80 protein-coding genes and 3 pseudogenes (1 of these 83 running past the window's edge) are annotated in these 90,431 nt (G+C 63.4%); 53 read left to right on the top strand and 30 right to left on the bottom strand.

Going from position 1 to position 90,431, the window contains the following annotated elements; translation table 11 throughout:
• From PI86_RS09620 to PI86_RS09575, 10 genes are all read right to left on the bottom strand, one after another.
• Nucleotides 1-282 (bottom strand): ATP-binding cassette domain-containing protein (locus tag PI86_RS09620; protein WP_039321319.1); only part of this gene is annotated, 282 nt, incomplete at its 3' end.
• Between the two features lie 40 nt (nucleotides 283-322).
• A complete protein-coding gene (locus PI86_RS09615) occupies nucleotides 323-979 on the bottom strand; it encodes an amino acid ABC transporter permease (RefSeq protein WP_039321316.1) in 657 nt (218 codons plus the stop codon).
• A complete protein-coding gene (locus PI86_RS09610; RefSeq protein WP_039321314.1) occupies nucleotides 976-1,740 on the bottom strand; it encodes an amino acid ABC transporter permease in 765 nt (254 codons plus the stop codon). The genes PI86_RS09615 and PI86_RS09610 overlap by 4 nt, the downstream gene beginning before the upstream one ends.
• 43 nt (nucleotides 1,741-1,783) lie before the next feature.
• Nucleotides 1,784-2,608, bottom strand: a complete 825-nt coding sequence (locus PI86_RS09605; RefSeq protein WP_039321313.1) for a transporter substrate-binding domain-containing protein — start codon at nucleotides 2,606-2,608, stop codon at nucleotides 1,784-1,786.
• Between the two features lie 41 nt (nucleotides 2,609-2,649).
• Nucleotides 2,650-3,720 carry an ABC transporter ATP-binding protein gene (locus PI86_RS09600; protein ID WP_039321309.1) on the bottom strand — a complete coding sequence of 357 codons (1,071 nt, stop codon included), beginning with the start codon at nucleotides 3,718-3,720 and terminating at the stop codon, nucleotides 2,650-2,652.
• Between the two features lie 38 nt (nucleotides 3,721-3,758).
• Entirely contained in the window at nucleotides 3,759-4,601 is an 843-nt protein-coding gene (locus PI86_RS09595; RefSeq protein WP_039321307.1) for an ABC transporter permease, read from the bottom strand.
• Nucleotides 4,598-5,515, bottom strand: coding sequence for an ABC transporter permease (locus PI86_RS09590; protein ID WP_039321305.1), 918 nt, complete (start codon nucleotides 5,513-5,515; stop codon nucleotides 4,598-4,600). The genes PI86_RS09595 and PI86_RS09590 overlap by 4 nt, the downstream gene beginning before the upstream one ends.
• Nucleotides 5,516-5,519: 4 nt before the next feature.
• Nucleotides 5,520-6,617, bottom strand: coding sequence for an ABC transporter substrate-binding protein (locus PI86_RS09585; protein WP_039321303.1), 1,098 nt, complete (start codon nucleotides 6,615-6,617; stop codon nucleotides 5,520-5,522).
• A 149-nt stretch (nucleotides 6,618-6,766) separates the two neighbouring features.
• On the bottom strand, nucleotides 6,767-8,239 hold the full coding sequence (locus PI86_RS09580) for an aldehyde dehydrogenase family protein (protein WP_082012198.1): 1,473 nt from the start codon (nucleotides 8,237-8,239) through the stop codon (nucleotides 6,767-6,769).
• Nucleotides 8,236-9,930, bottom strand: a complete 1,695-nt coding sequence (locus PI86_RS09575) for a 5-guanidino-2-oxopentanoate decarboxylase (protein WP_039321301.1) — start codon at nucleotides 9,928-9,930, stop codon at nucleotides 8,236-8,238. Before PI86_RS09575 ends, PI86_RS09580 begins: the two co-directional genes overlap by 4 nt.
• Nucleotides 9,931-10,351: 421 nt before the next feature.
• On the opposite strand from PI86_RS09575, the pseudogene PI86_RS16355 reads away from it, so the two are divergent.
• A pseudogene (locus PI86_RS16355) lies at nucleotides 10,352-10,617 on the top strand (GntR family transcriptional regulator); the annotation flags it as partial.
• A gap of 59 nt (nucleotides 10,618-10,676) precedes the next feature.
• Here the strand turns inward: PI86_RS16355 and PI86_RS09565 are convergent.
• From PI86_RS09565 to PI86_RS09555, 3 genes and pseudogenes are all read right to left on the bottom strand, one after another.
• On the bottom strand, nucleotides 10,677-11,885 hold the full coding sequence (locus tag PI86_RS09565) for an MFS transporter (RefSeq protein WP_052319409.1): 1,209 nt from the start codon (nucleotides 11,883-11,885) through the stop codon (nucleotides 10,677-10,679).
• Nucleotides 11,886-12,128: 243 nt separating this feature from the next.
• The gene (locus PI86_RS09560; RefSeq protein WP_039321296.1) at nucleotides 12,129-12,935 is read right to left on the bottom strand and encodes an enoyl-CoA hydratase/isomerase family protein; all 807 of its coding nucleotides are present in this window, start codon (nucleotides 12,933-12,935) and stop codon (nucleotides 12,129-12,131) included.
• Nucleotides 12,936-12,959: 24 nt separating this feature from the next.
• Nucleotides 12,960-13,190, bottom strand: a pseudogene (locus tag PI86_RS09555) (acyl-CoA dehydrogenase family protein); the annotation flags it as partial.
• Nucleotides 13,191-13,275: 85 nt separating this feature from the next.
• Here PI86_RS09555 and PI86_RS09550 point away from each other — a divergent pair.
• The 22 genes from PI86_RS09550 to PI86_RS09460 all read left to right on the top strand — a co-directional run bounded on the left by PI86_RS09550 (nucleotide 13,276) and on the right by PI86_RS09460 (nucleotide 37,164).
• Entirely contained in the window at nucleotides 13,276-14,091 is an 816-nt protein-coding gene (locus tag PI86_RS09550; RefSeq protein WP_082012195.1) for an IclR family transcriptional regulator, read from the top strand.
• A gap of 128 nt (nucleotides 14,092-14,219) precedes the next feature.
• Nucleotides 14,220-15,038 carry an enoyl-CoA hydratase gene (locus tag PI86_RS09545; RefSeq protein ID WP_039321293.1) on the top strand — a complete coding sequence of 273 codons (819 nt, stop codon included), beginning with the start codon at nucleotides 14,220-14,222 and terminating at the stop codon, nucleotides 15,036-15,038.
• Nucleotides 15,025-17,175, top strand: coding sequence for an acetate--CoA ligase family protein (locus tag PI86_RS09540; RefSeq protein ID WP_235362726.1), 2,151 nt, complete (start codon nucleotides 15,025-15,027; stop codon nucleotides 17,173-17,175). The genes PI86_RS09545 and PI86_RS09540 overlap by 14 nt, the downstream gene beginning before the upstream one ends.
• Nucleotides 17,172-18,341 (top strand): acyl-CoA dehydrogenase family protein, encoded by a 1,170-nt coding sequence (locus tag PI86_RS09535; protein ID WP_039321291.1) that lies wholly within the window; start codon nucleotides 17,172-17,174, stop codon nucleotides 18,339-18,341. The genes PI86_RS09540 and PI86_RS09535 overlap by 4 nt, the downstream gene beginning before the upstream one ends.
• Nucleotides 18,342-18,607: 266 nt before the next feature.
• Nucleotides 18,608-18,871, top strand: a complete 264-nt coding sequence (locus PI86_RS17715; protein ID WP_082012194.1) for a hypothetical protein — start codon at nucleotides 18,608-18,610, stop codon at nucleotides 18,869-18,871.
• 180 nt (nucleotides 18,872-19,051) lie between these two features.
• A complete protein-coding gene (locus PI86_RS09530) occupies nucleotides 19,052-22,507 on the top strand; it encodes an adenylate/guanylate cyclase domain-containing protein (protein WP_039321290.1) in 3,456 nt (1,151 codons plus the stop codon).
• A 93-nt stretch (nucleotides 22,508-22,600) separates the two neighbouring features.
• Nucleotides 22,601-23,650 (top strand): patatin-like phospholipase family protein, encoded by a 1,050-nt coding sequence (locus PI86_RS09525; RefSeq protein WP_039321288.1) that lies wholly within the window; start codon nucleotides 22,601-22,603, stop codon nucleotides 23,648-23,650.
• 137 nt (nucleotides 23,651-23,787) lie between these two features.
• Nucleotides 23,788-24,327, top strand: a complete 540-nt coding sequence (locus PI86_RS09520) for an HD domain-containing protein (protein ID WP_200885194.1) — start codon at nucleotides 23,788-23,790, stop codon at nucleotides 24,325-24,327.
• A gap of 474 nt (nucleotides 24,328-24,801) precedes the next feature.
• A complete protein-coding gene (locus PI86_RS17055; RefSeq protein WP_152608079.1) occupies nucleotides 24,802-25,143 on the top strand; it encodes a hypothetical protein in 342 nt (113 codons plus the stop codon).
• Nucleotides 25,144-25,336: 193 nt separating this feature from the next.
• The gene (locus PI86_RS09515; protein ID WP_039321285.1) at nucleotides 25,337-27,634 is read left to right on the top strand and encodes a sigma-54-dependent transcriptional regulator; all 2,298 of its coding nucleotides are present in this window, start codon (nucleotides 25,337-25,339) and stop codon (nucleotides 27,632-27,634) included.
• A gap of 377 nt (nucleotides 27,635-28,011) precedes the next feature.
• The gene (locus PI86_RS09510) at nucleotides 28,012-28,200 is read left to right on the top strand and encodes a DUF1843 domain-containing protein (protein ID WP_039321282.1); all 189 of its coding nucleotides are present in this window, start codon (nucleotides 28,012-28,014) and stop codon (nucleotides 28,198-28,200) included.
• 46 nt (nucleotides 28,201-28,246) lie between these two features.
• Nucleotides 28,247-28,864 (top strand): DUF1842 domain-containing protein, encoded by a 618-nt coding sequence (locus PI86_RS09505; protein ID WP_039321280.1) that lies wholly within the window; start codon nucleotides 28,247-28,249, stop codon nucleotides 28,862-28,864.
• Nucleotides 28,865-28,910: 46 nt separating this feature from the next.
• Complete coding sequence (locus tag PI86_RS09500; protein WP_039321276.1) at nucleotides 28,911-29,495, top strand: DUF1842 domain-containing protein; 585 nt, start codon at nucleotides 28,911-28,913, stop codon at nucleotides 29,493-29,495.
• A gap of 101 nt (nucleotides 29,496-29,596) precedes the next feature.
• Nucleotides 29,597-31,045 carry a GDL motif peptide-associated radical SAM/SPASM maturase gene (locus PI86_RS09495; protein WP_039321274.1) on the top strand — a complete coding sequence of 483 codons (1,449 nt, stop codon included), beginning with the start codon at nucleotides 29,597-29,599 and terminating at the stop codon, nucleotides 31,043-31,045.
• 111 nt (nucleotides 31,046-31,156) lie between these two features.
• Entirely contained in the window at nucleotides 31,157-31,486 is a 330-nt protein-coding gene (locus PI86_RS09490; protein WP_039321271.1) for a hypothetical protein, read from the top strand.
• Between the two features lie 277 nt (nucleotides 31,487-31,763).
• On the top strand, nucleotides 31,764-31,916 hold the full coding sequence (locus PI86_RS17330) for a hypothetical protein (protein ID WP_161792362.1): 153 nt from the start codon (nucleotides 31,764-31,766) through the stop codon (nucleotides 31,914-31,916).
• 964 nt (nucleotides 31,917-32,880) lie between these two features.
• Nucleotides 32,881-33,666, top strand: coding sequence for an ABC transporter substrate-binding protein (locus PI86_RS09485; RefSeq protein ID WP_161792364.1), 786 nt, complete (start codon nucleotides 32,881-32,883; stop codon nucleotides 33,664-33,666).
• A 109-nt stretch (nucleotides 33,667-33,775) separates the two neighbouring features.
• Complete coding sequence (locus tag PI86_RS17380) at nucleotides 33,776-33,964, top strand: hypothetical protein (RefSeq protein WP_039321269.1); 189 nt, start codon at nucleotides 33,776-33,778, stop codon at nucleotides 33,962-33,964.
• Nucleotides 33,965-34,112: 148 nt separating this feature from the next.
• Nucleotides 34,113-34,832 (top strand): response regulator transcription factor, encoded by a 720-nt coding sequence (locus PI86_RS09475; RefSeq protein ID WP_039321267.1) that lies wholly within the window; start codon nucleotides 34,113-34,115, stop codon nucleotides 34,830-34,832.
• Entirely contained in the window at nucleotides 34,832-36,322 is a 1,491-nt protein-coding gene (locus PI86_RS09470) for a sensor histidine kinase (protein WP_039321264.1), read from the top strand. Before PI86_RS09475 ends, PI86_RS09470 begins: the two co-directional genes overlap by 1 nt.
• 103 nt (nucleotides 36,323-36,425) lie before the next feature.
• The gene (locus tag PI86_RS09465; protein ID WP_039321262.1) at nucleotides 36,426-36,644 is read left to right on the top strand and encodes a YgaP-like transmembrane domain; all 219 of its coding nucleotides are present in this window, start codon (nucleotides 36,426-36,428) and stop codon (nucleotides 36,642-36,644) included.
• 1 nt (nucleotide 36,645) lies between these two features.
• A complete protein-coding gene (locus PI86_RS09460) occupies nucleotides 36,646-37,164 on the top strand; it encodes an RNA polymerase sigma factor (RefSeq protein ID WP_039321259.1) in 519 nt (172 codons plus the stop codon).
• Between the two features lie 24 nt (nucleotides 37,165-37,188).
• Here the strand turns inward: PI86_RS09460 and PI86_RS09455 are convergent, their stop codons facing one another.
• Nucleotides 37,189-38,289 (bottom strand): AraC family transcriptional regulator, encoded by a 1,101-nt coding sequence (locus tag PI86_RS09455; protein ID WP_039321257.1) that lies wholly within the window; start codon nucleotides 38,287-38,289, stop codon nucleotides 37,189-37,191.
• Between the two features lie 319 nt (nucleotides 38,290-38,608).
• Here PI86_RS09455 and PI86_RS09450 point away from each other — a divergent pair, with 319 nt between their 5' ends.
• Complete coding sequence (locus PI86_RS09450; protein WP_039321394.1) at nucleotides 38,609-40,243, top strand: AMP-binding protein; 1,635 nt, start codon at nucleotides 38,609-38,611, stop codon at nucleotides 40,241-40,243.
• Nucleotides 40,243-41,412, top strand: a complete 1,170-nt coding sequence (locus tag PI86_RS09445) for an AraC family transcriptional regulator (RefSeq protein WP_039321254.1) — start codon at nucleotides 40,243-40,245, stop codon at nucleotides 41,410-41,412. The genes PI86_RS09450 and PI86_RS09445 overlap by 1 nt, the downstream gene beginning before the upstream one ends.
• 141 nt (nucleotides 41,413-41,553) lie before the next feature.
• Here PI86_RS09445 and PI86_RS09440 read toward each other — a convergent pair whose 3' ends face one another.
• From PI86_RS09440 to PI86_RS09405, 8 genes are all read right to left on the bottom strand, one after another.
• A complete protein-coding gene (locus PI86_RS09440; RefSeq protein WP_039321252.1) occupies nucleotides 41,554-42,543 on the bottom strand; it encodes an AraC family transcriptional regulator in 990 nt (329 codons plus the stop codon).
• Nucleotides 42,540-43,598 carry an NAD-dependent epimerase/dehydratase family protein gene (locus tag PI86_RS09435; protein WP_200885193.1) on the bottom strand — a complete coding sequence of 353 codons (1,059 nt, stop codon included), beginning with the start codon at nucleotides 43,596-43,598 and terminating at the stop codon, nucleotides 42,540-42,542. Before PI86_RS09435 ends, PI86_RS09440 begins: the two co-directional genes overlap by 4 nt.
• A gap of 287 nt (nucleotides 43,599-43,885) precedes the next feature.
• Nucleotides 43,886-45,298, bottom strand: coding sequence for a Re/Si-specific NAD(P)(+) transhydrogenase subunit beta (gene pntB / locus PI86_RS09430; RefSeq protein WP_039321247.1), 1,413 nt, complete (start codon nucleotides 45,296-45,298; stop codon nucleotides 43,886-43,888).
• Nucleotides 45,299-45,311: 13 nt separating this feature from the next.
• Nucleotides 45,312-46,916, bottom strand: coding sequence for a Re/Si-specific NAD(P)(+) transhydrogenase subunit alpha (locus tag PI86_RS09425; protein WP_039321245.1), 1,605 nt, complete (start codon nucleotides 46,914-46,916; stop codon nucleotides 45,312-45,314).
• A 304-nt stretch (nucleotides 46,917-47,220) separates the two neighbouring features.
• Nucleotides 47,221-48,570 carry an NAD-binding protein gene (locus PI86_RS09420; RefSeq protein ID WP_235362725.1) on the bottom strand — a complete coding sequence of 450 codons (1,350 nt, stop codon included), beginning with the start codon at nucleotides 48,568-48,570 and terminating at the stop codon, nucleotides 47,221-47,223.
• Between the two features lie 215 nt (nucleotides 48,571-48,785).
• Nucleotides 48,786-49,796: a LysR family transcriptional regulator gene (locus tag PI86_RS09415; RefSeq protein WP_161792361.1), complete on the bottom strand. Its 1,011-nt coding sequence runs from the start codon at nucleotides 49,794-49,796 to the stop codon at nucleotides 48,786-48,788.
• 134 nt (nucleotides 49,797-49,930) lie between these two features.
• Nucleotides 49,931-50,791 (bottom strand): fumarylacetoacetate hydrolase family protein, encoded by an 861-nt coding sequence (locus PI86_RS09410; RefSeq protein ID WP_039321241.1) that lies wholly within the window; start codon nucleotides 50,789-50,791, stop codon nucleotides 49,931-49,933.
• Nucleotides 50,792-50,834: 43 nt separating this feature from the next.
• The gene (locus PI86_RS09405; RefSeq protein WP_039321239.1) at nucleotides 50,835-51,674 is read right to left on the bottom strand and encodes a hypothetical protein; all 840 of its coding nucleotides are present in this window, start codon (nucleotides 51,672-51,674) and stop codon (nucleotides 50,835-50,837) included.
• Between the two features lie 242 nt (nucleotides 51,675-51,916).
• On the opposite strand from PI86_RS09405, the gene PI86_RS09400 reads away from it, so the two are divergent.
• The 8 genes from PI86_RS09400 to PI86_RS09365 all read left to right on the top strand — a co-directional run bounded on the left by PI86_RS09400 (nucleotide 51,917) and on the right by PI86_RS09365 (nucleotide 60,849).
• Nucleotides 51,917-52,711: an HpcH/HpaI aldolase family protein gene (locus PI86_RS09400; protein WP_039321390.1), complete on the top strand. Its 795-nt coding sequence runs from the start codon at nucleotides 51,917-51,919 to the stop codon at nucleotides 52,709-52,711.
• A gap of 99 nt (nucleotides 52,712-52,810) precedes the next feature.
• The gene (locus PI86_RS09395; protein WP_039321237.1) at nucleotides 52,811-53,101 is read left to right on the top strand and encodes a DUF1330 domain-containing protein; all 291 of its coding nucleotides are present in this window, start codon (nucleotides 52,811-52,813) and stop codon (nucleotides 53,099-53,101) included.
• 51 nt (nucleotides 53,102-53,152) lie between these two features.
• Entirely contained in the window at nucleotides 53,153-54,574 is a 1,422-nt protein-coding gene (locus PI86_RS09390) for an aldehyde dehydrogenase family protein (RefSeq protein WP_039321235.1), read from the top strand.
• Between the two features lie 205 nt (nucleotides 54,575-54,779).
• Entirely contained in the window at nucleotides 54,780-55,982 is a 1,203-nt protein-coding gene (locus PI86_RS09385; RefSeq protein WP_152608078.1) for a porin, read from the top strand.
• 122 nt (nucleotides 55,983-56,104) lie between these two features.
• The gene (locus tag PI86_RS09380) at nucleotides 56,105-56,626 is read left to right on the top strand and encodes a VOC family protein (RefSeq protein WP_039321233.1); all 522 of its coding nucleotides are present in this window, start codon (nucleotides 56,105-56,107) and stop codon (nucleotides 56,624-56,626) included.
• A gap of 85 nt (nucleotides 56,627-56,711) precedes the next feature.
• Nucleotides 56,712-58,103, top strand: coding sequence for an MFS transporter (locus PI86_RS09375; protein WP_039321232.1), 1,392 nt, complete (start codon nucleotides 56,712-56,714; stop codon nucleotides 58,101-58,103).
• A 91-nt stretch (nucleotides 58,104-58,194) separates the two neighbouring features.
• A complete protein-coding gene (locus PI86_RS09370) occupies nucleotides 58,195-59,217 on the top strand; it encodes a zinc-dependent alcohol dehydrogenase family protein (RefSeq protein WP_039321231.1) in 1,023 nt (340 codons plus the stop codon).
• 132 nt (nucleotides 59,218-59,349) lie between these two features.
• Nucleotides 59,350-60,849, top strand: a complete 1,500-nt coding sequence (locus PI86_RS09365; protein ID WP_152608077.1) for an aldehyde dehydrogenase family protein — start codon at nucleotides 59,350-59,352, stop codon at nucleotides 60,847-60,849.
• A gap of 73 nt (nucleotides 60,850-60,922) precedes the next feature.
• On the opposite strand, the gene PI86_RS09360 is transcribed toward PI86_RS09365, so the two are convergent.
• On the bottom strand, nucleotides 60,923-61,885 hold the full coding sequence (locus PI86_RS09360; protein WP_039321229.1) for a LysR family transcriptional regulator: 963 nt from the start codon (nucleotides 61,883-61,885) through the stop codon (nucleotides 60,923-60,925).
• A gap of 133 nt (nucleotides 61,886-62,018) precedes the next feature.
• Here PI86_RS09360 and PI86_RS09355 point away from each other — a divergent pair, with 133 nt between their 5' ends.
• The 9 genes and pseudogenes from PI86_RS09355 (at nucleotide 62,019) to PI86_RS09320 (ending at nucleotide 70,939) form a co-directional block, all read left to right on the top strand.
• Nucleotides 62,019-62,576, top strand: a complete 558-nt coding sequence (locus tag PI86_RS09355) for a flavodoxin family protein (protein WP_039321228.1) — start codon at nucleotides 62,019-62,021, stop codon at nucleotides 62,574-62,576.
• Between the two features lie 70 nt (nucleotides 62,577-62,646).
• Entirely contained in the window at nucleotides 62,647-63,411 is a 765-nt protein-coding gene (locus PI86_RS09350) for an SDR family NAD(P)-dependent oxidoreductase (protein ID WP_039321227.1), read from the top strand.
• 102 nt (nucleotides 63,412-63,513) lie between these two features.
• Nucleotides 63,514-64,551: a zinc-dependent alcohol dehydrogenase family protein gene (locus PI86_RS09345; RefSeq protein ID WP_039321384.1), complete on the top strand. Its 1,038-nt coding sequence runs from the start codon at nucleotides 63,514-63,516 to the stop codon at nucleotides 64,549-64,551.
• A 430-nt stretch (nucleotides 64,552-64,981) separates the two neighbouring features.
• Nucleotides 64,982-65,572 carry a (2Fe-2S)-binding protein gene (locus PI86_RS09340; protein WP_039321226.1) on the top strand — a complete coding sequence of 197 codons (591 nt, stop codon included), beginning with the start codon at nucleotides 64,982-64,984 and terminating at the stop codon, nucleotides 65,570-65,572.
• A complete protein-coding gene (locus PI86_RS09335) occupies nucleotides 65,569-67,827 on the top strand; it encodes a xanthine dehydrogenase family protein molybdopterin-binding subunit (protein WP_052319406.1) in 2,259 nt (752 codons plus the stop codon). The genes PI86_RS09340 and PI86_RS09335 overlap by 4 nt, the downstream gene beginning before the upstream one ends.
• Nucleotides 67,828-67,855: 28 nt before the next feature.
• Entirely contained in the window at nucleotides 67,856-69,220 is a 1,365-nt protein-coding gene (locus PI86_RS09330) for a c-type cytochrome (RefSeq protein ID WP_039321224.1), read from the top strand.
• Between the two features lie 115 nt (nucleotides 69,221-69,335).
• Nucleotides 69,336-69,660, top strand: a pseudogene (locus PI86_RS17710) (multidrug transporter); the annotation flags it as partial.
• Between the two features lie 77 nt (nucleotides 69,661-69,737).
• The gene (locus PI86_RS15685; protein ID WP_052319405.1) at nucleotides 69,738-70,094 is read left to right on the top strand and encodes a TetR family transcriptional regulator; all 357 of its coding nucleotides are present in this window, start codon (nucleotides 69,738-69,740) and stop codon (nucleotides 70,092-70,094) included.
• Between the two features lie 107 nt (nucleotides 70,095-70,201).
• Complete coding sequence (locus PI86_RS09320; protein WP_039321222.1) at nucleotides 70,202-70,939, top strand: IclR family transcriptional regulator; 738 nt, start codon at nucleotides 70,202-70,204, stop codon at nucleotides 70,937-70,939.
• A gap of 42 nt (nucleotides 70,940-70,981) precedes the next feature.
• Here PI86_RS09320 and PI86_RS09315 read toward each other — a convergent pair whose 3' ends face one another.
• Nucleotides 70,982-71,758, bottom strand: coding sequence for an SDR family oxidoreductase (locus PI86_RS09315; RefSeq protein ID WP_039321220.1), 777 nt, complete (start codon nucleotides 71,756-71,758; stop codon nucleotides 70,982-70,984).
• A 35-nt stretch (nucleotides 71,759-71,793) separates the two neighbouring features.
• The gene (locus PI86_RS09310; RefSeq protein ID WP_039321217.1) at nucleotides 71,794-72,912 is read right to left on the bottom strand and encodes a CapA family protein; all 1,119 of its coding nucleotides are present in this window, start codon (nucleotides 72,910-72,912) and stop codon (nucleotides 71,794-71,796) included.
• Between the two features lie 289 nt (nucleotides 72,913-73,201).
• Here PI86_RS09310 and PI86_RS09305 point away from each other — a divergent pair, with 289 nt between their 5' ends.
• The gene (locus PI86_RS09305) at nucleotides 73,202-74,035 is read left to right on the top strand and encodes an SDR family NAD(P)-dependent oxidoreductase (protein WP_052319404.1); all 834 of its coding nucleotides are present in this window, start codon (nucleotides 73,202-73,204) and stop codon (nucleotides 74,033-74,035) included.
• A 93-nt stretch (nucleotides 74,036-74,128) separates the two neighbouring features.
• Here PI86_RS09305 and PI86_RS09300 read toward each other — a convergent pair whose 3' ends face one another.
• The 3 genes from PI86_RS09300 to PI86_RS09290 form a co-directional block, all read right to left on the bottom strand.
• Nucleotides 74,129-75,295 carry a lactonase family protein gene (locus PI86_RS09300; protein ID WP_039321215.1) on the bottom strand — a complete coding sequence of 389 codons (1,167 nt, stop codon included), beginning with the start codon at nucleotides 75,293-75,295 and terminating at the stop codon, nucleotides 74,129-74,131.
• A 109-nt stretch (nucleotides 75,296-75,404) separates the two neighbouring features.
• The gene (locus PI86_RS09295; protein ID WP_039321213.1) at nucleotides 75,405-75,821 is read right to left on the bottom strand and encodes a Zn-ribbon domain-containing OB-fold protein; all 417 of its coding nucleotides are present in this window, start codon (nucleotides 75,819-75,821) and stop codon (nucleotides 75,405-75,407) included.
• 4 nt (nucleotides 75,822-75,825) lie between these two features.
• A complete protein-coding gene (locus PI86_RS09290; protein WP_039321211.1) occupies nucleotides 75,826-76,995 on the bottom strand; it encodes a thiolase domain-containing protein in 1,170 nt (389 codons plus the stop codon).
• Nucleotides 76,996-77,348: 353 nt separating this feature from the next.
• On the opposite strand from PI86_RS09290, the gene PI86_RS09285 reads away from it, so the two are divergent.
• Together PI86_RS09285 and PI86_RS09280 are read left to right on the top strand one after the other, a co-directional pair.
• Nucleotides 77,349-79,457 (top strand): 3-hydroxyacyl-CoA dehydrogenase NAD-binding domain-containing protein, encoded by a 2,109-nt coding sequence (locus PI86_RS09285; RefSeq protein ID WP_039321209.1) that lies wholly within the window; start codon nucleotides 77,349-77,351, stop codon nucleotides 79,455-79,457.
• Nucleotides 79,458-79,543: 86 nt separating this feature from the next.
• The gene (locus PI86_RS09280; protein WP_124523522.1) at nucleotides 79,544-79,774 is read left to right on the top strand and encodes a rubredoxin; all 231 of its coding nucleotides are present in this window, start codon (nucleotides 79,544-79,546) and stop codon (nucleotides 79,772-79,774) included.
• Between the two features lie 473 nt (nucleotides 79,775-80,247).
• Here the strand turns inward: PI86_RS09280 and PI86_RS09275 are convergent, their stop codons facing one another.
• The gene (locus PI86_RS09275; RefSeq protein WP_235362723.1) at nucleotides 80,248-81,681 is read right to left on the bottom strand and encodes an NAD(P)/FAD-dependent oxidoreductase; all 1,434 of its coding nucleotides are present in this window, start codon (nucleotides 81,679-81,681) and stop codon (nucleotides 80,248-80,250) included.
• 109 nt (nucleotides 81,682-81,790) lie between these two features.
• Nucleotides 81,791-82,378, bottom strand: a complete 588-nt coding sequence (locus PI86_RS09270) for an HD domain-containing protein (RefSeq protein WP_039321374.1) — start codon at nucleotides 82,376-82,378, stop codon at nucleotides 81,791-81,793.
• Nucleotides 82,379-82,828: 450 nt separating this feature from the next.
• Between PI86_RS09270 and PI86_RS09265 the strand changes: the two genes are divergently transcribed.
• From PI86_RS09265 to PI86_RS09230, 8 genes are all read left to right on the top strand, one after another.
• Nucleotides 82,829-83,437 carry a helix-turn-helix domain-containing protein gene (locus PI86_RS09265; RefSeq protein ID WP_052319403.1) on the top strand — a complete coding sequence of 203 codons (609 nt, stop codon included), beginning with the start codon at nucleotides 82,829-82,831 and terminating at the stop codon, nucleotides 83,435-83,437.
• A 135-nt stretch (nucleotides 83,438-83,572) separates the two neighbouring features.
• Nucleotides 83,573-84,181, top strand: a complete 609-nt coding sequence (locus tag PI86_RS09260; protein WP_039321206.1) for a short chain dehydrogenase — start codon at nucleotides 83,573-83,575, stop codon at nucleotides 84,179-84,181.
• Between the two features lie 686 nt (nucleotides 84,182-84,867).
• Complete coding sequence (locus PI86_RS09255) at nucleotides 84,868-86,238, top strand: NAD(P)/FAD-dependent oxidoreductase (protein ID WP_235362722.1); 1,371 nt, start codon at nucleotides 84,868-84,870, stop codon at nucleotides 86,236-86,238.
• Nucleotides 86,239-86,257: 19 nt separating this feature from the next.
• Nucleotides 86,258-87,130: a dihydrodipicolinate synthase family protein gene (locus PI86_RS09250; protein ID WP_039321202.1), complete on the top strand. Its 873-nt coding sequence runs from the start codon at nucleotides 86,258-86,260 to the stop codon at nucleotides 87,128-87,130.
• A gap of 68 nt (nucleotides 87,131-87,198) precedes the next feature.
• Nucleotides 87,199-88,047 (top strand): glycine betaine ABC transporter substrate-binding protein, encoded by an 849-nt coding sequence (locus PI86_RS09245; protein WP_039321200.1) that lies wholly within the window; start codon nucleotides 87,199-87,201, stop codon nucleotides 88,045-88,047.
• Between the two features lie 90 nt (nucleotides 88,048-88,137).
• Nucleotides 88,138-89,223, top strand: coding sequence for a quaternary amine ABC transporter ATP-binding protein (locus PI86_RS09240; RefSeq protein ID WP_200885191.1), 1,086 nt, complete (start codon nucleotides 88,138-88,140; stop codon nucleotides 89,221-89,223).
• Between the two features lie 42 nt (nucleotides 89,224-89,265).
• On the top strand, nucleotides 89,266-90,105 hold the full coding sequence (locus tag PI86_RS09235) for an ABC transporter permease (RefSeq protein WP_039321197.1): 840 nt from the start codon (nucleotides 89,266-89,268) through the stop codon (nucleotides 90,103-90,105).
• Nucleotides 90,102-90,431, top strand: the start of a protein-coding gene (locus PI86_RS09230; RefSeq protein ID WP_039321195.1) for an ABC transporter permease. 516 nt of this gene lie beyond the right edge of the window; only the first 330 of its 846 coding nucleotides appear in the window; it begins with the start codon at nucleotides 90,102-90,104; its stop codon lies beyond the right edge, outside the window. The genes PI86_RS09235 and PI86_RS09230 overlap by 4 nt, the downstream gene beginning before the upstream one ends.

The following is a 90,431-nucleotide window of genomic DNA, read 5'->3' as shown; positions in this document are numbered from 1 at the left end:
GATCGACAGGTGCGGAAACAGCTCGAAATGCTGGAACACCATCCCGACCTTCGAGCGCAGCTTCGACAGGTTCGTCTTCTTGTCGCCGACCGACTGGCCGTTGACGAGGATCTCGCCCTGCTGGAACGGCTCGAGGCCGTTCACGGTCTTGATCAGCGTCGACTTGCCCGAGCCCGACGGGCCGCACACGACGACCACCTCGCCCGTCTTGACCTCGGTCGTGCAATCGGCGAGGACCTGAAACGGGCCGTACCACTTCGAAACGTTGCTGATGGAAATCATGAAAGTACCTGGATCGTAATGAGGCGCGCGCGGCGCCGGTTCAGCGTGCCTTCGCGACGCGATAGCGGCGCTCGAGCGCGCGGGCATACCACGTCAGCGGGAAGCACATCGCGAAGTAGAGCAACGCGACCAGCGCGTAGATCGGAAACGGTTTGAACACTGCGTTGGTGATGATGTTGCCGGTCTTGGTCAGTTCGGTCAGCCCGATGATCGACGTGAGCGCGGTGCTCTTCACCGCCTGCACGAGGAAACCGACGGTCGGCGGCAGCGCGATCTTCCACGCCTGCGGCCATACCACGTAGCGCAATTGCTGGGTCCACGTCATGCCGAGGCTTGCCGCCGCGTTCCACTGACCGCGCGGTACCGCGTCGACGCAGCCGCGCCAGATGTCGGCCAGATACGCGCTCGCGTTCAGCGTCAGCACGACCGATGCGGCAACCCATGGCGTCACGTCGATGCCGACGAGCGGCAGCCCGAAGAAACCGAGAAACAGCTGCATCAGCAACGGTGTGCCCTGGAACAGCTCGACGTACAGGATCACGAAGCGACGCAGCGCGGCCGACGCCGAGATGCGCATCGCCAGCAGCGCGAACCCGGCAACGCTGCCGCCGACAAACGTGATCAGCGACAGCAGTACGGTCCAGCGCGCGGCGAGCAGCAGGTTCCACGCAATGTCCTGGAAGGTGAATTCGATCATCGTGCACGCTCGGTGGGAAGGCGGGTTTCAGGAGCGCGGGCGCGCCACGTGAAGCGGGCAAGCCTGGCGCGCCGAGGCGTGGCCGCCGCGCCGCGCTGTGTGCGACCCGAGAACAGCCGGCGACCAATGCGATTGAGCAGCATGCGCAGCGCGATCGACAGCAGCAGGTAGATTGCGGTCACGACGATGTAGATCTCGAACGCACGGAAATTGCGCGACTGGATGAAGTTCGCCGCGTAGGTCAGGTCGGGCACCGAGATCTGCGACACGACGGCCGAGCCGAGCATCACGATCAGCACCTGCCCGAGCAGCGCGGGGTACACGTTCGCGAGCGCCTGCGGCAGCACGACGTGACCGAACACCTGCCGGCCGTGCAGCCCGAGCGCCCGCGCGGCCTGCACTTGCCCGTGCGGTACCGATTCGATGCCGGCACGCAGGATCTCGACCGCATACGCGCCGAGGTTGACCGTCATGGCCAGCACGGCTGCCTGCGCTTCGTCGATGTGTACGCCGATCCCGGGCAACCCGAAGAAGATGAAGAACAACTGGACCAGGAACGGCGTATTGCGGATCAGCTCGACGTAGGCCGCGACGAGCGCACGCGCCCAGCGCGGGCCGGCGAGCGCGATCCAGGCGCCGGCGGTGCCGATCAGGCCGCCGAGCGCGGTGGCGGCCGCGGTGAGGCCGAGCGTCACGCCGATGCCGCGCGCAAGCATGCCGGCGTAGAGGCCGAAATCGCTGAAGTCGAACACGTAGGTCATCGCGATGCCTTTCGTCGTGAATACGGGGCGGTGGCGGCGCGCATCACAGGTCGGCCGGCAGTGCCGCGTGCAGCCACTTCTGCGACAACGTGTTCAGCGTGCCGCTCTTCTTCGCACCGGCGATCGCGTCGTTGACCTTCTGCATCAGGCGCGGCTCGTTCTTGTTCAGGCCGACGTGATCGGGCGAACTGAACAGCGAGAACTTCTGTTCTGGATCGATCGACGGATGACGCGCGATGATCGTTGCGCCGACGTCGTTGCCGACCACCAGCAGTTGCGCCTGTCCCGACAGGAACGCCGCGATTGCGCCGTTCGGGTCGTCGAAGCGCTTGATCGTCGCGCTCGGCGGCGCGACCTTGCTGACGCTCAGGTCCTCGAGCGTGCCGCGCGCGACCGCGACCGATTTGCCGGCGAGATCGGCGGTGCCCTTCACGGCGAGCGACTTCGGGCCGAATACCGCGAGGTAGTACGGCGCATACGCGTTCGAGAAGTCGATGACCTTGGCGCGTTCCGGCGTCTGTCCGACCGACAGCAGCATGTCGGTCTTGCGGTCGGCGAGATACGCCATCCGGTTGTCGCCGGTGACCTGTACGAGTTCGACTTTCGCGTTGAGCGCCCGGCCGATCAGGTTCGCCATGTCGATGTCGTAGCCCTGCGGCTTCATGTCGGGCCCGATCGAACCGAATGGCGGATAGTCCTCGAACACGCCGATGCGTACGACGCCCGATTTCGCGATCGTGTCGAGCGCGTCGGCGTGCGCGAGCGGCGCGAAGGCGGCGAGGCCCGCTGCACCGGCGCAGGCGCAGAGAAGGACGGAACGGGCGAGCAGGCGCTGCACGTGGCGGATTGCGTGGGTCGTTGCGTTCATGGCGAGATCCTCGTTGTTGCGCTGGAGAAAGGGAAGGGAGATCAGGCGCCGCGTGCGGCGATGAGCTTGCATGCATGTGCGGGCAATTCCGCGAGTACCGGCATGCCGACGTGGAGATCAGGCGTCTCGCGCGGCGTCGTCGCGGCCGTCAGCGTGAAGCCCCGGCAGTCGATCGTCGCTTCGATCGATGCGCCGACGTCGCGGACGAACGTGATCGTGCCGGCCAGCGTGTTCGGTGCCGCCGCCGGCGGCCCCGGGCGCACGCAGACGTCCTCGGGACGAATCAGCAGGCGCACGGCGTCGGGCGCGCCGGGTGTGTCCGGCGCGCGCCGGATCGCGAGACGCTGCCCGCCCGGCAGGACGATCGCGTCGCCGCCGTCGCGCGTGACTGGCAGGATGTTGCCGAGGCCGATGAAGTCGGCGACGAATTCGTTGACCGGATCGCGGTAGATGTCGAGCGGCCGGCCGACCTGCTGGATCCGGCCTTTCTCCATCACGACGATCTCGTCGGCCATCGTCATCGCTTCGCGCTGATCGTGCGTGACCATGATCGTCGTGATGCCGAGCCGTTGCTGGAGCAGCCGGATCTCGACCTGCATCGCCTCGCGCAGCTTCGCATCGAGTGCCGACAACGGCTCGTCGAGCAGCAGCAGGCGCGGCGACGACGCGATCGCGCGCGCAATCGCGACGCGCTGGCGCTGCCCGCCAGACAGCTGCGTGACGAGCCGGTCGGCCATGTGCGGAAGCTGGATCAGCTCCAGCAACTCGGCGACGCGCCGCGCTTGCGCGGCCTTGGCCGTCTTGCGCAGCCGCAGCGGGTAGGCGATGTTCTGCGCGACCGTCATGTGCGGAAACAGCGCGAGCGACTGGAACACCATGCCGAAGTCGCGCCGGTTGGCGGGCACGTGCGTGAGGTCGCGGCCGGCGAACGTCAGGGTGCCGGAGGTCGGCGTGTCGAGGCCGGCGATGATTCGCATCAGCGTGGTCTTGCCGCAGCCGGACGGACCGAGAAAGCAGACGAGCTTGCCGTCCGGCACCGACAGGTCGACGTGATCGACCGCATACGCTTGATGGAAGCGCTTCGTCACGTTCTGGAGGATGAGCTGGGTCATGAGGGTTCCTTGCACGGGCGAGGGCGAGGCAGTGCGCGTCAGAGCGCGACACCCTTGTCGCCGACGAGTTTTTCGAGCATCCAGATCAGCGCGAAGTCGATCGCGACCGTGAACACGGCGAAGCAGAACACGGTCGGGTCGAGCGACGACACGGTACGGCTGTAGAGCCAGACCGGCAGGGTCATCGTGTCGATGCTGTACAGGAAGAACGTCACCGTGAATTCGTTGAACGACACGATGAACGCGAACAGCATCCCGGCGAGAATGCCGGGCCGCATCAGCGGCAGCACGACGTCGACGAGCGCGCGGCGCGGGCTCGCGCCCATCACGCATGCGGCTTCCTCGAAGTCGGGGCCGATCGACGCAACGGAGGCGGCGCAGTTCTTCACGGTGAACGGCAGCGTGAGGATCACGTGCGCGACGACGAGCCGCACGATGCCGAGTTCGACCGGCAGTGCATTGAACACGATCAGCAGCGCGAGGCCGAGCATCACGAGCGGGTAGACGATCGGCAACGCGACGAGCTGCTCGACGAGCGTCTTGCCGCGGAAGCGGCAGCGCGACAGCGCGTAGGCCGCGGGTACCGACACGGCGGTCGCGATCAGCATCGTCGCGACCGCGACGACGAGGCTCGTCGTCAACGCGGCGCCCATCGACTGCGCGCTGCCCGCATCGGACGACACGAACGTCTGCCACGCGGCGCGATACCAGTGCAGGCTGAAATCGCGCGGCGGAAATTCGAGCGTGCCCGATGCACCGAACGACATCGTGATCATCGTCAGGATGGGCAGCGCGGCGAGGAACAGCACGAGCGTCGCGAGCGCACCCGTCGCGCGTCCGAGGCGGCCGGGCATGGGCGCGCGCAAGAGCAGGGCAGTCATCGGTTCACCTCGCCGGTACGTTGCAGGGTGCGCACGAGGCGCTGGGAAACCGCCATCACGACGAGCGTTGCGCCCATCAGCACGACGCCGGATGCCGAGGCGGCGGGCCAGTTGAGCAACGGTGCGACCTGGTCGTGTACGAGCACCGCGAGCATCGGCACGCGTCGACCGCCCAGCAGCAGCGGCACCGCGAATGCGCTGGCGTTGTACGCGAACACGAGCAGCGCGCCGGAGACGAGGCCGGGCATCGCAAGCGGCAGCGTCACGTGCCGCAGCGTCTGCCAGCGGCTCGCGCCGAGCGTCGCGGCGGCTTCGTCGTATGCGCGGGATACTGCACGCAGCGCGCTCGACAGCGGCAGCACGGCAAGCGGGAATGCGGTCTGGATCAACCCGAGCAGCACGCCGTGCTCGCGGTACAGCAACTGCAGCGGCCGCCCGATCACGCCGGTGGCCAGCAGCGCGCGGTTGAGCAGCCCGGCCGGCCCGAGTATCACGAGCCAGCCATAGCCTTGCAGCAGCAGGTTCACGAGCAGCGGGAGCAGCACGCCGGCGAGCAGCAGCCGGCGCGCGAGCCGCGATTCGGTGCGCGCCATCGCGAGCGCAACCGGGATCGCGAGCAGCACCGCGCACACCATGCTCTGGAACGCGAGGCGCAGCGTGAGCCACAGTGACTTCGTAAAGTACGGGTCTGCGAGGTCGACGTAGTTCTGCAGCGTGAAGGTCCGCCATTCGTCGCCGGACACGCCGACGCTCATTCTCAGCACCGTGAGCGTCGCGGCGGCGAGCACCGCGAGGAACGCGAGGATCGGCGCGAGCAACAGCCAGGGCGGCACGCCGGGCAGCGCGGGCCCGGCACCGGCGCCGGCCGGTGCTGCGACCGGTGCTGCATCGCGGGGGGAGGACAGGGAGGCCATGTCGTTACGCCGAGAAGAGGCCCGTGTAGCGCTTGATCCACGCCGGCTGGACGGCCGCGAGCGCCTTGTCGTCGTGCAGCACGGCTTTCTCCGCGATCTGCTGCGGCGACGGCACGAACGCGCGGCTTTCCGCGGGAATCACGGCCTTCGCGTTCACGGGCCCGTTCAGCACGTCGGCCGCCATGCGGCCCTGTACGCCCGCGTCGAGCGAATGGTTGATGAACGCGTGGATCAGGTCGAGGTCACCCGGGTGTGCTTTCGGGATCACGGTGAACATCAGTTGCGTCGCAAAGCCTTCCTTCATCCCGTACGTCACCCCCATCTTGTAGTCGGGCTTGCGGATCTGGTCCGGGAAGAATGCGGGCGAATAGATGCCGCCGATGTCGAGCGAACCGGTGCGGAACAGGTCGGCGACCTGGTTCGGGTTTTCGCCGAGGGTCATCACGCGATCCTTGAGTTGCGCGAGCTTCCTGAACCCCGGATCGATGTTCTGCTGCGACCCGCCGGCCAGCTTCGCGGCGATGATCGCGAGGTCGACCGCCTCGGCCCACTCGGGCGGCGGCAGGAACAGGCGGCCCGCATACTTCGGCTCCCACAGCGCCTCGTAGCTCGACGGGGCGCTCTTCACGGTCGACGTGTTGTAGATCAGCCCGTCCGACCACAGCAGGTAGCCGATGCCGAAGCCATTCGCGCCCGTGCGGTATGGCGGCGCGACGTCCTTCAGGTTCGGCAGCTGGTTCAAGTCGGGCTTCGCGAGCAGGCCGGCGTCCGCAAGGCCGGCCGCGCCGACGCCGGCGAGCGTGATGACGTCGTAGGTCGGCCGCTCGCCCGCGGCCTTGACCTTCGCGACCATCCCCGACGTGCCGTCCGCGCGATCGGCGATCACGCGTGCGCCCGTCTGCTTGCTGAAGCTCTCCGCGATGTTGCGCAGCGCGGCTGCCCCGGTATCGTCGGACCACGTGAGCAAGCGCAGCGTCTTGCCCGCAAAGCTTTTCGACTGTGCTTTCGCAGTACTGATGAACGGCATCGGAAGGGCAGATGCAGCGAGTGCCGTGCCGAGGGTTTTGATCACCTGCCTTCTTCCCGCCTTGAAGTGTTGCATGGCCGTCTCCTGATGAACGATGCCGTGTGGTCCGATGCCGGTCGCCGAATTGCGGCGCGGGGTGTGGATGAACTGTAGGGAGGTCAAATTTCCGCAACAAACGAAATATCCGCATGCGCGGCATGACATAAATGCATGGGCCGGCGGCCTCAGCGGGCCGGCATCATGACCTGCTTGACCTCCTGGAACGCGGCTAGCCCGAACGGACCCAGCTCGCGCCCGATGCTGCTGCGCTTGTAGCCGCCCCATGAGGTTTGCGGATAGATCAGTTGCGGCGTGTTGATCCACACGACGCCTGCCTCGAGCGCATTGGCGACCCGCCTGCCGCGTGCCGCGTCGCGCGTGACGACGGTTGCGACGAGCCCGTATTCGGTATCGTTGGCGGCCGCGATCGCTTCGTCCTCGGTGTCAAACGCGCGAACGCACAACACCGGTCCGAAAATCTCGTCACGCCAGAGCGCACTGTCGGCCGGCACGTCGGCGAACAGCGCGGGCCGGATGAAGTAGCCGGGGCCGGCGGGCGCGTCGCCGCCCGTCACGAGCCGCGCGCCATCGGCCCGGCCCTTTGCGATGTGGCGCTTCACGCGTTCGTATTGCGCGCGGTTCGTCAGCGGGCCCATCTGCACGCCGGGCGCGAACGGCGGGCCGACGACGGTTGCGTCGATCCGTCGCGCGAGGCGCGCGATCAGGTCGTCGGCGAGCGGGGCGGCGACGAGCACGCGCGAGGTCGCCGAACACATCTGCCCGGCGTTGAACAGGCCGCCGCCCGCGATCAGTTCGACCGCGTGATCGAAGTCGGCGTCGTCGAACACGACGATCGACGACTTGCCGCCGAGTTCAAGGCCGACGCCCTTGATCGTGTCCGCGGCCGTTTTCATGACCTGTGCGCCGACTGCCGTGCTGCCGGTAAACGACACCTTCGCGACGAGCGGATGCGCGCACAGCCGGGCGCCGACGTCATGGCCAGTGCCCGTCACGACGTTCAGCACGCCGGGTGGCAGGCCCGCTTCCGCGACGATCGCGGCGAGTTCGAGTTCGGGCAGTGGCGTGACTTCGGACGGCTTCAGCACGACGGTGCAGCCAGCCGCGAGCGCGGGCGCGAGCTTCCACGCGGTCGTCACCATCGGGAAATTCCACGGCACGATCAGCGCGGCGACGCCGGCCGGTTCGCGCCGGATCCATGCGCGATGGTCGCCGCCGGGCAGTGCGATCTCGGTTTCGCAGTCGGTGTCGAGGGCGTCCGCGAGGCCCGCGTAGTAGTCGAAGGTGGCGATCACGTCGGCGACGTCGATCTCGGCTTCGGCGAACGGCTTGCCATTGTTGAGCGACTGCAGCGTTGCGAGCCGCGTGCGACGTGCGTTGACGCCGCGCGCGATCGCACGAAGCAGCGCCGCGCGCGTGGCACCCGTCGTGCGTTTCCAGCCGGGAAACGCGCGCGATGCGGCCTGTACGGCACGTTCGACGTCTGCCTCGCCGCCTGCGCTGACGTCGGCGAGGACCGCTTCCGTCGACGGGTCGACGACAGGCAGCGTCGCGCCGTTGAAGCTCGTGCGCCACGTACCGTCGATGAAGTGGCGCGTGTGCAGCGGCGGATCGAACGCGAGATTCGGCGTCATGCTCATTGCGGCACCCGACCGAACCAGGTTGCCTCGTCGATTTCGATCACGGTCGGAATCGTGCGTGCCGTGGCGTCGCGCAGCGCGTCGGCCAGCGCGTCGGGTGTCGCGACCGCGTGCGCCGCGCAGCCGAAGCCGCGTGCGAGTGCCTGGAAATCGGGCGTATACGGATCGACGCCGACCGGCGTGATGTCGCGCGCGACCATGTATTTGCGGATCTCGCCGTAGCCGCGGTTGTTCCAGACGATCACGATCACCGGCACGCGCGCCTCGACCGCGCTCGCGAGCTCCGGCAGCGTGAACTGCAGGCCGCCGTCGCCGATCAGGCACACGACCGGCCTCGCGGGCGCGGCGAGCTTTGCGCCGATTGCTGCGGGCAGCCCGTAGCCGAGCGTGCCGTAGCCGGTCGACGAGTTGAACCAGCTGCGTGGTGCCGGCGCATCGTGCGTGAAATTGCCGACATAGACAGGGCTCGTCGAATCGCCGGCGATGATCGCGCCCGGCAGCGCCGTGACGATGGTGTCGACCAGCAGCGCCTGGGCACGCGCGGCGCCATCGTGGCCGGACGCGATCGTGGCGCGCACGGCGGCGACCCGCTGCGCGCCCCAGCCGGGCTCGGGTGTCGGCGCCGGCCTTTCATGCAGGCGGGTCGACAGCGCGCCGAGCGCCAGCCGCGAATCGCCGGCGATGGCGATCTCCGCGCGGGCATTGCGCATCAGCTGTTGCGCGTCGATGTCGATGCGGATCAGCCGGCCGTCGATCGCGAAGCCGCCGTCGAACGTGACGTCGTAATCGGTTTCGCCAAGTTCGGTGCCGACGGCGAGCACCACGTCGGCATCGCGGATCGCCGCACGGGTGGCCGGCAGCGACTGTGTGGAGCCGATCAGCAACGGGTGGCCGGCCGGCAGCAGGCCCTTCGCGTTGATCGTCAGCGCGACAGGTGCGTGCAGGCGTTCGGCGAGTTCGCGCAGTTCCGCCGCCGCGTCAATTGCGCCGCCGCCTGCCAGGATCAGCGGCCGGCGCGCGTGCGCGAGCAGGTCGGCCGCAGCCGCGAGGGCGTTCGCGTCAGGCGCGGGTCGCGCGGGCAGCGCAAGCGGAGCGGCGGGCAGCGCCGGCGCCGGCATCACGATCACGTCGAGCGGAATCTCGATATGCACCGGCCGCGGTCGCGCGCTTTCGAAAACCGCGAATGCGCGCGCAAGGACCTGTGGCAGGTCGGCGGCGTCGAGCAGCGTGTGCGAGAACGCGGTGAGTCCCGCGAACACGTCGCGCTGCGACGGCAACTCGTGCAGGCGGCCGTCGCCGCTGCCGAGCTCGCGTCGCGCATTGACGCTCGAGATCACCAGCATCGGAATCGAATCCGCGTAGGCCTGCGCCATCGCGGTCGCGATATTGGTCATCCCCGGGCCGGTGATGATGAAGCAGACCCCCGGGCGCCCCGTGACTCGGGCATAGCCGTCGGCCATGAAACCGGCCCCCTGTTCATGGCGCGGCGTCACATGACGGATCGACGACGCGGCAAGGCCGCGATAGAGCTCGACGGTATGCACGCCGGGAATGCCGAACACGCATTCGACACCCTGGCGTTCGAGGAGGTCGACGAGCGCTTCGCCGCAGGTGCGGGGGCGGGCATGGAACGGTGACGCCGAGGCCGTGCGGGCCTCGGCGATGCAGGAGACGATGGCTGGATGGCTCATGGATCGTGATGTGCCGATTGGGAGGATGAGTGGCCCGTACCGAAAACGAGGGGGCATGAAGCGGATTGTCGGTGTCGATCCTCGGTGCCAACAATCGATTAGTTCTCATGCGGCGCATGAGCGTCGCGCATGGCGGAGTCGATTCGCGCCGTGGCGACTACCGGTCGTCATGCATGCCGGTTCGGCATTCCCGTCTCCGCACGCCGGAAGCCTGAAATTAGGGGATTTCCCGCGGTTCCACGGCCTGTTTGATCACTGCTTGTCTCGCCGCTTTTCTTCCTGCCTGCTTGTATAGACAAATTCGGCCGCTTGCGGACGACATCGCGATCGCGGCGGGTATCGTCGCGGGCGAACCGCCGCCTCTGCAGTAGAGTCGGGTGGCGAGTGGCGGATCATCCATCATTCATTCGGTCGAGGGCGCATGAACGAAATGGAGCGACAACTTTCCGCGCGACCGATGAGGGCATTGGGTGATGCCGTGCCGGCCGATCAACAGATCGAGCGCTACGTCGTCGAGCGGATCGAGAAGGGCGACCGGAAGCCCGGCGGCGCGATCCCGATCGAGGCCGAGCGGGTCAGCGGGTTCGGCGGGGCCCGGATGACGGTGTCGCGCGCGCGGCGTCAACTGACGGCCGAGCGCGTACTGACCGCATCCAGGGTGCCGGCACGTCTGTCAGGCTGTGGCATCCGGCGTCGCGGTTTTATCTGGCGGACTAGCCTCAACCGCGCCGGCGCTGCCAGCGGTATCAGCCGGGTTGCGTTCCGGGTGCGTCCCCGACCAGGGCTTCACCGGTGGAGTCGAACGAGCGTCGATCCTTGAGCAGGAGCGCGCCGATCAGGAAACTGCCTTCAATGAGGCAATTGAACAGCAGCGCAGTGTGATAGTTGCCGTGATTCAGGTCCACGATCTTCGCGAACACCGTCGCCCAGATCGTCGCCACCAGATAGCCGGTCGACCAGAAAATCGAAAACCTGACCGAGACTCGCGCGGTCGTCATGCCGGGCTGGTCCTGGCCGAGGGTCAGCAGCGTGGCGACCGGGAAGGTGAGCGAGAAACCGAGCACGATCGCGCTGCCCAGTGCGAAAGCGGACGGTGCGGCAAAGCTGAGCGCGAACGCGGCAACCAGCTGTATCACGCCGAAGACGCGCAGCAGCAACAGCCGTCGCGACTTGACTCGCCCCGCCGCGACCATCCCGCAGATGCCACCGGCAATGCCGGAAAGCAACACGGTTTCCGTCTGTTGAATGCCCGCGCTCGGATAGAAGGTGAACAGGACGATATAGAACGACAGCAAGCCGGCATACGTCAGTGTGATATTCCACGTGACCGCATCGCGCAGTCCGTCGCGCAGCCGGTAGCGCTCGCCCTGGGCCCGCACCACGGTTTCGCCTTTCTCCAACCGGGTTTTGCCGAAGATCAGCCATACCAGCGTCAGGACGATGCTGAGCGCGGAAACGGCCAGCAGGACGGTGCGCCAGCCACCGAGCACGGATGAGGCCCAAGGCATGAAGAACAGGGCAAGCGTGGCGCCGATATTGAAAGCCGTGTTGTTCAGGCCATTCACGAACGGCATCTCGGCTGCGGTGAACCATTCGACGGCAATCGGATTGAAATAGACCAGCAGCAGCGCGCCGCCCAACCCGACCAGAAAGCGCGAAATCAGCAGGACCGGAAACGAGGGCGCCAGTGGCGTCAGGATTCCGCAGCAGATCAGCAGCGTGGCAACGCTGATGGCGTGACGCAGACCCAGCCGGCTGACGATGAGCGCCGCGATCGCGGTGCCCACGATCTTGGCGATGGTCACGGCACTGCTCAGTGTGCTGGCGAGGGTCAACGTATGGATGCCCATCTGATCCATGATGTTGTGGATCGACACCGTCGCGCATACCCACGACAACGCAAATGAAACGTAAGTCAGGAACAAGGTGCCTTCGATCAGGTACTTTCTCTTCACACTCGTCTCCAGTGTAGTTAAACGTAGGGAATCCTGTTGTTCCCGCGTACAAGCGAAGCCAGGCTGATCGGTCAAGCCAGTCGATTGATCAAGTGCATGCCCGATGGCCCGCGATCGCTTGTCGGTAGTTCAATCTGCATCCGTCGGTATGCCAATCGAATCCACGACGGGCGTTCAATATGTGAGCACCGTAGGTGAAACCCTTGCATCTTGACCGCCGCTGAACGGCGCGATTCTGGCGGCTCACCGTCCCTCGAATCTCGGTGCCCGCTTCAGAAGGAAAGCGGCGACACCCTCCGTGAAATCCGCGGTGCCTGCATTGCGAACGAAGTCATCCAGTTCGCCGTCGAGCTGCGCATGCAACGATCGGTGAAAACTGGCGTTGAGCTGACGTTTGATCGCCGCCGCCGCTAACGGAGGAAGATGGGCCACCCGAACGGCAAGCGCGTGCGTCTGCTCATCCAGCGTCTCGTCGGGTGCGACGAAGTTGACCAGCCCGAGCCGGTGCGCCTCGTTCGCGCCAATGCTGTCGCACAGCAGCGCGATCTCCATGGCCTTGCGCAGGCCGACCAGACGCGGCAACGTCCAGGATGCCGAGCAGTCGAGGCTGTTGCCGATTCGGGCATAGGCGAGGTTGAAGGTCGTTGACGTCGCGGCAATGCACAGATCGGCCGCCATGGCGAGGCTCATGCCGCCGCCGGCCACGGGGCCGTGCACACTGGCGATCACGGGGCAGGGCAGCGCCGCAAGCAGCCGGACGGCCTCGTGCATCGGCTCGAGCAGCCGGCGCGCGGCGCACGCCGGGTCGGGCGCACGGCGGAAGTAAGCAAGGTCGCCTCCGGCCATGAAGCCGCGTCCTCGGCCTCTGAGCACGACCGCTCGTATATTCCGGGCGCCCTGGATCTCCCCGACCGCTGCGAGCAGCGCACGCGCTGTCGCGACGTCGATCGCATTCAACGTGTCCGGCCGGTTGAATTGAATTTCCGCGATGGCATCCTGAATGTCCAGGCAGACAGGCCTGCCGTTTTCGCGTTCCGTTTCCGCTGTCATGATGGTGATGAATCGTGTGGGTTCCTAACGGATTGGCCGGGTCGACAGCCCCATTTTCTTCGAGATGATGGCCAGCATGACTTCATCGGCCCCGCCGCCGATCGATCCGAGCCGCGCGTCGCGCCAGGCCCTCGAGGCCGGGTTGTCCCAGGTGTAGCCCATGCCGCCGTAAAACTGGATGCACCAGTCCGCGACTTCGCGCGACAGCCTCCCGGCCTTGAGCTTGGCCATCGAAGCCAGATCCGTGACGTCCTGGCTCCATCAGTTGGTGGTGCGGTTCGGAATAGAGCATGTCGTCAGCTCGCGTTTGAGTTCGGAACGGCCGCATGTTGGCGCTAGAATGTCCGACATGCAAACAAGACGCATGCAAAATGTTCAAATGATGAATACTGATACTCCTCCTGTCGCCGGTGCGCAGAGCGCGCACCGAGTACTGGGCTTGCTGACGCTGCTTGCCCAGAACCACGATGCCGGCATCAAGCTGAGCGACCTGGTCACCCTTTCCGGACTGGATCGGGCCACTGCATATCGCCTGGTCAGTGCACTCGTGCAAACGCTTTACGCGGATCGGGATGAAGTCACGAAGCGGTACCGGCTCGGCATCAGGGCGATGCAGATAGGACTGGCCGCGATGAGCCGGGTACCGCTGCTGGAACTGGTTCGTCATGCGCTGCAGTTCCTGGCACGCACGACGGAGGACACGGTATTCCTGGTGGTGCGCAATGGCGATTACGCGCATTGCATCCACGTCGAGCACGGCCCGTTTCCGATTCGCGTGGTCACCATGCTGGTCGGCAACATCCGCCTGCTGGGCCTTGGCACGGCAGGGCGTGCGCTGCTCGCCACGATGAACGATGCCGAGCTCGATGCATTGTTCATGCGCCATCGCACGGAGCTCGAGCAGAAAGGCGTCACGCGAGCCGCGTTGCGTAAAAGCATTGCGCACACGCACCAGCACGGGTTTTCGGCGGAGCACGATCTCGTCGTCGAAGGCGTGTCGGCGGTCGGCGTCTCGTTCGCCATCGCGGACGGCAGCTACGCCGCGATCAGCATCGCGGCGCTCCGCTCCCGCATGGATGCCAAGCGCCGGCAGTGGATCGCGGGCCTGATTCGAGACGAGATGCGCAAACTGGGATTCGAGGTGCCCGGGCCCTGAGGCCGGGGGGGCTGCCGCTTTTTTCGGTGTGGCGTTCACATTATGAATAGGTGAGCGAAACATGTTTGTGTCGTGCTGGTGGTTCTACCTACCATGCGCGCACTACAGTCCGAAAAGCGGAGACATCCATGCAGGAAAGCCCCCTAATTATCGAGAATTCAGGTGCGGTACGGCGCATCTGGCTGAACCGCGGCGATGCCGCCAACGCTCAGACGCGCCAGATGCTGATCGAGCTCGATGCGGAGATCGCGCGAGCGCAGGCCGATGACTCGGTCAGGACCATCGTGCTGGCCGGAAAGGGCAAGCACTTTTCCGCCGGGCACGATCTGCGCGAAGCGCAAGCCAGGCGCTCCGACTTCACCGCGGAAGAACGGTGGCGCTACGAAGCACATCATTACCTCGACTACTGCCTGAACATCTGGGATTGTTCCAAGCCGGTGGTGGCGCAAGTGCAGGGCGCCTGCGTAGCAGGCGGGTTCATGCTGGCCAACATGGCCGATCTCATCGTGGCCGCGGACGACGCGTGGTTCTGGGACTCGGTCATGTTCTCGATGGGGCTTGCCGGGACCGAAGTCCTGTTCCAGCCGTGGGTGATGGGACTGCGTCATGCGAAGGAGTTCCTGTTGACCGGGGAACGCATCGAGGCGGCTGATGCGTATCGCATCGGCATGGTCAATCGGGTCGTGCCGCGGCCAGCGCTCGACGATGCCACCATGGCGATCGCGCAGCGGATCGCCGATGCGCCGCCGTTCGCGGCCCGGGCACTCAAGAAGTCGCTGAATCGCACCTATGACATCCAGGGGTTCCGCAATGCGGTCATGGCCCACTTCGATACGCACCAGGTGACGCACGCGTCATCGGAGTTCGCGCACATCCGCGACCGTGGCATGGCCAAGGTCATCGAAAGCAACAAGACCGACCTGCGGAAATCCCATGAACAAGCCTGAGACCGCCTTGCCCGCGCACCCGGCCCAGGCCACGCCGATGCAGCGGCTGCTCGATCCGCGTTCCATCGCGTTCATCGGCGCTTCGGCGGATCCCAAGCGCCTCGGCGGCGTCGCCATCGATCATCTGGTCGATTTCGGCTACGCGGGCGCCGTATATCCCGTGAATCCGAAATACACGGAAATGCATGGCTTCCCGTGCTACCCGGATATCGAATCGGTGCCGGAAGTCCCCGATCTCGTGGTGCTGGCCATCGGCGCCCGCGACGTGCTCGCCATGCTCGAGCGCTGCCATCGGAAAGGGATCAAGGCCGCGATCGTCTATGCGGCCGGTTTCGCGGAGGAGGGAGGGGAAGAGGGCGCGCGGCGCCAGCGCGACCTCGATGCGTTCGGCCGGGCCAGCGGGATGGCAATCTGCGGTCCGAACTGCATGGGCCTGGCGAACTTCAACACGCGGGCGATCACGGCGTTTGCCACCTTGATCAAGGACTTTCCGCCCGGCGATACCGGTCACATCGCACTGGTCACGCAAAGCGGCAACATGTCCGCGGTGATCTATGGCGCGGGGCACCAGCGCGGCTTGCGTTTCAGCCAGTTCATCAATACCGGCAACGAGGCGTGCCTGGAATTTTCGACGTACCTGGACTACCTCGCCGACGATCCCGACACCCACGTGGTGATCGGATACGCGGAGGGACTGCGCGACGGGCAGCGATTCATCGACGTCGCGGCGGGTTTCAACCGTGCGAACAAGCCGCTGGTGCTCATCAAGTCGGGCGAGACCGAGCAGGGTTCCGTGGCCGCCATGTCGCATACCGCTGCGTTGGCGGGCAATCAGGCGATCAATCGTGCGGCGTTTCGCCAGCTCGGCGTGATGCAGGCGCGCGATCCGTCCCATCTGGTGGACCTGGCGTACCTCGCCGGTTTTCGCGGCAAGCGCGGCGGCCGACGGGTGGCGGTGGCGTCGATTTCCGGCGCGATGGGTGGCCTGTTGACCGATCTGCTGGTGCAGAGCGGACTGGAGGTCCCGCCGTTGCCGTCGCATCTTCAACGGCGTTTGAAGGAAACCGCGCCAGAGCTTGGCATGGTGGCCAACCCGATCGACTTGACCGGAAACCTGTACAACCGCGAAGGCATCGCGGGGAAGGTGTTCGGCGCGCTGGCGGACGCGCCCGACGTCGATGCCGTGCTGGTCTACGGTACCGGCTACCTGCTCGACAGGATTGCCAACGAAGTGATCGAGGCCTCGCAGTCTTCAGGCCGCTTGTTCATTGCGATCGACACCGGGCGTGCTGCCAGCCGCGCCGAGCTCGAGCACGCAGGTGTGCCCGTGTTCACCGACGCCGCCAAGGCAGTCGCGGCCATGGCGACCTACTTGCCGTGGTTCGACGAAGCGGACCGCCGGACACACTGGGCCGGCTTGCGCCAACAGCCGCGCTCACGGGCAGTGGACGATCGGGCGCGACAGCGGCTGGATGAGTATCAGGCGAAGCAGATGCTGTCTCTGTACGGCGTGCCGGTCTGCGACGAGGCACGTGCAGCCGACATCGAGGACGCGGCCGTGGCGGCAGATCGAATGGGGTATCCGGTCGCCATCAAGATATTGAGCCCGGATATTCCGCACAAGACCGAAGCGGGCGGCGTCCGGCTGTTTCTCGAGGATGCGGACGCGGTGCGTGCAGCCGGCCCCGAGATCGTGGCCAATGCGATTGCGGCCGTACCGGAAGCGGAGCTACGCGGTCTGCTGGTACAGCGCATGGAACAAGGCGTCTGCGAACTCATCGTCGGTGTGACGAGGGATCCGGTGTTCGGCCTGGCCATGACCGTCGGGCTGGGCGGCGTGTTCACCGAAATCTTCCGCGACGCGGCCCATCGCCTCCTGCCGGTCGACGAAACGATCGCACGCGAGATGCTCGGCGAACTCAAGGGCTATCGCCTGTTGACCGGCTATCGCGGCAAGCCGGCGGCGGATATCGATGCAGCCTGCCGGGCGATCGCGGCGGTATCGCGCGCGGCGCTCGCCATGCCCGCGGACGTGTCGGACGTGGAAATCAATCCATTACTGGTGAAACAGCAGGGGGCCGTTGCACTCGACGCGCTGATCCTGACTCGAAACGACAGCGAGGTACCTCAACGATGAGCAACTTGTTCAGCTACGAGCATGACGAAATGCGGCGAAACATCCGCCGTTTTGTGCAGGAAGATCTCGATCCACACGCGGAACAATGGGACGCGCAACGCAAGGCCCCGCTCCATGAAATCTTTCGCAAGGCGGGGGAGCTTGGGCTGCTCGGGATCAACAAGCCGGCGGCGTATGGCGGACTGGACCTGGACTTTTCGTTCGTGGTGGTCGCCGCGGAGGAACTGGGGCGATCCCACGCCGGCGGCATCCCGTTCGCGATCGGCGCGCATCTGTCGGCGATTCCGGCGTTGGCGGCGCATGGCAGCGACGAACTCAAGCGGGAATTCCTGGCGCCCGCGATCAGCGGCGAGGCGGTCGCCTGCATCGGTGTCAGCGAGTCGCAAGCGGGGTCCGACGTTTCGGCGATCAAGACGAGCGCGCATCGGCAAGGCGGCGATTGGGTGATCAACGGCTCCAAGATGTGGATCACCAGTTCGACGCAGGGCAACTGGATCAGTCTGCTCGCGAATACGTCGACGGAGAACGGCCCGTACCACAACAAGTCCTTGATCGTCGTGCCGATGGATGCGCGGGGCGTCAGCGTCGGCCCGCCGCTGCACAAGCTCGGCATGCACTGCTCCGACACCGCCCCGGTGTATTTCGACAACGTGCGCGTTCCGGTGCGGCACCTGATCGGCGAAGCAGGCGCGGGATTCAGGTATCAGATGGAGCAGTTTCAGCACGAGCGGCTCTGGGGGTGCTTGCGCACGCTGGCCGGCCTCGATGAAGTGCTGCGCCTGACGGCTGAATACACGAGCGAGCGCAAGGCGTTCGGCAAGGCCATCCTCGACAATCAGGTCGTCTACCACCGGCTGGCGGATTTTCACGCCCAGGTCGAAGCGGTACGCGCGCTGGCTTATCAGGCGGTCGAGGCGATGATCGCCGATCAGGATGTCACGACGCTGGCCTCGATGGCGAAGTATCTCGCGGGCAAGCTCGCGCTCGAATTGCCGTCGGCCTGCGTTCAGTACTTCGGCGGCCAGGGCTATATGTGGGAAAACCGGGTGACCCGGCTGATGCGTGATCTCCGGATCGTGGCGGTCGGCGGCGGCGCCAACGAGATCATGCTCGAAGTGATCGCGAAGCAGACAGGCTTGCTCAAGCGAAGCCGCTCCCGCAATTGAGGACGGTGGGTCGACCGACCCTTGGGTCCGTCTGCCCGCGCGCCCGGCCGCGCGGGCAGACGGGGCAACGCATTCGAAACCTGGGCGTGGCGGAGCGAAAGACCGCGAAGCCCGCCAGACGAGCCCTTGAGCCCTTGAACTCAAGCAAGTGCGGCACCGGAACAACGGACGCGCGTAGCGCGCCTCGTCGGCGCTCCGTTCACGTCTAGCGTGAACGGGTAACGGCCATCCGCGAGATGCGTGCGCTTTCACCGATGGAGTAGCCTTTGGACATCTCAACCCGGATCCGGGAAAGTGCCGCGAACGCGGTCAATGCCGAGGACGCGGACATCTGGCGATGGTTTGCCGGGCTGGTCGAGGAACGTCGTATTCGCTGGTGTCTTGCCGACGGTAGCTGGTTGGTCAGTGTCGATCACCGGCACGTTGCGACGGAAGGAAATTTCGATCACGCGATACGAGCGGCCCGGCTGGGTAGTCTGCCATGGGACAAACAGGCGGATCTCGCGGTGCCACGACGACGTGCGGCGTAAGGCCGCCGGGCGTCCGGTTGCCTGCGTCCTCGTCTGAGGATAGACGGCACGCCTGATCGCGACCGTCGAGCCGTTCGCTCCCTGGCTCATCGGCATCCACGATCACGCTCGCCGACCTGAATTCCCGCGGACGGTGGCGCATAATATTCCGATGTCGACCCTTGGCGGGAAGAGGGTTTTATGCGCTGCACACTCTGCGGGTCCGAGAATCCTCCCGGTGCGACGGTGTGCCAGGAATGTCAGGCCGTGCTGTCCCGCACGTGCGCGCAGTGCGGACATGAGACAGCGCCCGCCGCGCGCTTCTGCAGCAATTGCGGGGCGTCGCTCGCGACGCCTGCCGCCGCGCAGTCATTTTCCCGACCATCGGCTCCGGAGCCGTCGCCCACGCCGATTCATTACACGCCGGACCATCTTGCCGAGCGGATCCGCGCCGAACACGCGGCCATGGAAGCACGCGGCGAGCCTGCCGGCGAGCGCAAGACCGTGACCGCGCTGTTTGCCGACATGGCCGGCTCGACCGCCTTGATCCACGATCTCGATCCCGAAGTGGCGCATCGCCTGATCGTGCCGGTGGTCGAGCTGATGATGGAAGCGGTTCATTACTACGAAGGGTACGTCGCCAAATCGCTCGGCGACGGCATCCTTGCGTTGTTCGGCGCACCGATCGCCCACGAAGACCACGCACAGCGAGCGCTCTTCGCTGCGTTGCGCATGCAGCACGCGATGCGGCAGCATGGCGACCGCATCCGTCTGCAGGAAGGCATTCCTCTGCAGATTCGCGTCGGCGTTCACACGGGCGAGGTCGTCGTCCGTTCGATCCGCACCGACGACTTGCACACCGAATATGATCCGCTCGGGCATACGATCCACATCGCGTCGCGGATCGAGGGCATCGCCACGCCCACGTCGATTCTCGTCAGCGAGTCCACCCACAAGCTGGCCGAAGGCTATTTCGAGTTCAAGGCGCTGGGGGCCACGCAACTCAAGGGCATTCCCGCGCCGCTGTGCGTCTACGAGGTGCTTGGCCTGGGTGCGTTGCGCACGCGCCTGCAGCTGGCGGCGCACCGTGGTCTCGCGCGGTTCGTTGGCCGTGAAACGGAACTGGAACACCTGAACCGGGCCCTGGAGACCATGCGGGCCGGGCATGGGCGCGTGGTCGGCGTGGTGGGGGAGGCCGGTGTCGGCAAGTCGCGCCTGTTCCACGAGTTCAAGGAGCGTTCACGGCGCGGCGCGCTGGTGCTGGAGACGTTTTCGGTATCGCACGGCAAGGCGTTTTCCAATTTGCCGCTCATCGAACTCCTGAAGAACTATTTCCAGATCACGCCACAGGACGACGAGCGGCGCTGCCGGGAAAAGGTCATCGGCAAGGCGCTCGCGCTCGAGCGCAGTTTCGAGGACCTCGTGCCGTACGTCCTCTATCTGCTTGGCATCGGCGAGGGCGGGGCGGTACTCGTCGAGATGGATCCGCAGATCCGGCGCGACCGTACCTTCGATGCGATCCGGCAACTGCTCGTGCGCGAGAGCCAGAACCAGCCGGTCCATTTGCTGTTCGAGGATCTGCAATGGCTGGACCGCGAGACCGAGGCCTTCCTCACCTTCCTGATCGATCACGTGCCGGACGCACGCATCCTGCTGCTGGTGAACTACCGGCCCGAGTATCAGCCCGCGTGGGCGCGTGCAGCGCATTGGAGCAAGATCCGGCTCGAACCGCTTGGCCGCGCCGATGCGCAAGGGCTGCTCGCGGCGCTGCTCGGCGAGGATCGCACGCTCGTGCCGCTCAAGCAGCTCATTCTGGAGAAGACCGAGGGCAACCCGTTCTTCATGGAGGAGGTGGTCCAGACGCTGGTCGAAGAGAAGTCGCTGCTCGGCGATGCCGGGCGTTATCGGATCGTGGAGACGCCGGCGACGCTGCACATTCCGACCACCGTGCAGGGCGTGCTCGCCGCCCGGATCGACCGGCTTCCCATCGAGGAAAAGGAACTGCTGCAGGCGCTCGCCGTGATCGGCCACGAGTTTCCGTTCAGCCTGATCCAGCGGATCTGCGGTGAGGCGCAGGCGCGCGACGATGAACTGCGTCGTCTGCTCGCCCATCTGGAAGCGGCGGAGTTCATCTACGAGCGCCCCGCCTTTCCCGAGGTCAATTATTCGTTCAAGCACGCGCTGACTCAGGAAGTGGCCGGGCGCTCGTTGCTCACGGAGCGGCGCACCACGCTGCACGAGCGCACCGCGCAGGCGATCGAGGTGCTGTTCCCGACGCGTATCGCCGATTACTGCAGCGAGCTCGCACACCACTACAGCCAGAGCGGCAACATTCCCAAGGCGGTCGAATACCTGCATCGTGCGGCGCAGCAGGCGCTGCGCCATGCCGCCCATCACGATGCAATGAATCACCTGGGCGCAGCGCTGGCGTTGCTGAAGGGCTTGCCCGATAGCCCGATGCGTGCGCATTGGGAGCTGACGCTGCTGCTTTCCCTCGGGCCGGTCTTGATGGACGTGCGCGGGTATGGCGCGACGGAGGTGGGCGCGACCTATACGCGCGCGCTCGAATTGTGCGAGCGGACCGGCGACGCATCCCAACGCTTCGCGACGCAGTTGGGATTGCGGATGCACCACGTGGTGCGCGGCGAGTATGCGCTCGCGACCGATCTGGGCAAGCAGATGCTCGGTACGGCCCGGGATGCGAACGATCCGGGCTTCCTGATCGAGGCACATAGTGCGCTGGGTGCGTGCTTTTTCCTGCAGGGCGATTTCGGTGCTGCTCGCACGCACCTGGAACAGGCCCTTGCGATCTACGATCCGGAGCAGCATCAGGCGCACGTCTTCACCCACGGGGTGGATCCCGGCATTCGGGCGTTCAGTTTCCTGGTGTTGACCTTGTGGTTTCAGGGCTATCCCGATCAAGCGCTCAAACGTAGCGTTGACGCGCTCGCCCTTGCACAGGCCCTTGCGTATGGGCCATCGCTGGCGTTCAGTCTGACCTACACCGCGCACATGCATCAACTGCGGGGGGAGCCGGCGCTTGCTGCTGAGCGCGCGGAAGCGGTCATTGCCGTCTCGACCGAGCATGGCCTGCCGTACTGGCTCGCGTGCGGGATGCTGTTTCGCGGCTGGGCGATGAGCGCGCAAGGTGACATCGAGGGCGGCATTGCGCAGATGCGGCAGGGGCTCGATGCGCACCGGGCAGCCGGCGGCGAAGACCAGCGGCCTTATTTTCTCGCGTTGATCGCCGACAGCTACTGGCGCGCAGGTGACAAGCGCGCGGCACTCGGCACGCTGGACGAGGCGATGGCGATCGTCGAACAATCCGGAGAGCATTGCTACGAGGCCGAGCTGTACCGGCTCACGGGAGTCTATTTGGCTGCAGGGGCGAGCAAGGCAGGCACTGCAGCTGCATCCGATGACGAAGCCGTGGACTGTTTTCACCGAGCGATCGCGCGAGCACGCCGGCAGGGTGCCAGAGTGCTGGAATTGCGAGCGGCGACAGACCTTGCGCGGCTGTTGCAACGGCAGGGGAAGACGGTGGAGGCGAGGCAAGCGCTGTCCGAGGTGATCGCCTGCTTCACGGAAGGATTCGACACCAGCGACCTGCGCGAGGCGAAAGCGCTGCTGGATGGACTGGATGCGCGCACCGGATGAATGGACCGACGGCGCACGGCGACGTATCGTGTGACGACGTGCGGTCGACTACCTGTTGCTGCTCCGCATGAACGGAAAGCCGAGGAGACAGGCATGGCAACCACGCACGCAAGACGCCGCGACGATGTCCCGCGCAAACCGATCGCGCTGGCGTTGCAGGGCGGCGGGATGCACGGCGCCTTCACCTGGGGCGTGCTCGACCGGGTGCTCGAAGACGGCCGGCTCGCGATCGAAGGTGTCAGCGCGACCAGCGCCGGCGCGATGAATGCTGCCGTACTCGCATACGGGCTGCAAAAGGGCGGCGAGGACGGTGCGCGTGAGGCGCTGCACGACTTCTGGCACGCGGTCGCGCAATCGGCGGAGCGCTACAACCCGCTGCGCTGGGTGCCCTGGTTGAAGGGTACGCACAGCTTCGGGCTCGATCATTCGCCGCTTTATGCGTTCGCCGACATGATGCTGCGCGTTTTTTCGCCCTATCAGTTCAATCCGAACAACCTGAATCCGCTGCGCGAAGTGCTCGAAGGCCAGGTCGACTTCGACGCGCTGCGCAAGCACTGTCCGATCCGCTTGTATCTATGCGCAACCAACGTGGAGACGGGGAAAATTCGCATCTTCACGGGAGCGGATGTATGTGCGGACGCGGTACTTGCATCTGCATGCGTGCCGACACTGTTCCAGGCGGTCTCGATCGATGGCGAGTACTTCTGGGATGGCGGCTACATGGGTAATCCGGCCATCTATCCGCTTATCTACAATTGCGCGACGCGCGACGTCGTGATCGTGCACATCAATCCGATGGTGCGCCGCGGTGTACCGATCACGGCCGCGGAAATTCTCAACCGGATCAGCGAGATCAGTTTCAACTCGTCGCTGATGCGCGAGATGCGAGCCATCGCGTTCGTCACCGAACTGATCCAGCAAGGCACGATAAACCGCGGCGACATGAAGGAAATGCTGATCCATTCCATTCGCGCGGACGATGCTTTGTGTGCGTTGAGTGTATCGAGCAAGTACAACGCGGATTGGGGCTTTCTGAGCGAGCTGCGTGACCACGGACGACGCGAAGCGGATGCGTGGCTCGCGCATCACTACGGCAACATCGGACAGCGGTCGAGTATCGACATTCGCAGGGAATTTCTCTGAGCGCAGCGCGGTAATGCGGCATGGCGCGATCATGCGTAGCCGCCTCGAGCCAAGGAGCGAACGTGAACCGGACGCAGGCGCGGTTTGTCGCGTTGTGGTCGTGTAGCGGCGGGACACATGCCGAGGATGTCTACGGCATGCTGGCGCGCTGCTATGCGGAGCCGGCGCGCCATTACCATACGCTCGCGCATGTACGGCGATGTTTGCATCATCTCGACCTGGCGCGTGACGCGATTCCCGAACCGGACGCCGTCGAACTCGCGCTCTGGTTCCATGACGTGATTTTCGTGCCAGGCGCGCACGATAACGAGCAGCGTAGCGCGGACTGGTTCCGACGCCAGGCAGGGGGGCAAATCCGCGCGTGCGATCAGATCTGCGCGATGATTCTCGCCACGACCCACTCGGGCATTGCCGCAGAACCGGATACCCGCTTCGTGTGCGACATCGACCTGGCCGTGCTTGGCGCCTCTCGCAGCCGGTTTCGCGAAGACGGCCGGCGCCTCCGGGCAGAGCGGCCCGATCTTGACGACCGGGCTTATGACCTGCATGAGCGGACCATTCTGCGCGGGCTGCTCGTACGCCCGCGCATCTACCTGACCGATTTCTTCTACACGCTCTGCGAGACGCGAGCGCGCGAAAATTTGAGCTGGCGGCTGGGGTTGCCGGTTCCGGCATGATGACGACAGGCTGGTGCGCTGGCGCGATGATCGAGCGTAGCCGGGTTACATCGACGATCAACGCTGGCCGGCTCGTCCGTCCCGATCGAGCGCTCGTCGAATTTCCAGGGCTGGAACGCAAAGCCTTGTCAGAACTGCCTCCCGGCTCGCTCGCCGGTCAAACTCAAACGATTTGTGATGGTTGGCCGGGGCACGCGAGGGGCAATGAAGTCCGCTCAAGGAGCGGCTGACAACGGCTTTTCGGTAGTTGGATGCTGCGCCGAAATTCGCTGAAATCCTCTACCGGAGCGATTCGCTATTTTTTGAGTTATTCGTGACATGGCGGGCACGTGTGATTCAAATATAAACATATCAGCCCGATGACGAGATTCGAATGTTTATGGATGAAACGACTGAGTGACCCGCAAGGGCCGCGAAACTGCCGGCGAGCGTGGCTTCGCCAGGTCAATATTATTTCTGAAAGAATGTTGAAGAATGGTCTTCTCGCCGAAAGATCGTGTCGATGTTTACGATGAAATGGCTTCGATTTGTCGCAATAAATTCGTCACTGATGTTTCCGCGCGAAGGATTGATGCGCTGGAACATCCACTGTCGTGTCAAGTCACTGTGCGCGCGGCAGGATTTATTGAACAAACATGGCAATTGTTGCTGTTTTGGCTGGGGTTACGAGACAATCAAGCCCTATTTATTTCGATTCCAGAACGAATAAATCCCTCTACACTGTCTTCAGCAACGGCTGCGATACAGTCGCCCGGATTGCCGCAGGCGGGGCTGAAAGGTCGAAGCGTGAAGTACCGTGGTGATGTCTGGTTTTAAAAAAACAAGAAAATTGAAAAAGAACCGCTCTAGAGCCTAACCGAATAGGAAAGAGCATGCAAAGACCGGGGACTGATGTCCGCAGTGCGGGCACATTGCACGATTTCCGCGCAGCGGCGTGCGCCGAGACCACCGTTTGTCGGCTCGACATGGTCGTGCCTGCACCGGTATCGCGATTGCCGGGCGTCGCGCGATGAAGGGGATCCGGAACGGGGCCGCGCGCGGCCCGGACGGGTGCACGCACGGCAACGGCACGCTGGACGCGCATGTGCTGATCGGCGTGTCGGCAGCATTTCGCCAGTTGGTCCGGATGATCGATCGGGTGGCGCCGACCGACCATACGCTACTGATTGTCGGGCCAACCGGCTCCGGTAAGGAACTGGTGGCGCGGCGCCTTCACGCAAACGGCTCGCGATGCGACATGCCGTTTATCGACGTGAATTGCGGCGCCATACCCCATGACCTGATCGAGGCGGAGTTCTTCGGTCATGTCCGCGGCGCCTTTACTGGCGCGGTCGAAGACCACCGCGGCCTGTTCGACCAGGTCGGGGCCGGCACGCTCTTTCTCGACGAGATCGGCGAGCTGCCGTTTGCGCTACAGCCCAAACTGTTGCGCGTGCTCGAAACGCGCACGTTCCGTCCGATCGGCGCATCGGCCAGCCAGCGCTTTGCCGGACGCATCGTTGCGGCCACCCATCGAAACCTGCTGGAAGAGGCGCGCGTTGGCCGGTTCAGGGAAGACTTGTTCTACAGGCTTGCGGTTTTCATCCTCAATGTGCCGGGACTCGCGCAACGCAGCGAGGACATCCCGCTGCTGGCTGCGCATTTTGCAGCCCAGCAAACGCGCGCGATCGCGTTCACGCCGGCGGCAATCAAGCGGATGTGCGAGCATCCGTGGCCGGGCAACGTTCGCCAGTTACGCAATCTCGTCAGCCAGCTCAGCGTGTTCGCGGAGCATGCGCGGATCGATGCCGAAACGCTCGCGCCGTTTCTGGCCACGGACGCGCCCGACGCGACGGCATGTGCGCTGCTCGCGGACCGCCTGCTCGAGTTCGGTGGCAGCGACAAGCTGGCCGCAGCCGAACGCTTGCTCATCGACCGCGCGCTCGAGAGGACGTCGTATAACAAGAGCGCCGCGGCCGCGTTGCTCGGTGTCAGCCGGAAGGTCGTCGAGCGCCGGCTCAAGGCGCGCGAAGCGCAACACGGGGAGGCTCGGCAGTGCCTGGAGCGTGCGGAAGCGCTGGCGGGCGCCATCCAGTATCGCGAATCCGTCGCGCTGCTGCAGCGCTGCCTCGATCTCCTGCAAAAGGCCAGCCCGACCGAGGAGAGCCGCCGATTGCAGTTTGGCGCCTATCGCCTGCTTGCCGTGGTGCTGCGAGGCGTCCATGGCTGGCAATGTCCCGAAGCGACTGCTTGTTACGAGGCGGCCTTGTCGATCGGCGATGGCGTATGCGACGCACGCGAACTCGCCACGGTGCAGTTCGGCATCTGGACGACGCAACTGGTGACGCTGGAACTCACACGGGCGCGTGCCACTGCGCAGGAACTGCTTCACCGCGCGCACGCGATGGACGATCGGGCGATGCTCGACGACGCGCACGTCGCGTTGGCCAACACACTGTTCTGGCTCGGCGACAGTGAGGAAGCGCTGGCGTTGCTTTCCCGTGGCGGGCTGACCGGCATCGGCCGCGCCGATCGGCGGCTCGGCGTCTCGGGCGCCGATGTCGGAGGACTCGCATTGACGTTCGAGGGTCTCGCCGCTTTCCAGACTGGCGCACTCGACCACGCACGCGATGCCATGGACCGTTTGACCGAGCGAGCGGAACTCGATCCGCCGCATTTGCCCGGTTGCATGCTCGACCTGCAAGGCGCCGCGTGGCTTGCGATGCTCTTCAACGACGTCGAGCGGCTCGGGACCCTGACCCGTGCGTTCGACGCACTACCGGCGACCGGCGCACCGGCTTGTGCGGGCGGTGCGGTCCGGATTTTCAGGGCGTGCTATCTGAGTGCGATCGGCGAGTTCGGCGCCGCCGAGGCGATGCTGCTCGACGGCTATGAAAACGAAATCGAAAAGCAGGGCGGTGCGCTGTTCCATTCGGTCAAGGCCTGGAAGCACGGCGAGATACTGTTGAGCACGGGGCGCGCGCAGCAATGCGAAGTGCTCGTTTCCGACGCGCTCGACAAGGTGATCCGCCGGCAGGAGCGGGCCTATCTCGGTGAGCTGTTGATCCTCAAGGCGCGTGCGCAATCGATGCTGGGCGATACGGCGGGTGCCGAGCAAGGGTTGCGCATCGCGATCTCGACGGCGTTGGCGCTGGGCTCGGTGCCCGCTCGCCTTGCCGCGATGGGACATCTCGCGGATCTGTCGCGACCGCCTGCCCGCCCGACGTCGATCATCGAAGTGATCGACCGACCGTTGCACGTGCCCGTCGCGGCACGCCCGCCCACCACTCCGCTCCAGGATCCGGGCCTGCTTCCGGGCCTGCTGTAGCGATCGCGTCAACGCGATGTCCTGAACGCGCGGCACGGCGGATCGCGCGCGTGACACCTTCATCCCGAGACCGTGGCGAGCGGCGCATGCTGGCGCCGGGTCGACGCGCGCCGAAACTTTCCCGACCTTGCACGCCGGTACGCGTCCCCGGCGCGGGAGCGCGCGCTTGCATTCGGGAGATCGCGCGATCCCGCTGCGCATGGACATATTCGTCCATCGTGCAGCAAACGGCCGGACGAATTCGTCCTCTGATTGTCGCGTGGCAGCACCGCGCACGGACACCGGCCTGTCAATTCACGACTGGCACATCGGTTGCTTGATCTCGTGCTCGCGGAGATTCCGCGAATCGGCACGACTACCTTTTTAGCGAGAACGTGATGAACAGGGAAACCGGCCATGTCATTCCGCCTTACGGCGTAGCGATCCACCAGGCCATTTCGGAAGGAGACGTATCGAAGATGAAGGCCTTGCTCAGCCAGGCCGAAGAGGTGCTGAAGCAGCACGCGGACCTTGCCGCTGCGGTCGGCAAGCTCAAGCAGGAGATCGTGAGGCGCGAGCAGGCCTGAGTGGCCGCCGCACGCATCGCCGTCTTTTACCACGCAGGAGGACCAAATGTCAGAGAACGCACGTATCGGGCTTTTCCCGGCAGGCTACGTCATCGGCACCGGAATGCCGGGCGCACCGGCGCTCAGGCTCGCATTGCTCGTGGATACGCCCGAGGGCAGTGTGGTTGGCACCGCAACGATCGGGCAGGCAGTGAATCCGCCGGTCGACTTCCATGCCGATGTCTGGGGCAACTACACCTATATGGCGCTGATGCCGCCGGTCAACACGCGCATCCTGGTGACGCTGCAGGGCAACGACGGCGGCCCGAACTCGAATTCGATCGTGACGTTCCGGCTTCATCTCGTGCTGGAAAACGACTGGCAAAGCGGCGTTGCGTCGTACAGCTTTTTCGACAACGGCAGCTGGCGCGCCTTCGAGAATGTGCCGGCCAGGATCGATCGGGAATTCGTCCCCCTCGAGCCCGGCCCGGTGATCGTCGAGCCGCACGGCGGGCCGCGGCCTCTGTATGGTGCGCCCATTCAGCAAGCGGCGGCCTCCGGCGATCTCGCGCACATGAAGACGGTTGCAGCCGCGGCGAAGCACCAGTTGCAAAGCCGCGACGAAATTGCTGCTGCGCTGGCTGCGCTGAAGACTGAAATCGCGCGCCTGGAAGCCGGGAACTGAAACCGGCCGGGTTGCCCCGATCCTTATTCGCTACAGGAGCCATTCAATGTCCGCCGCTCTTTTTCCCGTGAATTTCCGCGTCGCAACGCCGGCTATCGGCGCACCTGTTCTGACGCTGGCGCTACTGATCAACTCGCCAGCCAAGAAGGCCAGCGGCGTGGCGCGCATCACCCAGACGACCTGGCCGCCGCTCGAATTCAGTGCGCAGGTGTGGGGCCAGTTCAGCCCGATCGTGCTCACGCCCGGCGGCAAGACGCAACTCGTCCTCAGCCTGCAGGGCAATCCATCCGGGCCGACCAGCGGCCTGGCCGAAACGTTCCGCCTGCAGGGCATCGTCGAGGCGGACTGGAAGTCGGGGGTCGCCAGCTACCGGTTCTTCGAAGGGGAGCGCTGGCATGAAGTCGAGCACGCGATCATGACGGTGACCGGCGCGCTGCAACCGTTCGAACCTCGTCATCCGGTCACGCCGCTGTACGGCGTCGGCCTGCAGCAGGCGAGGCAATCGGGCGATCTCGGCCGAATGAAGGCGCTCGCCCGCCAGGCCGAACAACAGCTCGCCGATGCAGGCCGTATCGAGGCAGCCCTTGCCGGCCTGGACGCCGAGATAGCCCGGCTGGAAGCCGGGCGCTGAGCACGTGCGAGGCGGCGGTGCCTGCCGCGGTGCGGCGGCCGCCGCCGACGACCGGTCGGTGAGTGGCTGGTGCAGGATAGACGAAACGCGAGGATATCGAAATGGACGAGAATCAAGTGCGCCCGGTTCGCTTCCTGAGTGAACAGGACTACGAACGGTTCGTCCCGGTTCACGTCGTGTGGGAAATCACGCTGGCTTGCGACCTGAAGTGCCTGCACTGCGGATCGCGTGCGGGCCACCGACGCACCAACGAACTGTCGACCGGCGAGTGTCTCGACGTGATCGATGCGCTGGCCAGGCTCGGTACGCGAGAAGTGTCGATGATCGGAGGTGAGGCTTACCTGCGCAAGGACTGGGCGCAACTCATCAAGGCAATCCGCTCGCACGGGATGTACTGCGCGGTGCAGACAGGTGGCCGCAATCTGACACCTGCCCGGCTCGCGCAGGCCGTCGAAGCGGGCCTCAACGGACTGGGGGTATCGCTGGACGGGCTGGCGCCACTGCACGACAAGTTGCGCAATGTCCCGGGATCGTTCGACCGGGCCGTGGATACCCTGAAGCGTGCCCGTGCGCACGGTCTCGCGGTCAGCGTGAACACGCAGATCGGTTCGGCAACGATGCGCGATCTCCCGGCATTGATGGATACGATCATCGAGATCGGGGCGACACACTGGCAGATTCAGTTGACGGTCGCGATGGGCAACGCGGTCGATCACGACGAATTGCTCCTGCAGCCGTACCAGCTCGAGGAGTTGATGCCGCTGCTCGCCGAGCTCTACAAGCGGGGGCTCGACCGCGGCCTGCTGATGAACGTCGGCAACAACATCGGCTACTTCGGGCCGCATGAGCATCTGTGGCGCGGCTTCGGGGACGAGCGGGTGCACTGGACCGGATGTGCGGCCGGGCAGACCGTCATCGCGCTCGAAGCGGACGGCACCGTCAAGGGGTGTCCGTCGCTCGCGACGGTCGGGTTCGCGGGCGGCAACGTTCGGGATCTGTCGCTGGAGGAGATCTGGCGCACGAGCGAGGCGATCCATTTCGGCCGACTTCGCTCGGTGGACGACCTGTGGGGCTTCTGTCGCACGTGTTACTACGCCGATGTGTGTCGTGGCGGCTGCACGTGGACCTCGCATTCGCTGCTCGGCAAGCCGGGCAACAATCCTTATTGCCACTATCGCGTGCTCGAATTGAAGAAGCAGGGGCTGCGCGAGCGCATCGAGAAGATCGAGGAGGCGGCGCCTGCGTCGTTCGCGGTGGGTCGCTTCGATCTGGTCACCGAACGCATTTCGGACGGCACACCTGTATCGAGCATTTCCCGCTCGGGACAGACCGTCGAACTCGCGTGGAAACACAAGGGCAAGCGTGCGCCGGAGGTCGGGAGAGTCCCGCCGAGGCTGGCCGTGTGCCGAGCCTGCAACAGCTACGTGCATCAGCATGAGTCCCGGTGCCCGCACTGCGGGGCGGACGTTGCGGCCGCCGAGCGTGCTTACGAACAGGACGCGCAGCGTCGTCATGCACTCATCGAGGAGGTCGAGCGGCTGTTGAGTTGAGTGAGCCTGGGCGCGCATCTCCTCGATCTTCGAGTGGAGTCCAGGAACCACTTTAAAAAACGGTGACCAGGTTCGATCGGTCATGAAACACGGACTTTATGGGGAATATTCATGAGCAACGTCCAAGCGGAAGTGGCGCCGGTGACCGGTGTCGGTACGTACAGCTGGGAACTGTCGTTGTATGAATACCAGGGAACCTGCTGGATCAAGTGGTCCACGAATGCGCCGTTTCGCGCACAGCAAGGGCGAGTCTGCCTGTATTCGGGAAGCTTTCCCGCCAATCCGACCGATGCGAAGTCGTGGAGCTGGGATAACGAAAACGACCACAATTTCAATACGAAGCAGCCGTGGGGGGCCGGGTGGTGTGCGGCATACATTGCCGAACGGAGCCCGAACGGGCCGTACACCTATCTCGCGAAAACCCAGGTGACGAGAACGTGAGTCCGCTTGTCGCACGGCAGGACTCACTCCGATAGGCAATGGGGGCGTCGTCTGGATCTGACGGGTTGCCGTCGAATCGTTCGATGTGCCGGTGTGCAATGCGAACGCCCCCATCTGCCACGCGTGCTGAACTGTCCGTCAGAGACCGGAGCGACCGTCATGAAATTGCGTGGCGAATCATGACATGTCTGGATGGTGTCGTCGAACGATGCCGGCCGCTTTCCGTCCGGGTTGCAATGACATCACCCGGGCCTAGGTTCGAAACGAGGCCCGGCTGTTGGCGTCGAATGGCATCAATGCGGTGCGAGTCGGCGTGATTGGTTCGGCGGCGGCGTCGGCGCCGGGCATCTACGACGATGCCTGTCTCTCTGCTATTCCGAAGACGGTCGCGATGCTGGCCGCGCACGGGATCATGTCGCTGATCGATTAATCGTGGCGGGAGGCGAGCGCGATCTCGAATCGGCGGACGATCTTCTTGCGAGCCGTGAACAGCCGACCCGCGCGCTGCTCGGGCCGGTCGGCGACCCCCGCGTGAGCGGCATGCATGTCGTATCACGGCGCGTGTCTTCCGGTCCGGCCGGATTCATTCGGTGATGCGGGCGGGCGACGTCGCTTTCTCGTCAGCACCTGTCCGCGACCAGGATGACGGAAATCCGGCTTGAGAGGCCGAACGGGAAACATTGCGGGCATTGGCTCACGGCACGGGCGCGATTCAAACGTGAACTAATTGTGAAGTTTTCCGGGTGATCCGGTCGGGGCCGCAGTAATCCATCCACGCCCGGTCTGACTTTCGGGCTATGGCAAGGATTTTTCGATGTGTGCCCTTGAGGAATATGGCTGTGTCGGGCATGTGACGATTGCCAATTAGATCGCTCCCTGGGTGATGAAGCGGTTCGACGCGCAGATGTGGAACCGTACGGAATGCGGTCGATTATTTTCGATGCGTCGCATAGTAATCGAATGAAGCCGACGCGTCGAAATTCCGGATGCTCAATCGGATAAGGCACAATAGAGCCGGAATCGGTGATCTGAAAAAGGCCCACGCTTGCGTGTGTCGAATCAAGCACGGCGGAAGAGCCCGCTATTCCCCGAAACAGAGGACGGAAAATCGTCCGTCTCGTCGTCGCGTTATCCAGTATTTATTCGCCCCGGTCGTTTCATCGATGCAATCCGCACGAGACGCCGAAAGATTGCCTCCGTTGCTTGGCGGCAATGCCGGCGCATTGCCGCGGTGGAGGAATGCCGGGCTGAGGCGGCGCGGCGACCGATGGCGACCGACGGTGGGGGGCTCGGCAGCTGTCATGCAGGTGTCCGGTTTCGACGAATCAGGCGTCGTCACCCGTTTCGAATCGATCTGTTCGAAGGGTAAATGCCAGCGCAGTTATTTCAACTACATGGAGAAAATAATGAAGAGGATCATGATCGGACTGGTTGCGCTTGCCATGTCTGCAACCGGGTTTGCCAAGGAATGGACGACGATTCGCATTGGCGTCGACCCGTCCTATCCTCCGTTCGAATACAAGAAACCGTCCGGCGAATTGACGGGCTTCGGCGTGGACCTCGGTAATGAAGTGTGCAGGCGCCTCAATGCGAAATGCCTCTGGGTCGAAAATGCGTTCGACGGCATGATTCCCGGTCTGAAGGCGCGGAAATTCGACGCGATCCTGTCGTCGATGTCGATGACGCCCGCGCGATTGAAGCAAATCGATTTTTCGAACAAGACGGCGCACGCACCGACGTTTCTTGTCGCGAAAAAGGGCTCGGGTATCCAGCCGACGCCGGAATCGCTCAAGGGTAAAGCCGTGGGCGTGCTGCAAGGCTCGATGCAGGAGACCTATGCGAAGGCGCATTGGGAAGGTATCGGCGCGCGCATCCTGTCGTATCAGAACCAGGATCAGGTGTATGCCGACCTGACCAACGGCCGGCTCGATGCTGCGTTGCAAAACGGCGTGCAAGCATCGCGCGGCTTCTTGAATACGCCGCAAGGCAAGGACTACGCGTTCGCGGGCGGTGAACTGAGCGATCCGAAGATTTTCGGACCGGGTCAGGGCATCGGCATTCGCAAGGAAGACACGGACCTGAAGGACAAGATCAACACGGCGCTCGCCGCGATCCGTGCCGACGGGACGTACGACAAAATCGCCGGTCGCTATTTCAATTTCGACATCTACGGCAATTGAGCGCGTGCGCGTCCTGCCCGCCGCACCGGGTGACGGGCGCGTGACGTAACCGGCGCGGCGGAACGAAGCGGCGGCATGGCGATGTGTCCGCCGCGCCGACGAGCTGAAGGTGTCGCGAATTACCACGCTGGTGCCGGGTGTGATCACCGTGCTGCTCGGCATCGCGGTCGAGCAGCAGAACATCGCGTTCATGGTGTCGCTTGCGTTTGCGGTGGCTTTCGTTTCAGGGGGCGGACCGCAAGGCCTTTCGGGTATTGGCTCACAGGACAGCCGCGATTCAAACTTAAACGAATTGTGACCCCTGCCTCCGGCAAAATTTTGCACAATGGCGACAGCGCGGCGTTGCGCCGCGATTCGCCCCGGGCAGGCCGGCTTTCCGGACCCTGGCCGGCCAGAACCGCCGTTCGAGACCGAAGACCGCCACCGACGTGCCGCCGCCGACCGCCATGGACCACCCCAAACGCATCCTGATCGTCGAAGACGATGCCGACATCGCCGACGTGCTGAGCCTGCACCTGCGCGACGAGCGCTACGAAGTCGTGCACAGCGCGGACGGCACGGAAGGCCTGCGCCTGCTCGAACAGGGCAACTGGGACGCGCTGATCCTCGACCTGATGCTGCCGGGCGTCGACGGCCTGGAAATCTGCCGCCGCGCGCGCGCGATGGCCCGCTACACGCCGATCATCATCACGAGCGCGCGTTCGAGCGAGGTGCACCGGATCCTCGGCCTCGAGCTCGGCGCCGACGACTACCTGGCAAAGCCGTTCTCGGTGCTGGAACTCGTCGCACGGGTCAAGGCGCTGCTGCGGCGCGTCGACGCGCTCGCGCGCGATTCGCGGATCGACGCGGGCACGCTCGACCTCGCGGGGCTGTCGATCGACCCGATCGCACGGGAAGCGGCCGTCGACGGCGCGCGCATCGACCTCACGCCGCGCGAGTTCGACCTGCTGTATTTCTTCGCGCGGCATCCGGGCAAGGTGTTCTCGCGGATGGACCTGCTCAATGCCGTGTGGGGCTACCAGCACGAAGGCTACGAACACACGGTCAACACCCACATCAACCGGCTGCGCGCGAAGATCGAGGCCGATCCGGCCGAGCCCGTGCGGATCCTCACCGTGTGGGGACGCGGCTACAAGCTCGCCGCGCCGGGCCAGCGGGACACGTGATGAAACTGACCCTCACCCAGCGGCTGTCGTGCGTGTTCGCGGTGCTGCTGCTCGCCTGCTCGGGCGCGTCGGCATGGCTGCAGATCCGCGCGAACGACATGCGCGAGAAGGAAGTCGTGCAGGGCCTGTCGCGCGATCTCGCCGCCCACATCGCGAGCAGCACGCCGCTGATGGATGCGAGCGGGCTGCGCCCGGACGCCGTACGCACGCTGTTCGGCCAGCTGATGGGCGTGAACCCGAGCGTCGAGGTGTACCTGCTCGACAACGCGGGGCGCATCAAGGGCGACGACGCGCCACCGGGCCACGTGAAGCGCGACCGCGTCGATCTCGCGCCGGTGCAGCGCTTCATCGCGGGCGAGCCGCTGCCGATCCTCGGTGACGATCCGCGCAGCCCCGATGCGCGCAAGGTGTTCAGCGCCGCGCCGCTGCAGCGTGCGGGGCAGCCGCCGTCGGGCTATATCTACGTGGTGCTGCTCGGCGAAGCGCACGACCGGCTGGCCGCGCGCGTCGATGCCGGCAACGTGCTGCGCACGACGCTGTGGTCGATGGCGGTCGTCGCGCTGCTCGGCCTGCTCGCGGGCCTGACTGCGTTCAGCTTCATCACGCGCCCGCTGCGCAGGCTGACCGACGCGATGCGCCGTTTCGACGCGAACGGCACGCCCGACACGCAGCCGCCGGTGCCGCGCTCGCCGTCGGGGCGGCGCGGCGACGACATCGTGGTGCTCGAATCCGCGTTCGCGCAGATGGCCGACCGGATCGGCGACCAGTGGCGCGCGCTGACGCGCCAGGACCAGCAGCGGCGCGAACTGATCACGAACATCTCGCACGACCTGCGCACGCCGCTGACGTCGTTGCACGGCTATCTGGAGACCCTGTCGCTGAAGTCCGACACGCTCGCCGAGCCCGAACGCCGCCGCTACCTGTCGATCGCGCTCGCGCAGAGCACGAAGGTCGGCCGGCTCGCGCAGGCGTTGTTCGAGCTCGCCCGGCTCGAATCGGGCAGCGTGCAGGCCGAACGCGAACCGTTCTCGCTCGTCGATCTCGTGCAGGACGTATTCCAGAAGTTCGAGCTGACCGCGCAGGCACGCGGCGTCATGCTGCATGCGCGCATCCCGCCGCGCGTGCCGGTCGTGTCGGCCGATCTCGGGATGATCGAGCGCGTGCTGACCAACCTGCTCGACAACGCCTTGCGGCACACGCCGCAGCACGGCGAAGTCGAGGTCGCGCTGACGCCGCAGGACGATCGGGTGGTCGTGACCGTGTCCGATACCGGCGAAGGGATCCCGCCCGCGCGGCGCGAAGGGCTGTTCCAGCGGCCGCAGCGGCCGATCAGCGGAGGCGCGGCGACGAGCGGCGGGCTCGGGCTGCTGATCGTGCACCGGATGCTGGTGCTCAACGGCAGCGGCATCCGGCTCGTCGATCGGGACGGGCGCGGCGCGGTGTTCGAGTTTGCGCTGAAGGTGGCGTCGGGCGCCGACGGCGCGCGCTGACGCGGGTATCGAAAAAAATTAAACGGGGCGCGAACCGGATCGCCGTGCGCGGCCCTCTTGGTGGGCGAGAGGTCTTCTCTCGACAACCTGAAAGAGGCTCCCGATGTTCTATGTGAAGAATGTTCCCGGTTGGGAACGCGTGGTCCGGATCGCGCTGGGCGTGGTCGTCGCCGTGCTGGCGCTGGTGTTGATCAAGGGCGTTGCCGGCATCGCCGTGGCGGTGGCGGCGGCCGGCCTCGTCGTGTCCGGCATGGTCGGCTTCTGCCCGGCGTGCGCGATGGTCGGCCGCCGTCTCGGCCAGTCGCGCGACGCGAAGGACTGAGATGCCGACCGACGAGCAGCGGCTGAATGCCATCGAGGCCGCCCGCACGGGCGACCCGCTCGCGCTCGAACGGCTGCTGCGCCTGTGCCAGCCCGACGCGCGTCGCTATGCGCAGCGCAACTGTTTCATTTCCGACGTCGACGACGCGGTGCAGGAAGCGCTGCTGATCGTGGCGCGCAAGGTGACCTCGGTGCGCACGCTGGCCGCGTTCTCGGGCTGGCTGTTCAGCGTCGTGCGCCGGGAGTGCCGTCGGCTCGGGCGCAAGGCGTTGCACTACGATCCGTACGACGAGGAAAAGGTCGACCGATGGCTGGCCGGCCGCGACACGGATGCGCTGCGGCGTGAGCTGGTCGATGCGCTGGAGTCGCTGCCGCAGGACTATCGCGACCTCCTGCTGATGCGCGATTTCGAGGAGCTCACGATTGCCGAGATCGCGGCACGCACCGGGCTGTCGCCGGCTGCCGCGAAGAGCCGCCTGCATCGTGCCCGCACGCTGGCGCGCGAATACCTGCTCGCCTAGGCCCGCCGCGCACATTCGCCACGTTCACCCGCCGCGCTTGCGCCGCACCTCGCTCGGTGTCGTGCCGGTCCAGCGCTTGAACGCATGGCGGAACCCGACCGCGTCGCTGAAGCCGAGCGTCAGCGCGATGTCCTCGGTGCTGAGCGTGGTGGTGCTCAGGTAATCGATCGCCAGCGCCTTGCGCACGCTCGTCAGCAGCTCGCTGTACGACGTGCCTTCGGCGTCGAGCTTGCGGCGCAGCGTGCGCGACGTCATGCACAGGGTGTCAGCGATCGCGTCGATGTCCGGAAACTGCCCGGGCGTGCGCGTGAGTTCCTGATAGACGCGTCGCGTGACGCCGGCCTGGCTGCGCAATTCGTCGAGCAGGCGCGCGCAGTGCGACGACACCTGCGCGGCAGTGATCGGATTCGCGAGCTGCGGCGCGCGCGTGAGCCACGCGGCCGGGTAGCTGAGCACATGGTACGGCTGGTCGAACGTGATCGGGCATTCGAGCGCATCGGCGAGCTGCGCCGCATGCGCGGGCCGCGGCTGCGCGAACTGCGCGCGGGCCGGCACGCACCACGCGCCCATCACGTCCTTGATGATCGTCACGTGCAGCGCGAACTGCATGTCGATCAGGAAGCGGTACAGCGGCAGGTCGGCAGCGGGCAGCGCGGCTTCGTGCGGAGCGGGGAACAGCCACGACGCGGTGTCGCCCTGTTCGACCCAGCGGATCGCGAGCATGCCGTTCGCGAGCTGGTGATATTTGACGGCGGAATCGAACGCGTGCGCGAGCGATTCCGAGCACAGCATCGCGTAGCCGTACATCCCGTAGCTCGACGCATGCAGCCGGTGGCCGACGCGCACGCCGAGATCGGAGCCGTCGTAGCGGCCGATCGCGTTGCGTGCGGCGGTCAGGAACTGCAGCGACGACGTGAGCGTGAACGGGTCGGCGATGGCGTCCGGCGACAGGCCGGTGCCGTCGAGCACGGCGGCCGGGTCGAGGCCGAGTTCCTGGATGACGCCGACGAGCACGGCCAGCTTCGCCGGCGAGAAGCGCTTCTCGTACGACGCGTGGGCGAGCGGGGCATCCGGCGGCGGGGGGCCGCCGGTGGCCGTCGGGGTCAAGAGCGCACTGCGCGGCATGGCTGGTTCTACGTCCGATTCGATACCGTTCCGGGTTCGCGATTCTGCGCCGGAACGCGCGGGGGCGCCATAGGGTTCACCCTGATGTGCGAGCATGCGCACGGCCCGACGACGGCAAGCCGACGCGCGAGCGCAAGCCGCGGCAGGCAGCCCGCCGCGCGCCCGCGTGTCCGTTTCGATCATCTTTTCGACCGCCCGGATCATTTTCAAAGCGCCGCTGGCGGGCGATAGTCGCCAGTCAGGCGACGGCCTGCGCCCATCCGGTGCGCGGGCCGCCGTGCGAACGGCGCTGCCCGGCGCCTTCCCCGAGGAGCAGGACATGACGAAGAGACACTGGATCGGCTCGTACGGCTCGATCCCCGCCGAGATCGATGCCGATCGCTTTCCTTCCGTAACCGCGTTGCTGGACGATGCGATGCACCGCTTCGCCGGGCGTCCCGCGTTCCGCGCGTTCGGCCGCACGCTGACCTACGCCGACGTCGACCGCCTGTCGACTGCGCTGGCCGCGTACCTGCAGCAGGTCGTGGGCGTGCGCAAGGGCGACCGCGTGGCCGTGATGCTGCCCAACGTGCTCGCGTTTCCGGTGGTGTTCGTCGCGGTCGCGCGGATCGGCGCGATCCAGGTCAACGTGAACCCGTTCTATACCGCGCACGAGCTCGAGCATCAGCTCAACGACGCGGGTGTCGAAGTGGCCGTGGTGTGCGGCGGATCGATGGGCACGTTCGCCGACGTGGTCGGCAAGACGCGCATGCGAACCGTGCTGAGCGTGGGGCGCGGTGATCTTGGCGTCGTCGATGCGCCGGCCGGCGCGTGCGACGCGCTGCCGCCCGGCTCGATCGCGCTCGCGGACGCGATCGCCGCCGGCGAATCGCTCGCGTTCGAACCGGTCGCGCTCGGCGGCGCCGATCTGCTGCTGCTGCAATACACGGGCGGCACGACCGGGCTGTCGAAAGGCGCCGCGCTGTCGCACCGCAACCTGGTCGCGAACATCGAGCAGTTCGCGGCGATCGTGCCGGCCGCGCGTCGGCCGGGCGAGGAGGTCGTCGTCACGGCGATCCCGCTGTATCACATCTTCGCGCTGACGGTGAACTTCCTGTCCTACTTCGCGATCGGCGCGGACAACTGGCTGGTCGCGAATCCGCGCGACATGGACGGCTTCATCGACGTGCTGAAGGCCGCGCGGCCCTCGGTGTTCGTCGGCGTCAATACGCTGTATGCGGGGCTCACCGGCCATCCGCGGCTGAAGGAAGTCGACTGGTCGCGGCTGAAGCTGTCGGCCGGCGGCGGCGCGGCGGTGATCGACGTGATCTCCGCGCGCTGGAAGGCGGTGACGGGCAATTTCATCCGCGAAGGGTACGGGCTGTCGGAAACGTCGCCGGTGGTCACGTTCAACCCGCAGTCGATCGACGCATTCACGGGCACCACGGGCCTGCCGCTGCCGTCGACCGACGTGAAGCTGCTCGACGACCAGGATCGCGAGGTGGCGATCGGCGCAGCGGGCGAGATCTGCGTGCAGGGGCCGCAGGTGATGGGCGGCTACTGGCAGAAGCCGGAAGCGAATGCGGCCGCGTTCACCGCGGACGGCTATTTCCGCACCGGCGACATCGGCGTGTTCGACGCGGCGGGCTTCCTGAAGATCGTCGACCGCAAGAAGGACATGATCATCGTGTCGGGCTTCAACGTGTATCCGAACGAGGTGGAAGCCGTCGCGACCGCGCTGCCGGGGATCGCCGAATGCGCGTGCATCGGCGTGCCGGACGAGCGCACCGGCGAGGCCGTCAAGCTGTTCGTGGTGCTCGCGCCGGACGCGGCCGTGACCGAAGCGGAGATCGTCGCGCATTGCCGTGCGAGCCTTGCGGCGTACAAGGTGCCGAAGCTGATCCGTGTGGTCGACCGGCTACCGAAGTCGACGGTCGGCAAGATCCTGCGCCGGGAACTCAGCCGCGCCGACTGATGGCGCCGAAGCCCCGCGCGGCCGGCAACGCGCGGGCCGGTGCGCCGAAGGCCCTGAAGACCCCGAAAGCCCGGTATGGACCGCTCAAGTACAATGCGAGCGGTTCGATCGACGGGGGCCCGATGACCGGCTCAGACTCACCTTCTGCCCAGTCCGGGCGCGCGCTGCCGTCGCCGAGTGCCACGGTGCCGATCTCGCTCGTCAACGGTTTTCTCGCGAGTGCGGGCGTGCAGCGCGACGTGGTCGAGCGCTATCTGCGCGGGGCCGGCATTCCGATCGAGCTGCTCGGCGAGCCGCATGCGCGCGTGACGGAGGAGCAGTTCTCGACGCTGTACCGCACGCTCGCGATCGACCTCGACGACGAGATGCCCGGCATCTTCTCGCGGCCGCTGCGCGGCGGCACGCTGAAGTACCTGTGCCTGAGCCTGCTCGACGCGCGCAACCTCGAAACGACGCTGCATCGTTTCGGCCAGTTCTTCCATATCCTGCTCGACGACTTCTTCGTCGAATCGAAGCGCGACGGTCTCGTCGCCCAGGTGCTGCTGCGGCCGAACCCGGCCGTCGGTCCGATCGGCGCGCTCGGCCAGGAACTGATGCTCAAGCTCGTTCACGGCGTGTGTTCCTGGCTGATCGGGCAGAAGATTCCGTTGCTGCAGATCGAGTTCGCATGCCCGCGGCCGCGCCATGCGGTCGAGCACCTGTACTTCTTCACCGGCTCCGTGCAGTTCGACTGCGAACGCACGCTGATGCGCTTCAGCGCCGACTACCTCGACGCGCCGATCCGGCAGAGCAAGCGCAACTTGCGCAAGTTCCTCGCGCGCGCGCCCGGCGACTGGATCTTCGAATCGTTCAGCGAACAGCTCGTGTGCCATCGCGTGCGGCAATACCTGTCGGCGGCGTTGCCCGACCTGCCGGTGATCGACCAGGCGGCCGAGCACCTGCATTGCTCGGTGCGCACGCTGAGCCGTCACCTGGCCGCCGAAGGCACGACGTTCCAGGCGCTCAAGGATGAACTGCGGCGCGACATCGCGATCCAGCGGCTCACCGACACGCTCGACACGATCGCGGCGATCGGCGCCGATATCGGCTTCGACGATCCGAGCGCGTTCCATCGCGCGTTCCGGCACTGGACGGGCAGCACGCCGGGGACCTACCGGCGGCGCGCGTAACGCGTTTTTCCGAACCCGTTCCCATAACCGGCTTCCTTCGTACGCTCCCATGGACGGCTCCCGTCGTCGCGCGAATCATCGTGCGAACCGCGCGCGGCCGCGTTCGTCATCCCGGGCGCCCATCATCGTTGCCCCGAAACATCAATGCGTCGCACGCGAACGCGCGGCGTCGGGTGTCATGCCGGTCCAGTCGTTGAACGCGCGGAAGAACGAATTCGAATCCTGATAGCCGAGCAGGAAAGCGATCTGGCTATAGGGCAGGTCGGAGCGGCCGAGGTAGTGCCATGCGAGCCGCTCGCGCACCTCCGCGAGAATCGCCTTGAAGCTGGTGCCCTCGTTGCCGAGTCGCCGCTGCAGCGTGCGCGTGCTGACGGCGAGCGTGCGCGCGGCATCGTCGACCGTGCCGACGCCGCCGGGAATCAGTTCCAGCAGCGCGGCGCGCACGCGCTCGGCCATGCCGGCTTCAGCCGACAGCGCGTCGAGGCGGCGGCGCAGGTCGGGTTCGAAGATCTGCCACATCGCGTCGTTGGCCGTCACGAACGGGCGGCGTGCATCGTGCAGCGCCACGCTCACGGACGGCGCGTCGCCGTATTGCGGCGTCACGCCGAAAAACGTTCGATAGCCATGATGCGGGGTGAGATCGCGCGGCAGGGTGACCGCCCGCGCGGGCAGCCCGGTGCGCGTGCCGATTCGCGCCAGCTTCACGAAGAAACCGAGTTCGGCGGCGATCAGCGTCGCGGGCGGCGGCACGTCGCGCTCCAGGAAATCGATGGAGAGAACGAGCGCGTCGGCGTCGTGCTTCACGTGCAACCGGAGCGGGCCGATCAGCGGCTTGAACTGGCTGATGCGCCGGATCGCCACGTCGAGGTTCGGGCTGCACAGCGCCGCGAACAGCGGCGGGTCGAAAGCCTCGACCGAGACGAGATCGAGGAGGCGTAGCGGCAAGGCCGGCGTATCGACCAGGTCCTCCAGCGCGTGCCACAGGCCGAAATACGCGCGGGTCGTCAGCTCGCACTTCGACCGCGCGAAGAGGTCGGCGGGCAGTTGCGCCCGCCGCAGCAGGTCATCCGTGGCGACGCCAAGGTCAGCCATCACGACCTGCCAGCCCGCTGAAATCGCGAAGCGGTTCATCTCCGCAACTGGCCCGTTTCGACCAGCTGCTGAAAGAAGTCATTCATCGACTCGGCGAGCGGCCGGTAGCGGATCCCGAGGTCGTTGCGGCTGCGGCTGTTGTCGGCGCGCCACGGCAGTCCGACGTTGTGGGCAACGACGTCGCGCGTCACGCCCTTGTTCGCCAGCGGGCCGACCAACCATACGAGCCACTTCGGCAGGATGCGCCGCGGAATCGGGTAGTCGGCGCCATACCGTTCGAGCAGCGTTGCCGCCATCGCCGGCAGGCTCGTGTTGTGCGCCGACACGATGTAGCGGCCGTTCGCGTCAGGCAGGAACGCGGCGCGCACGTGCGCATCGGCCACATCGCGTACGTCGACCGCACCCATGCCGAGATCCGGCACGCCCATTTTCATCGTACCGTTGCCCATTTGCCGGACGATCTCGAAGCTCTCCGAGGTCGCGTACGGGTTGATGCCCGGTCCGATCACGAGCGACGGATTGATGGTCACCAGATCCCAGCGCTGCTGCGCGCCGGCGATCTTCCATGCTTCGCGTTCGGCAACCGTCTTCGAAAACGAATACGGCTGGTGCGCCAGCGATGAACTGGTATTCCAGATCGCCTCGGTGAACACGCCGTTCGGCGCGGTGTCGAGATCGGCGTTGTCGCCGTAGATCGCGGCGCAGCTGCTGGTCAGCACGACACGCTGGACCGACGGCGTGCGGTTCGCTGTCTCGAGCACGTTGCGCGTGCCGAGCAGCGCCGGATCGACCAGCTCTTTCTGAGGATCACGAACCGTGACGGTGAACGGCGACGCGGTATGGAACACGGTGCCGCAACGGGCCATCGCGTCCGCATACGAGCCCGGTTCCAGCAGGTCGGCGCGGAAATAGCGGATCGTGCCGGGTTTGCCGGCCGCGATGCGCTGCAGATGCTTGAGCTTGTCGGCGTCGTCGGGATTGCGGACGGCCGCATGTACCGTCAAGCCGGCTTCGAGCAACCGTTGCACGAGCCAGCCCGCAACGTAACCGGTTGCGCCGGTCACCATCACCGGCAGGTCGGTATCGATATTCATCATCGTGGGTTCCGTTGCGGAAGATGTTGAACATGATGCCGCTTTTCCGATGGCGAGTAACTCGCAATGCGCGCCAATCGGCATGCAATGTGCGCCAGACATTTCTGGTCCGGCCGGGGAGGCGTTGCGCGGGGGAGGTACTGCGAACTGCGGACGGTGGCCGGCAACCACCGGGGAAGGAACGGGATGTCGGGCGACGACGATGCGTTCGTCCCGACATCCGTGCAGGGAGATCGAGGTTGCGCGCCTGGAGCGGCGTGCGGCCCGCTCCAGGCGCGTGGCGGTACTCAGGCTTTCAGCGCGCCGAAGATTTCAGTGAGCATCGACTTCGCATCACCGAACAACATGCGGTTGTTGTCCTTGTAGAACAGCGGATTGTCGACGCCCGCATAGCCGGAGGCCATGCTGCGCTTCATCACGATCGACGTCTTCGCCTTCCACACTTCCAGCACCGGCATGCCGGCGATCGGGCTCGACGGGTCGTCCTGCGCCGCCGGATTCACGATGTCGTTCGCGCCGATCACCATCGACACGTCGGCCTCCGGGAAGTCGCCGTTGATCTCGTCCATTTCCAGCACGATGTCGTACGGCACTTTCGCTTCGGCCAGCAGCACGTTCATGTGCCCCGGCATGCGGCCCGCGACCGGGTGAATCGCGAAACGCACGTCGACACCCTTCTCGCGCAGCAGCTTCGTCAGTTCGAACACCGTGTGCTGGGCCTGTGCCACCGCCATCCCATAGCCGGGTACGATGATCACGCGCTTCGCTTCGCGCAGCAGTTCGGCCGTTTCCATGGCGCTCACCGCCACCGCCTCGCCGGCCGGCTGCGCACCACCGCTCGCTGCGGCCGGTGCGCCCGCGCCGCTGCCGAAGCCGCCGGCGATCACGCTGATGAAGTTGCGGTTCATCGCGCGGCACATGATGTACGACAGGATCGCACCCGACGAGCCGACCAGCGCGCCGATCACGATCAGCAGGTCGTTGCCGAGCATGAAGCCGGTGGCCGCCGCGGCCCACCCCGAGTAGCTGTTGAGCATCGACACCACGACCGGCATGTCCGCGCCGCCGATCGCCATCACCATGTGCACGCCGAACAGCAGGGAGATCACCGTCATCACGACGAGCGGCAGCATGCCGTCCTGGATGCTTTCCGCATGCAGGAACGCGCGGCCGTAGTAGATCACGATCAGCAGCGCAGCCAGGTTCATCCAGTGCCGTGCCGGCAGCAGTAGCGGCTTGCCGCCGATCTTGCCCGACAGCTTGCCGAACGCGATGATCGAGCCCGCGAAGGTAATGGCGCCGATCAGGATGCCGACGTAGATCTCCACTTCATGGATGGACTTCTCGGCACCGGTGAACTGCAGCGACGTGTCGATATAGCTCGCGAAGCCGACCAGGCAGGCCGCGAGACCGACCAGGCTGTGCATCAGCGCGACCAGTTCCGGCATCTGCGTCATCTGCACTTTCTTCGCGGCGTACAGGCCGACGGCGCCGCCGACGACGAGCGCGGCGATCACGTACGGAATGCCCGCGCCCGACACGCGCGGACCGAGCACGGTGGCCAGCACGGCGATCAGCATGCCGATCATGCCGAGCAGGTTGCCGCGGCGTGCGGTCTCAGGGTTGGCCAGCCCGCCGAGGCTGAGGATGAACAGGATCGCGGCGCCGATATAGGAGACGGTAGTCAGGTTGGAAGTCATTGTTGTCGTCCCCTTATTTGCGGAACATCGCCAGCATGCGCCGCGTCACCGCGAAGCCGCCGAACATGTTGACGGCCGTGAGCGCGAGCGCGCCCACCGCCAGGCCCAGGATCAGCCCGGACGGACGGTCGCCGGCGTTGGCCAGCTCGCCCAGCGGCGGCGCGACCTGCACGAGCGCGCCGATCGCGATGATCGACGAGATCGCGTTGGTCACGCTCATCAGCGGCGTGTGCAGCGACGGCGTGACGTTCCAGATCACCATGTAGCCGACGAAGCACGCGAGCACGAACACCGTGAAGTGCGACAGGAAGCTGGACGGGGCGTACTGGCCGACCAGCAGGAAGGCCAGCGCGCCGATCGCGAATACGATGGCCAGCGCCTTGGCCGACATCGGCTCGCCGCTGTGGCCATGGCCTTTCGACTTCGCGGGCGCGGCTGCTGCTGCGGGCGCGGCCGCTTGGGGCTTGGGTGCGACGGCCGCCTGCTTGACCGGCGGCGGCGGCCAGGTCACGTTGCCTTCCTTGATCACGGTGAGGCCGCGGATCGCGTCGTCGTCGAAGTCGACGTTGATCGTGCCGTCCTTGTTCTTGCACAGCTCTTCGACCACGCGCAGCAGGTTGGTCGCATACAGCGTGGACGACTGCCGCGACAGGCGCGACGCGAGATCCGTGTAGCCGACGATGGTCACGCCGTGGCGCACCACGGCCTCGCCGGGCACCGTGAGTTCGCAGTTGCCGCCCTGTTCGGCGGCCATGTCGACGATCACGCTGCCGGGCTTCATCGACTGCACCATCTCGGCGGTGATGAGCTTCGGTGCGGGCTTGCCGGGGATCAGCGCGGTGGTGATGATGATGTCGGCATCCTGGGCCTGTTGCGCATACATCGCGCGCTGCGCTTGCTGGAAGCCTTCGCTCATCACCTTCGCGTAGCCGCCGCCGCCCGAGCCTTCCTCTTCGTAGTCGACCTTGACGAACTCGCCGCCCAGCGACTTGACCTGGTCGGCCACCTCGGCGCGCGTGTCGTTGGCGCGCACGATCGCGCCGAGACTGGCGGCCGTGCCGATCGCGGCCAGACCGGCCACACCGGCGCCGGCGATGAAGACCTTGGCCGGCGGGACCTTGCCGGCCGCGGTGACCTGGCCGTTCAGGAAGCGACCGAACGCGTGGGCCGCCTCGATCACCGCGCGGTAGCCACTGATGCCGGCCATCGACGTGAGGGCGTCCATCTTCTGCGCGCGCGACAGCGTGCGCGGCAGCGAATCGATCGCCAGCACCGTGGCGCGCCTGGCGGCCAGCTGCTGCATCAGTTCGGGGTTCTGCGCCGGCCACACGAAACCGATCAGCGTGCCGCCCTCGCGCATCAGCGCGACTTCGTCAGCGCTCGGCGGGCGCACCTTGAACACGATGTCGCTGCCGGACCAGAGCTCGGCCGCCGTGGCGGCAATGTTCGCGCCGGCCGCGCGATACGTGTCGTCGTCAAAGTTCGCGGCGGCTCCGGCGCCGCTTTGGACGGCCACCGTAAAACCCAGCTTGATCAGTTTCTCGACCACCTCGGGCACGGTCGCAACGCGCCGCTCCTGAGTGGCTGTCTCCAGAGGAATCCCAATCGCTAAAGTCATATCATGAGTGGCTTGTTATGGCCGACGTGGAGCATTCGGACACGAGTAAGGCAAGTTGCCAGACCAAAAATTGATGAGGGCCTATATTGCTTGTTATCGACCAGCCGGGTAGCCCGGTGCCGAGACCGTTCCCGTGCGCCGGGCGCGGAAAAAATCGGCTCGATCTACCGATCGAGCCGGAGCCGGATTTGTTCATCTCACTATTGATCCACACAACACACCGACTTTGGTCTGTTTTACCTCTGCGGAAATCAACGGTCGGACACCATTCGGGCCTTCATTTCCTGTTGCAAGGTAGAGATGCCTATTCTTTGCGAACGCCCGACATTGCCCGGTAGAACCCGGTCGGATCGGAGGATACTCGCGCCGCGTCAACCTGATTGAGTGCCTGCTCCCAGACACTACGTACCGAGTTCGCAATCAACAACGGCGTGCCGACCCGAATGGCGAGAGAGCACGCCTGATTCAAATCGCGTACCGTGTGTGCGATATCGAGTCCGTCGGGCACGTTGCCGTTGGCGAGCGCGGGAAGGAGCGAGCGGGAGTGCTCGCTCCAGCCCGAACTCTTGTTCACCACGTTGGAGATCGCCTGCATCGACAGGCCGTATCGGATCCCTGCCATCGCGCATTCGTAGGTGGTGTGGAGGCATAACGCCGCAATGGTGCGCTCGAGCAGTTCCTCGACTCGATACTGATCGGCTTCGGTCAGATGCGGTGCTTGCGACGCTTTCTCGACAGCGGCGTCCGTCCGGGAGGGCTCGACGGGGGCTGCCAGCTTGGTACCCGCGAGCGTCTCGATCACGCTGACCATGTCTTCCAGTCGCGCCGAGCTATCGAGCGTGTTCACGCCGATTTGCAGGAGGCCGCGCACCAGGTTGGTCACGTGCATCGGTACGCCCAGTGTCATGCCGAGCGATACGGCCTGGCTGACGTCCTTCAGCATCAACGCCAGCGCGAAGTTTGTCGAGGTCTTGCCTTCGACAAGCGCGGGCAGCATCTTGTCCGTAGTTTGATTCCGGGCTTGGCCACGATTCAGAAAGGGCGCCATGTCGGCCAGCGAAACGCCGGCTTTCCTGCCGAGCACGGCAACTTCGAGTGTCCCGAGCCGGCACGCCGCGTTCATCGCGTTGTTCACGATCTTCATCGCCTGACCATCGCCCACGCGCGTTCCGCAACGATAGATCGTTTCAGTGATGATGCGAAGCGCCGGCAACGCGCGCTCGAATGCTTCATCGGAGCCCGCAACCATCAGCGTGGCTCCGCCCGATGCGACGATGTGCGGGCTTGCCGAGACGGCCGCGTCGATCAGGGTCACATCGCACTTGAGAAGCTCCTTGGCGATCTGCCTCGTCTCTTCCGGCGCACCACTCGTCTGGTCGATGATCATCGTTCCCGGAGACAGCCCTGCCGAAAGACCGTTCTCGCCGAACACCATGTCCCTGACGTTGGAACTCCGCGGCAAGCACACGAAAATAATTTCGCATTGTTGAGCAAGATCGGCCGCAGATGAGGCGACATGAACGTTTTGTTCGTGCGCAAACGACGTACGTGCGTGTTCGCTGATGTCCCATACCCAGAGTTCCGCCGAGCCAATGAAGCGGCGAGCGAGCTGACCGCCGAGCGCGCCGAGGCCAACGTATCCAATTTTCATCATGTTCTACCTCTAGTCTTTTCGAGCCAATCCGAGTTGCTCGACGCTCACCTTTATCTGGCGGCGTGGCATTCGTGATAGCAAGCTGTTCGTTGGGGCGGCTGCACTTCACCGCGTGCAGTCGCGGACCGGGCATGCTGCTGTTGCTTTTACTGCTCCTGCATCGGTTGTCCGACGGTCCGTTGCTGAAAATATGAGAAAAAGAATCGCTCTCCGGACTACAGAGCATCCTGGCCCTCACATAGCTCTTTTCCTGCTTTCTCGAGATGTGCGATGAAGTTGCGATGCACATCGTTGATCGGGGCGCTTTCTCGAAAGATCACGGCAATGTTCCGCTTGAGCGCGGGAATCGTAATCGGCAGTGCCTTGATGTAGCCGGCCCGGACGTCAGGCATCGCGGAGTGAGCCGGCAGCAGCGCCAGATGATTGCTTTCCGCGATCAAGGTCTTCGTGAACTCGATCGAACCGCTTTCGATCAATTGCTTTGGCGGCGGTACACCTTCGGCGGCGACCAGTTGCTCGAGCGCTGCGCGTTGCTGCCAGCCGACCATCGGGCATACCCACGGAAACTGCGCGAGATCTGCCCACGACAATGCCTGGAGCCCGAAGAGGTAATGATCCGGGCGTGCGAACACGCAGAGCCTGTCGCGGAACAGCACCCGCTGCTTGAGGCCTTCCGGAAAAATGTCGAAGAACTCCGTCTGGCCGATCACGAAATCGAATTCCCGGCGGAGCAACCCGAGCAGCAGCTCGACCTGTACCTTCTCGACTACGCGCAAAAGTACGTTCGGAACCTGTTCTCGCCAACGGGCGACGGCCAGCGGCAGGATCCGGCTTGCCAGGCTCGGGAGGGTACCGAGCGTGATCACGTTGGTTGCGCCGGTGTCGGCTTGCAAACGCGTCTCCGCGAGGTCGATCTCGTCGCGAATATGCTTGGCGTGCGAGTAGAGCAGTTCGCCAAGCGCGGTCGGAACGATCCCGGTCGGTGTTCGCTCCAGCAACCGCATGCCCAGGTCGCTCTCGAGGCGATCCATCGATTTCGTCAATGCCGGCTGCGAAATGGACAGCTTCTTTGCTGCCTTCGAGAGACTTCCCTGTTCGATCGCGGTGACCATGTACAGCAGCTTTCGTGGATCCATGGCCAGGCCAGGGATCGTACCGCCTTCTCCGTGAACCGGAGTATTGCGGGACTGAAGTTTGGCGGGTTCCGGAATCGCGGCTGTTGTCATGGCATCACTCTGACCAGTATGCGTACACAGGAGGGTCGAGCGGAACGCATTCCTGCGCCCCGCGTAGCTCGGATCCGGGCTTGACCGTCGTCCCGGATCCGGCCGAACCAGACCCATTTGTACGCTACGGTACATTACCGGAAGCGGTTTGTCAGAGTACCGATACCCTCGATGGTGATCCTGACCTCGTCGCCGGACTTCAAGAAGCGTGGCGGGGCGAACCCGATGCCGACGCCGGCCGGCGTTCCCGTCGCGATGACATCGCCCGGTCGCAGTTCCAGGCCGGCGGACAGCGTCGCGATCAGGGTCGGGATGCCGAAAATCAGGTCGCGGGTATTCGCGTTCTGACGGAGTTCGCCGTTGACCCAGCACTGCACGTTCAGGTTGTCGGATTGCAGCTCGTCAGCGGTGGTGATCCACGGACCCATCGGGCAGAAGGTATCGAGGGACTTGCCGAGGAACCACTGCTTGTGTTGCCGCTGACGATCGCGTGCGGTCACGTCGTTGATGATCGTATAGCCCCACACGTGTTCGAGTGCGTTTTCCGCGCGGATATCGCGTCCGCCTTTGCCGATCACGACCGCGAGTTCGGCCTCGTAATCGACCGACGTCGTGACGTGGGAATGGAGCAGCACATCGTCGCCATCCGCGACGATCGTCGACGGCGGCTTGCTGAAGACAGCGGGATACTCGTCGATTTCAGCACCTTTAACGGCGCCGGCTTCGTAGCCGCTACCCGCGAACTCCTTTGCGTGTTCGCGATAGTTCTTGCCGACACAGAAAACGTTTCGGCGGGGAACGATCGGCGCCAGCAACTTCACACGATCGAGCGGGATGGGCTCCGCGTCGCCGCCGATATCGCCGGAGGCGGTATGGCGTTCGATGAGGTCCGCCATGTCGCGCAGGGAGGGATCCAGCAGCCGGACACGGGATTTCTCCACGTCGACCACGCCAAGCCGTTCGGTGGATTCAAACAAAATACGGGCGAGCTTCATTCGATATTCCTTAGATGATTCGATTGCTTGTGAGTCTGTTCGGTCAGAACTTCGGGAGAACGATCCGGAGAAGTTCCGTCGCTTCCGTGGCGGAGATCTTGATCGGGCCCTCGTTGGCCCCGAACTCGAAGGCGGACTCCGGGCCGAATTCCCGACCGTTCAGGGACACGCGACCTTTGCTCAGGTAGAGCAGTTCCGTTGCGTCCTGCATGCCAGCCGAGAATTCGGCATTCGGCTCGATACGCACAAAACCGATTCGCATATTTCTTTCGGTAAAAGAGCCGAGCCATTTCACCGAAACGCCCGGCTCGGAATCCGTGACCCACGCGTAGTTTTCGGGGTTCATCAGGATCAAGTCCTGATAACGCGGCGGGGCGTAAACCAGCTTATTGCCGGTAATTTGCTCGTAGCATGCTTCAAACCCGTCCTGATTATGCTTCTTGTTATTCTCGTCGTAATAAGTAAATACGCCGTCCTTGAATTCGCCTTTCCGTTTCAGGACTTCGTTTGCCGCCTCGCGGCGCTCCACGCTGATATAACCGTTGCCGCTGGCGCCGCCGAACTGACAGACCACCATTTCGAGGCCTTCCGGGCGATCCTGCGGGCCGTAGTAGACGCTCTCGGGGAAATAGCCGACCCATCCTTCCGGCAGCGTCTTGTCCTTTGCATACGGGAACGTACCCTTGATCACGTACCGGATCTGGTCGAAGTTGTGGCGGTGGCGCGGCGCCTGCCAGCCACCGGAGCCGGTCCGGCCCAGGTTGAGGACGTAGTTGTTCGGGGTGTCGTCGTCCCCCGTCAACAGGATCTTCTGCGCCAGCACGCCTTCGCGCATGCTGCCTACCACTCCCGATTCAGCCTTCGCCGCTTCAGCTACTTTCACGTGTCGCTCCTTTAAATCTGCACGAGATAAAACCACATTCCTGCTGCGTAAGTGCAGTCTAGAGGGGGATCTGCGCATTGATCCAGATTAGGGGAGGGCCGGATATATCCTGAGGTTATAGCTCCACAGCACCTTCCTTGACATGGTTTTGGCTGCGGTAGATCATCAAATCGCGATTTTGGTGCTTGTATGTTTTTCCGGCATATGAGTGACAAATATTTCTTAGATAAATGGAGATTTTGATGGAGGAGAGCGAAGGGGGAGTCATCCTCAATCGTGTAAAGAATAAGCTCGCAAAAGACGAGGTTGTTCTGTCCATGACGGCCAGGCTGGTGCGAACGGCTGAGATAGCCGTCATTGCGAAAACCGCCGGATTTGACTCGATTTATATTGACCTCGAGCACAGCAGCTTCTCCGTCGAAACGACGTCTCAAATTTGCATGGCAGCGCTGGGGCAGGGGATCACGCCGTTCGTTCGGGTTCCAGCGGGCGCGACTGACGATATCACTCGCGTGCTCGATGGCGGTGCGCTCGGCGTGATCGCGCCGCACGTACAGTCGGCGGACGAAGCGGCGGCGGTGGTCCAGGCCGCCAAGTACCCTCCCACCGGAACGCGCTCGTTCACTGGCGGGCTACCGCACGTAGGCTTTAGAAGTATGCCGGCAGATCAGCTCTTTGCGGCGATGAACGACGCGACGATGGTGGTGGTCATGATCGAGACCGGGCAGGCACTCGATCAGGTAGACGCGATTGCCGCAGTCGAGGGCGTGGACATGCTGTTTGTCGGCACGAACGATTTGTGTGCGTCGCTGGGAATAACCGGGCAATTGCAGCACGAACTGATCAAGGATGCCTATCGTCGATGCCTCGATGCCTGCAGAAAGCATGGCAAGCATCTGGGCGTAGGCGGTCTCGGCGGAAATCCCGAGTTCGTTCGTGAACTGGTGGCGCTCGGCGCCCGCTACATTTCGAGCGGGACCGATCTCTCGTTTCTGTATGGTGCGGCAGCGGACAAGGCGCGTCGCCTGCGTTTCTGACCGATCCCCAATTCATTAACCCACTGATCATCGCACGGGATGTGCGAGGTCGATTTTCAACCGTTCCGTGCGAATTGCACGGTGAAAACTGGAGGAAGCATGGCAAAGGCATATTGGATTGCAGCATATCGGGCGATCAAGAACAGCGATGCGCTCGCGGCATACGGCAAACTTGCCGGCCCGGCCATTCAGGGCGGTGGTGGCCGATTCATCGCACGCGGGGTCCCGGCGCAGGTGTACGAGCAGGGCGTCGCTGAGCGCACGGTCCTCATCGAGTTCGACAGCATCGCGCAGGCGATCGCGACGCACGACAGCCCCGAGTATCAAGCTGCATTGAAGGCGCTCGCGGACGGTGCCGAGCGCGATATCCGGATCATCGAGGCGTCGTGATTCAGGGGCGCCGGTGCATGACCGGCGCCGTCAAACAGCCAAGGAGTTGAAGTGCGATCGTACGACAAGATTTATATCGACGGGCAATGGGTCGAGCCGACAGTCAGCGAGACGTGGACGCTGATCAATCCGGCGACGGAACGGCCTTTTGCGACTGTCGCATTGGGCGGGACCGAAGACGTGGAACGCGCAGTTCGAGCGGCACGAGCCGCATTCCCGTCATTCAGCGCGACGACGAAAGAAGCGCGGCTCGCGTTGCTCGCCCGTATCATCGAGCGGTTTTCTGCGCGGGAGGCTGAACTCGCTGCAGCGGTCACCGAGGAACTCGGTACCCCTGTCAGCCAGAAAATCCACACGACGGCTGCGCTTGCGTCGTTCAAGCAGGCGGTTGCGACGCTGCGCGACTACGCGTTCGAAACCCGACTCGACGGCAACCTCGTGCGCCGCGAACCGATCGGCGTATGCGCGCTCATCACCGCGTGGAACTGGCCAATCCAGTTGATTGCAACGAAGCTCGCCTATGCGCTTGCGGCCGGTTGCACGACGATCCTGAAACCCAGCGAATTCACTCCGGTGTCGGCGATCCTGCTGACCGAGATCCTGGACGAGGCCGGGGTGCCGAAGGGCGTCTTCAACCTGGTCAACGGTAACGGGCCGGTGGTCGGTAATGCACTGAGCCGTCACATGGACGTTGATCTCGTGTCGTTCACCGGCTCGACGCGCGCTGGCATCCTGGTCGCGGAGGCGGCCGCACCGTCCGTCAAGCGAGTGTGCCAGGAGCTTGGCGGCAAGTCGGCAAACATCGTTCTGGACGATGCGGATCTTCGGACAGCGGCCGAATGGAACATCACGCGTGCATTTACCAATTCGGGGCAGTCTTGTCACGCGCCGACTCGCATTCTGGTCCATGAGCGACAGCGCGATACGTTCCTCGAAATGCTGCGGGTCGAGGCCGGCAAGGTGCGTGTCGGAAATCCGCTGGACGAATCGGTGACGATGGGGCCGGTGGTGAACCGAAGCCAGTACGAACGAATTCAAAACTATATCCGGATCGGACTCGAGGAAGGCGCCACGCTGGTCACGGGTGGTCCGGGGCTTCCCGCAGGGCTCTCGAGCGGGTACTTCATCAAACCGACTGTCTTCGCCGATGTGAAGCCGGAGATGCGGATCGCCCAGGAGGAAATTTTCGGTCCGGTTCTCGTCGTCATGACCTATTCCAGTGACGATGAGGCGATCGAGATCGCGAACGGAACGGAGTATGGCCTCGGCGGATATGTGTTCAGTGCCAGCAAGGAGCGAGGGCGTGCGATCGGCTCCCGAATCCGGGCGGGACGCGTGTTTTTCAACGGTGTCGCAAGCAATCCGGCTGCTCCGATGGGGGGGTACAAGCGGTCCGGAAATGGCCGCGAGATGGGGGTATTCGGTATCGAAGAGTATCTCGAAGTCAAGGCGATGCTCGGGTTCGACGCATAACAGGCGCCGGGCTTGGGGCGCGCCAAACGGACCGCGCTTCATGATGTTACTTAGGATTGCCCCTGCCGAGGGAAGTGACTCGGCGCTACGTGAAACCAGAATCGGCAGGGCAATCAATCGAATCGAGTGGTTCAGCGGCAAATCATAAAAATAAGTCGTACTAACGTGACGTCATAAAAGGAGAGTCATGGTGAGGAGAGCAGGTATGGAGAGCAAACTGGCGATTGTCGGTATCGCCGCACTCGCGAGCGCACCCGCGTTCGCCCAAAGCAGTGTTACGCTGTACGGCATCATCGACAACGGCTTCGCCTACGCGTCCAATCAATCGACGCTCGGTTCGAATGCCGGTGGTCATTCCGTCGTGAAAATGATCACGGGCGTCGCCTACGGAAGCCGTTTCGGTCTCAAAGGTTCCGAGGATCTCGGCGGCGGGACCAAGGCCATCTTTACCCTCGAAGCCGGTTTCAATACGCTGAATGGCGCGGAAACGACCGATGGACTGATTTTCAACCGGCAGGCATTCGTCGGGATGACCAATCCGAGCTACGGTACTCTCACCGCCGGCCGACAGTACATGTCTTATTACCAGATCATGTACGGATTCGGTCCGACAGTTCCGCTTACGGGCTTTGGCGCGCATTCCGGCGACGTCGACGGTCTCGATACCGTTTACCGGACCAACAATACGATTCTTTATACGTCGCCGATGCTCTACGGATTCACCGTGAGCGGTTCGTATTCGTTCGGTGGCGTGCCGGGTAGTGTCAATCGTGGCGCGAGCTGGAGTGTGGCCGCACGCTACGACCGCGGCCCCTTCGGCGTAGGCGTCGGGGTATCGAGAATCGACAACGCGACGCTGGGCGGCGGGCCGTTTGGCGCGAGCTCGACGACCTCGAACGCGGGGGCGCAAGCCGGCGTGTCGGCCGTGACGAACGGCTATCAGACGGCGCAGGGGCAGCAACGTTTCGCCGTCGGCGCGAGCTATGCGATCACGTCGACGCTGGACATTCGAGGCACTTATACGAATGTTCAATATATCCCGGGTTCGGGTTCCGCATTCCACAACACGCAAATCTTCAACACCGGCGGTGTCGCAGTTCATTGGAAGCCCGCGACGGTGTGGGACCTGGCCGCCGGCTATAGCTATACGCGCGCCACGAAGGCGAACGGCATCTCGGACAGTGCCCGGTACCAGCAATTCACGCTTGGCGAGTTCTACGCGTTGTCGAAGAGAACGAATCTCTATGCGTTGGAGGCCTACGCTCGAGCCGGCGGAAAGACACTCGGGACGACCGGTGCCGGCAGCATTATCAATGCGACCGCGACGATCGGCGATACCTACAACGCCACGCCGTCGTCGTCTCGCAGCATGGTGGGCGTCGTTGTCGGGTTGGTGCACAAGTTCTGAACCTGTGCGAAGGACAGCTGTCGTTCGGAGTTGTGCGTGGTGATTCCGGAGCGGGCGACTGCAGCCCGCTCCGACAGAGGATGCCGGCTCGAGCCGGAGATGCAGCAGGACGGAGACAGATCATGACGATAGGGAACATAGGCCACGTTGCGATCCGGGCGATAGACCTGGACACGACAGTCGCCTTTTACCGCGATGCATTGGGGTTCGTCCCGGTACCGAGGCCGGGGAGCCTGACTTCCACGGGCGCGTGGCTCGCTGCGCCGGGCGCCCGCGAAACCGCGGTGCTGCACGTCTATGGCGGGCGAGCCGCTGCCGATGAGTGCGGGCAAGTCTCGACAGACAATGCGCGTGGAACGGTCGATCATATTGCGTTCCAGGCGGACGGACTCGGATGGTATCGGGTCCACTTCGAGCGCCTGAGCCTGACCTTCAAAGAGCAAAACCTGGATGACGGACCGATCTGGCAACTGTTCGTTCACGATCCGAACGGCATCAAGCTCGAATTGAGTTTCCGCCGTGCGACCGAGATCGATTTTCCGATCTCCATTCCGACGCAAAGGCGATATACCGCGAGCGAACGGTTCTTCGATCCGTGCGAGTACGAGCGATTCGGAGCGGCATTGACTGCGCAGACTCGTTGACCCGACAGCGTCAAATGAATTTGCCTGGCGACTGCCGGGATTTCACCGCAGTCGTTCGTTGGATATTTCAGGAGTGTTACCCATCATGATGAACCGTGTAAACGCAGGCGCGAGACTGGATCGCCTGCCGATCGGACCTTTCCACCGCCGCGTGCTCTGGCTGGTCGGCATGGGCATGTTTTTCGACTCGTTCGACAACACGTTGTCGGGCTCGGTGCTAGCCGCCATGCTGCATAGCCAGTGGTCCACACTGGAACTCAATTCGCTGTTCATGTCCGCCACGTTTCTGGGGCTGATGATCGGCGCCGCACTGTCGGGCTGGCTGAGCGACAGGTTCGGGCGGTTGTTCGCCTATCAATTCAACCTTGCCATCTTTGGCGTGATGGCGCTGGCATCTGCCTTTGCACCCTCGATGCACTGGCTCATCGTGATGCGCTTCATCATGGGCATCGGGATGGGCGCCGAGTATGTAATGGGATATGGCCTCATCATTGAGTTTGTACCGCCGCAGCAGCGAGGCCGATACCTCGGCCTGCTTGGCATCATCACTGGCGCTGGCGTGTTCATTACCTCGGTGGTCGGGATGGTCACGATTCCGACGCTCGGCTGGCGCGCAATGTTCGTGATCGGCGGGGTGGGTACGCTCTGGCTCTGGTATCTGCGCCGTCACCTGCCGGAATCGCCGCGGTGGCTCGAGCGGGTCGGGCGTGGCGCCGAGGCAGACGCGATCTTGAAACGTATCGAAGCGGAAGCCGGCGTGACGGAACCTGCTGTACAACCCGCGCGAACCAGCTCGACCGAGCCTCGCCATGTGAATGTGTCGGTGCTCTTCAGCCGCCCGGTCATTCGGCGGACGCTGGTGGCGGTTGCCGTCAACGTCATCGTACTGTTCGGCTCTTACACGATTTCGGGCTGGATGCCGACTTTCTTTGTCAAGCAGGGCATGAGCGTCACGCACTCGCTGGGCTTCAATGCCGCGATGATGGGTGGATGGGTCGCGGGGCCGCTTCTCTGTACCTTCATCGCCGACCGTCTTGGCCGCCGTTGGGGCGTCGCGCTTGCCGCGGTAATTTGCGCCGCGACGTGCGTCGTCTATCCGTTCTTGACATCGTCGGTGGCCATCATTACCTGCGGCTTCTTTCTTGTCTCGGCCGTGGCCGTGGCCCTCATCCTTGGCCTGGGCGGAACGCCGGAGCTGTTCCCGACCGAATACCGTTTCAGAGGGGCCGGGTTCGCGCAGACGGCCGGGCGTCTCGGGCTTATCGGCAGCCCCTTCGTAATCCTGTACGTGTTCGATCACTACGGGATCGGTGGGGTCATCACTGCCGTTTCTGGTTTGTACGTCCTGGTTGCGTTGATCCTCGCAGTGGCTGGCATCGAGACCAATCAACAGTCGCTGGAAGATGTCGAACCTGAAGCGGAGCTTTCGGCGCAAGATCCGCTTGCACATCCGCCGCGGGCACATAGCAAGATTTAAGTCGTCGTTCGTTGAACCGAAGTCGAGGCTGTGTGGGTCTGGACGAACATGCAGCCTTCTAAATATCAGAGCACTGGAGAGGGTCGTCATTATGCGTGGCATCGTATTTCGCGGAGATTGCAAGGTCGAGTTGATGGAAGTGCCGGACCCGACGCCGGGCCCGGGCGAGGTCGTGATTGAAGTCAAGGCATCCGGCATGTGCGGTAGCGACCTGCATTTCTATCGACGCCCGAGCAACGTAGTGGCTACACCTGTGATCGGCGGCCATGAACCCTGCGGCGTGGTGGTTGCCGTAGGGCCGGGCGTCATTCACCCGTATGCGCGCATCGGGACGCGCGTGATGGTCCATCACTACCGCGGCTGTGGCGGTTGCGAAGACTGTCGTTCGGGCTGGCCGCAAATGTGCCAGGACGTACCCGTGACGGTGTACGGCACGGACGCCCATGGCGGTCACGCACCCTACATGAAGGTGCCTGCCGATACGCTGGTCCCGCTGCACGACCAGCTGAGCTTTGCCGCCGGCGCCGCCATTTCCTGCGGGACGGGCACGGCGTGGGGCGCGTTCGAACGCATGGGAATCACGGGCCGCGACACCGTCGCCATTTTCGGGCAGGGCCCGGTCGGCCTGTCCGCAACGCTCCTGGCTAAGGCGCAGGGCGCGGAAGTCATCGCGCTTGATATCGACGAGAGTCGTCGGAACAAGGCGAAGGAATTCGGCGCCGATCACGTCGTCAATCCTCTTGATGGAAACGTACCGGATGCCATTCGTGAACTCACTCGTGGCAAAGGCGCGAGCATGGCACTCGAGACGGCCGGCGCTGCCGCGGCTGGCGAGGCAGCGCTCAATGCCGTGCGTCCGTGGGGAACGGTTTGTCTTGTCGGCATCGGCGCGGAGGTCAGTATCTCGGTTGCCAAAATGTTGCGTCGTCAACTTCGCATCATGACTTCGTGGACGATGTCGATCCAGGCGCAACAGGCTTGCGCGCAGTTTGTCGTCGAGCGGGGCATCGACCTCGACGCGCTCTTCACGAATCAGTGGACGCTCGACGAAGCGGAAGCCGCGTACGAATCATTCAATCGCCAAAGTGGCGGCAAGGGTGTGTTTGTCATTTAGTTTCGCGGTGCGGATTTTCCGGACCATCTCCATATCGATGATCGTATTGGCCGCTCATCGATCGTGCTGCATGACCATTCACTCCCAAATGGCCAATTCGGCAAGACAGTCAGCAAGCAGAGGAATATGCGTATGAGTCAGCAACCCGAAGTCATCGAACCGAGCGCGGCAACCCGGCGTTTCCTGTCGAGGGAGCGCCACGGACTCTGGATTGACGGACAGGCCGTTCCCGCGGCGTCCGGCCAGACGATTGAAACCCGGGATCCTTCGACGGGCCAGGTGCTGGGGCATCTCGCAGACGGTGGCGATGTCGACGTCGATCGGGCGGTCCGGGCGGCGCGTGCAGCGTTCGAAGGCCCGTGGAGCCGATGGACGACGTATGAGCGGCAGGCGTTCCTGTATCGCGCGCACGAGGCCATGGAACGCAATTTCGATGAGCTGGCTGAAATCGAGTCCATCGACATGGGGGCGCCCATTTCGCGCACCCGCGCGACGAAGGCGTCGATTCTGAAGATGATCCTGTTTTTTGCGGCACAGGCCGGCAACATCACGGGCGAAACCTTGCAGAACGGGTTGCCGGGGGAAGTGGCCACGATGTCGATCAAGGCGCCGGTCGGTGTAATCGGCGGCATCATCCCGTGGAACGGCCCACTCGGCAGCCAGTGGTGGCTCGTCGGAGCCGTGCTGGCTAGTGGGTGCACGGTGGTCCTGAAGCCGGCAGAAGACGCATCGCTGAGCGTGCTGCGTGCGGTCGAGTTGCTGCATGAAATCGGTCTTCCCCCGGGCGTCATCAACGTGGTGACCGGGCTGGGACATGTCGCAGGCGCGGCGTTGGCCAGACATCCCGACGTCGATCGTATCGCGTTCACCGGATCGACGGAGACGGGACGCAAGATCATCGAAGCGTCGGCCGTCAACATCAAGAAACTGCAGCTCGAACTCGGGGGGAAGTCGCCCGACATCATCTTTGCCGACGCCGATCTGGACAAGGCAGTGCCGGGTGCTGCGATGGGCGTATTCAACAACTCCGGGCAGATCTGCTTCGCGGGAACGCGCGTGTTCGTGCAACGCCAGATCGTCAAGGAGTTCTGCGCGCGTGTCGCTGATTTCGCGAGGTCGGTTCGGGTCGGTCACAGCCTCGATGCCGGTGCGCAACTTGGCCCGTTGATCTCGGAGCGGCAGCTCGAGCGCGTCATGTCGTACGTGAGGGTGGGGGCGGAGGAGGGGGCCGAGCTGGTGTGTGGCGGGGAGCGCCTCGGGGGGGCGTTCGCCGACGGCTATTTCGTCACGCCGACGGTGTTTGCGAATGTCGACAACAGGATGAGGATCGCGCAGGAGGAGATTTTCGGGCCGGTATTGTCGGTCATCCCTTTCGATACGATCGAAGAGGCGATCCGGCTCGGCAACGACACTCAGTACGGACTGGGTGGCGCGGTCTGGACGAGGGACATCTCCACTGCGCTGAGAGTCGTGAAAGGCATCCACACTGGCGTCATGTGGGTGAACTGCTATGGGCTGATCGACCCGCTGGTGGGATTTGGCGGGACGAAATTCAGCGGATATGGCGCGAAAGGCGGTCGCGCGCATCTCGACACGTATCTGTATTCGAAGTGCGTGTATATCAATACCTGAGTGCCGCGATCCAGTTGTGGTGATCACCCGTGCACCGTGTAGAAGAGTGACGGGTGGTACGCCGGTCGTTCGATCAAGCCTGAAATTCGGCCATCGTCGCGATCGGAACGTGGAGGGCTTCGTCATGCGCGAACGCGTCGAGCAGGTGATCGACCGTGACGCGCACGCGCGGCGCCAGCAGCGCGCGATGCGGGTACTGCAGCACCATCTCGTAGGTGCCCGGATGATGGCAGTCGGTCAACACGGTCTTCAACTCGCCGGCGCGTAGATGGGCCCATGCGTGGTGAATGCCGACTTGTGCGATGCCAAGCCCCTCCAGCGCCGCCTGTGCTGCGGCTTCTGGAGCCGACACCGTGACGACGGGGGCGAAAACGGCGAACTCTGCCAGTGTTCCGTCCGTCTGTCGAAACATCCACGGAGAAAGTCGCCCCGCAAGAAAGCGGCGTCCGATGAGCCGATGGCGGCTCAGCTCCTGAACGGTGCGCGGCGTTCCGGCCTCCGCGAGGTAAGCCGGCGATGCCACAATAGCCATGTTCAGTTGGCACACCGACCGGGAAACCAGCGACGAGTCCGCGATCTGTCCCCCGCGTATCGCCAGATCATATCCATCCTGGACCAGATCGATGCGCCGGTCGTCAAAGTCGACCTCGACACGTAGATCGCGATACTGCGCCAGCAGAGCCGGCAGCGCCGGCAGAACCTGGTTACGCCCGAATGCGGCACTTGTCGAGATACGTACACGGCCGCTTGGCGCTACACGCTGTCCCGAAACCGAACCCACGGCTGCATCAAGGGCATCGAGCGCGTCCAGGGCAATCTGCGCCTGCTCGAGAAACGCACCGCCCTCCGAGGTGAGCTTGAGCGACCGCGTTGTCCGGTTGACGAGGCGCACGCCGAGCGCTTGCTCGAGACTTGCCACGTTCTTGCTGACTGCGGCCGAAGAGATGCCGAGATTCCGTGCTGCAGCAGAAAAACTGCCGCTATGTGCCGCTTGCACAAAGGAGAGTATCGCGCGTACGCGTTGCGAGGAGTCCATGGGCGCCAGTCTAACGGTGTCGTGTCCCGCCGATTATCAACCTCACGTTGGAGATCGTTCAACCCGGACCCGCGTTCTCGCGAGGCATCGCTGTCGCGATAATGCCCGGTATTGATTAATCGAAAGGATTGTGATGTTGATTTCCATCGTGTACGACAGCGGCTATGGTCATACGGCAAAACAGGCTCAAGCGATCGCCAAGGGCGCCCGGGAAGTCCACGGCGCGGAAGTGCAGCTGTTCGCGGTAGCGGACGGCCCGGTTCAATGGGACGTGCTGGAGGCCAGCGACGCGATCATCTTCGGTTCGCCGACCTATAACGGGCTCGTCAGCGCCCGATTCAAGCAGTTCATGGAAGACTCGACGCGTACCGCGTGGGTCCCGCAAAAATGGCGGGACAAGATTGCCGCAGGGTTCACCAACTCCGGCGCCATCCATGGTGACAAGCTGAACTCGCTCGTTTCGATGGCGCTGTTTGCCGCGCAGCACGGGATGATCTGGGTGGGCCTCGATCTGTTCCCTGGGAAATCGGATGACGAGCAGAACCGGATCGGCGGCTGGTTGGGTGCAATGGCCTATTCCAAGGACGAATCCCCGGAACTCTCGCCGATCGAAAGCGACCTCAAGACGGCGGCCCATCTCGGCAAGCGCGTCGCGGAACTCACCCGTCAGTTTCGGAACGGGCGTGACTAATCCGTAGTCGACCGGGAGCGCGAGACGGTAACGCTCGTGCCCCGGTCGATGGACGGAAGGGAATGCACCAGTGGCACGGATCTTCATCACCGGTAGCACTGACGGACTTGGGTGCGCAGCGGCGGCGACCCTGATTGACGAAGGGCATCAGGTGCTGCTGCACGCGCGTTCGCAGGCACGCGCATCTGCTGTGAGCGATCTTGCCGGGCACGCGATGGGCGTGATCGTCGGCGACCTCGCGAGCCGCGTCGAGACACGACGAATCGCCGATCGGGTCAATGCGATAGGACGCATGGATGCGGTGATTCACAATGCCGGCGCATATCTGTCCGGGCGGAACACGACAGTCGACGGACACGCCGGAACACTCGCCGTCAATGTCGTCGCACCGTACCTTTTGACCGCGCTGATCGAACGTCCTTCAAGACTGATATACCTCAGCAGCAGCATGCACCGGGGCGTCCGCGGCGACCTCGACGACATCGACTGGCTTCAGCGCCGATGGAATTCGGAGCGCGCGTATTCGGAAAGCAAGTTGTATTTGACGGCGCTGACGCTGGCGGCTGCACGCCATTGGCCCGATGTCCTGACACATGCAGTGGATCCCGGATGGGTGCCGACTCGAATGGGCGGCGCCGGCGCGCCGGACGATCTCGCGTTGGGACACCTCACGCAGACCTGGCTGGCAGCCAGTGACGATCCCGCGGTGATGGCGAGTGGCGGCTATTGGCATCATCGAAAGAGGCAAGAGCCTGCTGCCGAGGCTGCGGATGTCCAGTTCCAGGATGACCTGATGGACGCGCTCGCAGAGTTGACTGGCGTCGCGCTCTTTTGAAGCAGTTGATTTGCAGAAAGGCGCGCACGCGGCGTGCCGCGGGATATTGAAGCCGCAGTCTCACAAGCAATCTTGTTCTCGTCCGAGACGAAGGAGATCACCATGCGAGCAACGATTCTGTACGGCGCGGGCGATGTGCGCGTCGAGAAAGTACCCGACTCCACCATCGTCGAGCCCACCGATGCGATCATCCGTGTCACTCGCGCGTGTATTTGCGGCAGCGACTTGTGGCCTTACCGCGGCGAAGATTCGATCGCCGAGCGGGGGCAACGTATGGGCCACGAAGCGATCGGCGTAGTCGAGGCGATCGGAAAGGACGTGCGGACGCTCAGACGCGGCGACGTGGTGGTCATGCCATTCGCATTTTCCGACGGCACGTGCACTTTTTGCCACGAGAATCTCCACACTGCGTGTGTTCACGGCAGTTTCTTCGGTTGGGGAAACAACGAAGGCGCCCAGTCCGAAGCACTGAGAATCCCGTTTGCAGATGGCACGCTTGCGGTGTTGCCCGTTGCTGAGGACGATGCGTTGATGCCCTCGCTGCTCACGCTGTCGGACGTGATGGGCACCGGGCACCATGCTGCTCTCACGGCTCGGGTCGAGCCCGGCAAGACAGCCGCGGTGATCGGCGACGGCGCGGTCGGGCTGTGCGGCGTGATTGCGGCCAAGCGTCTGGGCGCCGAACGCATCATCCTGCTCGGGCGCCACCCGGGCCGCATCGAACTGGCACGGGAGTTTGGGGCGACCGACGTCGTTTCCGAAAGAGGCGAGGAGGCGATCGAGAAAGTCCGATCGTTGACCGGGGGATTCGGGGCTCATGCAATCCTCGAATGTGTCGGTACGGACCAGGCGATGATTACGGCCATCGGAATCGCACGGCCGGGCGGCGCGATCGGGAGAGTAGGGGTGCCGCATTACGAGGCTATGCCGGGTTCGCAGCAGGCCTTCTTCGGAAACGTAACCGTTGGCGGCGGACCGGCTCCGGTGCGGGCATACATTGCTGACCTGCTGCCGGACGTACTCGAAGGACGCATCCAGCCAGGGCGCGTGTTCGACCGAACGGTGGATCTGGACGGCGTACCGGACGGTTATCGCGCAATGGACAACCGCGAAGCGGTCAAGGTCATGGTCAAGCCGTGAGGGGATAGCCACGACCGCGATGTGGACTGCGGGTCCGCCGTCCATGGCGCGCCACACCGACAACACCGCATGGAATGAGCGATCTGGTCAGATAGAAGTTCATTGCGTCGTTCGAGGCTCAATGTGGCGGATCTTTTGAACGCGGTTGGAATGCTGCTCCTTCCTAAATTAGGTATGCATATTTGTAGCGGTGATTTTCTTATCCGAAGTATCTCGATACTTGTCGTTGATCCCGTCGGATAAGCATAGTCCGCCTACAAGGAAGCGGTTTCGATTCATTAGCTAGCCTGATAAGACCAATGTGTACAGAACGGTTAATTGCGGCCTGACTGCGTGCTAGCATCGGACGCAAATGTCAGGTACCGGTTCCATGCCTATTGGCTGGAATGCCGCACTCACGAGATTCGGCCTCACGAGAGATGGGAGAACCATGCAGCTTCAGATCAACGGGAAGACCTACCCGGTAAAGTCCGACGGGGACACGCCGTTGCTATGGGTTATCCGCGACGAACTCGGGATGACCGGTACCAAGTACGGGTGCGGTCTTGCGCAATGTGGCGCGTGTTCGGTTCTCGTCGATGGCGTGGTGACGCGCTCCTGCGTGATGCCGGTCGAAAGTGTTGTGGGGCGCAAGATCACGACGATCGAAGCGATCGAGGAAGACGGTGTCGGCAAGCGAGTCGTCGAGGCCTGGGTCAAGCATCAGGTGCCGCAGTGCGGTTACTGTCAGTCCGGCCAGGTCGTGGCCGCGACCGCGCTTCTGAAACAGAACCAGCACCCGACGGACGAACAGGTTGCCGCGGCGATGATCAACTTGTGTCGCTGCGGCACCTATAACGCGATTCGTGCGGCCGTGGAAGAACTGTCGGGTGGCAATGCCTCGCCGCATGCCGCGCGATCCGATGCGGTGGTGCCGCCCGCCGCGACCGCCGTCACCGCCACGCTGGCAGGCATCGCGGTGGTGAGTGCAGTTGCGGGTAACGCGTCGGGCACGTCGGAAAACGAGCGGGGTGAGGCATGAAGCAGGTAGCCGACACGCAGGTGCAGGACGATACGTTTCCGGCCGGTGAGGCGATGAACATTTCCCGGCGCCGCTTCCTTCTTGCCAGTGCGGGAACCGCTGCGGGCGCGCTCGTCCTCGGTTTCGGCCTGCCGGTTCGTCCCGCGCGCGCCGCTGCCGCTGCGACGACCGCGGCTCCCGGGACTCGCGTGCCGGCGTTTCTGGAGATTCGTCCAGACAACACGATCCGGCTGCTCAGTCCGTTCATGGAAGGCGGACAGGGTGTCTTTACTGCGATGGCACAGATCGTCGGCGAGGAACTCGATGCCGATCCTGCGCGTTTTGTCGTGGAAAGCGCGCCGCCGGGTGCCGAGTACAAGGTCATGGACAACGGCATGCGGATTACTGGCGGCAGCATGTCGGTTCGCAGGAGTTATCCGACGATGCGCCGCCTGGGCGCACTGGCGCGCCAGATGCTGCTGCAGGCGGCAGCCGCCCAACTGCGCGTGCCGGTTGATGGATTGAGCACGGAGCCGGGCAAGGTGATTCATCGCGCGTCCGGTCGCTCGCTCGACTACGGGCAGCTTGCATCGCGCGCGATGGACCTGCCGGTGCCCGATCCCGCGAGCGTGAAGCTGAAGGACCCAGCGCAGTTCCGGTGGATCGGCAAGCCGGTCCAGCGTGTCGACGTGCATCAGAAATCGACGGGCAAGGCGATGTACAGCATCGACAGTTGCGTGGACGGCATGCTGCAGGCGGCGGTCCAGCATGCCCCGCGGTTGGGGTTGACCGTCGGTACGATCCGAAACGAGGCACAGGTCGGCGCAATGAAGGGCGTGCATTCAGTTCATCGCCTGCAGGGTGCAATTGCAGTGGTGGCCGAGCGCTGGTGGGACGCGAAGCGTGCAGCGGAAGCGCTGCAGGTCGACTGGCGTGAGCCGGGGCCCGAATCGACCGTACGTTACATGCCCGCCGACTTCTCGACCGCGGCATTCGCGAAACGCCTCGCCAACGAGCCGGGCGTTGGCGACGATGCCGAGGTCGTGGGTGATGCAAATGCTGCGTTCAAGCGTGCGAAGAAGGTCGTCGACGCGACCTATCACAGCCAGTATCTGAACCACGCGCAACTGGAGCCGCCGTCGGCGCTTGCGCGATTCAACGCGGACGGTTCGCTCGAACTGTGGATGCCCAATCAGGCGCCCGAGATGTTCCAGGCCGACATCGTCAAGCGCACGGGCTTGGCGACCGACAAGGTGATCATCCATTCCCCGCTACTGGGCGGGTTCTTCGGGCGCCATTTCCTGTACGACACGGCACTCGTGTATCCACAGGCGATTCAGCTGGCAAAGTCGGTCGGACGACCGGTCAAGGTCATCTGGAGTCGCGAGGAAGAGTTCCTGCGCGACGCAGTACGACCGATGGCGGCCGTGCGCTTTCGTGCCGGGCTTGATGCCCAGGGGCTGCCGATCGCCCTCGAAGCCGTGACGGTCACCGAAGGCCCGACCGAGGCGCTTAGCAACAAGCGGGGCGAGAAAGTGGATCCCAGTGCCGTCGAAGGGCTCGCCGGCAAGAAGTACGCGATTCCGGATCGGCGCATTGCCCGGCTTTATGTGAAGAGTCCGATGATCCAGGGCTATTGGCGCTCGGTCGGCAACTCGATGAACGACTTTTTCTATGAGACGTTCCTGGACGAGTTGGCCGACGAGGGCGGCCACGACCCGTATGACCTGCGGATGCGGTTGCTGAACGGCAACAAGCGGCTCACGAATTTGTTGCGAGCCGTCGGCGACATGTCCGGCGGCTGGAAGCGTGGACCGTTTACGGCCAGCGACGGTACGCGCCGCGCGCGTGGTGTCGCGATGGCGAGCCCGTTCGGTACCGAGGCGGCGGTGATCGCGGAGGTGTCGATCGAGCAAGGGCGAGTCAAGGTGCACGATATCTGGGAGGCGATCGATCCGGGCAGCATCGTCAACCCGGCCATCATCCAGGCTCAGGTGAGCGGAGCCGTCGCACTCGGCTTGTCCCAGGTCCTGTTGGAAGAGGCTTCGTTCGATAAGGGCGTACCGACCGCGCGCAACTACGACATGTATCCGATTCTGCCGCCCGCCCGCATGGCGCGCGTACACGTCCGGATCATCGAGAGCGGCGAGAAGATGGGCGGGATCGGCGAGCCGCCGTTGCCGGCCGTGCCGCCGGCCGTAGCCAACGCGGTCGCCAGGCTGACCGGCCAGCGCGTTCGCAGCATGCCGCTCTCGCGCTACACGTTCAACACCTGAAAACTTGCCAGCAAAGCAACGCCCGACAATGACGAAAAGCTGCTTCAAGAAGATCATCGCCATCCTGCTGCCTGCCTGCATTGTCGTGGCTGCCGGTGTCGCCTGGTTCGTGAACCGAACACCGGCGTCGCCGTTCGACAGCGCCGCGGATGCGGGTATGCCGTCGGCCGAACTGATTCGGCATGGCGAGTATGTCGCGCGGCTCGGGGATTGCGTCGCATGCCACAGTACCCCGAGCAGCGCGCCATTCGCCGGCGGCCTCGAGATGGCGATACCGATGGGCGCGATCTTCGCGACGAACATCACGCCGGACAAGGAAACCGGCATCGGCAGCTATACGCTGGCGGATTTCGATCGCGCGTTGCGTCACGGCGTCGCGCGCGATGGTCATCGACTCTATCCGGCCATGCCTTACCCGTCCTACTCGAAGCTCTCCGATGGCGACGTGCAGGCGCTCTATGCGTATTTCATGCACGGCGTACAGCCGGTTCGGGAGCAAAACAAGCGTAGCGACATTCCGTGGCCGCTGAACATGCGTTGGCCGCTCGCGGTATGGAACGGCGTATTCACCGAACCCGGTGCGTACCAGGCCAAGGTGTCCGCCGATGAACAATGGAATCGTGGTGCCTATCTCGTACAGGGGCTCGGTCACTGCGGCAGTTGCCATACACCGCGCGGGATAGGGATGAATGAAAAGGCGCTCGACGAACGCAGCGCGCTTTATCTCGCCGGTGCCGAGCTCGACGGCTGGTATGCGCCCAGCTTGCGAGGCGACGTCAATACCGGGCTCGGTCGCTGGAACGAGCCCGATGTCTTTCGCTTCCTCAGGACGGGCCGGAATGTGCACTCCGTGGTGTTCGGTTCGATGGCGGAGGTGTTCAACAACTCGACGCAGTACATGACGGATGAGGATCTGCGGGCCGTCGCACATTATCTGAAGTCGTTGCCTGGCGATCCCGCGAGGGATGGCGCACCCTGGAAATACGATGCAGCGTCCAACAGTCAGCTCGCAGTCGATCAGCGGTTGAAGGTGCCCGGTGCACAGACCTACATGGCAAAGTGCAGCGCGTGTCATGGCGTGGACGGACGCGGGCAAGGCCAATGGATCCCTTCTCTTGCTGGTGCCGCGTCGTCGATGGCCAGTACGAACGTGTCGTCCGTCAACGTAGCGTTGAACGGGTCCGGCCGGGTCGTCGCGGGCGGTGTTCCGGATGCCTATCGGATGCCGCCATTCCGGAACCAGCTCTCGGATCAGGAGATCGCGGACGTGCTGACTTTCGTCCGGACGTCGTGGGGCAACCGCGGCGGAGCCATGAATGCCGACGAGGTAAAGCACCTTCGCGATCGTACGAATCCGGCCAGCAGCAACGTGATCGTTCTGCAGATGCGCTGAAGGTTTTCGGCCTCGCGAGCCGGTCCGCAACCCGAAAATGTGGGCTGCGGGGGGACGAATGATGGACGGCCGTATCCCGTCGCCGAAGCATGATCCATCGGCGTCGCGCAGATTCATCACTGAGGGTGGTTCTAACATCGCGAAACTGAACCTCACGTACGTTTAGACGCCCATCGAGATCTCCAGCTAGGAGAAGCCGATCCAGAAGTCGTTCCGCGAAGTGTCCGACGGGTTGGCGGCGCGCGACCCGTGGGGGCCATCAGATCGCCGCGCTCGAGCGAAACGACCAGGAGCGACAGCGCCGTTTCGATCTGTCGGACCCGCGCTACAAGAACGGTGTCGACGGCGACCTGTCGGTGCAAACTGCACCGACCGATCTGTACTCGGCACGGCAGATGATGATCGGCGCGCGTGTCGCACGCTGGACGAAGTTCGTCACATAGAGCCAAGCACTGCGCGGCGGCGGAGTCGGGCGGGCGCGAGACGCCGCGCGCACCGGCCTAATTGATCCGCAGCGATGGTTCGTAACACCAAGCGCAGTGCCTTGCTCACCCGTGCATCTATCTTGGATGCGGGTGAGCAGCGATTTCTCGAACGCAGATTTCAGTCCGCTACCCTGGATGCCGTTGCGAAGTCCGCGGCGGTAACTCGCGGCGCCATGTGCTGGCATTTCGGCCGCAAAAGCGATCTGCTGCGGGCGATCTTCGAGAGATTGCAGGCCGGATTGCGCGAGGATCTGCACACACTGATGGGGCTGCGGTATGGACTGCCTATGCGGCACAGATCGGGTACCGACGCGGCACGACCGAGCCGGTACCGCGGTGAATCTGCGCATCAACTGGAACCCGTGCCGGGCATTGGAACCGCGTGGTAACATGCGCGTTACAGCTACATTACGCCTGCGGCGGTCGCGAACGCGTCGCAATCGCCGCAATGTAGCATATCGAAATCCGATGACCTTCAAGAGGGAATGCCGCCGATATGATGCGCTCAGTCCAACGTATCCTTGCCATCTTCGAAAGCTTCAGCGCTGAGAGAAGCAGCCTGTCGTTGCAAGAGATCGCGGATCGCATCGATTTGCCGAAATCCACGACCTTCCGGATCGTTCAGAGCCTGGAGCGTGCGGGGTATCTTGTTCGCCTGGAAGATAACCAGTATTGCCTGTCGTTTCGGTTTACCCGGCTGGCCGGCCTGGTGCGCAGCACGCTGACGATTCGGGAGATTGCCCGGCCGTTCCTGCTGGAGCTGGCGGAACAGACGAAGGAATCCGTATCGATCCATACGGTCAACGGCGGGAATCGTGTCTGTATCGATGCCGTATCCACTGCCACGGCGCCGCTGCGGGCGGTCGTTCAGGCCGGCGAGCAAATTCCGCTGCTGGCAGGTTCCGCGTCGAAGGTGCTGATGGCTTACCTGCCGAAGACCGAGCTGACACCCATCGTCGCCAGTGCCGCGCGGGCCCGAAAGATGACGAAAGCCGACTTGCTCGAGGAGCTGGCGCGGGTGCGCGAGCAAGGCTACGCGGTTTCGCATGGCGAGCGACTTCTCGGCATTTCCGCGATTTCAGCACCGATCAAGGACTTCAACGAGGAAGTGCATTATTGCCTGTCGGTCGGCGCGCCGACCGTCCGGATGCAAATGCACGAAAAGGAGTTCATCAAGCTCGCCGTGACGGCGGCCGCCGATATCTCCCGGCAGTATGGCGGCAAGGCGCAGTAGCGGCAGATCCAACCCGCAGCTGCGTCCCGCCGCGTCGGGAGATCAGAAAAGCGAGCCGATCATGCCGCCTTCGACGGCGATGGTCGAACCCGTGATGAACCCGGCCTGCATCGACGCGAGGAACGTCACGACCCCTGCCAGCTCCTCCTGGGAACCCATGCGCCCCAGCGGCGTGAGTTTCTTGCGTGCTTCCGCCTGCTCGGCCGTATACGCGGCGGCCCCGCTGCGATGCGGCGTCTCGATGAGGGCCGGCGCAACGCAGTTCACCGTGATACCTCGATCGCCGAGTTCGTTGGCGAGATGCTTCATGTAGGCGGTGACGCCCGCGCGAAAGACCGTTGACAGGCTATGGTGCGGCATCGGCGACTTCACGGATGCGGAGGTGATGGCGATGATGCGCCCCCAGCCGCGTTCGCGCATCGCCGGCGTCATTTGCTTGAGGACCTGAATGGTGCTCCATAGCTGATTCTGATAGGCCTCGGTCCATCTGGCCTCGTCGGTTTCGTCCAGCGTGGCGCGGATCGGATTGGGCGGGCGGCTCGTATTCACGACGACGATGTCGGGGCCGCCGAATTCGCGTCCGATTGTGGTGGCGAGGCGTTCCACGTCGCCGCTCACGCGCATGTCGCCAGGCACCGTCACGGCCCGTACGTGATATGTGCGCTCGATCTCATCGGCAACAGCCTGCAGTTTGTCGGCCGACCGCGCGAACAGTGCGACGTTGGCGCCTTCGGCAGCAAGGGCATGAGCGATATTTCGGCCCATTCCGCCGCTCGACGCGGTGACGAGGGCGGTCTTTCCTTTGATTCCCAAATCCATGAGGGTTCTCGCGATGCTCGGGTGGTGGGGGCGGGTCAGCCCGAGATGACGACTTCGTCGCCTTCGACGCTGAAGCGATGGGGCATGTCTTCCGATACCCACTCCATGTAGGACAGAACGTCCGAGAATCGGCGATCGTCCGGACGCAATATTTCCGGACGATACTGCTTGTCGATTGCCATCGGAAGAAACGAGGTGCGGACGACGCCTTCGCCCGAGATCGTCGCCTTTGCCATTAATGCCAGCGTGCTCGCCTTGCCGTAAGGCATGAACGGGTATTCGGGGTCGAGATCCGTGTGGTTGCGCACTGCGCCGTGTGCCCAGGCCGGCTCGTCGTGCCACGACGGCGCGGCGAAGGGCTTCGTCATGGCGAACACGCCGAGACTGTAGAAGATCGTTTTGCCTCGATAGACCTCGATGGCTTTCGGAATATGCGGCGAATGCCCGACGACCAGGTCGGCGCCTGCTTCGATCGCTGCGTGGGCGACGGCGACTTGATAGTCCGGGATGATGCGCGGCAGGCGAATCACGCCGGCGTGGTACGCGAGCACGACGACATCAACCTGACTCCGCAGCGCGGCGATGTCTTCCAGCAACATGTCGAGGTCGTTCGGGTTCGGCTCCGTTCGCACGCGTACGGACTGATGCGGTCCGCGCGGCTCGTAGCGGGTCTCGATCCCGATGTTCATCACGCCTGGTTTGTCCGGCCCGGCCTCGCTGCCTTGTGCCGCGACGGAGGTGTAGCCCAGGTAGCCGACCGTTACACCATTCTTCTCGATGATCGCGGCGCGCCTTGCTTCCTTGCGATCCCTGCCTGCGCCGGTCACCTGGACGCCGTGTGCGTTCATCAACGTCCTGGTGTCCAGCATCGCATCCACGCCCGCATCGCAGCTATGATTGTTTGCAAGGGTGACGGCGTCAAAGAGACCGCTCGTGAATATCTGCGCCATTTCGACCGGCTGGCAGACTTGCGGTGCATGCTCGGTTTTCACGCCACGGTTCGAATATGCCCGCATGCAGTTGATGAAACGGAAGTCGGCTCGCTCCAGTGCGGGGCGCACGAGCGCGGTATAGCCGTCGATCGGAAAGCCTGCGGCAGGCCCGTGAACCGGGCCGCAATCTCCTGCGATCAGCAGTGAGGCGGTGTGTGTCATTGCTCCTCCAGCATATCTCGAATCGCAGTCTGACAGCGACTGGCGTCAGGCGCACGATGCAGCCACGATTCGATAGTTTGGTTCTAGTGAGTGGAACGAGTGCCGATAAACAGAACCTATGATAGCATTACTTTCAACGCAGGAAGGCGCCGGGTTCGAACCTGGCGAGGCGGCTGGATTGCCCCGTTAGCCGCAGTGTCGGGCGCAGGATGCAGGACGGCCCGGGGCCGTTCGGATGCCCGGGTGACGGACGATTTCAACCTTGGAGATAGGAGCACAGGAGAACATCATGAATTCAAATCGCGGTCCCGGCTGGACGCCCTCGCAGCGGCTCGAGGGCAAGGTAGCGGTAGTCATCGGCGCGGGGCAGAGCCCCGGCGAAGGGTTTGGTAACGGTCGGGCGACGGCGGTGCGTTTCGCGCGCGAGGGTGCGCGCGTGCTCGCAGTCGACAGGAATCTCGAATCCGCAGAGGAAACGGCGGCGCTGATCCGGAGTGAAGGTTTCGAGGCGCTGGCCGCGGCGGCCGACGTCACGCGCGAAAGCGAACTGGGCCAAGCCATGCGGCAAGCCAAAGAGCGCTGGGGTACGCTCGATATCCTGCACAACAACGTGGGGGTCAGCCTCGGTGGCGGCGACGCGGACCTGATGGATCTCACCGAAGAAAAATTCGACAACATCTGCCGAATTAATCTGCGCGGTACGATGTTCGCATGCAAGCATGCGGTCGCGATCATGCGGGAACAACGCTCGGGCGCGATCGTCAACGTTGCCTCGGCTGCAGCGCTCGGAAAGTATCCATATGCCGTGTACAAGGCGACCAAGGCCGGCGTGATCGCGTTTACCGAGCAGTTGGCGTTGCAGAACGCGCCGTTCGGCATCCGGGCGAACAGCATTCTGCCCGGGCTGATCGCCACCCCGATGGCGGTCGACACGCGTGTGCGCGAATGGAATCAATCGCGCGAGCAGGTGGAGGCGGAACGTAACGCAAAAGTGCCGCTCGGCCGGCAAGGGACCGCGTGGGACGTGGCGAATGCCGCGCTGTTCCTGGCGTCGGATGAGGCCGATTTCGTCACGGGTATTTCGATGCTCGTCGATGGCGGCCGCATCCTGAACAGGATCTGACGAACATCGCGGGGGCGGGGCGAGTGACATCCCGCCCCCGCATGCTCATCGCGCTTACACACCCAAGTGGGTGCGTATTGAGCAACGAGTCAGTCAGCGGACGCCGACGATACCCATCCAGTACTGAAGCTGGCCATTCGGCGTGTCGACATCATATTTCCGCACGAATTCCAGACGTCCGTCCGCGAGGATGCGAAACACGGACAGCGCTGCCGGCGTTGCGTCGACGTCGTCGCCCCGGCGAACAGCGAGCGGCTTGACGCTGGCGGCGACGAGGAGGCGACCGCTCGGATCGCACGCGAACGTCCGGACGTGAAACGATTGGGTGTCCGCGTGCTGGATCGGTTCGAGGTTGCCGGAGTCGGGGTCGATGCGAAACACTGCAATGTTGTTTTCTCCGCCGCCAAATACCTGCCGGCCGGCAAAGTCGACCGTATGGTCGGCCCGGTTTGCTACATAGACCCATCGACCGTTCGGGTGCACATGGATCGGGCCGCCGAGCTGGCGAGGATTTGCCCGGAGCGGTTCCGCCAGCGTATCGAGCGAGCAGGCAGGCTCCGCCTCGATCGCGCCATCGGCGAAACGAAACTGGTAGACCCGATTGGTGCGTTCGTCGGACGCATACAGCCACGGCTTCGACGGATGGAAGTCGACATGCCGCGGCCCGAACCCGTATCCACCGCGGGGAGCGACGACCTCGCCCGGTGACAGCTTGCCGTCCACGAATTCAAAGGAACGCAATGCACCGGGCTCCTCGGCTCGTTCTTCCTTCGCCTGATTGCCGCGATCGACGATCAAGGCTGGCGAGCCGCTCGGAAACACCATGACTTGATGCGGATAGATGCCGAAGTCCAACGTTTCGGAATGCGCGACCGGTGCACCGATCGTTCCGTCTTGTTCGATGCGGTGTACGGTAATCCCGCTCGCGGGAAAATTGTGCCCGCTCAAAATGAAGCGCCCGGATGGATCGACGCACATGTGAACCGCACGACGATCGAGTGACCTCGGCCCGCCATGCGCGGACAGCGCGCCGTCTGGTTCGATCGTATACGCACTCACATGGTTGAAGTCCGAGCGCATGCGCGGCCCGCCGCTGCTGGTGGTGACATACAGATGCGAGCGGGAAGGATGGGGCCACGCATATTGCACCTTGGCCGGGACGCGTATCGTCGCTCTCTGCGAGAGGGTTGCCGCGTCGACGTCGACGTCATAGTGCGTGATCGTGTCTCCGACCGCGCTGTACAAGGCTACGCCTGCCATCTAAATTCTCCGGATGAAGCGCCGTGTTCAGGAGTGGACGGCGCGGTAGCACGGACCGTGCGTTGCGCACGACGGGCGAACCATGTCTGCCGCCGTGCGGCCCCGTCCGTTATGCGTGCGTGTCGGCCACGGGCGTGAACATCGGAATCGAATGACCGTCTTCCGACTTCTTGAAAACGACCTTGACGCGCTGGCCGATCCTGACCGCGTCGAGATCGGTATCGACGATGTTCGTCATGAGCGTGGTGCCCTCGTCGAGCGTCACATAGGCGATGCAGTAAGGGGTCGGCGTGCCGCGCCGCGTGACGCTGAACGCATAGACCATTCCGAGTCCCCGCGCATCCTTCCATTCGAGGTCGTCGCTCCAGCAGAACGGGCACAACGATCGCGGATAGTGGTGCGGTTCGTTGCAGGCATTGCAGTACTTGACGAGTAGTCTGCCTTCCGACGCGGCGTCGAAATACGGCTCGTCGCCGGGATTCAAGGCAGGGTCGTTGATCTTGCGGTCGGTATATGGGGTGGCCATTTGCTTACTCCCTTTCCATGATGAGCGTTGCGGCGCCATGACGGTGCCCGATTGCGCCGCCGATGCCGGTCGCGAGTGCCAGCGAGCAGTCGCGTACTTGGAGTTCCGGATGGGCTTCGCCGCGCAGTTGGCGAACCGCCTCGATGATCTTCGTGATCCCGCCACGATTGGACGGATGGTTGTTGCACAGTCCGCCGCCGTCCGTATTGAACGGCAGCTTTCCGATGCCTGAAATCAGATTGCCGTCGGCTACGAACTTTCCGCCGTCCCCCTTCTTGCAGAAGCCGAGATCCTCGAGCTGGAGGATCACTGTGATCGTGAAGCTGTCGTAGATCGATGCGTACTGGATGTCCGAGGGGCGGACGCCGGCCTCCTCGAATGCGCGCGGGCCGGTCCATGCCGCGCCCGTGTAGGTCAGATCGATCTTGCCGCCCATCTGATGCTTCGTGGATTCACCGCTGCCCAGAATCTTGACCTGCGGGCACTTGAGTGCTTTCGCGATCTCCGGGCGCGCCACGATCACGGCGCCACCGCCATCGCTGACGACACATGAGTCGAGCCGGTGAAGTGGGTCCGAGATCATCGGCGAGGCGAGGACGTCGTCCACGCTGACTACGTTTTTCAGCATCGCGTTCGGATTGTGCTGCGCGTGATGCGACGCGGCCACCTTGACCCACGCGAGCTGTTCGCTCGTGGTGCCGTATTCGTGCATGTGCCGCATGGCTGCCATCGCATACAGATTCACGGTCACCGGGTTGTACGGCATCTCATAGGGCGCATCGGGAAGATTGACGCCACGCACCCGCACCTGGGTGCCTGAAATGCCTTCGGAGTTCGGCCGACCGGCGAGGGTGATCAGCGCTACGTTGCATTTACCGGCCGCAATGGCCTGGGCTGCGTGTGCGACGTGGATCAGGTACGAGCATCCTCCCATGTCCGTCGAGTCGATGTGCTTCAGCCTGTTCAGGTTCAGGTAGTTGGCCATCGACCACGCGTTCGCGCCGGGCGCATCGCCCGCGCAGAAATACCCGTCGATGTCGTCTTTCGACAGGCCGGCGTCATCGAGCGCGCCTTTCGCGACCTCGGCGTGCAACTGGGCGACCGAATGGTTCGGCGCCTTGCGCAGCGGATGCTCGTATGCGCCGACGATATATGCCTTGCCTCTGATAGTCATGTGCTGACACTCCTCCATGTTTTCGGAACGGACGGGTTGGGTCGGCCGCGCGGCCGGCATGCGCTTCCAGGCGCTGCAGCAACGGTTCTGCGCAGCTGGAAAGCCGATCCGTACGCACACGGACCGGACGACACAAATGAGTTCCTTGGTTTCACTGAGTGGAATTAATGCTATTCAGTAAAACGCATGATACCATCGGATCGACGTTGCACAGGGATGTGGGAGTGGGCTCGGCGGCACACGAATGCCGTGTCCGCCGGCGAAACGGGGTGGCCCGCTTGCGCCTGGAGCGCGTGTGTTGCGTATGCCGCGCGTGGCCACTCCCGGATGGTTCTTACGATATGGAAAATGAGATGAGCGACCTTCAGCTTGTGAAATATGACGTGGAGGACGGCGTTGCCGTCATTACCATCGACAATCCGCCTGTCAATGCGCTTGCGCCCGGAATGCGAGAAAGCATCATTGATGGCGTTGCGCGCGCAAACGACGATCCGGGCGTCGACGCGATCGTGCTCATCGGTGCGGGGCACAATTTCATTGCTGGCGCTGACATCCGTCAGTTCGGCAAGGCTCGCTCGGTCACCAGCAGCGTCAGCACGGCGGCACTGGACGCGAGCCGAAAGCCGGTCATTGCCGCGCTTCACGGTTATGCGCTGGGTGCCGGCCTCGAGCACGCGTTGGCGTGTCACTATCGGATCGCCTCGACGGATGCCAAGGTCGGCCTGCCGGAAGTCGCGATCGGGATCATCCCGGCAGGCGGCGGCACGCAGCGTCTACCACGCTTGATCGGGCCGGAAGCCGCACTCGACATCATCGTGACCGGTCGTCATGTCGCCGCCGACGAAGCGCTGCGCCTCGGGATCGTGACCGACGTCGTGAGTCCAGACTCCTTGCGCGGTGCGGCCCTCGATCTCGCCAGGCGCGTCGCCTGCGCACGGCCGCTTCCGCGCGTGCGGGACCGATCGGAGCGCATCGAGGAGACGCGACGCGACAGGACCCGCTGGGACGCCGCGCGCGCGAAAGCATCAGCGCGCGCCAGAAAGCTGATGGCACCTCAGCATGCGATCGCATGTGTCGAAGCATCGATCGACAAGCCCTTCGACGAGGGCCTTGCGCTGGAGCAGCGTTCCATTGCGGAACTCGAAGGTTCGGACGAGGCTCGCGCGCTGCGCTATGCGTTCTTCGCGGAGCGCGAGGCCGCGAAGATTCCCGGTGTGCCGGCCGACCTCAAGCCTGCGCGGGTCGCATCCGCGGCCGTGATCGGTGCGGGGACGATGGGAGGTGGCATTGCAATGTGTTTCGCGGATGCCGGGATCCCCGTCAGCGTGATCGAGGCGACGCCCGAGGCGTTGGAGCGTGGCCTCAATCGCATTCGCGATACTTATGCGGTCAGGGTTAAGCGCGGAAGCCTCACGCAGTCGGAAATGGACGCGCGCATGGCGCGCATCCGCACCGCCGAGCGTTACGAAGAAATCGCGGATTGCGATGCGGTGGTCGAGGCGGTATTCGAGCGCATCGATCTCAAGCGCGAAGTATTTTCGAAGCTGGATGCGGTGATGAAGCGCGGCGCATTGCTGCTCACGAACTCGTCCGCGATCGACATCGACACCATGGCCGCGATGACCAGTCGGCCGAAAGACGTTGCGGGCGCGCACTTCTTCGCGCCAGCGAACGTCATGAAACTGTGCGAGATCGTCCGAGGCGACCAGTCTTCGATCGAGACGATCGTGCGTGCATCACGGATGGGCCGGGATCTCGGCAAGGTCAGCGCGGTGTCAGGCACCTGCGACGGATTCGCAGCCAATCGCAGTCGTGCACCGCTCGTCACCGAGATGATGCTGATGCTTGAGGAGGGCGCGCTTCCCGAGCAGGTCGACAAAGTCATGGTCGAGTTCGGCTATCCGATGGGACCGTTCGCGGTCAGCGATCTGTCCGGGCTCGATGTCAGCTACGACACACGCAAACGCCGTGCGGCAGCGGATCCGACTTATCGGAAACTCCACGTCCCGGACCGCATGGTGGAGTTGGGGCGAAAGGGGCAAAAGTCGGGCGCCGGATGGTATCGATACATCGAGGGCGATCGCACGCCCCATCCGGATGAGGAAGTCCGCCGAATCATCGCGGAGGTCGCCAAGGAACTCGGCGTTCCCCAACGTACGTTCACCGACGATGAAATCCTGAGGCGGATGCTGTTCGCATCCGTCAACGAAGCATGCAAGATCCTCGAGGACGGCAAGGCATATCGCGCGAGCGACATCGATGTCATGTGGCTCTATGGTTTCGGGTTCCCGCGACATCGCGGTGGCCTGATGTACTGGGCTGATTCGATCGGTGCGAAGGAGATCTATCGTCAGGTATGCGAATGGCATGAGCGCTACGGGAAGCGATGGAAGCCGAGCGATCTGCTGTTGAAAGTGGCCGAAGATGGGGGCTTCTTGCGAGACGTCAAGGTAGGAGCCTGAACGGCGGCGCGTGGGTCGCATTGTTGACGCCGGCGGGCGCGATCGGACGGCCGCCGGTTTTGAAGATCGATGAAATGGTGAATCAGATGAGTGCAAACGTGAATGAGACTGGCCATGGTACCGAACCGAAAAGCGAGCCGGTACAGCTGGAATTCAAACTGTGGCAGTGCGTGCTGTGCGGCTTCGTCTATGACGAAGCGGAAGGCATGCCGGCCGAGGGCATCCCTGCCGGGACGCGATGGGCGGACGTCCCGGACGACTGGATTTGCCCGGAATGTTCCGCGACGAAGATCGACTTCGAGATGATCGAGATCTAGCCGGAGCGGTGTTGCCAGGCCGGCGATCACTCGCCGGCGCAGGGCCAGGGTGTCGATGTGTCGAGCATCAGGGAGCGGGAAATGGAGCGCGGGCAATCGCTACGCTGGATCGTTAGCAAGTGGTTTGGCACAACGGGCGGGAACGCGATCCGACTGACTCGCTCGGGCCTCGGTCATCCTTACGATGTTCGTTGCGTGCGCGTCGATGCAGTGGTGGCAGGGCGGGAATTGACTATTTTCTTTTTCCGCGACGAAGCCGGTTGCTGGAGCGTGTCGCCCCCGAGGGGTAGGCGAATGGTACGTCATCCGCAGCTCGGTGGACGTCGCGATGATGCGTTATCCGCGGAGCCAACCGGGCCGACGAGCGCAGCGGCGCCAGCGGCACGGCGGTCATCGCTGATCGAAGCCGGTTGAGCGGAAAGTGTCCGCGGCGGCAAGTTGCCTTCGATACCGATTCCCGCGCGAGCCACCTTCTAATGCGCCCCCGTCAATTTCTCCATAAGCATGGCAGTACGCGACGGATGATTGGTCAACTTCTCCTCGAGGTCACTCAACCCGGCGGCGAAAAGGCCACCGTTGATGCCGAACCAGCGCAAAGGTTCGGCTTCCCACGAAGGAGATTGGTGGTTGACGAACGGCAAGCTATTAATCTTCTCGTCAACATCAAGAATCAAATTGCTGAGAATACGCCCGGCCAGATTGCTTGTCGCGACGCCATCCCCAACATAGTTGCCGGCCCACGCGATTCGAGTACGCTTGTCCATACTTACGGTCGGGCACCAATCACGGGCAACACCGAGTGCACCACCCCAACGGTGAGTGATAGCCACATCAGCCAGTTCCGGGAAGAACCCCACCATCGACTTGCGGATTTTGTCATGAGCGTCTCCGAAGTCGTCCGATATTGTCGAGCCCCACTTGTAAGGGGCTCCCCGACCACCAAAAACCAGTCGTCCGTCGGCGGTCACCTGTCCGTACACACGAAGGTGGCGCATATCGTTGAATGCTAAGCGATGGTCGAGGTGAAGCCTTCTGCGCATATCGAGCGGCAACGGCTCGGTAGCAAGTACGAGCGAGGAGAGTGGAATGACAGAGCGGCGATTTTCCGATTGCTGACACGAGAACGCTTCCGTTGCGCGCACTACAGTCTCAGCCTTCACCGTGCCGTTGGCCGTGCTGACAATCCCGGGGCGGATGCTTTTTACCTCGGAATTCTCGTAAATACGCGCGCCCATGCTTTCGACCAGCTTCGCAAGACCATGTACCAGCTTGCCAGGATGGATGACCGCGCAATGCTCAGTGTAAAGAGCACCAATCACGTCGCGCGCTCCGACCTTTTCGCGAGCGACGACGGAGTCGAGTATTTGCCATTGAGCAGGAAGGCCGAAGCGCGTCGAAGCTTCAACGGCAGAAAGTACCCGGAGAAGCTGGGCGTCGCTTCGGGCTAACGATATAAAGCCTTCCTTTTGGAAATCTGCATCCAAATTCTCTGTTTCGAGCACCTGGCCGATCTCGTCGACCGTTGCGTTCATGGCCGCCTGCAGATGCAGGGCGGCCTCGTGCGAATACATCTGCGCCACGCGAGAAAGCGAGATCGGGAAAATCGCCGACGCCCAGCCACCATTGCGCCCCGATGCACCAAATCCGACGACATTTCGCTCGATAAGCACCACTCGGAGCGAAGGCCGAGCCTTCAACAAGTAGTAAGTTGTCCAAAGGCCCGTATAGCCGGCGCCGACGATGACCACATCCGCGTCTATCGTATCGGCCAGATGCTGCCGTCGCGGTGCAGGCCGAAACCACAAGGGATTGGTCGATGGATTCGAACTCGTTTGTGAAGGCATTTCCGTTTCTCGCTCATCATCCAACAATATCTCTCCGCCCGACGCCGCCGAAGCGACGAGCAACAATGTACACCGATCGCGTCAAAGCATGCGTCTGTCCGCATGCCGGGGCGCACTCATGAACGGCGGTTGTCGGGATCGGATGGCTGCGAGCCAGGATTCCGGACCGCGCCTAACCGTAAAGACGTCGGTTGCTCTGGTCCATGTACCAATAGGGTTTGCGTCCGAAAACGCGCTTCACCGCCGGGATGAACGTCTCCAGCGGCTCGGTATTGTATTTATCGTTGAACGATGCCTGGTCCCATCGTTCGCAAAAGTCGGCGGCCGTCTGATACAGCGGATGACCGAGGAATTTGTCGCGAGCGTCGCGGTCCCAGCCGAGATGGTGCCCGTAGTAGAACGTTTGAAAGAGGCCGTGATTCTCGATGACCCAGCACACATCCTCACGTACATAGGGTCGGAGGATCTCCGCCGCAGTGCGATCGTGATTGCGGGGCGCAAAGCCATCCGCGATGTCATGAAAGAGCGTCGCGACGACCCAGTCGTCGTCAGCGCCATCGCGTAGCGCTCGTGTCGCGCTTTGAAGCGCATGTTCCAACCGAGTGATGCGATAACCCTCGAGCGTATCGTTCTGTTGGCGGCGCAATTCGGCCAGTAGCCGATCGGCAGTCTTCTCGCAAAACTGTTCTTCCAGTTGTCCAAGGAGGCGATACTCCTCCGCCGTACCATCTTTCATCTGCGTGAAGTTTACGCGTTTCATCTTCATTCCTTTGGTTGTGCCTTCCAGCCGTTGGTGTCCATGCACCCACATGCTTGCGCTCGGACTGGCATCTCTCCGAAACGACTCGTGGGGCTTTGCACGCACAAAAAAATATCGCGATTTTTTTGTTGTTGCAAGAAATTTGTGGGGGGAATACATTTTCAAACAAAAGAGGCGGACCCGCCGAGGCAGGCATCACGTCAGGGGTCGAGCCCCGTTTGGCGAGGCTGGTGACCCCGATACTCGGGTCAGGCTGGCATTCGACCGAAAGGCCAACGGTGCGGGCCGACCGTCACGGGTGCGTTCACAAAGAAGCACGCAGGAGCACCGCGGGATGTCTGGAGGTTGCTCCGACGTTGACGTTTAGAGTGTTTGAGGAGAGAGAAAAAGCGGCCAGATTTTTTTGTGGTAAATTTGTCCGGAAATTTTTTTCAAAGTAGGAGTGCGCTCATGGCCAAGCCAGTGCGTGAACAGGGACTAAATGCAGTTGCCATCAGCGATGTTGCGCTGGACCGGGCGACGCTCGGTATGGAGATTCGCAACTTGCGCAAGGCACGTTCCAAGACGCTTGCTGAACTGGCGCTCGCGACCGGCCGATCGATCAGCTTCATCAGTCAGCTCGAGCGGGGTCGCACGGAAATTTCAATTTCTGACCTCAAGCGAGTTGCGCAGACGCTCGGCGTTCCACTGGGGTGGTTTTTCGTGTCCGACGACAAGCCGACTGCCGAAGTCGGCCGCATCGTCCGGGCAACGTCACGGCGGCGCCTCGGTGACGGGCCGGACGGGCTTTCCGAGGAACTGCTGTCGCCGAGTATCGGCGGCGCGTTCGAAACATTCCTGACGACGATTGCGGCAGGCGCAACGCGGGAGGAAGCGCTTCGTGACACTGAGGAAGAGGGCTACGTTCTGAAAGGTCAGCTGGAGATATGGATCGGCGGCCACCATTTCGAGGTGTCGGCGGGTGACACTTTCAGAATTGCACGGGAACCGTTCAGCTGGGTAAACCGCAGCGATTCGGAGACGCAGATCGTCTGGGTCATCGCGCCTCCAACGTATTAGGAACGTGCGCTGAAAGACGGGCAACCGTCTTCGGCGACCGCTTGCATTGCAGTCACCGTTGATGTCGCGCGCAGCATGAAACGCATGCGTTGCGTTGACATTGTCCATTAGTTCAACTGATGAATGGAGATTTTGATGAGCAAGATTGTCGTAATTGGTGCGACCGGGACGATTGGCCGGGCGGCGGTTGCCGCGTTGGCCGGGCGTCATGACGTTATCCAGGTAGGAGCCACGAAAGGAGAGCTCCGGGTTGATGCGACCGACTCCGTGGCCGTCCAGAAATTGTTTCAGTCGATCGGGAAAGTCGACGGTATCGTGGTTGCGATGGGTGCAGTCCATTTCGGCCCACTCGACCAGACGACGCCGGAACAATTCTCCGTCGGATTGCGCGACAAACTGATGGGGCAGGTCAACGTCGTTTTGGTCGGTCAGCATTGGATGACCGACGGAGGCTCATTCACGCTCACGGGCGGAATTTCCGCACATGAACCGGTCCGCGACGGGACCAACGCATCGAGCGTCAACATGGCGCTCGAGGGGTTTGTGAAAGGTGCGGCGGTCGATCTGAAGCGCGGTATGCGCATCAATCTGGTCAGTCCGACGATGCTCGAGGAGTCCGTCCCGTCATTCGGACCATACTTCCCCGGTTTTGAACCCGTCAGTTCCGCGCGGGTCGGGTTGGCATACGTGCGGAGCGTGGACGGCCCCGAAACGGGCCGCGTGTACCGAGTCGGCTACTGCTAGGCCGCTTCGACGTGCAGGCCGCCGACTCCCTTCGAGGCTTCGCGGTGCGGCGGCGGCCGGCCCCATCTTCGGGCGATATCCGGTCCGTCTGATGCGGGCAAGTGAATCCCCCGACATCCCCACTCATCTCCCTTCCCCCTTGTACGCGGCGCCGTGTTGAGCGCCAGCGACTTCCTTCCGTGCGCATCTCCGTTGACTCGGAGCGTGCTGCCGCCACTTGAGCACCTACGGCGTGCCCTCACTTCATCCACCGTCGTGCCGAGAATTCTTATGGCAAGAAAAGTTATGTGAAAATTCTTGTTGAAATAATTTTTTGGCGTTTTTACAGTTGATCCAGCTACGAGGCTCCCTTACGGACGGCTTGGAGGGCTCTCTTTACCTGCCAGATCGCGACGAGATAGGCGTTAACCCTAGACGACACGGGCGCGTTTGGAGAATTTCTTCTCTGCAAAAAAAATGTTGAAAATTTTTATTGCGAGAATTTTTTGGTCCTCTTATAGTTTTTAACAGAAATGAGGAAGGGTGATTCTCGATGGCGTTTGACCTGGGACAACATCGCGCCGTCAGGGTAATCCCGTACAAAGAATCGCTCTGCGCGAGGAGTTGAGGGTCGTGTGCCGGAAGACGGTACTTGCACGTTGGCGATAGGTGTTTGAGACACGCTGCTGTTTCTAAGGAGATTGATCTTGTCCGTTCAAGCATTGCAAAGGGGAATCGCTATGGAGTCCCAAGCACGTATCACCGTCGACCCGCCTCAGAAGGAGGCCACGCCGTCTGGCTGGTATCTGACGTCGGGTCCGGAACTGCCGTTGAACACGTTGCGAGGCGAAGTTACGTGCGAAGTCCTCGTGATCGGAGCCGGCTGGATGGGTGTCCATGCAGCGCGACGCTATGCGGAACTTCGCCCGGAGGCGAAGGTGGTGCTCGTCGATGCGGGGCGTATTGGCAATAACGCGTCCGGACGCTGCATGGGCTTTGCGATCGATCTTTCGCACAATCCGCGCAAGCGTGATTTTGTCGAGGACGAGCAGGGTAATCGCGACGAACTGTACGTTAACACCGAAGGCAACGCTTACCTCAGGAAGGCAGTCGAGGAACTGGGCGTTGACTGCGATTGGGATCCCCAAGGTAAGTACCATGCGGCGGCATCCGAGAACGGTGTGGCCGATCTGGTGCAGTTCTCGAAAGCGCTGGACCGCATGGGCCAGAAATACAGCTGGGTCGAACGCGAAGCGATGCAGGATATGACGGGCAGCAAACACTACATCAAGGCGCTGCATCACCCGGGGACGATTCTGCTGCAGCCCGCGAAGTACCTGAAGAACATGACTCGCAAGCTGCCGGCGAACGTGACGGTCTATGAGAATACGCCGGTTTTGTCTGCATTGTTCGGGAAACCGTATCATCAGTTCGAGACGCAGACCGGGACGATCAAGGCGACCAAGGTCATCCTCTGCACGAACGGCTACCTTCAGAACTTCGGGTTCTATCCGAACTCCGCGATACCCGTCTATACGTTCGCCAGCATGACCCGACCGCTTACCGAGCAGGAGATCGCGCAGGTCGGAAGCCATCAGACGTACGGTCTCATTCCGGCAAACAGCTTCGGTACGACGGTGCGGCGCACGTTCGACAATCGTCTCTTTCTTCGTAACGTTTACTCCTACGCCGACAACTTTAAGACGTCGGTCGAAGACGTCATGCGTGCGCGCACGCAACAGCAAGTCGCGTTCGAACGTCGCTGGCCGCAACTTGCTTCGATGGGCTTCGAAGCGAGCTGGGGCGGCGTGATGGCGCTGACCCAGAACGGCGGCATGGTCTGGGGTGAGATCGCACCGAATGTATATGGGGCGGCGTATTGCAATGGCACAGGCGTTTCTCGTGGCACTGCCTTCGGAAAGGCGGTCGCCGAGCTCGCCACGGGTATGAACAGCCCGTCGATCGAGATCCTCAAGCGAAAAGTTCGGCCGGTCCGAGCCTATCCGCGACTTATCACGTCGTTGGGGGTTCGATTCGTCACCGGAATGCGGTTCAGAAAAGCAGGCATCGAAGTTTAATTCAATCAGAGAGGCTGAAATGGCAAAGCTGGCAGGTATCAATCTCGCAATGCAAACCCCGTTCAACCAGGACGGATCGATCAATCTCAGCGTGTTTGAAGAGCTGATCGAAAAGTACATCGACGCGGGTGTTCATGGCCTCGTGCTCGGCTCAGGCACCGGGCAGCATCCGTATCTGACTGAGGCGGAATGCAACAACCTGTACGAGCTCGGGATCAAGCGCGTCAATGGTCGCTGCAATGTCATCTGCCAAACGTCGGCGCTGAACGTAGACGAAGTGGTTCGCCGTTCCCGTCACGCGGAATCGGTTGGCGCCGACGCAATCATGGTGCTCCCGCCGTATTTCGAAGGCCCTACCGACGATGATGGCCTGCTTGCGTTCTACGAGGAAGTGAACGACGCAATCAACATCGACATCGTCGGCTACAACATCCCGCAAGCCACGGGTATCGCCGTTTCGACCGCGTTGCTCAAGCGTCTCGCGCAACTGTCCAATTTCAACTACATCAAGGACAGTGCCGGCAATCTGGCAACGCACCAGGAGTATCTGCGGGAATCGATCAACGTCCTGAACGGTGCTGATCCGACGACCATTTACGCGCTGATGGCGGGTGCCGTCGGTGCAATTTGGGGGGCGGCGAACTTCATGCCGAAAGAGGCCGTCGATCTCTATAACTTCCTCGCGGAAAGGAAGTATGGCGAAGCACTTTCGCTGTGGAAGCGGATGCTGCCGTCGATCCTCTACATCTGGCGCGAAAACTACATTCCGTCGGTCGTGCACGCAGCGCATTTGCGCGGTTATGGCACCGGCTATGTCCGCAAACCGCATCGCAGCCTGACGGCGGAGCAGGACACGGCGCTCCGGGAAGCGCTTGCACCGCTGCTCAAATAAATCGATAAAAGACTGTATCCGTCATCGAAGGTCGGTATCACGAAACTGCAACCGGAAAGGGAACCACTATGCGCAAGTTATGGAGATTGTTCGGCGCGGCATTGATGATTGGCGTGGCGACATGCTCGAATGCGGCTGAGAAAACGGTCGTCAAGCTCGGCACGATGGGTTGGGAAGACCTTGGCTCGATTACCGGGGTCGGCAAGCGAATGCTCGAGAAGGAAGGCTTCACCGTTCAGGTGACGACCTTCGCGGACTGGGGCATTGCGTACAGCGCACTCGCGCGGGGTGACGTTGACGTCATGGCGTCGCAGGTCAACTACGTGGCTGCCGACTACTGGGCGAAGAACAAGGACCGTCTCGAGAAGATTTCGGCCGTGTCTCACGGTCTGCGCCAGGGCATTGTGGTTCCCGCCTATATGCCGATCAACTCGATCGATCAGCTCAACTCGGTGAAGGACCAAGTGGGCGGAAAGATCATCGGCATCGAGCCCGGGTCCGGACTGATGCGCGAGACACACGAAGCGATCAAGCAGTATGGGCTGCAATATACGCTGGTCGATGGCAGCACTGCGGCGATGGTAGCCCAGCTGCAGTCCACGATGGAGCGCAAGCAGCCGATCGTGGCAGTCCTCTGGAAGCCGTCGTGGATGGACATGAAGTTCAAGGTGAAATATCTCGACGATCCGAAGGGAGTCTTTGCTCCGCCGCAAACGTACTACTGGATTGCCAAGAAAGGCTTCTCGTCGGCGAGTCCGCATGCCCGCGAAACGCTCGCGAGCATCTATATGCCGATCGAGGACCTCACGGCGATCAATGCCGCGATGAAGGACGGAAAAACGCTGGACCAGGCCGTCGACGATTGGTGGAAGCAGCATTCGGCGCTCGTCGCCAAATGGGCGGTCATGTCGAAGTAATGGCCGGGCGGGACGGGCGTCCGATCTTCTGTCAGATCAGGGTGCCCGATTGAAGTATGCCGACGCGTTATTGTCACTTCGGATGGAAGCATGAACATGATGAACGATTTTGCCCACGTAAAGCGAAAGACCGTCGTCGAATGTCGCGGCGTCTGGAAGATATTCGGTAACCAGAGTTCGGCGGCCATCGAGGCCGCCCGCAGCGGTCGATACGACAAGGATCAGTTGCTGAAGCAGCACGGTTGCGTCGCGGCCGTTGCGAACGCTTCGTTTTCGGTCGGCGAAGGCGAGACGTTTTGCATCATCGGCCTCTCAGGAAGCGGCAAATCGACGCTGATTCGGCACTTCAATCGGCTGATCGAGCCGACGAGCGGTGAAGTCGTCGTTCGCGGGAAGGACATCTGCAAGCTGAAACCAGCAGATCTGCGCGATCTGCGCTCCAGGTGTATCGGCATGGTGTTCCAGCAGGTCGCCCTGCTTCCGTACCGCACAGTCTTGCAGAACGTCATGCTTCCGCTCGAGGTGCAAGGAGGGGATTCGGCTGAACGGCGCGCAAAGTCGCAAGCGGCACTCGATACGGTCGGCCTCGGGAACTGGGCCGATCGGTATCCGCGCGAACTGTCGGGCGGTATGCAGCAACGCGTCGGTATCGCGCGGGCACTGGCGGCCAATCCCGATGTGCTGTTGATGGACGAACCGTTCAGCGCGCTCGATCCGCTGATTCGCAAGCAATTGCAGATCGAATTCAAGCAGCTCTCGACCAAGCTCCGAAAAACGACGATCTTCATCACCCACGACATCGAGGAAGCGATTCGTATCGGCGACCGGATCGCCATCATGCGCGAGGGTCGGATTATTCAGATCGGCACCCCCGAGGAAATCGCACTCAAGCCCGCCGATGACTATGTCGCCAGCTTCATGGAAGGTGTGTCGCGCCTCAAGCTTGTGAAGGCACATTCGATCATGGAGCCGATCATGGCCGATGTGTTGGAAACGGCCGTTGGGCCGACCACAGTGGCGGACTACGTTAGCGTGGATATCAACGCTGATCTTGAAGAAATGATCGACGTCGCGATCACGAAGTGCTCGGAAAAGCTCGCGATCGAGCGGGATGGCAGGATCGTCGGTACGGTCAGTCGCGAGACGCTGCTGCGCGCCGTCCGTGCTGCCGAGTAACTAGATCGTTTGTATCGCCGGACTTGAAGGAGGGGTGACGCAATGCCCGATTTGACTGCAGCTTTCGACGGATTCGTCGACAACGGACTGGGATGGCTGAGCGATAACGCCACCGGCGTCTTCAGTAGCCTGAGTACCGTTCTCAACGGTACGTTCAATGGTCTCGATAGCCTGCTGACGTCCGTCCCGTGGTGGGTGATCGTACTGGTGGTGGGCTTGTGCGGGTGGCAGTTTGTTGGACGCGTGTTTGCGGTTGCTGCACTGGTGGGATTGTGGCTCTGCCATGCGATGGGCCTTTGGGCGGAGACCATGAGCACGCTGACCCTTGTGTTCAGCTCGACGTTGCTCGCACTGGTCGTGGCTGTCCCGGCCGGTGTCCTGGTCGGCTTGACGTCGCGGCTGATCAAGGGCGTCGAGGTAGTCATGGACTTCGTGCAGACGATGCCGCCGTATATCTATTTGCTGCCTGGCATCGCGTTGCTGGGTTACGGGCCCGCGACCGCGATGTGGGCGACCTGGATCGTGGCGATTCCTCCCGCATTGCGGCTGACTGCTCATGGTGTTCGGATGACGCCGGGCCAGTTCAACGAGCTCGGTCTGGCGGTCGGAATGACGGGGCCGCAATTGCTGTTCAAGATTCGTATTCCGTTTGCACTGTCGTCCATCCTTGCGGGCGTCAACCAAAGCCTGATGTTGAGCTTCGGCATGGTCGTGATCGCCGGCATTGCCGGTTCGGGCGGACTCGGGCAGACCATTTATGACGCTGTCCGTACGTTGCAGATCGACAAGGCTGTCAACGCCGGCATCGCGATCGTCGTCGTAACGATCGTGCTCGACCGGCTCTCGCAGCGAATGGGTTACCGCAACGGAGGCGCACGATGATCGAGTTTCCGCATGTATCACCCGGAGCGCTCGTCGCACCGGTACTTTCGTGGTTGAACGTTCAGCATCACGACTTTTTCGTCGGTGTCGCGGATGCGTCCAACAGCCTTATTTTGGCGATTGTGCATGGGCTTTCTTTCACGCCGCCATACGTGACCGTCGCAGTGCTTTCGCTGCTCACATTGGTAATATCGGGATGGCGTGGCGCACTCGTTTGTGCGGGCGGTCTCGCGCTTTGCGTGAGCCTCGGCCTGTGGGATGCAACGGTGCAGACGATAGCGGTCATTGTGCTTGCCGTCATTTTTTCGGTGCTTCTCGGCGTGCCG

The sequence above is a fragment of the Burkholderia sp. A9 genome, assembly GCF_000801975.1.
The sequence above is the reverse complement of the archived record's forward strand: the minus strand, read 5'-3'. Positions and strand labels throughout refer to the sequence as shown.

Bases quoted from the DNA above. Each gene is read 5' to 3' on its own strand.
- PI86_RS09615 (WP_039321316.1), bottom strand. From the start codon at position 979: ATGATCGAATTCACCTTCCAGGACATTGCGTGGAACCTGCTGCTCGCC.
- PI86_RS09610 (WP_039321314.1), bottom strand. From the start codon at position 1,740: ATGACCTACGTGTTCGACTTCAGCGATTTCGGCCTCTACGCCGGCATG.
- PI86_RS09605 (WP_039321313.1), bottom strand. From the start codon at position 2,608: ATGAACGCAACGACCCACGCAATCCGCCACGTGCAGCGCCTGCTCGCC.
- PI86_RS09600 (WP_039321309.1), bottom strand. From the start codon at position 3,720: ATGACCCAGCTCATCCTCCAGAACGTGACGAAGCGCTTCCATCAAGCG.
- PI86_RS09595 (WP_039321307.1), bottom strand. From the start codon at position 4,601: ATGACTGCCCTGCTCTTGCGCGCGCCCATGCCCGGCCGCCTCGGACGC.
- PI86_RS09590 (WP_039321305.1), bottom strand. From the start codon at position 5,515: ATGGCCTCCCTGTCCTCCCCCCGCGATGCAGCACCGGTCGCAGCACCG.
- PI86_RS09585 (WP_039321303.1), bottom strand. From the start codon at position 6,617: ATGCAACACTTCAAGGCGGGAAGAAGGCAGGTGATCAAAACCCTCGGC.
- PI86_RS09580 (WP_082012198.1), bottom strand. From the start codon at position 8,239: ATGAGCATGACGCCGAATCTCGCGTTCGATCCGCCGCTGCACACGCGC.
- PI86_RS09575 (WP_039321301.1), bottom strand. From the start codon at position 9,930: ATGAGCCATCCAGCCATCGTCTCCTGCATCGCCGAGGCCCGCACGGCC.
- PI86_RS09560 (WP_039321296.1), bottom strand. From the start codon at position 12,935: ATGACAGCGGAAACGGAACGCGAAAACGGCAGGCCTGTCTGCCTGGAC.
- PI86_RS09550 (WP_082012195.1), top strand. From the start codon at position 13,276: ATGTCCGACATGCAAACAAGACGCATGCAAAATGTTCAAATGATGAAT.
- PI86_RS09545 (WP_039321293.1), top strand. From the start codon at position 14,220: ATGCAGGAAAGCCCCCTAATTATCGAGAATTCAGGTGCGGTACGGCGC.
- PI86_RS09540 (WP_235362726.1), top strand. From the start codon at position 15,025: ATGAACAAGCCTGAGACCGCCTTGCCCGCGCACCCGGCCCAGGCCACG.
- PI86_RS09535 (WP_039321291.1), top strand. From the start codon at position 17,172: ATGAGCAACTTGTTCAGCTACGAGCATGACGAAATGCGGCGAAACATC.
- PI86_RS09530 (WP_039321290.1), top strand. From the start codon at position 19,052: ATGCGCTGCACACTCTGCGGGTCCGAGAATCCTCCCGGTGCGACGGTG.
- PI86_RS09525 (WP_039321288.1), top strand. From the start codon at position 22,601: ATGGCAACCACGCACGCAAGACGCCGCGACGATGTCCCGCGCAAACCG.
- PI86_RS09520 (WP_200885194.1), top strand. From the start codon at position 23,788: ATGCTGGCGCGCTGCTATGCGGAGCCGGCGCGCCATTACCATACGCTC.
- PI86_RS17055 (WP_152608079.1), top strand. From the start codon at position 24,802: ATGGTCTTCTCGCCGAAAGATCGTGTCGATGTTTACGATGAAATGGCT.
- PI86_RS09515 (WP_039321285.1), top strand. From the start codon at position 25,337: ATGAAGGGGATCCGGAACGGGGCCGCGCGCGGCCCGGACGGGTGCACG.
- PI86_RS09510 (WP_039321282.1), top strand. From the start codon at position 28,012: ATGAACAGGGAAACCGGCCATGTCATTCCGCCTTACGGCGTAGCGATC.
- PI86_RS09505 (WP_039321280.1), top strand. From the start codon at position 28,247: ATGTCAGAGAACGCACGTATCGGGCTTTTCCCGGCAGGCTACGTCATC.
- PI86_RS09500 (WP_039321276.1), top strand. From the start codon at position 28,911: ATGTCCGCCGCTCTTTTTCCCGTGAATTTCCGCGTCGCAACGCCGGCT.
- PI86_RS09495 (WP_039321274.1), top strand. From the start codon at position 29,597: ATGGACGAGAATCAAGTGCGCCCGGTTCGCTTCCTGAGTGAACAGGAC.
- PI86_RS09490 (WP_039321271.1), top strand. From the start codon at position 31,157: ATGAGCAACGTCCAAGCGGAAGTGGCGCCGGTGACCGGTGTCGGTACG.
- PI86_RS09485 (WP_161792364.1), top strand. From the start codon at position 32,881: ATGGAGAAAATAATGAAGAGGATCATGATCGGACTGGTTGCGCTTGCC.
- PI86_RS09475 (WP_039321267.1), top strand. From the start codon at position 34,113: ATGGACCACCCCAAACGCATCCTGATCGTCGAAGACGATGCCGACATC.
- PI86_RS09470 (WP_039321264.1), top strand. From the start codon at position 34,832: ATGAAACTGACCCTCACCCAGCGGCTGTCGTGCGTGTTCGCGGTGCTG.
- PI86_RS09465 (WP_039321262.1), top strand. From the start codon at position 36,426: ATGTTCTATGTGAAGAATGTTCCCGGTTGGGAACGCGTGGTCCGGATC.
- PI86_RS09460 (WP_039321259.1), top strand. From the start codon at position 36,646: ATGCCGACCGACGAGCAGCGGCTGAATGCCATCGAGGCCGCCCGCACG.
- PI86_RS09455 (WP_039321257.1), bottom strand. From the start codon at position 38,289: ATGCCGCGCAGTGCGCTCTTGACCCCGACGGCCACCGGCGGCCCCCCG.
- PI86_RS09450 (WP_039321394.1), top strand. From the start codon at position 38,609: ATGACGAAGAGACACTGGATCGGCTCGTACGGCTCGATCCCCGCCGAG.
- PI86_RS09445 (WP_039321254.1), top strand. From the start codon at position 40,243: ATGGCGCCGAAGCCCCGCGCGGCCGGCAACGCGCGGGCCGGTGCGCCG.
- PI86_RS09440 (WP_039321252.1), bottom strand. From the start codon at position 42,543: ATGAACCGCTTCGCGATTTCAGCGGGCTGGCAGGTCGTGATGGCTGAC.
- PI86_RS09435 (WP_200885193.1), bottom strand. From the start codon at position 43,598: ATGAATATCGATACCGACCTGCCGGTGATGGTGACCGGCGCAACCGGT.
- pntB (WP_039321247.1), bottom strand. From the start codon at position 45,298: ATGACTTCCAACCTGACTACCGTCTCCTATATCGGCGCCGCGATCCTG.
- PI86_RS09425 (WP_039321245.1), bottom strand. From the start codon at position 46,916: ATGACTTTAGCGATTGGGATTCCTCTGGAGACAGCCACTCAGGAGCGG.
- PI86_RS09420 (WP_235362725.1), bottom strand. From the start codon at position 48,570: ATGATGAAAATTGGATACGTTGGCCTCGGCGCGCTCGGCGGTCAGCTC.
- PI86_RS09415 (WP_161792361.1), bottom strand. From the start codon at position 49,796: ATGACAACAGCCGCGATTCCGGAACCCGCCAAACTTCAGTCCCGCAAT.
- PI86_RS09410 (WP_039321241.1), bottom strand. From the start codon at position 50,791: ATGAAGCTCGCCCGTATTTTGTTTGAATCCACCGAACGGCTTGGCGTG.
- PI86_RS09400 (WP_039321390.1), top strand. From the start codon at position 51,917: ATGGAGGAGAGCGAAGGGGGAGTCATCCTCAATCGTGTAAAGAATAAG.
- PI86_RS09395 (WP_039321237.1), top strand. From the start codon at position 52,811: ATGGCAAAGGCATATTGGATTGCAGCATATCGGGCGATCAAGAACAGC.
- PI86_RS09385 (WP_152608078.1), top strand. From the start codon at position 54,780: ATGGAGAGCAAACTGGCGATTGTCGGTATCGCCGCACTCGCGAGCGCA.
- PI86_RS09380 (WP_039321233.1), top strand. From the start codon at position 56,105: ATGACGATAGGGAACATAGGCCACGTTGCGATCCGGGCGATAGACCTG.
- PI86_RS09375 (WP_039321232.1), top strand. From the start codon at position 56,712: ATGATGAACCGTGTAAACGCAGGCGCGAGACTGGATCGCCTGCCGATC.
- PI86_RS09370 (WP_039321231.1), top strand. From the start codon at position 58,195: ATGCGTGGCATCGTATTTCGCGGAGATTGCAAGGTCGAGTTGATGGAA.
- PI86_RS09365 (WP_152608077.1), top strand. From the start codon at position 59,350: ATGAGTCAGCAACCCGAAGTCATCGAACCGAGCGCGGCAACCCGGCGT.
- PI86_RS09360 (WP_039321229.1), bottom strand. From the start codon at position 61,885: ATGGACTCCTCGCAACGCGTACGCGCGATACTCTCCTTTGTGCAAGCG.
- PI86_RS09355 (WP_039321228.1), top strand. From the start codon at position 62,019: ATGTTGATTTCCATCGTGTACGACAGCGGCTATGGTCATACGGCAAAA.
- PI86_RS09345 (WP_039321384.1), top strand. From the start codon at position 63,514: ATGCGAGCAACGATTCTGTACGGCGCGGGCGATGTGCGCGTCGAGAAA.
- PI86_RS09340 (WP_039321226.1), top strand. From the start codon at position 64,982: ATGCAGCTTCAGATCAACGGGAAGACCTACCCGGTAAAGTCCGACGGG.
- PI86_RS09335 (WP_052319406.1), top strand. From the start codon at position 65,569: ATGAAGCAGGTAGCCGACACGCAGGTGCAGGACGATACGTTTCCGGCC.
- PI86_RS09330 (WP_039321224.1), top strand. From the start codon at position 67,856: ATGACGAAAAGCTGCTTCAAGAAGATCATCGCCATCCTGCTGCCTGCC.
- PI86_RS15685 (WP_052319405.1), top strand. From the start codon at position 69,738: ATGGTTCGTAACACCAAGCGCAGTGCCTTGCTCACCCGTGCATCTATC.
- PI86_RS09320 (WP_039321222.1), top strand. From the start codon at position 70,202: ATGATGCGCTCAGTCCAACGTATCCTTGCCATCTTCGAAAGCTTCAGC.
- PI86_RS09315 (WP_039321220.1), bottom strand. From the start codon at position 71,758: ATGGATTTGGGAATCAAAGGAAAGACCGCCCTCGTCACCGCGTCGAGC.
- PI86_RS09310 (WP_039321217.1), bottom strand. From the start codon at position 72,912: ATGACACACACCGCCTCACTGCTGATCGCAGGAGATTGCGGCCCGGTT.
- PI86_RS09305 (WP_052319404.1), top strand. From the start codon at position 73,202: ATGAATTCAAATCGCGGTCCCGGCTGGACGCCCTCGCAGCGGCTCGAG.
- PI86_RS09300 (WP_039321215.1), bottom strand. From the start codon at position 75,295: ATGGCAGGCGTAGCCTTGTACAGCGCGGTCGGAGACACGATCACGCAC.
- PI86_RS09295 (WP_039321213.1), bottom strand. From the start codon at position 75,821: ATGGCCACCCCATATACCGACCGCAAGATCAACGACCCTGCCTTGAAT.
- PI86_RS09290 (WP_039321211.1), bottom strand. From the start codon at position 76,995: ATGACTATCAGAGGCAAGGCATATATCGTCGGCGCATACGAGCATCCG.
- PI86_RS09285 (WP_039321209.1), top strand. From the start codon at position 77,349: ATGAGCGACCTTCAGCTTGTGAAATATGACGTGGAGGACGGCGTTGCC.
- PI86_RS09280 (WP_124523522.1), top strand. From the start codon at position 79,544: ATGAGTGCAAACGTGAATGAGACTGGCCATGGTACCGAACCGAAAAGC.
- PI86_RS09270 (WP_039321374.1), bottom strand. From the start codon at position 82,378: ATGAAACGCGTAAACTTCACGCAGATGAAAGATGGTACGGCGGAGGAG.
- PI86_RS09265 (WP_052319403.1), top strand. From the start codon at position 82,829: ATGGCCAAGCCAGTGCGTGAACAGGGACTAAATGCAGTTGCCATCAGC.
- PI86_RS09260 (WP_039321206.1), top strand. From the start codon at position 83,573: ATGAGCAAGATTGTCGTAATTGGTGCGACCGGGACGATTGGCCGGGCG.
- PI86_RS09250 (WP_039321202.1), top strand. From the start codon at position 86,258: ATGGCAAAGCTGGCAGGTATCAATCTCGCAATGCAAACCCCGTTCAAC.
- PI86_RS09245 (WP_039321200.1), top strand. From the start codon at position 87,199: ATGCGCAAGTTATGGAGATTGTTCGGCGCGGCATTGATGATTGGCGTG.
- PI86_RS09240 (WP_200885191.1), top strand. From the start codon at position 88,138: ATGAACATGATGAACGATTTTGCCCACGTAAAGCGAAAGACCGTCGTC.
- PI86_RS09235 (WP_039321197.1), top strand. From the start codon at position 89,266: ATGCCCGATTTGACTGCAGCTTTCGACGGATTCGTCGACAACGGACTG.